We start from the raw sequence: 115,343 nt of genomic DNA on the forward strand, positions 1-115,343 counted from the left end.
CGTGCTGAAGTTCAAGGACGAGGCCGAGGTGGTGAAGATGGCGAACGACAGCGTGTATGGATTGGGCGGTGCCGTGTGGACGAAGAACATCAACCGGGCGATCCGCGTGGCACGAGGCGTGGAGACGGGCCGTATCTGGGTGAACTGCTACAACGTGCTGCCGGAGGGCGCGCCTTTTGGCGGCTACAAGGAATCGGGCATTGGCCGTGAGACACACAAGGTGATGCTGGCGCACTACACCCAGATGAAGAGCATCATGATTAACCTGAAAGAGACCCCGACCGGCTTCTATCCGAACAAGTGAGCATGCGTTGAGGTTCTGATCCATGAGACCGCAGGCATGCCGCCTGCGGTCTTTTTTACAGGGAGGCGAAGATGGGCAAACTGGCTGGCAGAAAGCTGGTGCTTCTGGGCGCGCGGGATGGCGTTTCCGGCGACGCGCTCACGGCGCTTTTTGCGGAGAGCGGCGCGGAAATTGTCTATGCGGCCACCGAGTGCATGGGGTGAAGCTCGGTGGAAATGCTGGACCGGAAGAGTCAGCGGCGGGTAAAGGAAGCCGCTGACGCGCTGGGGCCGGAAAATCTGGTGGTGATAGTCGGGTCCTCGGACAGCGAAGGCGCGCGGATCTATGCCGAGACCGTCACTGCTGGCGACCCCAACGAAGCCGGGCCGCTTGCTGGAGTCCAGTTGGGACTCCCGGTGTATCATGTCCTGGAAGACGACATTAAGGCAGAGTGCGCACTTGCACTGTGGGCAGAAAACGTGGGCATGATGGAACGGGTGCTGGACAAGCATGCGCTTGCCGCCACCGTGTCCGCCATTCGTGCAGAAAAAAGCCAATTCACGCTGTGACGGACGGAGGAAAAGAGGGAACCGCGAACGCATGAGGAGAAACGTGCTGGTTGAACAGCGCATCCGCTTCAGCCTGCCTTGACTGCGCCTCCGGCCTTTTTGCCCGCATCCCTGTCCTGCAGGGCCTGTACTATGCTCCTGGCCAGTTCGGGGCCGATGCCCGGGGCAGCGGCCAGTTCGGATTCGGTGGCCGTCCGGATGCGGCGGAGGCTGCCGAAATGGCGCAGGAGCTGCTTCTTCCGCTGGGGGCCGACGCCGGGCACGGCATCCAGCTCGGAAGCCAGTTGGGCCTTGCCGCGCAGATGACGGTGACAGGTGATGCCGAAGCGGTGGGCCTCGTCGCGCACGCGCATGAGATAGAGCAGCGCCGGTGCGTGGGCGGGCAGCATGATGGCATCCTTGCGGCCGGGCCGGAAGAGTTTTTCGCCTTCGTCGTGATGCTCCTCGGCAATGGCCGCCAGGTCCAGCTCGCCCTCCAGTCCCAGCCTGCCGACCACCTCCAGCGCCACCTGCAACTGACCCTTGCCGCCGTCCAGGAGCAGCAGGTCCGGCAGATTGTGTTCGTCCCGGCCCTTGACGAGGCGCCGCTCCAGCACCTCGCGCATCATGGCGTAATCGTCCGGGGTCTCCTTTTCGCGGATGCGGTAATGGCGAAAGCGGCGCGTCTCCTTTTCGCCATGCACGAAACATACGAGCGAGCCCACGGCCTGCTTGCCCAGCAGATTGGAAATATCCAGGCATTCGATGACTTCGGGCATTCGGGAAAGCCGCAGTTTCTGCCGGATGCTCGTGGCCAGATTCTGCCAGGCAGCCTCCTTCCTGGCCTCTTCCGAAAAGAGCTTTTCCGCATTGGCGTGCGCCATCTGCATGAGCTGCATCCGCTTGCCCCGCTGGGGCACGCTGAAGGTGACCGGGCCTTCCCGCAGGCCGGCAAGGCATTCGGCGACCAGCTCTTCGTCTTCCGGCAGGACGGGCAGGAGCAGTTCGCGGGGGGGCTGCCGGGTGGCGCTGTAATACTGCATCAGCACCTGGGCCAGCAGCGCCCCATCGTCGCCGATCGGGTCGTCCAGAAAAAACTGCCGGGCCCCGGTCATCAGGCCGCCGCGCACGAAGAGGAGCGCCACCCCGACTGAAGCGTCCTTGCGGTGCAGGCCAAAGACATCCTGATCCAGCGCCTCGCCGCTGGCAATCACCTGGCGCTCCGTGGTGCCGGCCAGAGCCAGCAGCCGGTCGCGCAGGCGGGCTGCCTGTTCAAAATCCAGCGCCTCGGACGCAGCCTGCATTCTGGTCTCCAGCTCCTGCCGGAGTTCCTCGGTCTTGCCCTCCAGAATCGCCAGCACCCCGTTCACCATGCGCATGTATTCAGCCTTGTCCACCAGACCTGCGCAGGGCGCGCAGCAGCGGCCCATCTGGTGGTTCAGGCAGGGGCGCTGCCGCTCCCTGAGGCTACGGCAGTGGCGGAGCGGGAACTGGGCATACAAAAGCTCCAGCGTGCTGCGCATCGCCCCGGCCGCAGTGTAGGGGCCGAAGTAGCGGTTGCCGTCCCTGAGCCGCCTGCGGGTGACGCTCACGCGCGGCCAGGACTCGGCGGTGCTGACCCGGATGAGCGGATAGTTCTTGTCGTCCCTCAGGTCGATGTTGTAGCGCGGGTGGTGCTTTTTGATGAGCGCGGCCTCGAGGATGAGCGCCTCCTTCTCCGTGGTGGTGAGGATGGTTTCCACCCGCAGTACACGATTCAGCATGGCCGCGGTTTTGGACCAGGCCGGGCCGTTGAAGTGGGCGTACTGGGAGAGCCGCTTGCGCAGATCGCGCGCCTTGCCCACGTAGAGGAGTTCGCGGCGGTCCAGCATCTGGTACACGCCGGGGCCGTGGCTCACGGTGGCGAGAAATTCGGCCGTGAGCGGGTTCTCAGGGTTTGATGTAGGCATAGCCCTTCTGCTGGAGCAGGATCAGTTCCACCACGCCGGCCGGTACCGGCTCGCAGCCGGGCACAAGTGCTTCGATGTCGCCGCCAAAGCTCCGCATGGCATTGCTGCATACCCTGAAGCGCACGCCCTGCTCCTGCAGGGCACGGACGCTGTCCGCCCTGGTGCAGCGGGCCCCGTCCAGGAGCCGGACCGCCGGGCCGTTGAACAGCAGCACGATATCGCATTCCGTACCCTGTGCGGCCTTGAGCAGATTGCCGGCATTGCCCAGACCCAGGGCAAAGATGTCGGTATTGTCGGCATCCAGATGAAAGACAACGCGGTAGCTCATGATTGATTCCTCCAGGTTGTGTCAGGTTCGGGGCTCGCCCCCTGGCGTGCCCCTTCGTTTTCGCCCTCGCCGCAGCCGATCTCAGGCGCGGCATGGACAATGGCCGCTGCCCCGAGGTCTTTCAGGCCTGGAAGGCCGCCTCGAAGAGCTGCCGGGTATATTCGTGCGCAGGGGCTGCAAAAATCCGGTCCGCCTCATTCTGCTCCACCACCCGGCCCCGCCGCATGACCGCGATCCGGTCGGCCAGCTCGCGCACCACACGCAGATCGTGGCTGATGAAGATATAGGTCAGTTCGTAGCGCTCCTGCAGGCGCTTGAGCAGCTCCAGCACCTGCTTTTGGATGGTGGCGTCCAGGGCGCTCGTGGGCTCGTCCAGAATGAGCAGGCGGGGCCGGAGCACGAGTGCCCTGGCAATGGCGATGCGCTGGCGCTGGCCGCCGGAGAATTCGTGTGGATAGCGCTGCGCCAGTTCCGGGTCGAGTTCCACATCCGCCAGCGCCTGCCGCACCAGCGCCTGCCGCTCGGCCCGGTTGCTGCCCAGGCGATGCACCCGCAACCCCTCCCCGATGATGTCCGCCACGGAGAGCCGCGGCGAGAGCGAGGAAAAGGGGTCCTGCAGGACAATCTGCAGATCGCGGCGCAGGGGACGAAAGGCCCGGCTGCCCAGCTCTGTGAGTCCGTAATCCCGGTCCCGGCCATGGTAGAGCACCGCGCCTTCGCAGGGCACCAAACCCAGAATGCCCAGGGCCAGCGTGGATTTGCCGCTGCCGGATTCGCCCACCACGCCAAGCGTCGTGCCCTCGCGCACCAGCAAATCCACGCCGTCCAGCGCCGGAAACAGTCGCGCCCGCCGCCGCCAGCCCTGCCAGTCATGGCCCACCACGAAGCGGCAGGCAAGCTGGCGCAGCTCCAGCAGCGGGGGGCCGCCCGGCCGCGGATTGCGTACGCCTTTTGGCACTGCGTCCAGCAGGCGGCGGGTGTAGGCCTCTTTTGGCCGGGCAAAGATCTCTGCCGTTGCGCCGCTCTCCACCACCCGACCCTGGTGCATGATGCTCACCCGGTGGGCAATGCGCCGCACCATGGGCAGATCGTGGGTGATGAGCAGGACGGCCATGCCGCTCTCCTTTTGCAGATCCCGGATCAGATCCAGCACCTGGGCCTGAATGGCCAGATCCAGCGCAGTGGTGGGTTCGTCCGCAATCAACAGCTCCGGCCTGCAGGCCAGGGCCATGGCCAGCAGCACCCGCTGGCGCTGGCCGCCGGAAAGCTGGTGGGGCAGGCTGTCCATCTGCCGTTCCGCGTCGGCGATGCCGGTGCGGACGAGCAGTTGCAGCGCCCGCGCTCTGGCCTCGGGGCGCTTCATTTTACCGTGAACGAGCAGGGGCTCCATGATCTGCCGGCCCACAGGATACACCGGATTCAGCGAACTCATGGGCTCCTGGAAGACCATGGCAATGCGGCTGCCGCGCAGCCGCTCCAGGGCGCTTTGGTCAAGCGTGCTCAGCTCCTGGCCGGCAAAGCGGATGGAGCCGCTGCTGTGCACGGGCCGGATGCCCTCGATCAGGCGCAGAATGGAGAGCGCGGTCAACGACTTGCCGGACCCGGATTCGCCCACCAGGGCATGGGTTTCACCGGGCCATACGTCAAGGGAGAGGCGGCGCAGCGTGGGCGCGGCGTTTTTGCCGAAGGACAGGCAGAAATCGCGCAGGGCCAGGAGCGGCTCCGGCGCTGCGGGGGGCGGCATGGTTTCGGCGGATGGGCGGTCGCTGTGGCAAGACATGGCAGCAGTCTAATCCGGCATGTGCCGGCAGGCAACAGAATATGCAGGGCCGCTATGGCGAGCTGGGCCCTGGATAGGAACGCGCGGGCTCTGCGCTCGGAAAGACCGCGGCCATCCTGTTCCGATCGTCGCCCGGGCCGGTTGACATGAGCCTTTTCCTGTTCGCATGCCATGTCAGCCCGCTCCGGCCTGCAGGGCGCTGCCCTCAGTTTCGCAGCAGCGCCTGGAGATAGGCGATCCAGGCATCCATGCCCTCGTCCTTTTCCGCGGCGAGCGACAAAACCGGCATGTCCGGTTTCAGAATACGCACGAATTCCGTCGCCTCCTCCACCTTGAAATCAAAGTAGGGCACGAGGTCGGTCTTGGTGATCAGCACCAGATCAGCGCTGCGGAAGGTGGCGGGGTATTTGGCCGGCTTGTCGGAACCTTCCGGCACGGAAAGCAGCACAACCCTCTTTGTTTCGCCCAGATCGAAGGAGGCCGGGCACACGAGATTGCCCACGTTCTCGATAAAGAGCAGATCCAGCTTTTTGCCGGCAGCGACGCGCGTGAGCGCCTGCAGTCCCTTGTCCACCATGGGCGCGTCCAGATGGCAGCCCCCGCCTGTGGTCAACTGGATGACCGGCACGCCCTGTCTGCGGATGCGCTCGGCATCCCGTGCGGTCTCCGGGTCGCCCTCGATCACGCCAATGCCCACCTGGTCTTTCAGTCGGGCAATGGTGCGCTCCAGCAGACTCGTTTTACCCGAACCCGGGCTGGAGATCAGGTTCAGGACCACTGTGCCCATTTCCTGGAAGGCACGCCTGTTTTTCGCCGCCTGTCGGTCGTTTTCCTCAAACAGCGACGCGGTCACATTCACGATCATCTCGTCTTTCATGCTTCACTCCATTCGGATTTGTTGCAGGATGAGTTCCGTGCCGCCCCATGGGGACAGGCGCGGGGATGCGCAGGCCGGGCAGCGGGCCTGGGTTTCGGGGGCTTCCGGGCCGGGCTGCGGCAGGGTGCAGGCTTCGCCGCAGTCCAGACAGAGATAGCGGGGATCCGGCTGCCTGAGTTCCAGAACCGCGCCGGCGAGCAGCGGGTCCTCCTTTTGCAGCGCCTCGAAGGCAAAACGGAAGGAGTCGGGCACCACACCGGCAAAGGGGCCCATGAGGACCGACACCACCTTGACCCTGCTGGCCCCGTGTTGTTCCGCCAGGGCCCGCACCTGGGCCGCCAGGCTTTGTACCAGAGACATCTCGTGCATGGCTAGCAGATACGGGGCAGCGGCTGACCGGCCAGCGGCTCCAGCAGGCGCCGGCCGCCGATGCGGGTGTGCAGGCTGACCTGGCCCGGCCTGTCGCAGGCGGCTACCGTGCCGATGCGCACGGCGTCTCTGCCCTCGTCCATACCGCGCATGACCGCCAGCAGAGGGTCGGCCGCCTCGGGCCGGCAGATGACGATGCACTTGCCCTCGTTCGCCAGATAGAGCGGATCCAGACCGATCATGTCGCAGGCCGTGGCCACATCCGGCCGCACCGGCAGGCGCTCCTCCTCCACCTCGATGGCCACCCCGGAGGAGCGGGCGATTTCGCACAGCGTGGTGGCCAGACCGCCCCGGGTCGGATCGCGCAGCACATGTATCTTTTCCCGCGCCTCTTCCAGCAAGGCGGCTACCAGGCGATGCAGGGGCCGGGTGTCGCTTCTGAGCTGTCCTGTCACGGCAAGTCCGGCCTGGGCGGTCATGATGGTGATGCCGTGGTCGGCCAGGGTGCCGGAGATGAGCACCGCGTCGCCCGGGCTGGCCAGGGCGCCGGAGATGCGGGTGTGCGCAGGCGCCCGGCCGATGCCGGCCGTGTTGACGAAGAGGCCGTCGGCCTTGCCCCTGGGGACGACCTTGGTGTCGCCGGTGACCACCGCAAGGCCCGCTGCATCGGCGCACTCGGCAATGCTTGCGATGACGCGCTCCAGTTGCGCCACCGCAAAGCCCTCCTCGATGATCAGGGCCAGACTCAGCGCAATGGGCCAGGCGCCGCGCATGGCGAGATCGTTTACCGTGCCATGCACCGCGAGCCGGCCGATGTCGCCGCCGGGAAAAAACAGGGGATCCACCACGTAGCTGTCGGTGGAAAAGGCGATTTGACCGGGAAAGCTCTCCAGCAGGGCGCAATCTTCCAGATCTTTCAGTTGCGGTGAACGCAGATACCTGAGGAAGAGGCCGGCGATCAGCTCCTGGCTGGCCAGGCCGCCGCTGCCGTGGTCAAGGGAAATATGTGCGGGTGCATTCATGGAGGCTCCTTTTCCGGGAGGGCATCAGATGGTGTGGCCGCTGTAGCGGTACCATGCGGCGCAGGAGCCCTCGCTCGAAACCATGCAGGGGCCCACCGGCGCAAGCGGCGTGCAGACACGGCCGTAGAGTGGGCAGTCGGGGGGCTGCAGCCTGCCCTTCAGAATCTGGCCACAGCGGCAGCCCGGGGGCTCGGGCAGGATCCTGGCCTCGAGGCCCAGGCGGTGCACCGCATTGAAATGCCGGTATGCGGGCCGCAGGCCCAGGCCGCTTGCGGGGATGCTGCCCAGCCCCCGCCATTCGCTGTCCACCGGCTCGAAAACCCGCTCCAACAGGTTCCTGGCCCTTGGATTGCCCGCCTCGTCCACAACGCGGGGATAGCAGTTGGCCACCTGCGGCTGACCCGTCGCCTGCTGTTGCAGCAGCGAGAGGATGCCAGCCAGAAGGTCGGCGGGCTCGAAACCGGTCACCGCGCAGCAGAGACCATATTCCTGCACCAGTGCTTCGTACATGGCCGTACCGGTAATGGCGCTCACATGGCCGGGGCAGAGCAGGCCGGACAGATTCAGGTCGCGGTCCTTCAGCAGCTCCACGAGCACCGCGGGCATGGTCTTGGCCAGCGGAATGATGGAGAAATTTTCCACAGCCGCGGCCTGGGCCGCCAATACCGTGGCCGCAATGGCCGGGGCCGTGGTTTCAAAGCCTATGGCCGGAAAGACCACCTGCAGCTCGGGACGCCGCCGGGCCAGGGCCAGCGCGTCCATGGGCGAGTACACCATCTCGACCTGCGCTTCGCCACGGGCCCGGGCGTCGGCCAGCGAGCCGTGGCTGCCGGGCACGCGGATTAGATCGCCAAAGGTGGCCACCACGACGCCGTCCTGTTTCGCCGCCTGTACGCACAGATCGATATGGCCGGCCGGGGTCACGCAGACCGGACAGCCGGGACCGGAGAGCAGTTGCACCTGCGGCGGCAGCAGCGAGCGGATGCCGTGGCGGAAGATGGCGACCGTATGGGTGCCGCAGACTTCCATGAGGCGGATCGGCCCGGTCGGGGCTGACCGGGCTGCCAAGCGGTCGATTTCCGCAAGCAGGGGCCGGCAGAGTTCCTGGGCGCCAAAGGATGTGTTCAGATTCATTCTGGCAGGATTTCCGGCAGTTGGCCCGCTTTGGCCAGAGATTCGGCCATTGCGCGCAAAAGACCCAGATTCTGTTCGGCCTCTTCCGCGCTCAGGGTGTGAATGGCAAAGCCGGCGTGGACAATCACGTACTCGCCAGGCTCCGGCAGACGGTCCACCATGTCCAGCCGGATTTCCTTGCTGATGCCGGCGCCCGCCACCACGGCCACGCTGGGCTCCGCTCCCTCTTCTTCATATTTCAGGTCCCTGACCTGCAAGGGTATTGCAAGACACACGGTTTTTTCCTCCAAAGGGCTTCAGGCCTCTTGGGCCTGAGTGTTCAGGCGGCCAGATAGGACAGAATATCCTGGCGCACCTGTTCCGGATTGATAAAGGAACAGCCGATTTCGCAGCCGTTCACGACCTGGATCGTGGCCTTGGCGACCACGACATGCCGTTCACTGCCGCTCAGTTCGAAGAACACCGTAATCAGCCAGCCCGGCTGCAGGTCGCAGGGTGCGGCCAGGGTGAAGCCCACACCCCCTTCCGAAATATCCCGCAGGGTCACCAGCCCGCCCAGCCCGCTGTCGCTCATGACCGTGTACCTGCCCTTGATGTTGAGGTGCTTGCGGGCGAAGTGACGGGTTTCCAGCACGGCGAGAAAAGGCCTGCCGCAGGCGCAGTGCACCGTGGTCATATGTTGCTTCTGCTTGGAAACCAGGGCGCCAGGGTCGTACTCGCGGCCGCAGTGTGGGCAGCTCAGGGCCAGGGGATGACCCTGTTTGTGGTCGGTGATGACGATTTCCATGGGATTTCTCGCAGTTCTGGCCCCGCGGGCCAGACAGAGGGATGGGAACTGCCGATTCACTCTGCCCACTGTACCACCCTTGACCGCAAGGCACAGCAAAAACTCGCCCATTTCGTCACCAGGCCTCGGGTGGTGTAGATTCGTGCGGAAAAGGGCCTGCAGATGTGCTATGCTGTTTGTGAGACAACATACGGGAACAGGGAGCCTGTTGCTCCCAGACGGAACGCCACCTCAATCCTCAGGTGCCATGGAAACGAACGGACAGAAGGCGGAAGAGCGGCTTTGCCCCAAATGTGGCCATCGCCAGATGGGCGGTGAAGAATGTGGGCACTGCGGCATCATTTTCAGAAAATTCGAGGAGCGCAGCGGCCAGCGCGTAGCCGGCCGGCCGGCTGCCGCGCAGAACGCCCACCCGCAGGGCGTGGCCGGCCTGCCGCCTGAAATCATGGACGAGCCGGACAGAGGCGGCTTTTTGTCGGGCCGTCTCCTGATGATGCTGCTCCTGGTGGTGGCAACAGCCGGAACCACCTACTACTTTACGAAAAAGCCGCCCGAACCGGCTCAGTCCCAGGTCGCGGTCCAGGGCGAACAGCGGGGGTCCGTTCCGAACCGGCCGGAAGCTGCCACGGCTCCTGCCAATCAGCAGTCGCTTTCCCAGGCCGCACTGCCCATGAGCGGCAATGTCGTGGAAGATGCCAGAAACGCCACGGTCTCGGTGCTCACGCCCTGGGGCCAGGGTTCGGGCTTCTTCATTCTGGACACCTATATCGTGACCAACAAGCACGTGGTGGAGGCCAATGCCGACGAGGCGGCGGAGATGAGGCGCAAGCTGGACGCCCTGCGCCGCTGGATTGCGAACGAACGGGAGCGTCAGGGCCTCATCATGCAGGATCTGCCCAAGGTTCGCGATGCGCGGGAGCGGGACTTTCTGGCCAAACAGATGGGCGAATGGCAGGCGGAACTGGCCAAGGCCGAGCAGCAACTGGCCCAGGGCGAGGAACGGTACCGGCTTTTCACCCGGCCCCTGGCCGCAAGCGACATCAAGGTTCGCTTTGCCGACGGCCAGGAAACAACGGTCTATGGCCTGAGAACCAGTCCGAAGCATGATCTGGCCGTGCTGATGATGGCCATGCCGAACCAGAACGTACTGAAAGCCGCTACCGAGCAGGATGGGCTCCGTCAGGGGGATCGGGTCTTTGCCATCGGCAACCCGTCCGGTCTGTCGCACACCGTGACCGCCGGCGTCTTTTCCGGTTATCGCGAGGACAGGGAGAGCGGCGAGATCATGCTCCAGACCGATGCGCCCATCAATCCCGGCAACTCGGGCGGCCCGCTGCTGGACGAAAAGGGCCGGGTGCACGGGGTCAATACCCTGATTCTGCGGAACACCCAGGGTATCGGCTTTGCCATCCCCATCAAGGCCGTGTTCGATGACTTCAATCTGACCACGCCCTGAGGGGCCGGATCCAAATATTGCCGGCCCGAGTTTCGTTGTTTCTCAGCAAATCCCCTGCTGCCAGAGAATCGGCAACAGGGGATTTTTGCATGGCCGCAAGGGGCCCTGTACATGAAAAGGGCTGTTTTTCAAGGCCCTGATGGCAGGAACGGCACAGTTTTTCGTGAGGGGCTGGGGCGCTATTTTTTGGGCATGGCACCCAACACGTATTCGGCCAGCATCTGCCCTATGGCCCTGACCGGATCAGGCTCCGCCTTCTGCCTGCCGTCTGCGGACGGAATCGCGGTCAGATGCTTTTCCAGCAGCACCGTCTGGCTGGCCCCATCCACCAGATGCACATCCAGATTGACATAGGAGCAGGGGCTGGCAGAGGCGCCTGCAGGGGCCTTGCCGTCGCTGCTTCGAAGACGCATGTCCGTGATCCGGCTTTTAACCAGCAGCACCGGGGCATCCGGCTGCTTTGGGCTGCTGTGGTGCACCAGTCTGAAGGACTGCCGGGCCTTCAATGTCTTGATGGCCTGACGCTGGCAGGTCCGTGCGGCCTGCGGATAACGGCTGGCCAGATCCGATGAAATGGCCACCGGTTCCACGACGACGATCTGGTAGCGCCGCTCGATGGGCGGATCCTGCTGTATTTTGTTCGCCTGAGCGCCCGGAGCGCCGGCCGTACAGCCGGGCAGTGACGCCAGAATCAGGCTCAGCAACAGTGCGATGCCGTATTTGAAAAGCATTGTTTCCTCCCAGCAGGTTGGCCTGTTGCCAGGCGAACCGGGTTTTCCTGCCCCCCGTGCAGGGGGAAAGGGCTATTATACGAAAAGCAGGCTGGCCGGGAAAGGGGCAGCGTGCACATTTTTTCCGGGCAGGCCTGGCGGAACTCGCTTCAAGAGGCCCTGCGGACGGAGGGCAGCCAGGTGAAAGGGCAGGGCTGCCTGCCGATGTTGAGTCGGGTGTTTTGGGCTTTGCCCGCCGGATACGATGAAAAGCCGGGCTCAAGTCGCCCTGCCTGCGCCAGGTGGGCTCGCGAGACATCGGTTTTTGTGCGCCAGCCTATGATTTTTTGCGTTTCGGGATCCTCCTCTGGCGCTTCATGACTTTCTGCTCGTCCGCGAGCTTTTTCCGGTTCAGTTCAATCAGAATTTCCTGGGCCGAGCGCTGTTCGCCGTCCGGCTGGGGCCGGCGCTGCACATAGCTGCCGTCTCCCTGCATGTCCCAGGCGCCGCGGCGGTCGGCCAGTTGCAGATTCAGGATCCCCCGCAGCTCGGCGCGCAGGGCTGGCGTTTCCACGGGCGCAACCACCTCCACCCTTCGGTCCAGATTGCGCTGCATCAGGTCGGCCGAGCCGATGAAGTATTCCTCCGCGCCACCGTTTTTGAAGTAGTAGATGCGGCTGTGCTCCAGAAAGCGGCCGGCGATGGCAATGACCCGGATATTTTCCGACAGGCCCTTGATGCCGGGCCTGAGCAGGCAACTGTCACGCACGATCAGGTCGATGTGGACCCCGGCCTGGGAGGCCTGGTAGAGGGCCCTGATCACGTCCGTGTCGGTGAGCGCGTTGACCTTGCACTGGATGAGCCCGCCACGGCCCTTGCTCTGGTGCTCCAGCTCACGGGCGATCTTGCCCAGAAAAACCTTTTTCAGGTAGTTGGGCGAGGGCAGCAGCTTTTTGTAGCGCCTTTGCGGGGCATAGCCCAGGGTGAGAAAGTTGAAGAATTCGGTCAGGTCCTTGCCGATGTCCGCATCGCTGGTGAGCAGGCCCAGGTCGCTGTAGAGCCTGGCGGTCACGGCATTGTAGTTGCCGGTGCCGATGTGGGCATAGCGCATGAGGCCGTCGTGGTCCCGCCGCACCACGAAGATGACCTTGGAATGGGTTTTCAGGCCCACCACGCCGTAGGTCACGTGGATGCCGGCCTGTTCCAGATGGGTGGCCCAGTGGATGTTGGCGCTCTCGTCGAAGCGCGCCATCAGTTCCACCACCACGGCCACCTGCTTGCCGTTTCGGGCGGCATCCAGCAGGTATTCGATGATCTGCGAGTTGGCCGAGGTGCGGTAGAGCGTCATCTTGATGACCATGACCTTGGGGTCGACGCTGGCCTCTTTCAGAAAGCGCTCTACCGTGGCGGTGAAGGACTGGTAGGGGTGCTGCAGCAGAAAGGGGCCCTCTTCGCGGATCAGGTGAAAGATGTTGGGCGCGTCCTGCGAGATCTTCGGGTGATCCACCGGCATATGGGCCGGATAGTGCAGGCCGGGCCGCTCGATGGCCACGAGTTCCCTGAGATCGCACTTGGCCATGATGCCGTCCACTGCGAAAACATCCTTGCGGGAATCCAGCCTCAGTTGGGAGGCCAGCATGATCCGGTGGTGCGGAATCATGTCCGCGTCCACTTCCAGCCGCACGATCTCCGCGAATTTGCGCTCGCGGAGTGCGGATTCGATCATCACGAGCAGATCCACGGCCTGATCCATCAGGCGGTTTGTGATCGCGTTTCTGGTCACGCGGAAGCGGGTGCAGCTTTCCACCACCATGCCGGGAAAGACGGCGTCCAGATTGTTCGCCACAATGTCCTCGAAAAACACGTACACGTGGCGCCGGGCCTCTACCCGTACCAGCCTCGGAATGCCCGCGCCGGCCGGAATCTTGATGCGGCTCAGGTAGCTGTGTTCGCCCTCCTTGTGCCGGGTGGCGACCAGCAGGTTCAGCGACAGGTTGGAGATGAAAGGGAAGGGATGGGCGGGGTCCATGCCCTGCGGGGTGAGCAGCGGGTAGATGTTGTCATGGAAGTACCGGTCCATGTCTTCCTGCTGCCGGCGGTTCAAATCCGCATAGCGCCGGATGTGGATGTTTTCCCGGGCCAGCAGGCCCAGAACTTCGGTCTCGAGCCGCTGCTGCTGGTCCAGCAGCTCGCGGATGACCTCGTAGCATTCGTCAATCTGCTGCTGGGGCGTGCGGCCGTCGGTGGAGAGCAGCTTGACCCTGGCGCCCACCTGCTGCTTCAGGCCGCCGATGCGCTTCATGAAGAATTCGTCCAGGTTCGATCCGATGATGGCGAGGAAGTTGATCCGCTCCAGCAGCGGATTGCGTTCGTCCCGGGCCTCGGCCAGCACCCGGCGGTTGAAGGCGAGCCAGCTCAGCTCACGGTTCAGCGACCATTCGGGCGAGTCCAGATCGAAATGCCCGGTCGCGGTCTGCGCCTGATCCGGGGACAGGATGCCCCTGTCCTCCGGAATGGCAGGGCTCTCGTTTTTTTTCGGATGCGCTGCCCTGGTCTCGTGCACGTTCGTGTCTCCTGGCTGGTCGGCGGCAAGGGCAAAGGACAAGGCTGTCCCGGTGTTGCGGCATATGTTCTGATTCTGGCGATGGTTCCCCGGGCAATTTTGCCCGGGGATTCCTGCCTTCACGCTCTTTTACCAGAGCCCTGACAAGGTCTCAAGCTGCAGATGCGAGTTCGCCACTCGAATGGCGAACGGGATAGTGCACTGATTGTACGGCTGAGCATGCAGGCATCCTGCTTGACAGGAGCCAGGGCGGGCAGGGGTGCCGCTCCGCACGGGGCAATGCGGGGACAGGCCGCGCTTCTGTCTGTTCGTGGCGGCGCTTCATTGCATGATGAAATGCGTGGGCTGCCACGGTTCCATTTCGGGCGGCTTGATGCCCGCCGCCCTGCCGGCCGCGATGCACCTGATCAGCCAGGCCATGTTGTCGCCCAGGGTACGCATGATTTGCAGGCCCTCCAGGTCATGGGCCTGTTCCTCGGGCCTGCGGCCATGGGTGGCGTTCCAGTACTGGGACGATACCACCGGCATTCTGTTGATGGTGAAGTACTTGTTCAGCCGGTCAAAGGCCGCGCTGGCCCCGCCCCGGCGGCAGTTCACCACGCAGGCGGCGGGCTTGAAGGCATAGGCGCTGCCCTTCATGAAAAACATCCGGTCGAGGAAGGCGCAGAGCGCGCCGTTGGGCCCCGCATAGTAGACGGGCGAGCCGACCACCAGGCCCTCCGCCGACCTGAGCTTGTCGATGGCCTCGTTGACACTGTCGTCGGTGAACACGCAGTGCCCGCTCTCCGCGCACTTGCCGCAGGCGATGCAGCCGGCAATGGGTTTGACGCCGATGTGGATGATTTCGCTCTCGATGCCCTTTTTTTTCAACTGCACCGCCACGGTGGACAGGGCGGTGAAGGTGCAGCCCCTGGCATGCGGGCTGCCGTTGATCATCAAGACAGACATGGCTTGCTCCCTGGTTTGTGGTTCTTTACATTCGGAAAGCCGCTGCAGCGGCTTGGGCCATTTCGAAAAAATCCAGCAGGATCCGTGCAGTCTCGGGCAAAACCTTGCACTGCTCTGCGGACTGTGGCCCGCGCCCGGGATGACGCGGCTTCTGAAATCCGGACAGCAGGCGGCCAGATGCGCCACCTCCTCCGGCAGGACCAGGTCGTCCTTTTCGCCGTACAGCAGGAGAAAGGGCATGCGGAGGCGGGCCAGATCGGTGGGCGAAAAATCGGGGTATCGCATGCAGCTTTCGATGGTCTGCCGGAACATCCTGCGCCAGTCGCCCCTGTGGGCGGCCTGATGCTGTGCCTCGAGGTGCGCAAAAAAGGCCGAATGCCGGGCGCGCTCCGCCCGCTCCGGCGCGAGTCTGTCCAGATAGCGGGCCAGCGCCGGATTGGCCAGGCCGGCGGAACCGATGGATACGAGGGAGAGCGCCCGTTCGGGCTGCATGACCGCGCAGCTCATGGCCACATCGCCGCCCATGCTGTGGCCCACCATGTGGGCACGCTCCACGCCCACCGCGTTCAGCAGGCGCAGCATGTCGCGGGCCAGCATCGGCTCGTCCCAGAACAGGTCCTCGCAGCGGCTGCGGCCGTGGCCGCGCAGATCCGGACAAAGTACCCGGTATCGTGCCGCCAGCCGCGGCAGCAGGCTGGAAAAGGCCTCGTCTCCCCGCGTGAAGCTGCCGTGAATCAGCAGGACCACCGGGCCGCTGCCCATGTCTTCGTAAAAAATATGCAGGTTGCCCAGATCAGCAGATGCCATGTCGTCTTTGCCGCTGCATGTCGTCTTCCCGAAAGCCGGGGCAGACGGCCGCAATACCCCGGGGATCGGGGCTCAGATCATGCCGTACAGAAACTGCACGATGTCGGTGCGGGTGATGATGCCCACCACCCTGCCTTTTTCCACTACCGGCAGATGGCCAATGTCACGCCGTATCATCAGGTGGGCGGCCTCGCGCACCGTGGCCTCCGGGCTGATGGTCTGCACCTCGCGCTGCATGAAGGCCTTGACCGGATGCGCACGCTGCTTGCCCAGGCTGAGCTTTTTCAGGTCCCACAGCGAGACCAGGCCCACGAGTTCGCCTGCGTCTTCCACCAGCAGGCCGCGGATGTTTTTTTCCGCCATAACGCGCGCGGCCTGTTCCAGCGTGACCGTGGGCGGCACACTCGTCACCGGATAGGACATCATGTCACGCACCAGCGGCCCGGCAGCGGAGGCCTTGTAGAGTGCGGTCAGCACCTGCTCGCGGATGGCCGCTGTGTTGCCCGCATCCCTGGCCACCGTGGCGGAACCGGCGCCGGCATGACCACCGCCGCCGAAAGGCGCCAGCACCACCCGCACGTCGATGTCCGGCGACTTGCTGCGGCCGATGATGAAGTGGTCTCCGGAATCGTTTTCGAACACCACAAAGACCGCGTCCGCGTCGATGATCTGGGCGTAGAGCTGCACCACGGCGGCAAGCTTGATGTGTTGATCCAGACGCACGACGCCCAGACCAATGCGCCGGCCGTTGATCTGGTATTGCCGCGCCCCCCGCATCAGGCGATACAGCACCTTTTTCTGGTTTTCGCTGTAGGCGATGCGCAGAAAATCGCCCATCAGGCTCAGATCGCCGCCCTGTTCCAGCAAAAAGGCGGCGGTGCGCACGTCTTCGGGCGTGGTGCCGTCAAAGCAGAGCTGTCCCGTGTCTTCGTAAATCCCCAGGAGAAACAGGGTGGCCTCCAGCGGCCCGACCTCGATGCCCCGCTCCTGAATCGCCCGGAGCAGGAGCGTGACAGTCGCGCCGACCGGCTCCACCCAGGCCCGGGTGGCCTGGATGTCGCCGCCATGCCCGTGGTGATCCCAGAGATGGATGTCGGCGCTGCACTGTCGCAGGCGGCTGCCGTTTTCCACGAGCCGCCACTGGTTGCAGTCGCATATGGCCAGTTTGTCCACGGAACAGGGGTCGAAGTTCGTGTCGTTGGTCAAGTTGAACGCCGTTTTGTGCAGGGCAATGAAGCTCTGGACATTGGGTTGCAGAGACCTGGGGCACAGGGCCACCATGCCGGGATACAGGAGGGTGGCGGCGACAATGGAGGAAAGGGCGTCAAAATCCGCACTCCTGTGGGTGATCGCAAGTTGCATAGAGTTTTTTGAAATTGGGGTGTTGGTGAACCAGCGCTCTTTTTATCCGGCATGGCCGGGCTGCGATGCAAGGGTTAATTCCGGGTAAAGGGAAAAAGGCGCGGCCGGAAAGGCTCGCCGCACAGGCTGGACTGTGAAACTTTCCGGAGAATTTATTTTTTTGATAATATTTTGTACTTTTTTATCAAAATCTGTTAACAACCTGGGAAAGGAATGTTTGCCCGGTCCCCAGCTTGATGAGGGGCAGGGCCATGCGTATGCCGCCAGGGTACATGCCGGCCCGGCAAGGCGGCGGTCGCTCGCCCTTTGCCCTGATGGCCAAAGGGCCAGGGCGACATTCCGGCTGCAGCGTGCACTTCCCTGGGCAGGGGGCGATCCCGGCGTCCCCTTATGCCTGTGCTTATTTCTCTTTTCGGAAGACTTTTTTCGGCCTTTGTCATGAACCTCCTGTACACCCACCTGGTCCCTTAACTGCAAACCTTAGGAGTATGCAATGAGCGAAGAAGTACACCAGCCCCATTCCCTGCCTGATGGCGTAAGCCGTCGCGATTTCATGAAGTTCTGCTCTTTCCTCGCCGCAGGCATGGCCTTGCCGGCAAGCGTGGCGCCGGCCATGGCCGAGGCGATCACCAATCCCCAGAGGCCGCCGGTTGTCTGGCTGCACGGTTCCGAGTGCACGGGCTGCAGCATGTCGCTGCTTAGGGCCGAGCACCCCTCTGTGGAAAAGCTCATCTTCGACCTGATCTCTCTGGATTACCATGAAACCCTGGAGGCCGGCGGGGGTGCGCAGGCCGAAGCTTCTCTGGAGCACGCTGTTGAGCATTACCGCGGCAAATTCATTCTGATCGTGGAAGGTGCCATCCCCTTGGAAGGATAAAGGCATATTCTGCCAGGTCGGCGGCAGGAACATCATCGATACCCTGAAGACTGTCGGGGAAGCCGCCGCCGCGATTATCGCCATGGGTTCCTGTGCGAGCTGGGGCGGTGTGGCTGCCATGGATCCGAACCCGACCGGCTGCGTTGGCGTGCAGGAGGCTCTGCCTGGCAAGACGGTGGTCAATATTCCCGGTTGCCCGCCCAACATCTATAATCTGCTCTCCACGGTCGTCCACTTCCTGACCTTCAACAAGCTGCCGGCTCTGGATGACAAGAACCGGCCCATGTTCGCCTACGGTCGCCTCATCCACGAACACTGCGAGCGCCGTCCCCATTTCGACAACGGCCGTTTTGCCCGCGAATTTGGCGACGAGGGACACCGTCAGGGCTGGTGCCTCTACTATCTGGGCTGCAAGGGCCCGGTCACCTATGCCAACTGTTCCACCGCCCAGTTCGGGGATGCCGGCAGCGGCTGCTGGCCGGTCGGCACCGGTCATCCCTGCTACGGCTGCACCGAAAAGGGCGTGGGCTTTGCTATGCCCCTGTTCAGTACCAGCCCGGTCATGCATACCACGCCGTCTGCCGGTCATGCCCCCATCACGACCGAGCGCGGCCAGACTGCGACCGGCCCTACGGTAGGCCTGCTGGCCGGGGTTGGCGGCGCGGCTCTTGGCGCTGGCGTCGTATTTGCCTCCAAACTGGGCAAGGAAGAGCGTCATGAAGATGAAACGGCGTGATCTTTTAAAAGGTATGGCAGGCAGCCTGGCGCTGGCTGCCCTGGGGGGCCCGCAGATCGCCAGGGCGAGTTCGGGCCACGAACTGTCGCCAGACGCGGTCGGTATTCTCTATGATTCAACGCTTTGCGTGGGTTGCAACGCCTGCATGGCTGCCTGCAAGCAGGCCAACGACATGCCGGTGGAATCCAGCTCGCCCGAGCAATTTCAGGACGACCCCGTTGATCTGTCTTCCAAGACCCTCAATATCATCAAAAAATACGAGAATGGCACTGCCGCCCGCAAAGACGAGGTGGAAAACGGCTATGCCTTCATCAAACGGCAGTGTCTGCACTGTGTCGATCCGGCCTGCGTCACGGCCTGCCCGGTGACGGCCCTGGACAAGGACAAACTGACGGGCATTGTCACCTACGACCCGGGCCGCTGCATCGGTTGCCGCTACTGCATGATCGCCTGCCCTTACAATATTCCCAAATTCGAGTGGGACAAGGCCTACTCCAAGATCATCAAATGCCAGCTCTGCAAGCATCTGATCGATGAAGGCGGCATCTCGGCCTGCTGCTCCGCCTGCCCGACCGGCGCTTCGCTCTTCGGCAAGGTGCAGGATCTGCGCGAGGAAGCGGCCCGTCGTCTTCTGATGGTGCCGGGCGAAACCTATGCGTTTCCGGTGGGCAGCATCGACTCCGGCAAGAGCCACGAGGCAGTGGCGGCCGAGTACGTGCAGCATCTGTATGGCTCGGATGAATTGGGCGGGACGCAGGTGATGTACCTGTCCGCCGTGCCCTTTGAGAAACTGGGGCTCGAGAACTTCCCGCAGGAATCCTTTGCCAGCCGGTCCCGCAATCTGCAAACGTCCATCTACAAGGGCATGGTGCTCCCCGCAGTCGGTCTGGCCGCCCTGGCCTATTTTGTGAAAAAACACACGGACGCTGAAAAGCAGGGGGAGGATTCTTCAAAGCGAGGTGAGCAAGATGCATGAGAAACCATTGGGCGGCAGGATAGTCACGCCGGTTTTTGTCGTCTGCCTGGCTGTTATCGCCTTTCTGATTTACTATTCGGTCAAACGTCTTTTTCTCGGCCTCGGGGCGACTACCGGCATGAACGACGGTTACCCCTGGGGCATCTGGATCGCCTATGACATGGTGACCGGCAGCGCCCTTGGCTGTGGTGGCTACGTCATGGCGCTGATGACCTATGTGCTGAACAGGGGCCACTATCATCCCCTGGTCCGGCCTGCGCTTCTGGCCTCGATCTTCGGCTACAGCCTGGGCGGTGTTTCCATCTTGCTGGATCTTGGGCGCTATCTCAACATATGGAACCTGTTCGTTCCTCCGAGGATGAACTTTCATTCCGCCATGCTGGAAGTGGCCCTGTGCGTCACCACGTACTGCTGCGTTATGATTCTCGAGTTCGCGCCAGCCATCGCCGAGCGCTTCAAGCTGAAGAAATTCGGCGAGATCCTGGACAGGGTCATCTTCCTGCTGATTGCCCTGGGCGTTTTGCTGCCCACCATGCACCAGTCCTCTCTGGGCACCATGATGTTCATGGCCGGAACCAAGCTGTCGCCACTCTGGCATACCATTTTGCTGCCTTTCTTCTTCCTGATGACCGCGCTTTTCATCGGGTTCAGCATGGTGGTCTTCGAAAGCACCATTTCGCACCGGGTCTACCGTCTGGGTGACGAGACCTCGCTGCTGGCCAGGATTGGCGCGATTCTCTCTGTCTTTATCGCCGTCTTCCTGCTGGCCCGGCTGCAGTCGCTGCATGTGGGCGGCCATCTTGGCGAAGCCTTTTCAGGTTCTTTTTACAGCAATATGTTCATCATTGAGTTCATGCTCCTTTTGGGCGGTATGCTTACCCTCTGGAGCCGGCGCATGCGTCACAGCGCGAAGGGCCTCTTTATCGCCGCCACCCTGATTCTGTTGGGCGGAGCGATGTACCGCTTCAACGTGTACCTCATCGGCTACGATCCCGGCAACGGCTGGAGGTATTTCCCGCCCGTGAGCGAGCAGATGATCACCTTCGGCTTTATTGCGGTTGAAATCGCCGCCTATGCGTTCTGTGTCAAATATTTCCCTGTCTTCAGCGTCGGCCACGAGTCTGCCGCACATCACAGTTAAGGAGTGTATCCCATGGCGCAACAAATTGTTGTTGATCCGATAACCCGAATCGAAGGTCATCTGCGCATCGAATGCGAGGTTGATGACGGGCAGATCACGAATGCCCGTTCCATCGGCACCATGTGGCGCGGCATCGAAAATATTCTGAAAGGCCGGGATCCGCGTGAAGCTTGGATTATTGCCCAGCGCATCTGCGGCGTGTGCACCACGGTGCACGGTCTGGCCTCGGTACGTGCGGTGGAAAACGCGCTGAATCTGGAAATCCCGGTCAATGCCCAGCTCATCCGCAATCTGATCGTTGGCGCGCACTGCATTGCCGACAACATGATCCATTTCTACATTCTGTCTGCAGTCGACTGGGCAGACATCGCCTCCGCCGCACTGAAGGCCGATCCCGTGGCCGCCTCCCAGTTGGCCCAGCAGCTTTCCCCCTGGAAGCACAACAGCGCCCAGGAATTCGCGCAGGTGCAGGCCCGCCTGAAGAAGCTGATCGAATCCGGCCAGCTCGGCCCCTTTGCCAGCGGCTATTGGGGACATCCGGCCTTTCATCTGGAACCGAACGTCAATCTGATTGCGGCGGTGCATTACTTCCAGGCCCTGGATCACCAGCGCAAGATCAACAAGATCGTTTCCATTCTGGGTTCAAAGACGCCGCATATCCAGAATCTGGCCGTAGGCGGCGTGGCCAATGCCATCAACCTGGACAGCCCGGCCACCCTGACCATGGACAAGCTGTACTACATCAAGACCCAGATGGACGAGGTGCGCGATTTCATCAGCCAGGTGTACACCGTGGACGTGGCGACTATCGCCGCCTTCTATCCGGAATGGTGCCAGTTGGGCAAGGCGCAGGACGGCAATTTCCTCTCGGTTCCGGAAATGCCGCAGGACGGCAAGAGCACCAGGTACACCATGCCCGGCGGCTATATCCACGGCGGTAATCTGGGCGCTTTGGAACAGATTGCCGATGCCCACGATCCCCTGTTCGAGAAGAATGTCCAGGAATGCGTCAAGCACGCCTTTTACAAAGGCGACTGGACACGCTCGCCCTATGACAGCGATACCGAGCCGGATTACAATCCAGGGGGTGAGAAGGGCAAGTATTCCTGGGTCAAGGCGCCATCTTTCAGGGACGAGCCGGCGCAGGTCGGCCCGGTGGCTCATGTGCTGGCCATGTATGCCGCCCGTTACGAACCGGCGGTGCAGGCCGTCAAACGGATGCTGGACCGCATTGCCGGTCTCGCCAAGGCCCCGCAGAGCATTGACATTCTGCCCTCCACCATGGGGCGGCACATCTCCCGCGCTATCCGTACGGATATCATGAAGGACGTCCTGGCCGACCAGTGGACCGCCCTGATCACCAACATCGGCAACGGCGACTACGCCACCTGCAACACGCCGGTTTTCCCCAAGGGCGAGATTCAGGGCGTGGGCTTCCACGAGGCGCCGCGGGGCGCTCTGTCGCACTGGGTGGTCATTGCGAATGGCAAAATCCGCAACTACCAGGCTGTCGTACCCAGCACCTGGGTCGCCGGTCCGCGCGACGCCAAAGGCGAATTGGGCTACTACGAGAAGTGCCTCGTTGGCAATCCCATTGCCGATCCGGAAAAGCCGCTCGAGGTGCTGCGCACCGTTCATTCCTTCGATCCCTGCCTGGCCTGCGCCGTGCACCTGATTGACGGTCAGCGCGTGCCCCTTGGCCAGGTGCGGGTGCTGTAGTTCATGCGGACTCTGATTTTGGGTATCGGCAACCTGCTCCTCGGCGACGAAGGAGTGGGTTGCCGTTGTGTCGCCGCCCTGGAAAGCCGTTACAGCCTGCCGCCAGAGGTGGTCTGCGAGGACGGCGGGACATCCGGCTTCGAATTGCTGCCGCTGATCGAGGATGCGGACACGCTTATCGTCATCGACGCGGTTGCCGACGGTCGTACGCCCGGCACGGTGATTCTGGCTGAGGATGATGCCGTGCCGCGTACCATGCAGCAGCATGTTTCCCTGCACCAAACCGGTTTTTGCGAGGTGCTGGCAGCCGCTGCCGTCAGGGACAGAAGGCCCGGCCGTCTTTTGCTCTTCGGGGTTGAACCCAAATCGCTGGAGCTTGGCATGGAGCTGTCGCCGGAAGCGGCGCAGGGTATGGAAAAGGCCCTGGAGGCGGTGGTCAAAAGCCTCCGCGACATGGGCCATCAGGTGCAGCCGAAGCAAGCGGCCTGAAGACCGGGCATCCGTATAATCCCAGACCCCGCTGCCAGGCGGGTTCGGCAAGACTCCCAAATCAGGACCAAAGGGTTCTGGTCTGGGAGTTTTTTTATGTGCGGACGCGGAGAGGAAAGGGGAAGGCAATGCGGTGACAGGCAGCCTTGGGCATGGCCCCAGCCGGGGAGGTGGGGCAGGGGAGAGGTGCAGGCCTTTTCCGGGGCATATGAAAGCCCTTGGGGGGCCAGCGTCAACAGGGAGCCCTGGAGCTTGCCGGCCTCTCAAAGCGGGCACAGCCTGTACTCGCCGCTCTTCTGCTCCCCTACTTTTCCCTGATCAGAATATATTCAGCCAGTTCCTGCAGGAGTGCCGCGTGGGCAGCGCTGGCGGGTGCGGCCAGAAGGCCGCTCAGTTCCTGCACGGCCCGGGCTATGTATTCCCGTGCCGTCGCAGCCGCCGAGCGGAAGCCGCCCAGGTGTGCAATGCACACTGTCATCTGCGTCACTGCCGCAGGCTGGCTGCGGTCTCCTGCAATCAATGCCCGCATGGCCTGTCGCTCGTCAGGCCCGGCTGCGGCCAGCGCGCGTAACAGTGGCAGAGTGAGTTTGCCTTCCCTGAAGTCGTTGCCAAGCTCCTTGCCGGTCTCCGCGCCCTTGCCGGTATAGTCCAGCAGGTCGTCCACAATCTGGAAGGCCATGCCCACCAGCTCGCCGTAGCGCCGCAGCGCCGCCACCTGCTCTGGCCGCGCGCCCGCATACAGGGCGCCCAGGGCACAGGCCGAGGCAATCAGGTTGCCCGTCTTCTGGCGGATCACCTCGAAGTAGTCCGCCTCTGTGGCTGCCGGATCGCCGGCCAGCCGTTTCTGCAGAAACTCGCCGTTCGCCAGGCCTTCGGTGGCCCGACAAAAGACCTCCAGGCCTGCCGCAGCGGTCAGCCTGCCTACCAGATACAGGCTGCGGGCATGGAGCCAGTCGCCGGCCAGAATGGCGTCCGCAAGTGAAAAGCGCTCTACCGTGGTCTCCCGGCCCCGCCTGAGCGGGGCATGGTCGATCACATCGTCGTGCATCAGGGTCGCGGTGTGCAGGTACTCAAGCGCCGCGGCGAGCGAGTACAGGGCGCTATCGTCCCGGCCGCAGGCCCGGGCGGAGATGACGCACAGCACGGGACGAATTCGCTTGCCTCCGCTGAAGAGCGAATAGTGCAGCACCTCCTTCAGCAGGGGGTCCGCGGCAGCCAGGTGTTCCTGCAGTTCGGCCTGCATGGCCTGTTCCACCTGTGCCGCAATGGCCTGCAGGGCGGATTTGAGTGGCGACTTGTCTGTATTCATTCGGATTGTTCCGTGGAAAAAAAGGCGGCCACACGAGCAAGATCGTGGGTCAGGGGGCTTGGGGGCAGACTCGCGACAAACTGGCGGCCATAGCCCTTCGTCATCAGGCGTACGTCCAGGATCGCAATCACTCCCCGGTCCTGGGTGCTGCGCATCAGACGGCCCGCACCCTGACGCAGGGTAAAAATGGCCCTGGGAATCTGGAAACTGAAAAAGGGCTTGCCGCCCTGTTCCTCAATGCGCTGCATCCGGGCCTTGACGACCGGATCGGTCGGCACCTCGAAGGGCAGCTTGTCCATGATGACGAGACTCAGCGACTCGCCCGGCACGTCCACGCCCTCCCAGAAACTCGCCACGGCAAAGAGCACGGAGTTCACCTCCCGGCTGAAGCGGTCGAGCAGCGTGTGGCGTGATGCCTCGCCCTGGATGAAGAGCGGGAAGGGCAGGCGGCCCGAGAGCGCGGTGTGCGCCGTTTCCATGGCCTGGCGCGAGGTGAAGAGCACCAGGGCCCGGCCATTGGCCAGACGCACCAGTTCCGCGATGCGCTCATGCAGGGCGCGCTGGTACCCGGGGGCAGCCGGCTCCGGAAAGCCGCGTTCCGGCACATACAGCAGGCTGCGCCCGGCGTAATCGAAAGGAGAGGCCAGAGACAGGGCCTGGGTATCGGCCTTCAGGCCCATGCGGCTGAAAAAGTAGGTAAAAGTGCCGCCCGTGGTGAGGGTGGCCGAAGTGAAGAGACAGTGCTTGACCGTGGCGTAGAGCGTTTTGTGCAGCTCGTCCGCCACCTCGACCGGTGTGGCCGAAACGCTCAGATTGCGGTCCGTCCGTTCGTACCAAAAGGTGAAACTGTGGCGGTCAAGCCGCTCCGGCGCTTCCGGGCCGTCTGGGTTCGGCGCCGCCTCCGGCGGGGCCACGAGATCCCGCAGCCGCTCCGAAAGTTCTTCCGCACGCGCGCCGTACTGCTCCCACTGTCCGCCCCGGCTCCTGCCCAGGTCTTTCAGACGGCCGGCTGCATCCGCAAGCACATTCGCCAGATGTTCGGCCTGCTCCCTGCCGGCGGCCAGTTGCGGGTCCTGCCAGTCCAGTGGGAAGCGGCCGCGCTGGGGTGGAAAGGCGGCGGCAAAGCGCTCGGCCGCCGCAGAGAGCGCTGTGGCTTCGGCCAGCACCGCAGCCTGGCTGTCGGCCGACAGTTCGGCCTTGGCGCTGCGCTCCAGGTCACTGGCCAGATCCATCACTTGCAAGCGGGAACAACTGCGGCCAAAAAAGGTGGTAGCCACGTTTTCCAGATGGTGAGCCTCGTCGAAAAGCACGCTTTCGTAGCGGGGCAGGACCTCGCCAAAGCCGGTACGCCGAACGGCCAGGTCGGAAAACAGCAGGTGATGATTCACTACCAGCAGATCGGCAGCGGCCGCATCGCGTCGCAGTTGGGTCAGAAAACAGGCCGTATAGGCCGGACAATCGCTGCCCAGGCAGAAGTGATGCTGGCAGCAGATGCGCTGCCAGAAGGGTGAAGTACCGGAGAGCCAGTTCAGCTCAGCCCGGTCGCCGTGCCGGGTTTTTTCCACCCATGCGCCGAGCTTCCTGATTTCAGGAGCTGTTGCGAAAAGACGCTCTTCCTGCGCAGCCACCATCTGGTGCCAGCGGTAGAGGCAGAGATAATTTTGCCGGCCCTTGACGCAGATCGCATACAGACCTGGAGCCAGCCATTTTTTGATGAGCGGAATCTCCCGGTGCAGAATCTGGTCCTGCAGATTGCGGGTATTGGTGGAAACCACCACCTTCCTGCCGCTGCACACGGCCGGCACCAGATAGGCCAGCGTTTTGCCGAGACCGGTTTCCGCCTCTACGCTCAGACAGGCGCAGGACTCGGCCTCGCCGTGCTCGTTTTCGTCGTCCGCCAGCAGCGCTGCCACTGCCGCTGCCATGCGGAGCTGGTCCGGCCTGTGGACAAAGCCCGGCACCTTGCGGGCAAACAGACCGCCTTCGCCAAAAATATCGGCCATTTCAGACATGGCGCAACTCTAAGGCTTTGAAGGGAAGGGGCTGCGGCATGGGGCTCTCTGTTCCTGCGCGTCTGTTCAGTGGATCGATAACTATGCTGATGCCGCCTTTGTTTACCATACCTGCCCTGTACTGACAACGCCTCCCCGGCAGAGGAGCGGCACGGGCCGCTGCCTTCCTGTATGGCGCTTGACAAAGCACTTCTCCGGGCAGTAAACATGAAAGATCCTTTTTTGCCCTTCAAAACACCCACACCATGCCTATTTCATCCGACGGAACCCTATCTTCTTCGCTTGCAGACAGGGAGCTGCTGGCGGCTGGGGAGTGCATTGCCGTTGTTGACGATCACCCTGATATTACCGAGCTGCTTGGCATATTTTTGCAGCAGCACGGCTTTGTCACGATCAGCGCCGGCTCGGCTGGCGAACTCTGGCGGCTCTTCGACAACAGTAAGATCGCCCTGGTGCTGCTGGACATCGTCCTGCCGGATGCCAATGGCGTCAGCCTGTTGCCCGAGCTGAGGGCCCAGCAGCCCGATACTGCCGTGGTCATGCTGACCGCCGCCACGAGTCTGGACACCGCTCTGCTCTGCCTGCGCCATGGGGCGAACGACTATCTGACCAAGCCGGTGCGCCTCGACGCTTTGCTGAATACGATCCGCCAGGTCCTGGGTCAGCGGCGTTTGGCCCTCCATGCCCGTCAATATCAGCACCAACTGGAGAAGGCGCGGCAGCGCATCGAACGGACCCACCGCCTGTCGATCAGCATGATCGGCTCCTACCTGCGGATCACCGATCTGAACACCCTTGTGCAGGCCATGCTCACCGGCATTACGGCCCACGAGGGACTGGGCTTCAACCGGGCCATTGCGCTGCCCTTCTCAAAAGACCGCAAATTTCTGGTCGGCCGCTATGCCATCGGCCCGATCAGCCAGGAAGAGGGCGCCAGCATCTGGCAGGACATCCAGCGCCAGCACCTGACCCTGGACGATCTGCTGAAGAACCTCCACAGGAGTCCGCCTGGCTCAGGCGATGCGGGCCTGCTCAGCCGCATCAGGGGCTTCAAGATCGATGCCGGCGCAAGCGAGCATCTGGCGCTGCGGGCCCTGAGCGAACGCCGCATTTTTGTGGTGCGGAACGGTCAGGCCGAATACCCGGTGCCAGAGGATCTGATCCGGCTGCTGCAGGAAGACAGCTTTGTCATTGCCCCGCTCTTTTCGCCGGAGCGTACGCTGGGCGTTGTCATTGTGGACAACTTCATCTCCCACCATCCTATCACTGCCGAACAGTTGCACGCCTTGGAGAGCTTCCTCAGCCAGGCCAGCCTGGCCATCGAACACTGCAGCCTGTACCAGACCGTGCAGGACAAGGTGGCCGAGTTGGAAGCGGTGACCAGAGAACTGCACAAAAACCAGGAAATGCTGGTGAATTCGGGGCGTTACTCCGCAGTCGGCCACATGGCGGCGCAGTTGGCCCATAACATCAAAAACCCCATTGCGGCCATTGGCGGCACGGCCCAGTTTCTGAAACGCAAGGTGGCGGACAGGGATATCCGGAAGTTTTTAGACATGATGGTGGTCGAAGTGGACAAACTGGAGAAGATTCTGGCCGATCTGTCCAGTTTTGGCGACACCATCGAGCCGGTATACACGACCGCATTGCTTGCCGAGGTGGCGAGGAATGCAGGCCGCCTGTGCCGACAGGATATGGTGGAGCGGCACATTTCGTTGACCTGCGATTTCCCGGAGGAGCTGCCCGCAATCGAACTGGACCCGAAACTGATCCAGCAGGTGCTGGTGCATCTTTTGGTCAACGCCATGGATGCCATGCCGGGGGGGGGGGAGATCGTCATGCGCCTTGCCGCGGAGGGCGAGGGTCAGGCCCTGTCGCTTTTGGACAGGGGGCAGGGCATTAAGGACGCCATGCTGAAGAATGTCAGCGATCCTTTTTTTACCACCAAGACAGTGGGCACTGGCCTGGGTCTGGCCTTTGTCCACAAGGTGCTTGCAGATCACCACGGCCACTTTGTTCTGCAGGGCCGCCTGGACGGTGGCGCGGAGGCCCGCATCTGGCTGCCTGCACATTCCTGCCAAACATGATCTCGATCTTGTGCCGCTGTTTATACAGATTTTGATCGTACGAGCAGGGTCTCTTTCGGCTCCTTCTGGGCGGGATGCAGGGCGTAATGCCTCTGGTACGCAGGGCATCACGGAACCAGTCGGCGTCATAAGCACGGTCCGCCAGCAGCTCCCTGGTCTCGGGCAAAGCATCTATGGCATCCATAAGCAGGGCGGCTCCCTTGTAGTCGCTCACCTGGCCTGCCGTGAGCGTCGCAAAGGGCATGGTTTTGGAGTTCAGCCCGCCCTTTGTGCGTCCGATGCAGCGGGAAAGAGCCCTTTTTTGAGCAAACTGGCGGCGGTACGATGCGCCTTGAGGTGGGTGGCATCGATCATCACCTGGCCATCCTGTCCCGCTGTTTTTGCCAATTCGGTAAAAATATTGTTGAAGACGCCCATCCGGCTCCAGCGCAAAAAACGATTGTAGAGCGTCTTGTACGGGCCATACTCGCGCGGCGCATCTTTCCACTGCAGGCCATGTTTGATGACATAAATGATGCCGCTGATGACTTTCCGGTCATCGACCCGCGGAATACCATGTGAACGTGGAAAGAAGGGCTTGATACGTTCGAGTTGCTCGGCAGAAAGGGAGAAAAGTTGGCTCATGGCGTCCTCCTTGAGCACAACTAACCAGATTTGCTGCTTTTTGGCAATTAATGAGGCCTGAGCCTAGGCATGACCCTTTGCAAAATCACTCACGCTCGCCCTGATATGTTCTCCGTTTTGACCTCCCAGTTTTAGGGGAGTCGCCGCCAAAGGTTTCTCCAGCACCCCAGACTTTTGGACCGTTCCTGTTCTCCCCCTTGACAGGAGGACAAGAGTTCGGTATATGCATTATTAAATGTCGACATTTATTAATACATTATACAATACAAACTTTGAACTTTGCCGGTTAAGGAGCAATGATAAACAAGATCGTGACCAGCCCGCAGGTACCCGCCGCTGTGGGCCCGTATTCCCAGGGTGTGCAGGCAGGCATACCGTATATCTCTCCGGGTAGCTGGGCCTTGATCCGGCCACCGGAAAACTGGTGTCTGCGCAGGCGCGCCAGACTCTGGCCAATGTGTGGGTACTGCTGGATGCCCTGAGCGCCAGCACCGCCAATGTGGTCAAAACCACCGTCTACACCTGACCAGCATGGACGATTTCGCCGCCGTAAACGCCAAATACGCGAAGGTGTTTGCCGGCAACTTTCCGGCGCGTAGTTGTGTGGCCGTGCAGCAGTTGCCCATGGGCGGGCTGGTGGAAGTGGAAGCAATCGTTGTGCTGTAAATGAAGCAGGCAGCGCGGGCATGTCCCACGGCACCATAAAGAAACAGGGTGCACATCTTTCCCCGCCATTGGAGGCTCGGAAGCACCATGCAAACCATCATGGAGGAATTATGAATCTCGCGAAGTTCGCCCGCAGAGGCTATGTGACCGCACCCACGCCTCTTGAGTTTTTGCCGAATTTTTCCAGGGCACTTGGTGCGGGCGTCAGTGTTTACATGAAACGGGACGACATGCTACCCGGCGCAGGCGGCGGCAACAAGACCCGCAAGCTGGACTTCTGCGTGGCCGACGCGCTGAACAAAGGCTGCGACACGCTCATTACCTGCGGCGCGGTGCAGTCCAATCACTGCCGCCTGACCCTGTCCTGGGCAGTGCATGAAGGCATGGACTGCCACCTGGTGCTGGAAGAGCGCGTGCCCGACTCGTACAACCCCGAGGCCTCCGGCAACAATTTCCTCTTTCAGCTCATGGGCGTCAAAAATATTACCGTGGCGCAGAAGGGCACGGACATGATGGCCGCCATGCAGAAGGTGGCGGACAAGCTGAGTGCCGAAGGCAAAAAACCCTATATCATCCCTGGCGGAGCATCCAACGCCCTAGGCTCGCTGGGCTATGTCAGCTGCATGGAAGAGATCATGGCACAGGTGTTCCACATAGGCCTGAAAATTGACCACATGGTGGTGCCCAGCGGCAGCGCCGGCACCCACGGCGGCATCATCGCTGGCATGATCGGCAACAACATCGACATCCCTGTGACCGGCATTGGCGTCAACCGGCCCAAGCTGGTGCAGGAACAGGCCGTGCTGACCGTCGCCAACGCGTCTTTAGAGCTGATCGGCGTGGATGTGCGCGTGCTTGCGGAGAAGGTGGTGGCCTTTGACGACTATGTCGGGCCGGGCTATTCGCTACCCACGGATTCCATGGTGGAGGCGGTCAAAATGCTAGCACAAACCGAGGCTGTGCTGCTGGATCCCGTGTATTCCGGCAAGGCCATGGCCGGCCTCATCGATCTGGCCCGCAAGGGATATTTCCCCAAGGGCTCCAACGTACTTTTCCTGCATACCGGCGGCTCGCCCGCCCTGTACGCCTATCTGCCCACGTTTCGCCAGGGCAAGTAGGGCACCCCGGGGGGGGGGGCGCCCCTGTGCGGCAGAATGATGCATGCCCCCGCTCCTGGAGAGCACGGTGAACGGCAGGAGATACCCGGTCAGGCACGGTCGGGCGGTGAAACGGCAGCTTTTTTGGAAACGAATATCGACATTTCAAAATACACAACAAGACACTTCTGCATTCCGATGTTCCACAACCACAAGAGGAAAACACCATGCAGGACAAAACCTTGCGCATGTATGGCGGCATCTGGGGCGGGCTCGTGCCCATAAGCGTTCTCGTCATCACTCTTGTCTGGCTTTCCGTTGCCCAGCGCGGTGGCACCAAGCCCTTCTGGGCCTGTGCGTGGCTTGCCTTGGTCTGCGGTCTCTTTTTCGCCCGCGACAAAGCGGATTACTGCAAAGCCGCGATGCGTGGCATCGGGGATACCACGGGCATTGTCGTGGTCACGGCGTGGCTGTTTGCGGGTGTTTTTGGCAAAGTCATGGCGGCCGGCGGCCTGGTCAACGGCCTGCTCTGGCTCGGCATGACCACCGGCGCCCAGGGCGCAATTTTTACCGTGACGGTCTTTCTGATGGCCATGCTCTTTGCCTTGGGAACCGGAACTAGCACGGGCACCTGCATTGCGCTGACGCCGGCTCTCTATCCGGCGGGGTATTTTCTGGGCTCCGATCCGGTTCTGCTGGCCTTGGCCATTCTTTCCGGCGCGGCGTTTGGCGACAATCTGGCTCCGGTGTCGGACACAACCATCGTTTCCGCCTATACCCAAGGCGCGACCATGCGCGAGGTGGTGCGCAGCCGCTTTCCCCTGGCTCTCAGTGCGGCCTGCATTGCGGCCACAATCTTTCTAATCTTTGGCGGCGGCGGCGAGGCCAAAGCTCTGCCGGAAATAGATGCGGCCCTCAACCCCGCCGGGCTGGGAATGCTGGTGGCGCTGGTGGTGGTCGTGATCGCGGCGTTGCGGGGCCGGCACATCATTGAGGCCCTGATTTACGGCAACATCACCGCCGCGGTGATCGGCATCATCATCGGCACTATCAAGCCAGGAGGCATGTTCAGCATTCCCGAAAAGGCGGGCGCATCCACGGGCATTATCCAGGCAGGCATAGAGGGCGTGGTTGGCGCGATCATCTTTGCCATCATGATTCTGGCTGTCACCCAGATTCTCGTGGAATGCGGCATCATGAACAAAATCCTTGCATTCGCCCAAAAAAGCGTGGTGGCCACGGTGCGACAGGCAGAGCTTTTTATCGTGGGTCTGACTATCCTGGCCTCCATTCCCATTTCGGCAAATGCGCCCGCAGAACTGCTGGTCGGCCCCAGTCTGGTCCGTCCCATGGGCGAAAAGTTCCGGCTTGCGGCGGCCCGACGCGCCAACCTGATGGACTGCGCGGTATGCACGATCTTTTTCACCCTGCCCTGGCATATCGTGGTGGCATCCTGGTACGGGGCCATCGTCAACGCTGCGGAGACTTACGGCATCACTGCGCCGCCCATCAGTTCGGCCCTGTACAATCCCTATTCCTGGGCGCTTTTGTCAGTGCTTCTGTTCTCGATCAGCACAGGCTGGAACCGTCGCTTCGCCGAATCCGACGGCGCGCCGGAATCGGCCTGAGGCAGCCCCCGTCGCCGCCCGGGGGACCGACCCGCTGCAGGCCTTTATGGCTGAATGTGTGTCACTCTGTCTCGGGGGCTTCGTTTCCCTGCGCGGCTCCGGCCCTGCTTGCCAACTTGCTTTTTGAGAGGTTTCTGTACTATGGTGACAAATCTGGCAAACTATCCTGGCAGACCACCGCGTTGCCTGCAATGCCGGATCGTTCCCGGCAAGTCCGGGGCTTTGACCACCCCACGTCCACATATTCCCCGAGCCGGGCCTGTCCGGGTCGTCGGGTTTTCATGAAGGAGCGGAAGTCTTGACATTTTCTCCTGTGTTGGAAAAAGAAACCTATTCGAGCAAGATCGCGACGATTATCAGAACCATGATCCGGGACGGCGAACTGCAGCCAGGCGAGCCCATCAAGGAAACGGTGCTGGGCGAACGGTTGAGCGTCAGCCGGGCGCCCATCCGCGAAGCCCTGCAGGAACTCGCCTATGAAGGTATTGTCACTTCCGAGCCGCAGAAGGGCAAGCGGGTACGTCTGCTCAGTGACAAGGACATTGTCGACAGCTACACGGTAGGCGGCATTCTGGAATCGGTCGGGGTCAGCGATTCTCTGGCGAAGTGGACGGACGGCGATTCGCAGGAGCTGGCGGAAATAGTGGACGAAATGCGCCAGAGAAGCAAGAGTGCTGCGGACACCGGTGCCCTGATGGAACTTGACGACCAGTTTCACAGCGTTCTACTCCGCCACTGTGACAACGGCAGACTGGTGGAAATGGCGCGCCTGTCCTGCATTACCATCTCGAAGGTGCTGGGCTACAAAAAATGGCGCACGCTCTTTTCGCCATCGGACTTTTGCCAGCGCCACGAAGCCCTTGCCCGTGTGGTTGCCACCCGGAACGCGGAGGTGATTGCAAGGGCGCTCCGGGAGCATTACCTGGAAATCGGGGAGCGTATGGTGCGTTAGGAAGACTGGCGGGCCGGAGCCCGGCCGCTGATTTTCCTGCTAGATTGTCAATCCAAAAGCAACAGGGAAATTGAAAAAGGCCTCACGAGGGCTACGAAAGCCGAGACACTTTCCGGGACGCTTGTTCAGACATTCTACAATCCGCAGAACATCATCGTTTCGCACACCCCGGAAATCGAGCCCCCTGGGCAGATATTCGCGAATGAGTCCCGTATTCTCGTTTGTACCCCGCTCCCAGGGCTGTGGGGATGGGCGAAGTACACAGGAGCCCCCAGGGCGGCGGATATCTCCCTGTGCCTGGCAAACTCCTTGCCATTGTCCGTCGTCAGGCTGCGGCACTCCAGCCCATCAGGCAGACGGATCAGGGCAACCTGAACAGCAGCCGCAGTCTTGTCCTCTATTTGTCCTCTATCTTTGCTGCCAGCAGCAGGCGAGCCTTTCGGTCAACCACGGTAACCAGACCCCCAGTCCCCGGCTTGCCCAGAACGGTGTCCACCTCCCAGTCTCCGATGTCAAGCCTCTGCCGGCGTCCCTGGGACGAAGCTCGATGGAAACGGTGTCCCCGAGACGCCCCCGGCCGTCCTGCCGCGTTTTCCTCCTGTAGGGCTTGCCCCTGCGCCGCAGATGTTTCCCTGCGTCAAAGGACAGGCGCCCGGACTGCACGGCCCGGTAGATGGTGGTAACGGATACTGCAAGGGATTCCCTGCCCCTGATCTGTTCCGGCGACCAGCCCTCTTCGAGCCGGGCCTGGAGCAGGGATTGCAGTGCTTTGTCCTCCAGCTTGAAAGCCGGCCGGCAGCGCTTGCGGCGCAGACGATAGAGCTTGTCTGCCTCGTGGGCACTGCAGGCACCCCTGACGGGATTGCGCCGAAGCTCTCTGCTGATCGTCGAAGGGCTTCGGTTCAGGGCTCCGGCGATCTGGCGGATTCCGCAGTCCTGAGCACGAAGACACAGTATACTTTCCCGCTCTGTTGCGGTAAGATGCTTGTTGCCCAATAGGTGTCAGTCTCCTTCGCTGATTGTGCTTGCGAAACTCATTCTAGCGAATAACTGCCGTCTATGGGCTTTTTATCTTCTCCCAACCCCTCCTGTCGCCTTTAGATTGTAAATTCAAGGTCATAAAAAAACGGCCTCCCAAAAAGGGAGGCCGTTTTGCATTTGCGGCTTGTTGCAAACAATCAGAATTTGACCTGCAGTCTGCCATAGGTACCGACTGCCGGATCATCTTCAACCGTGGAATCCTCGAAGGACGGAATCAGCACGCCACCATACCAGGTGAAGGTCGCCCCCTTGCTGATGGTGTAGTCCAGGACAGCGGAAACTTCCAGCGCATTCTCAAGAGAGTCCGTGCCAACGGAAGCATCGTTGTCGATAGTGGCATACACGATATTGCCGGTCAGGTTCAGATCATCGCTGATGGCATAGCTGGCAACAAAGCCGGCCCACAGCCAGTCACCCAATTCACCCGGACTGACTACGGTCAGCGGATGATCCGCGCCGATCATGACGAAACCAAATCCGGGAGCGGCGATGAAGCCACCGTCGGTGCCACCGAAATTGAGAGCCAGCGTCAGGGCATCGATGGTATAGGAAGGCTGCAGATAGGCGCCGAAGCCTGCGTCTGTCTCATCGGTGCCTATGCCTTTGCCGCCATAGTCGTGGCGGTCATCCACCCACTGGTTGAAACCTGCCAGATTGCCCTCGTTGTAGGCGAATTCGCCATCCAGACCAAAGTTGCCCGCTTTGCCCGAAAAATACAGGGAGCCCAGCCAGCCTTTATGCTGGCTGAAGGTTTCCAGGGTGCCGTCCTCGTTCAGCACAGACTGCACACGGTCATCGCTTTGATAGGCCACCAGGACGCCGCCGTTCCAGTCGTCGTTGAACTGGACGCCAACGTGTACACCGTAGCGCATGGAGTCGTTATCCTCATCCTTGTCCTGCTTGATTTTCGAGGCCTGACCTTCGGATTCCCACTCGATAAAGGGGTTGATTTCGACGTTGCCCGTCTTGATGATGCCGCGCAGACCCGCGACAGGCAGGTCATCGTAGAAAAAGCCGTTGCCGTAGGTAACGCGGTACTTGCCGCCTTCCAGAATAAAGGTCTCACTGAAGGGAATGCCAATATAGGCCTTGTCCACCCAGATGGTGTTCGGATCAACGGCAGTGCTGGGATCATCTTCGTCATTGTTCTCCAGCTTGGAGCTCAACATGGTCATACGGCCGATGGCATAGGCGCCGCCGGCAGCCGTGCCTTTGACAGTCAGGCGGACACGGGAATCCATATAGCTGTGGCCGTCTTTGTCGCTGTTGCCGAAATCGAAATTGTCGCGGTACACGGCGCGAACGCGGGCATCACCTTTGAGGCTTACCCCGGGCTCGGCATCCGCGGCCTGGGCAATACCGGCAAGGCCTGTGGTCATCAACAGGGCTGCGCTGGCAACGAGAATCTTCTTCATGGTCTTTCTCCTTGGGCTTGAAGGGATGGCTTTTTCGCAGAAGAGCCTGCATATACAAAACGGATATCTGTATACTAAGAGCCACCGCATCGTTAGTCAAGTTTTTTGATTTTCCGTTCAAATTTTTTTACGTACAGCCTCGGGAGGACGTAAAAGCGCCCAGATCGGAAAAGGAGCGGCAGGCGGCCAGCAGACTCAGAGTGGCCGGAGCTTTGGCCTCTGCCGCCATGTTGCCGCTGCTCAGGCGCTCGGCGATCGCGCCGTCCGCCATGACGTAAATGGTATCGCAGAGCGATTCGGCCAGGGCCAGATCATGGGTGATGAAGAGGCAGGCAAAGCCGATTTGCCGCCGCAACTCCTGCAGCAGCGCCACCACCTGGGCCTGGATGGTGGTGTCCAGGGCAGAGGTGGCTTCGTCGCAGATGAGCAGTCTGGGGGACAGTCCGGTGGCCCGGGCAAAGACCACCCGCTGCATCTGGCCGCCGCTGAGCTGGCCGGGATACCTGGGCAGGAGTTCCTCCCCAAGGTGCACCCGTGCCAGCAGTTCCCTGGCCAGTTCGCGGGGATTGCGGCCGGCCAGCAGGCGGAAATTGCGAAAGGGTTCCAGGAGAAAGCGCTCCACCCGCATTCGGGGCGGGCAACTCGCCAGCGGGTCCTGAAAGACCATCTGCACCTGGCGGTAGTAGTCACGGCTCTTGACTGCAAAGGCGTCCTGGCCCTGGAACAGCACCTTGCCCTCGTCCGGCTCGTAAATACGGCACAGGAGGCGGGCCAGTGTGGATTTGCCCGAGCCGCTCTGGCCCACCATGCCGACGCATTCCCCGGCCCGGATGTTCAGGGTGATGTTCTTCAGCGCCTGCACACTGCGGCCGCGCTTCCAAAAAGCTTTGTTGAGATGCCGGATTTCCAGCAGGTTTTGTTCAGTGTCTGTCGCGTCCATGGCGGTCTGCCTGCAACTGGGGAATGGCACGCAGCAACTGGCCTGCGTAGCTGTCTGCCGGCCGGGAAAAAATGGCTGCCGTGGTGTCGAAGTCTTCGACCCGGCCGTGGCGCATCACCATCAGCCGGTCGGCAATGCGGGCGCAGGCGCAGATGTTGTGGCTGACCACGATGATGGCCGCATTCCGGCTGCGCCGGCGTTCGGCGAATTCGGCCATGACCGTGGCCTGGGTGCTCATGTCCAGGGCGGCGGTTGGTTCGTCCGCCAGAATGAGTTCCGGATCCATGGCCAGCGCAATGGCAATGGCCACCCGCTGCTTCATGCCGCCGGAAAGCTGCCAGGGGCGGGAGGCCAGAATGGCCGGGGGATCCTGCAGATCCAGCCGGGCTATTTCCTCGAGCGCCAGGGCCCGGGCCTCCTTTCTGCTCAGGTTCCGGTGGTTGCGGATGGCCTCCACAAACTGCCGCTCCACAGACAGCATGGGGTTCAGGGATGCGCCCGGGTTCTGAAAGACCATGGCGATATGCCCGCCCCGAAGCTGTCGCCACCTTTCGGCGCTCAGACCGGCCACATCCTCGTCCCTGAACAGGATGCGGCCGGCCACCACGGCCGCATGGGACGAAGGCAGGTTGACGAGCTGGCGAATCAGGGTGGTCTTGCCCGAGCCCGATTCACCGACAATGCCCAAGGTCTCGCCGGGAGCCAGGGCAAAGCTCACATCCTGGAGGGCGATATGCCCTCCGGGATAGGCAATGGCCAGATTTTCTGCGGCAACCAGATGTTTCATTGGGCGAGTTTCAACCGGTCATCGATGTAGTAGATTTCGGAAACAAAGCGGTGAATGCCGTCGATGCGTTTGTTGTAGACCACGTTGCCGGTCTGATAGAAGAGGAAGATGGCGGCCACGTCATCCATGAGGATCTGCGCGCCTTTCCGGCCCAGCTCATTGCGCTTTTCCCTGTCCGAGACCGTGCTCATCTCGTCGATCAGGGCGTCAAGAGCCTTGTTGCTGTACCTGCCCACGTTGCCTGCTCCAAGCGAGGAGGAACCGGTTTTGAAAGCGGAATCCAGAAAGTACTGCGGATCGACCGCGGGGGCGGAAGTCCAGCGCTCATAGAGAAAATCGAACTTGCCGGCCTGCGCGGCGCTGGCGTAGTTTTCCATCTGCTGTGTTTCCAGGCCGATGCCCACCTTTTTCAGATCCTGCTGCATGGCAATGCCGATATTTTTGGCCTCCGCCCCGTGGTTGGTGGCATACAGGTACTGGAGCACGATGTTTTTGCCCTGAAATTCCCGGATGCCGTCGCCGTTGCTGTCCCTGTAGCCCAGTTGATCCAGAAGGGCTTTCGCCTTTTCCGGGTTGTAGGGATAGGAATCCGCCCCCCTGTGGCCAAAATCGAGCACCTCGCTGAAGGGGCCGCGCGCCGGAATGCCGTGGGCGATCTTTTCCGCGTACACATCTTTCTGGATGGCGTAGTGCAGGGCCTGCCGGAAGGCCGGATCGTGCATGATCGGATGGGCCATGTTGATGCGCAGCAGGAAGATGCGCAGGTTCGGCCCGCTCAGTACCTGCAGCTTGGGGTCCTTCTGCAGAATGGGCAGATCGGCCGGCATGATCTGGGCCGCGAAATCCAGCTCCCCGGACTGCAGGGCCATGGACCGGCTCTTGGCGTCGGAGATGTACTTGGCGTTCACCCGGTCCACTTTGGGTTTGCCCTTCCAGTGAGCCTGGTGGGCGCTCAGCACCAGGCCGGTTTGCGGGGAAAAGCTCTCCACCTTGAAGGCCCCGGTGCAGATGGGCTTGAACTTGAAGTCGGGCCCCGCCTGTTTCGCCGCCTCGGCGTCCACGATGATAAAGACCGTATCGGCCAGCATGTTCAGAAGGGTCGGGTAGGCTTGTTTGGTTTTGATGGTGAGGACCCGGCCCTCGGCGCTGATGCTCTCCACCGGAAACTTGATGTCGGCCCGGTCGCTTTCGTTCAGGGCGCGCTCCAGGGAAGCCTTGCAGGCCGCGGCATCCACCGTCCTGCCGTTGTGGAAGGTAACGCCGTCGCGGATGATGAAGCGGGTGGTGCGCTCGTCCGTCTGCTCCCACTTCTCGGCAATGGAGGGTTTGAATTGCAGGTTTTCGTCCACCTGCACCAGATTTTCGCCCACGCCGGTGCGGGTGAGCGTCCAGCCGTGCCAGGCGGAAATGGGGTCGATGTCGCCGTCCAGCCAGAAGATGGCCATGTTGACGGTTTTTTCCTGTGCCGCATCGGCGGCCAGTGCCCTGGTCGCGCCTGTTGCGCCGGTCGTGGCGAAGGCCAGGGCGGCGGCCAGAAAACCGGCCAGAAAGCTGTTCCTCTGCATTGCATCCTCCTGGTGAAGGTTGTTGTGACGGAGTCTTCAGTAGCGCTCCGGATTGAGATATTTTCTCGTGGCGTCGCCCAGAATGTTGAAAACCACCACCACGCCGAAAATGGCCAGGCCCGGATAGATGACCAGCCAGGGTGCGCTCTGCAGATAGTCGCGGCCTTCGCTCAGCATGTTGCCCCATTCCGGGGTGGGCGGCTGCACGCCCAGGCCCAGAAAGGACAGCCCGGCCAGGGCCAGCATCATGTTGCCGATGTCCAGGCTCAGTTGGGTGAGCATGGGCGGAAAGATGGCGGGCAGGATATAGCTCTGCACCAGCTTGAAGGGGCCCGCCCCGGCCATGCGCCCGGCAATGAAGGCGTCGCTCTGCACGGTGGTGCGCACCAGGACCCGGGCCAGCCGGGCGAATTTGGTCCACCAGATGATGGCCAGGGCGCAGATGGTGTTGATAATGCCCGGTCCCAAAAGGCCGACCACGGCGATGGCGAAAATCAGGTCCGGAAAGGCCAGAATGGTGTCGGCCAGCCGCATGATGCAGGTGTCGGCCCAGCCGCCGCGCATGCCGGCAATGGTGCCGATGATGAGGCCCAGCACGAAAATCGCGGCCAGCATGCCAAAGGTCATGCCGAGTGAAATGCGTGCGCCGTACAGCAGCCGGGAGAGAATGCAGCGGCCCACCTGATCCGTGCCCAGCGGATAGTCGCGGCCCGGCGCTTCCATGGTGTGCAGGAAGTCGGTTTCAAAGGCCGAGTGGGGCGCGAGCCAGGGGCCAAGCAGCGCTACGGCCACCAGGATGCCGGCCAGCCCGACGGCCGTGTAAAACTGGGTGTTCTTGTTCCATCGCCTTGTTTTCATGCCTGCCCCCCTGTCAGTCTGAGGCGCGGATCCAGCAGCTCGGCCACCACATCGGTGATAAAGTTGATGCCCACGTAGATGCAGACCATGACCATGACATAGGCCTGCAACACCGGATAGTCGCGGGCGTTGATGGCTTCGATGGCCATGGTGCCGAGGCCCGGCCAGGAAAAGATGGCTTCCACAATGACTGTGCCGCCCAGCAGCAGCGCACAGGACAGGCCAAAGAGGGTGACCAGACTGCCCAGCACCGCGGGCAGCACGTGGAAGAGCACGATGCGCCATTCCCGGCAGCCGCGCGCCCGTGCGCCGATCGCGTACTCCTTCGTCATTTCTTCGCCGATCATGGCCTGAATCTGGTGGGTGTAGCGGCAGATCAGCGGGATGACCAGGGTGGCGGCTGGCAGCACCAGACTGGAGGCCGCGTAGGGGTCGGTCAGCCGGAACCAGTGCAGGTGCACGATGAAGACCAGAATCATCATCAGGCCCAGCCAGAAATCCGGGATGGAGATGCCGGCAAAGGAGAAGCCCCGAATCAGGAGGTTGATCCAGGAGCCTTCCTTGAGCGCGGCCAGAATGCCCAGGGCAAAGGAGCAGATGAACATGGGCCCGATGGCGGCCAGGGCCAGCTTGAAGGTCATGAAAAAGCGGCTTTTCACCATTTGGGACACCGACTCGCCGGTGCGCAGCGACTTGCCGGCGTCCAGGTGCAGCATGCCGTTCAGCCATCGGCCGTACTGGACGATGAAAGGCCGGTCCAGGCCCATCTCGTGTCGCATCCCGGCCAGGGCCTCGGGGCTGGGAGAAATGCCCCTGGCATCGAAGTAGATCCGGGCCGGATCGCTGGGGCTGAGCCAGGTGAGGAAGAAGGTGACCAGGGTGGCGGCCAGCATCACCACCAGCAGCTCCGGGATCTTGCGCAAAATGGATTGGATCATGTGCCGTGTCCTGCCGGTTGCAGATTTTGGGGGAAGCTCTGCGCAACCATACGGTTCCAGTAAGCGATCAGGATGACTGAGCGGGCGATGCAGAAGGCAATGAAGGCAATCCACAGGCCGTGATTGTGCAGCAGCGGAATGAGCGTAAAGACCAGAACGAGAAAGATCAAAAGCGCCGCGATCGTTGAATTGCGGATGGGCGCCGTGCAGGTGGCGCCGGAGAACAGGCCGTACCAGACCAGACCGGGAGCCATGGCCGGCACATAGAGGATCAGATAGAACATGTATTGGCGGCACAGGCCCAGCACCTGTTCCAGATCGGTGAAGCAGCGCAGGATCAGGTTGGGGCCAAGCAGCAAGAGCAGCGCCAGCGCCGCGCCCAGCCAGCACATGCTCCGCGCCGCCACGTTCCTGCTCTCGAAAAAGGCCGCCCGGTTCCGGCTGCCCACAGATCTGCCGGCAAAGACCGAAGCGGCATTGGCCAGGCCGTCGAAGAGCGAGGCCATCAGATACTGCAACTGGAAGAGAATGGCGTTGGCGGCCAGCACATCCGAGCCCATGCCCGCGCCCCGGGCGACAAAGATGTTGGTCATGGTCATCAGGCAGAGGGTGCGGATAAAGAAGTCGCCGTTGACCGCGAGTATTTTTTTGAGCCCGGCAGGATCCCCGATCCTGTGGGCGTGTTGGGCAATCATGGAGCGGGGAATCTGCCTCAGTACAAAATGGCAACCCAGCAGGAAGGAGAAGATCTGGGCGATCAGGGTTGCCGCCGCCACGCCGGACACGGCCAGGTGGAGGCCCAGCACAAAGAGCAGGTCCAGAAGAATGTTGAGGATATTGGCCCCGATCTGCAGCACCAGGACATGTCGCACAAGGCCGCGGCCCATGAGCCAGCCGAGATTGACATAATGGATCAGCACCAGGGGGGCGCCCCAGATCAGGATATGAAAGTACTGGCTGGCGCAGCGGGCCACATCGGGCTCGGCATGGTAGATGGCCATTGCGCCCCGGTGCAGGGGCAGTTGGCAGATGGTCAGCGTGAGGCCGATCAGCGTGGCGATGCAGAGCGGCCGGAGCCAGGAGCAGACCATGTCTTCCGGCCTGTTTTGCCCCAGGCTCTGGGCGGAAAAGCCGGAGGTCGCGACCCGGAGAAAGCCGAAAAGCCAGTAGATGGTGTTGAAGATGACCGTGCCGACCGCTACGCCGCCGATAAAGACCGGACTGTCCAGACGGCCGACAACCGCGGTGTCCACCGCGCCCAGAAGGGGCTGGGTCATGGTGGCCAGCATAAAGGGGATGGCAAGACGCAGATAGCGGCGAAGAGAGATGGATTCCATGACAGAACAGGCTGTTGGGCTCTCTATCTTTGCAGCGGCCGATTCGGAGACTGCCACCCGCGGAAAAAGGGACAAAAAAACCCGGACCGTCTGCACGATCCGGGATGCCCTTTTCTCCTCGAATGAAGCGCGCAGCCTCTTGTCCGCGGAGGCGCGTGTGCTGTTTTCAGGCAGGTCTTCTGACTCCCGGCTCATCCTCCCATTACGTCTTCCCGTTGCTCCCGATCAATCTGGCCAACAGTGACTTTTGTAATGTTCGTCCCCGGTTACAGCGGCGGGCCCGTCCCGGATTTGCACCGGGTTCCCATTTTCAGCCCGTCCGCGCCGGCGGAAACGGGCCACCTGAAACATTGGGTCGTCATCACGACCTGTTGATTCCCCCATACCCGTTTTCCTCCAGGCTGTCAAGAAAGGACAGGCATGGAACCGGGAAATGCAACTACGGCGCAGACCCGAAAAACAAAAGCATCTGGACTCCCCGGTTTTCCGGCCCTGCGAACCGGGGGCAGCCCGCACGGCCGCCCTGGCTGTCCATCATCCCTTGACGAAGTGCTTTTTGATCGCATCCATCTGCTGCACGCACTCCATGGTGCCGATGAACCGGCCCTTCCGGTCGCGCACCGCCATGTAGCGCACGAGGAAGGAATGGCCCTGTTTCTCCATCCACACGTCCATGGTGTCGCGGGCGCCGCTTTTGAAATCTGCGATGAGCCGGCGCACCATGGCCTCGATTTTGGGCGGGTGGCAGAGATAGACTTCCCGGTCCAAGGCTGCCAGCGGCCTTTTGAAGAACTTTTCACCCTCGTTGAAGTAGCGGTTGATGTCGTTCGCGTCCACGAAGGTGATTTCCAGCGGGAGGGTGTTCAGCATGGCGCCGAGCTGTTCCACCGTGAGGTGCCCGCTCGGCAGCACGATTTCACCCGCTTCGGCCGCAGCTGCATTGCGCAGTGCAGGCGAGTCCTTCCAGATGGGCGCGTCTTCCGCCCGCTGCCAAAGGGGAATCGCCGGGGTGAGGCAGGGCTCGTAGTCCTGCAGGTCGCGCGCCATTTGCCGCCACTCGTCCTCGGTAAAGTGCTGCACGCAGAGCGGGAGCAGGATGTTGTTTTCCTTGAAGATCATTTCCTCCGCGCGGCCAATCACCTTTCCGGCGCGCTCACGCCATTCGCTCTCCGGAAGCCCGCCCTTGTCCAGTGCCCGCATCTCTGCCCGGATTTCGTCGTCCACCGTCCACATCACCTCCGATGGCCCGGAAATGCCGTAGCGCGACTTGAGCAGCGGGTAGATGAGGTCGCCCTTTTTCGCGTAGTGGCTGCCGAGGGCGCGCAGGACGGCAAAGGAGGCCTGCAGTGTCTCAAAAGCAGCGCCCGCGTTCAACTGCTCGTAAAACATGCTGATGTGCTTCCCGATGGCCTCGTTTTCCCGCATGAAGACATTGACTGGATGGCCGCTTTCCCGGGCCAGCTCGGCGGTCTGGGAAGTGGCCGGCGTCGGTGCCGGTGCGGCCTGAAACATCGGCAAAACGGGCGCCCCGCCAGCCCTGATGTTCCGCTCCTCCCGGGTCGAGCCGTGGAAAAGCGCCGAATGCACGTCGCAGAGGCGCTGCATCTCGTCCAGCGGTACGCCGTCCCGCAACAGCTCCTGCTCCGCGTGCATGATTTCCGAGGCATCCACCTCCTTGAAATGACTGACAAAGTCCTTGCGGACGCTCTCCAGGTCCTCGCCGTCGCTCAGGCGCTTGACATAGCTTTTCAGCAGCTCCGCCCGGCTGTCCGTCTTTTGCCCGTCCGCAGGTGCGGGGTCTGCTTCCCTGCCCAGCACCTCGAAGCCTTTGGCCTGAAAGGCCGCCACAATGCGGTCCAGCGGCACTTTCTTGAGCGCCGCGCCCTTTGGAAGGGTCATCACCCGGCCCATCGTGTTCAGGACAAGGGGATCGGTAATTTCGGCAAAACCCAGTTCCGCCATGATGGCTTTCACTTCCGGGTATGCCGTGCAAATCTCATGGACGCTTTTTCGCAAATCTATGGTTTTCATCGTGTTGTTCTCCTTGAACGTGCAAAGCGGCGGGCCCGGAAGACTGGAGAATGGGGCGGCCCGGCAGGTGTCGGCCGCCCCGCTCGTTTTGCGGCCTCGCGGCCCGCTTTTATCCCAAAATGGCCTTGAGATCTTCCTCCGGGCTGGCGGCGATGGGTTTGATGGCAAAGTTGTCCACCAGCACCTGCAGCACCGCAGGCGTGATGAAAGCCGGGAGCGAGGGCCCCAGGCGGATGTCCTTGACCCCCAGAAACAGCAGGGTCAGCAGGATCGCGACCGCCTTCTGTTCGTACCACGAAAGAATCATCGAGAGTGGCAGTTCGTTCACGTCACAGCTGAAGGCCTTGGCCAGAGCCAGCGCGATCTGGATGGCTGAATAGGCGTCGTTGCACTGGCCCACGTCCAGAAGGCGCGGGATGCCGTCGATCTCCCCCAGTTGCTTGTCAAAGAAGCGGAACTTGCCGCAGGCGAGCGTCAGCACCACGCAGTCTTTGGGCACGAGTTCCACCAGCCGGGTGTAGTAGTTGCGGCCCGGCTTGGCGCCGTCGCAGCCGCCCACCAGGAAGAAGTGGCGGATCGCGCCGGATTTCACGCCCGCGATGACCTTGTCCGCCACGCCCAGAACCGCATTGCGGGCAAAGCCCACAAGCACGCTGCCCTTGTCCAGGTCCTCGCTGAAGCCGGGTGCGGCCAGCGCGGCCTCGATCACCGGTGAAAAGTCCTTGTCCGGCCCGATGTGTTTCACGCCCGGCCAGCCGACCAGTCCGGTGGTGAACAGGCGGTCGGTGTAGTCGGCGCCCGGCTTCTGCAGGCAGTTGGTGGTGAAGAGAATCGCACCGGGGAAGGCCGGCATCTCCTTCTGCTGGTTCTGCCAGGCCGTGCCGTAGTGGCCGTAGAAATGCGGGTACTTCTTCAGTTTCGGGTAGCCGTGGGTGGGCAGCATTTCGCCGTGGGTGTAGATGTCGATGCCCTTGCCTGCGCTCTGCTCGAGCAGAAGCTCCAGGTCGCGCAGGTCGTGGCCGGAAATGAGGATGCACTTGTTTTTGCGATGCCCCAGGGGCACGGCGGTGGGCTGCGGATGGCCGTAGGTTCCGGTGTTGGCCGCGTCCAGCAGCTCCATGGCGCGCAGATTGATCCTGCCCGCCTGCATGGCGGCGTCCACGCACTGGCTCACGCTCAGACCCCTGGCCATCAGTGCGCACAGGGACTCGTAGCAGAAGCCCGCGATTTCCGGATCACTCTGGCCCAGAATGGCCGCGTGGTCGGCGTAGGCGCAGATGCCCTTCAGCCCGAACAGCAGCGTCTGCTTGAGCGAGCGGATGTTTTCGTCCGTGTCCAGCGTCTCCAGCAGTTTCAGGTCTGCGCCGGTTTTGGCCATGTCCGCTGTCGTGCCCTGGGGCTGAAAGCCGGCCTGCGGCTCCGGAAAGTCCGTTTTGCCGCCTTTGGCCGCAATCTGCTGTTTCAGGGCCTCACGGTGCTCCACAGCCTTGTGGATGAGCTCGACGAAACGCTCCGGGTCAAAATCCACATTGGTGAGGGTGGAAAAAATGGCCTCGACCGTAAAGCGGTCAGCCGCCGTGTCCACGATGCCCAGCCGCCGGCCCTCCCTGGCAAAGAGCGCCAGGCCTTCCAGCGCGTGGATGAGCAGGTCCTGCAGGCCCGCCAGATCTTCCTTTTTGCCGCACACGCCCGCCTTGGTGCAGGCATGTCCGCCTGCGGTCTGTTCGCACTGATTGCAAAACATGATGAATCTCCCTGGAAAATGTTGGTCAAGTGTGGGTGTTGTTCACAGCGTTGCGGCCATTCTAAACATGGCCGCGCCCTCTGTCCTTGATCTGGGTCAATTTTCAGCATTTTTTTGTTCATCTTTCTGTTGCTGCGGGCCGGGAGCTTCTGGGCCTTTTGTATGCGGGTGTCCGGGAGAGGTCCGGCATTTCGAGCGACAGGGGGCCTTTTTTTATTGCCCCGCAGGCTTCCAGTCTGCGCGCCATGGAGCCGCAGCGTGTGCACGAAGCCGGCTTCAGCGCTCAGGCCAATGCCGCGCCCAATGTGTACGAGGAAGTGCCGCTTTCTTTGTTTTGCTGTCTTTTCGGGAAAGGCAATGTTCAGAAACTGACAGTTATTTTGCGGCTGGTCACATATGCCGGATGCATTTCTGCGGCTATAAAAAGCCGTTTGCCATGGCTCATGGCCTGCCAGGGGCTTCCCAAAAAAGTCCGGGAACGCTGTTACGCTCTTTTCTGAAGGCCGGGCAAAGATCTTTGCAAGGTCTGGCCGGATTTTCAGGCACTTGTCAAAGCAGAAGCAGCGGGGTAATCTGGCGGAGCACAAAGAGGGTCTGCATCCCGGAGATTTTGTGGCAGAGCAGAAAGCAGGTATTCTATGAGTTGGTTTCCAGGGAAATGGAGGATTCCGTCCGCGTTCGGGAATGAGCCGCCACGAAGGGGGCTCAGCTTTGACGAGCTGCCGCGCGTTCGTGAGCTGCAGCAAAGGTATGCGCAAAGTTCGGATGAGGAAGTGCTTGATGCATTCAGGAATGCCAGAATAATCGATTCTGTTTTGCGTTTCTTATTATACATGGAAGCGAGGAAACGAGGAATCACAGACAAATTGGCGCAGGAAAAACATGGAGAGAAGTTTGAATTTGAAAAAGACGAAATAATAATTTTCAGATTTGCAGAAACCCATAGCAGGGACACATATTTTATCCTTTTATTATTATTTATATATGTTATATACCCAATGCAGGAAAAGACTGGCATATATGCAGCCTTAGCATTTTCTGTATCAGTAAATACATGCATACTTCTTGCATATACTAAAGTAAGACAACTATCATATGTAACAAACAAAAGAATCGTTTTAAATGAAGAATATGATATTTTTATATATTTATATAATATTATTTCATATAATATAATTAAATGTAAATTTGAAATGAAAGGAAGTTTTTTTGATTTTTTATTTTCACTCTCTTCACTACCGTATAATGAACATATTTTTTTATATAAAACTGAGAAATCTGGTAATGATACAATATCAGAAAAAACCATCTCAAGTTTACCCCAAGAACGAGTTGGTGAACTTTACTCTTTTTGCCATCGAGAGATTATCAATACAATGATCGATATTTATCACGCCTCTTTGTGAATAGACAAGAATGACAAAAAAATACGGGCGCAACAATATGGCGACCATTGCTCTTAATATGAAAGAACGTCACGCTATAATTTAAACAGTAATCGTATATAGAGATGAATAATATTTAAAGGCATTGCTGATATAAAATCGTCTATATGTAAATGTAATTGATATAATTTCGTTGGAAATATCTAGTAATTATTAGTATTTATTATTTATGTAACTATTTAAATATAAAAATACTATTAAATAACTTTATTTTATCATATCTGATATAAACGCAACATTTTTTGTTTACTATAAAATGTAAATAGAGCCTTCCATATAAATATACCTTTATTCAAAAGGAACAAAACGACTTCGATAACATGTCATTGCATAAATGTATTTTGATGCATGAAATTGTAACCAGAGCGAAGGCGCATTTTCCACCCCAACCTGAGGAAGCATTTCTATGCCGCAACTCATTATTTTCTGGGTTTTGCTAACTGTTTTCCTCCTGCTTGCCCCGCTGCGAGAGCAGAAACCACCGGAAAACGCCATAAAATTGATTCATTTTCAGGCAAACGGATTGCCATTTACTGGCATTCTGGGTAATTCTTTCTTGATGCACGATGATAAAACCAAAACAAAAGTAGAGCTATTGAGCGTAGGGACGCCTTTTTCACTTTCTCGGGGGAACGAAGAGGTTAGTTTTGATTTTGAAGTAAAAAAAGGAGGAGATGAGATTAGAACTGATTATATGTTCGTACTTACTGTTTCTTCTGAAGAAAATAATCGAGATGAAGTAGAGAAATTAGTTGGAGGATCATGTTATAATAATATTAATATGAATTATGGGGCTCCTATCTCTATTTATATAAAAATTATAAAGAAAGGGGAAAATATACCTGTAATAGATAAAGTAGAATCAAAAACATGTCGAATTGCATCAGGATTTGATATGTATTATCGAAGTTCATTGGCAATATCAAGGCTTATTCATGAAGCTGAATTATCTGAAGGCAAATATAATATATATATCAAAAATCTACTTCCTGTCCATGAATACAATAAACATAAATTATATCTAAAAATATCTACTTGGTAATCGCTGTTTTAGGTCTTAATGGTGAATGAAGCAATATCTTTTGAAACAGAAGTTGATTCTGAAAATGGTCACTCTATTGATTTCCGTTTTTCTGCATTATATACGAGCAGGAAAAACTCTGCCGGAGCATATTGAAGAACCGTTTGTTTTGCCAACCTTTTCATTCCGGGTCGTATTTTTCGAGAAATGAACGAAACGATTTCTGTGCCACTGGCCCGCACTGTCGGTTTCCAGCCAGGTGAACGCAATGTGTTTTTGCATCTGCTGACTGCCTGCAATCTGCACTGCCGGCACTGCTACATCAACCCGCCGGAGCATGGCACGAACATGCTCTCCCTGGACACGGTGCGGCAGTGGCTGGCGCTCTTCGCCCGGCCTGCGCAGAGCGGGCAGGCCAGCAATCTGATTCTTCTGGGCGGCGAGCCCACCCTGCATCCCGATCTGGCCGCCATCATCCGTCTGGCCAAAAGCCTGCGCTATGCGGTGACCGTGGATTCCAACGGCTATCTCTTTCACGATCTCCTGGAAAAAACCACGCCGCAGGAACTGGACTATCTGAGCTTCAGTCTGGATGGGCCGGAGGCAGCGGTCAACGACCCCATCCGCGGAACGGGCAGCTTTCAGGTCTGCACGGAAAATATCCGCCGGGCCGTGGCCAAAGGCTTCCAGGCCAGTCTCATCTGCACCGTTTCGGCGCTGAATATCCGGCATATCGCCCGGATGCCGGCGCTGGCGGCTTCCCTGGGCATCAAACGCCTTTTTCTGCAGGTGATCGGTCTGCGTGGCAAGCCAGCCGCCGGAGCGGCCTCTGCCGGCGGGAGCTGGCAGGTGCAGCCGGAAGACTGGTTCGCCACGGTGCCCCAGGTGGCGATGGACGCGGCGGCGCGCGGCCTGCACGTGGTCTATCCCAAGGTCTATCTGGAGGAGACAGATCGCTTTGAATGCGCCGGCACGGCAGCGGAAAACTACTTCGTGTTTCCGAATGGCCGCGTGTACCGCTGCCCGCTCTGCGAGGATTTCCCCATCCACAGCCTGGAAATTGCCGGGAATGCCCTGGTGCGGCATGCCGGCCTGAACGAAGACCGTTTTTTTGCCCTGAATATCCCGGAGGGCTGCGTCATGAACCGGCTGCTGCAGCCGGACAACATCGGCTACGACAGGAACGGCAGGCCCCTGCACCGCATTTCCTGCTGTCTTCTGAAACAGGAAATTCTGCCCGCAAAATAACGTATGTCCTGGGCCATGCAGCTCCGCAGGCCGGGCTGTGACAAGGCCTCCGGCAGCAGGGCCCTGAACCAAAAAAGGGCGGACCATCCGGCCCGCCCTTTGCCCCTTTTTCAGTTCCGCCCTGGTTCATCCGGCGCTGACCACAATCTTCCTTGGCTGGGCCGGCGCTGCCTTGGGCAGTCGCACCTTGAGCACGCCGTCGGCCAGGGAGGCGGCGATATGCTCCTGGTCAATGCTTTCCGCCACGGTAAAGCGCCTGAGATAGTGGCCCGGCACATATTCTTCCAGAATCTGCCTGCCGCCGCGGGCATCCGCTTCGCGCCGGCCCCGAATGGTCAGCACATTGTCCTCGAGCGAGATGTCCACGCCCTCCGGCCGCACGCCCGGCATGTCGGCTACGACCACCATCTCGTGCTCTGTTTCAAAAATGTCCACCTGCGGTGCGTAGCAGGGCTCGTCCTTGGTGCTCTCACCCTGGGTTTGGGCGCTGTGCTTTTCCTGAACCTTCAATTCCTGTTCACTCATAATCCGCCTCCTTCTTCACGCGGTCTGCACCCGAATCTGGCGCGGCGTGGCCTCGACCGCCTTCATCAGGGTCATGGTGAGAATGCCGTTTGCCAGCCTGGCCTCGATGCGCCCCGGGTCCACCTTCACCGGCAGGGACAGGGCCCGGCTGAAGCTGCCGGATTCGATCTCCCGGCGGTGAAAGGACTGGATGCCCTCTTCGTTCTGGCTCGTACGCCGGCCCTGGACAGTCAGGGTGTCACCCTGCAGCGAAACCTCCAGGTCTTCCGGTTTCACGCCGGGCATTTCCGCAGTAATCACCATTTTGTCGGTTTCCTCAAAGACGTTCAGCGCCGGGTAGACATTGGCGTGCATCCGGCCTCTGTCCTGGTCCGTATACGAGTGGGCCAGTTCGTCCAAGCCCTGGCGGATACGCTCGAATTCCAGCCAGGGGTTCCTGAAAGCGGGCCTGTCGGTAAAACGAATAAATGCCATAGGTTGCCTCCTTGAGATACAGATATGGATTTCATTTGTGCAAGATGATAAGGAGGCCGCGGGGCTTGTCAAGATGCGGGCTTCGGGGTAAAAAACAGCCTTCTTTTGTCGGGGCCCCGCGCCCCATCCCTTTACCCTGGATTCCTTATGGACACTGCCATCATTGCCACCAACTGCCCTGCTCTGAAACTCCTGAACCGCGGCAAGGTCCGCGACATGTACGCCATCCCGGGCCATGACGACAAGCTGCTCATGGTCGCGACCGACCGTATCTCGGCCTTTGATGTGATCATGGCCGAGCCGGTGCCGGGCAAGGGCCGGCTCCTGACCGCCATTTCCCTGTTCTGGTTCGATCTGCTGCGGGATGTCATGCCAAACCACCTGATTACGGCGAATGTGGACCAGTACCCCGAGGTCTGCCGGCAGTACGGAGAGCAGCTCGAGGGCCGCTCCATGCTGGTGAAGAAGAGCCGCGTTGTGCCGATTGAATGCATCGTGCGCGGCTATATCTCCGGCTCGCTGTGGAGCGCCTATAAAAAGAGCGGCGACGGGCGGGTCCTGGGCCTGGATCTGCCCGCCGGCATGCAGGAGTCGGCGCCCTTTCCGGAGCCGATCTTCACGCCTTCCACCAAGGCGGAAGCGGGCATGCACGACGAGAACATTTCGCTTGAAACCATGCGGCAGCAGGTCGGGGCGGAGCTGACCGACAAGATGGCTGCCGCCAGCATTGCGCTCTACAGGAAAGCGGCGGACTATGCGCGTGGGCAGGGCATCATCATTGCGGATACCAAATTTGAAATGGGGCTGGATGCAGACGGCGTCCTGACTCTGGTGGACGAGGTGCTGACGCCGGATTCCTCCCGCTTCTGGCCCCTGGAGAGCTACAGGCCGGGCCAGGGCCAGCCCAGCTTTGACAAGCAGTTTCTGCGCGACTATCTCGCCACCCTGGACTGGAACAGGAAGGCCCCGGCTCCGCCGCTGCCGCCGGAGATTCTGCAGAAGACCGCGGCCCGCTATCAGGAGGCCCTGAAGCGCCTCACCGCGTGAGCTGGCATGAGGCAAAGCCCACAAAAAAGCGCCCGGCAACAGCAGCGGGGCGCTTTTTTGTTCCTGCTCCCGTCTGCCGGCAGCCTACTTCATGAAGGGCCGCTCGACGTAGGCATAGGTCACGGCTGCAAACGCGTAGCTCAGGAGCCCCACCGCCAGAAAGCGCGTCACCACGCCCATGCTCCAGTTGCCGTAGTAGCCGGCCAGCTCGTCGCACAGGGTGATCAGGCTGGGATGCAGCAGATAAAAACTGAAGCTGACAATGCCCACGGCCCTGAACGGCAGCCAGCTCATCACAGCGACGAGCAGCGAGGGGCCTGAGGCCACGGCGCTAAAGAGCACGAAGGCGGCCAGAAAGCCATTGACGCCGTAGTTGCTGTAGATGTCCACCGAACCCAGCCCTGGCGCCAACTGGAAACCCAGAATCAGCAAGAGGAGCAGCACCGCCAGACCGGCGAGTCCCAGGCAGCGGCGACAGCAGGTGCCGTATCGCCCCTGCCAGAAAGGCTGTTCCCGCAGCCACTGGTACAGCCAGGAAAAGAACATGCCGCTCATGAAGACGCCGATCAGGGCCGGCCTGCCCTCGCCGTTGCCGTACAGAGTGGCCAGACCCTGATGGGACAGGTGGTTCATCACCACCAGCCCGGCCAGGAGCAGGAGCGGGCCCAGCCATTTTTTGATCTTCATGGCCAGGGCCACCACCACCACAATAAAGGGCAGGAGGACGTAGAAAAACATCTCCTGCGGCACGGTCCAGAGATAGGCGTCGCCCTGCAGAAACAGGTAGTGGCGGATCATGTCCGGGTTTTTGTAGCGAAACAGAAACAGAATGCTGATCACCGTGTAATACATGGGGATGATGCGCAGCAAACGCCGCCGCATGTAGGCCCGCATGTATTCCAGGGTGATGGCCCGCTCCGGATTGCGGGCAAAGGGAATGGCCAGCAGAAAGCCGCTGAGGGCAAAGAAGAGCAGCACGCCCACCACGCCCACGCCGCCAGGCACCAAACCGATATGCTCGGCCAGCACCAAGAGGGCCGCCGCACCGCGGATGCCGTCCAGGACCGCAAAATGCAGGCCGGCGGATGAACGCTTCTGGCCCAGAAGATCGGCAATGGGCGGAAAGCTGCGTGGAGAGAAGGAAGAGAGCAGGACGATGCCGGCCATGGCCATCAGGAGCGGCAGGAGCCAGGAGTAGAAGAGACCCTGGTGCGTCAGCGGCCCTTGCACCACAAGGTAGGGGTCTTCGGTGCTGCTGCTTATGGCCACATGATCGCCCGCAAGCTGCATGTCCACGCCCGGGCCGGGCGCAAAAGCCGCCGCGATCTGCGCCGCGGAAAAATGCCGTTCCGGAAAGAAGAAGCTCGTGAGGTGCAGCCCGTAGAGCTGCACCCGGCCCGGGTGTTCGCCCAGATCGAGCCGCAGGTAGCGGGCCACATGGTTGTTGATGGTCACCGAAGTGCTCTGCCGCTCACCCGCGGGAAAGAGTGCGGAGCCCCGGACATGCTTTTCGTCGAAAACCGGGCGCAGGCCGTAGTACACCTGCACGCATTCCGCCCGGTCAAAACGGGCGTCCAGGGTCACCCGAAAAAAGCTGGAGCAGACCGTGGCGCTGATCACCAGTTTAAAGCCGCAAAAGAGCAGCAGAACGCCACCCAGGATCAGTGCTGTTTTCAGTCTCATGTCGGGCCACTGCATGAAAGATCCCCTGTCGGGCCAGTTTGATCAAAGGGGATACGGCCTGCCCGCACCCCGGAAGCAGGCGCGCAGGCTACCCGACTTCGTGCCGCTCAACAAGTATGAAAAGACTGGCACAGCCCGGCAAAAAGACCGATACTGGCCCATCACCTCCTTTTACACATCGCCAGGGCATCAGCCATGAACCATGAAGTCCCTGCCCTGCACGGCACGCTGGTGCTGGTGCATGGCATCTTCGACACCGGCAGGATCTTCGCCCGAATGACCCGCCACTTTGCGGCCCGGGGTCTGCGCGTTCTGGCGCCCGATCTGAAGCCCAGCTCGGGCACAGGCGGCCTGGAGCCCATGGCCGGCCAGCTCAAAAGGCTCATCGACGCCGAAGCGCCGGCCGATGCGCCGCTCTACCTGCTGGGCTTCAGCATGGGCGGGCTCATCAGCCGCTACTACCTGCAGGAGCTGGGCGGTCTGGCGCGGGTACGGCGCTTTGTGGCCGTCTCGGTGCCGCAGCACGGCAGCCGCCTGGCCTGGCTGCTGCCGAACCGCGGCTGTTGCCAGATGCGACCCGGCAGCGCCTTTCTCTCGAGCCTGAACCGTGGTCTGGACAGGCTGGGGCAAATTCCGGTGCTGACGCTGTGGACAGCCCATGACCTGATCATTCAACCGGCCTGCAGCTCGCTCCTGCCCATCGGCCAGAGCCGCCGCTTTCGGGTCTTCTGGCACAGCCTCATGATCTACGACCGCCGCGTCCTCGAGGCGGTGGACGAGTTTCTGGCCGCCGATGCGGTGGATGCCGGGCGCCCCGACTGGAGGATTGGCATCTCATAGACAGGGAAAAGCGCCTGCACAAGGTGGCCAAACTTTTGCAGCACCGCGCAGCAGCGCAGGGTCGGGATGCATAAGCAATGTCTTGCAAGGGCTGCCGATTGCGGTTACCAATAGCGCCCGCCAGTCAGCAGGGCCGGCGCGGGCCAGACCGGGTCTTCATCCGGCCTGGAGGAGGAACGCCGCCGCTTTGCTTGCACTGGCCATGCCCTGTCTGTATAACAGGAGAATATCGCTGCAATCCTCTGATGCTGAAATGAGAAGCCATGCAGACCCTTGACGTTTTTCTCGCCGGCAGAGTGCTGCCGGGTGCAGATACCCGGAAGGCCGTGGCAGCCCTGGCCAAAATGGCCGGTCTGGAGCCGGACAGGGCGCGGGCTTTGCTCTGCTCCGGCAGGCAGCGGCTGGTCAGGCGGGGTCTGTCGCCAGAGGCTGCCCAGGCCCTGGTGGACAAATTCGCGGCCCTGGGCATTGCCGCCTTTGCCCAGGCCCATGGGGCAGGCGCGCCTCCCGCGCAAAGCGCCCCGCAGGCGGCAGCGCCCTCGGTACGCCGGCCGGAGCCCATACAGCCAGACAGCGGCCCGGAGACCGGCGCCTTCAACCCCTACGCCGCGCCCAGGGCCGATCTGCACAGTGCCCGGCGCAGGGACGAGGACAGCCGGGGCATCTGGCGGGACACCGGCAGAAGCGTGCCGGCAGGGCACGGCATCCGGTGGTTCAAGGACGCCTGGCATCTGGTCAGCCGCCGACCCGGCGCGTGGATCGGCGCCTGGCTGCTGCTGATTGTTAGCATGCTGATCCTGGGGACCGCGGCCTCGCTGGCCGGCGGGGATCTCCCGCCCGTGGTTTACATATGGGTGGCCAATGCCATTCCCTACCTGTTTGCGCTGGTCTTTACCGGTGGTATGGTGCTGATGGCGGACCGGCAGATGGCAGGTGAAGCATTCGGCGCCATGGACGCGTTTGCCGGTTTTCGGGAATGTCCCGGACGGCTGCTGCTCCTGGGCGTGTTGCTGCTGGTCGTCTCGATTGCCGTGACTGCTCTGGCCGACTTCGTGGGCCAGATCACCGGCCAGGTGTGGCTGGAAGCACTCCTGAGCACGCTTCTGCTCATGCCTCTGTCCCTGGCTGGGTGGTCAGCGCCGGTTCTGGTGGCTGTTGCCGGATTCAGCCCGACACAGGCCCTGGCCCGGGGTCTGCAGGCGACCCTCAGGAACCTGTTCGCCATTCTGCTGAACGGCCTGGTCCTGTGCGGCATCCCGGCACTCGTGGGCATTGCCGCCGCCATTCTGGTACCCCAGGCAGCGGCTGGCGGCAGTATCACCATCCTGGTCGTGTTCATGCTGATCGTCGGCTTTCTGCTGGGCCTGTTCTGCCTGCGGCTGCTGCTGATCGGCCCGGCCATGATCTACCTCGCCGTGCGCGACATGTTTTACGAAGAGTGAAAAGGCAAAAGCGTCAGAAAAATCACACGATACCAATGCGACAAAAAATCCAAACCCGGCAGCCTGGCAGTATTTCGCAGCGGGGCGAAGCGTGCATGAAAAGGAGCGCCCATGCAGACCCTTGACGTTTTTCTCGCCGGCAGAGTGCTGCCGGGTGCAGATACCCAGAAGGCCGTGGCAGCCCTGGCCGAAATGGCCGGCCTGGAGCCGGACAAGGCACGGGCCCTGCTCTGCTCCGGCAGGCAGCGGCTGGCCAGGCGGGACCTGTCGCCAGAGGCTGCCCAGGCCCTGGTGGACAAATTCGCGGCCCTGGGCATTGCCGCCTTTGCCCAGGCCCATGGAGCAAGCGCCCCGCAGGCGGCAGAGCAGCCTGCGGCAGCGCCCTCGGTACGCCGGCCGGAGCCCATGCAGCCAGACAGCGGCCCGGAGACCGGCGCCTTCAACCCCTACGCCGCGCCCAGGGCCGATCTGCACAGTGCCCGGCGCAGGGACGGGGACAGCCGGGGCATCTGGCGGGACATTGGCAGAAGCGTGCCGGCAGGGCACGGCATCCGGTGGCTCAAGGATGCCTGGCGTCTGGTCAGCCGCCGGCTTGGCATGTGGCTTGGCGCCTGGCTGCTCTGGGTGCTCTGCTGGGTCCTCATGGCATTTCTGCTCAACCTGCTCCCCAGCCCCATCGGCTCGATCCTGAACTCTGTCCTCCAGATACTGCTCGGCCCGATTCTTGCCGGCGGCATGATGCTGCTGGCGCACCGGCAGCATGAAGACCAAGACTGCGGCGCGCTGGATGTGTTCGCCGGTTTTCAAAGCTGCCCGGGTCACCTGGCGCTTCTGGGCCTGCTCCAGCTGCTCTATTCGTTTGGCGTCGGCATGCTTGCCGTGATTACAGCCGTTCTTGCGGGCAGCATGCTGGGTAAAATCGCAGTCATCGCTCTGCTTGTTATCGTTATCGGCCTTCTGATGTTGCCCCTGTCCGCGGCGGCCGTCGTGGCCCCGACTCTGGTGGCCGTGGCCGGACACAGCCCGTGGCAGGCCCTGTACCAGGGCTGCATGGCCGCCTTCAGAAACTGGCGGCCCATACTGCTCAACTTCCTGGTCATAGCCTGCATCCCGCTGCTTTCAGGCATTGTCGCGTTGTTCACCATGAGTGCAGGCCATCGGATCTCCGCAGTCATAGGCGTGGCCTTCCTGGCCGTCACTGCCCTGTACTGCCTGTGTCTGGGGATAATCGCCGAGGCCATGATCTACACTGCAGTCCGCGACATATTTTACGAAGAGACATGAGAGGCGGCTCAGCCCCTGCCGAACTTATCCAGGAGGAACAATCCATGAACACAGTAGATGTGCTGCTTGCCGGCAAGCTGGTGCCGGGAGCGGATCAGGACAGGGCCGCAGCGGCGCTGGCCAAAATGACCGGCCTCGATCCGGCCAAAACCCGGCTGCTGCTCTGCTCCGGCAAGCCCCGGCTGGCCAAGCGCGGTCTGACGCCGGCAGCCGGGGAAGCCCTGGTCGCCAAATTCGCGGCCCTGGGTATTGCCGCCCTGATCCGGCCCAGCGCAGCCACGGGGGCAGGAGCGGGGACAGCCGCTGCGGCACAAGGAGCGAGCCCTGCCGCCGCCAGAGCGGCCGCGCCGCCCATGCCCGAAAAAATCGAGGGCCTGACCATGGACTGGTCCGTACCAAAGGAGAAGCCCGAACCGGAACCGGAGACCCGCGAGTTCATGGAAACCGTACAGGCCCAGCCCCGGAAAAATCCGGGAGCCGCCACGCCGGAGGACGGAAAAGGTGCTGCGCCATTGAACCCCTACGCCGCCCCCAAGGCCAGTCTGGACAACCCCAGCCGCCGGCTGGATCTCTGGGCCCTCGAGGCCAATGAGGTGCCGGCCGCAAACGGTCTGGAGTGGGCAAAAGACACCTGGGCCCTGATGATGGGCTCCGGCAAGCTCTGGGCCGGGGCGATCCTGTGCTGTGCCCTTGTCTTCGTGCTGGCCATGGCCATGGCCAGCAAAGGCGGCAACGTCGCCCTGGGCCTACTGTATCCGTACATGGCCAGCGTTCTGGTCATGATGGCCAGCCGGCAGGAGCAGGGCGAGGAGGACAGTCTCGGGGCGGCGCTCTTCGGCAAAGGCGCGGTGGCAGATCTGGGCCGTGACGAAGTCAAGGCTATCTTCTCCCGGATGCTGAGGCTGGGCCTCCTGGGAGTGCTGTATCAAATCGTGGTCGGGGTGCTGGTTGCTCTCGCAGTCGGGGTCAGCACCATCCAGGCCATGGCAGACGGCCAGGCTCCGGTGTTTTCCCAGTTCGTGGGCACCATGCTCTTCGGCTTGCTGCTGCTGATCCTGCTCTGTGTGCCGCTGCTGGTCGTGGCGTTCTTCGCCCCAACCCTGGGTACGCTGGCCGGGAACGGGGTTCTGGCCTGCGTACGTAAGAGCATTGCGGCAGGCCTCAAAAACTGGAAGGCCCTGCTGGTGAACTGCGCCGTAGGCTGCGGCGTATTGCTCCTGGCTGGCGTGCTCCTGGGTGTGGTGATCATTGTCACCGACTCTGAACTGCTTACCCTGGCAGCCTCCGCATTGCTTGCCTCCATGCTGTGGTCTTTTTTCTCGATCATGGGCTATTTTGCCACCAAGGACGTATTCTCGAAAGACTAGGCCGCAGGGCAAGGAGAGGGGGGTATGGATAGGGTGGATGTATGGCTGGCCGGCGCCTTGCTGCCCGGTGCAGACAGCCAAAAGGCGGCAACAGCTTTTGCCCGGGCAGCCGGCCTGCGCCCGGAACAGGCCCTGACGCTGCTGAACTCCGGCAGGCCCCGCCTCGTCAAGCGGAGCCTGAGTCTGGAACAGGGGCGCGCCTATGTCCTGCAGCTCAGAGCGCTGGGCATCGGCTCCGGTCTGCGGCCGAGCGGAGCACCCGCGCCGGCCGCTGCCCCAGAAGCGCAGGCGCGGACAAAGCCGGCTCCATCGGGGGCAGCGGCCGGAATGTCCAGGCCCGCGCCGCCTTCCCGGGCCGGAACAGCCCCGGCACGGGGCCGGCAGGCCCAGCCGGCGGCACAGGCGCCTGTTCCGGAATTCGATCCCGAAATGCCCCCCCGGGTTGCGCCCACAGGCATATATGCACAGCAGGCGGAGCCGGCGCAACAGGCCGGGGGCGATGCGCCACCCGTGAGCATCTGGCGCGACAGCGCCGACCAACTGCCGGCCGAGCTGGGCCGGCAGTGGCTGGAAGAGGCCAGAGACATCTTTTCCGCCCTGCCCTCGATCTGGGTTTCCGCCGCGCTGGCCGCGCTCTATCTGCCTGCGGCCGTGCTGTTTCTGCCGCTTTTGATGCTTCTGCTCTTTGCGAGCGAATACCCGTCCCTGCCCCCTGCCATCTCCGCGGCAGTCACCATCCTGCTGCTGCCGGTTTTCGTGGGCGGCATCACTCTGATGGTGCAGCGGCACAAGGCGGGCGAGCAGATCCTGGCCGGCGGGGTCTTTGCCGGTTTCCAGCGGAACGCGGGCCAGCAGATGGGCGTAGGTCTGCTGGCGCTCCTGTATCTGGGTCTGCTGGCGCTGGGGCTTTTCCTGCTGCGCTCTTCCTGGCCCGAAGCCTTTGCCCACAGCGGCGGCCGGATCGGACTGGGCCTGGGCGCCCTGTTCCTGGCCCTGCCGCTCGTTTCCGCCTGTTTCTTCGCGCCCGCGCTGGTGGCGCTGAGCGGAGAAAGCGCCATGGGCGCCATGGGCAAGAGCCTGATGGCCAGCCTCAGGAACTGGGCTCTCTTTCTGAATCTCGGGCTGCTGGTCGTGCCCATTGCCCTGGGTCTGGCCCTGCTGGTCGCCCTGGGTCTGTATCTGGGCGGCGCCCTGCTGGCCATGTTCTTTTTTCTGCCGGCCCTGCCGCTGGTCGCCATTTTCTTCATCATGAGCTACCCCGCAACCATCGACTGCTTTTACGATGAAGAACTCTGAGCCGGCAGCCGCCCCCCTGGACACGATCTTCACCTATGAAACGCCCGAAGGCGTGGCCCTGCGCCTGGAGCTGGCCGGCCCGGCAGCCCGCGGCCTGGCCTGGGGCTGCGATTTCGTGCTCAGGATGGGACTCTGCCTCCTGCTCTTTCTGCCTTTGAACCTGTGGGGCGGCGCGGGCCGTGGCGCGTATCTGATCTGCCTCTTTGTCATCGAATGGCTGTATCCGGTCTTCTTCGAGGCCACAAAAGGCGCCACGCCCGGCAAGCGGCTCCTGGGGCTCGAAGTGGTGCGGGAAAACGGCGCCCCCCTGGACTGGACGGCCGCGATGCTCCGCAACATCCTTCGGGCAGCAGACCTGCTGCCCGCCTGCTATGCCCTGGGTCTGGCCGCCATGCTGGTGCATCCCAGGCTGCAGCGGCTGGGCGACATGGCTGCCGGCACGCTCGTCGTCTACAAGGATCCGTCCCCCGACCAGGAGCGGATTCCGGAGCAGCGGCCGCTCGCGCCCAGCCAGCCGCTGAGCCTCGCCGAACAGCAGCTCGTGCTGGACTTCTGCAGCCGTGAGGCCGATCTGCCCGGCGAACGCGCAGCCGAGCTGGCCGCTCTCGTGCCGGCCCTCACCGGCGGCGGGGAGCCCCGGGAACAACTGCTCCGGCTCGGCAACTGGTTCCTCCGCGGCGGCAAGCCGGCCCCGGTCCGCAGCGCCCCGCTCAAGCGGGCAGGAAATCCCGATGCACCAGTCCCGCTTTGAAGCAGAGGCCAGCCCGCGCTGGCAGCGCCTGGAAAGGCTTTTGGACGAGCTGCCCGGCCGCAGACTGTCTGCCAGGCAAAAGGCCGAGCTGGAAGAAATGCCGGCCCTGTACCGGCAGGTGTGCAGCGACTACGGTCTGGCGCTGAAGCGCCGCTACACCACCGGTCTGGCAGGCAGGCTGCACACCCTCGTCCTGCGCGGCCATCACCTGATCTACCAGCAGCGTGGCCAGGGGCTGCGGGATCTGATCCGCTTCATCGGCGTCACCTTTCCCTGCCGGGTGCGGCGGGCCTGGCGCTTCGTCGCCCTCAGTCTGGCCTTTTTTCTCCTGCCGGCGCTCGTTTTGGGCTATGGCGCCTACCGGGACGACACCTTTGTCTACAGCCTGATGCCGGCCAGTGAAGTGCGAAACATGGAGAAAATGTACAGCAATCAGAAGCTGATCGAGCAGGGCCGGGGCACGCAGGGCGATGCCGCCATGTTTGGCTACTATATCGAGCACAATATCGGCATCGGCTTCCAGTGCTTTGCCGGCGGGCTGTTCTTCGGCTTGGGCAGCCTCTTCTTCCTCAGCTACAACGGCATGATCCTGGGCGGTGTGGCCGGCCATCTCTCGCATCCGCCCTATGCGGCCAGCTTCTGGCCCTATGTGGTTGGGCACAGTCCCTGGGAGCTGAGCGCCGTCGTCCTCTGCGGCGCGGCCGGGCTGATGCTGGGCCTCAGGCTGGTGCAGCCCGGCCCGCTGCGCCGCGTGGACGCACTCCGTCAGATTGCGCCTCAGGCCGTGCAACTGGTGCTGGGCGGGGCACTGATGCTGGTGCTGGCCGCCGCCATCGAGGCTTTCTGGTCGGCCCTGCCCCTGTCAGCCGCTGTGAAGTACGGCTTTTCGGCCCTGAACTGGTGCGCTGTGCTCGGGTATCTCTGCCTTTCCGGGCGGGGCCATGCAGCTTGAGGCGGCTCTGGTCCGCCTGCGCAGGCGGAACGTGTGGCAGGCTCTGGATCTGGGGATTCTCCTGGCCCGGCGCTGGTATGCGCCGCTCCTCTGGCTCTGGCTTCTGGGCATGCTCCCCATCCTGCCCGTGCTGGCCATGATCCTCTGGTGCCGGCCCGGCTGGGTCGTGCTCGCGGCGTTCTGGTTCCTGCAGCCGCTCAGCGAAGGCCCCATGATGCTCTGGCTCGGTGGGGCGCTGTTCGGCGCGCGACCACAGATCCGGCCCACCCTCAGGGCCTTCCGGCGGCGCTGTGGTCTTGGCGGCTGCCTGGGCCTGCTGCGCTTCCGCCTGAGCCCCTTTCGGCACTTCGCCTATCCGGTGCTGCTGCTGGAAGGGCCGGCCCGGGGCGAGAGCGGTCGCCGGGTGGCGACACTGGGCCGCGGCCGGAACAGCGGCGAGTTCTGCCACCTGATCGCCCTGCTGATGACGCTCGTCCTCGCCCTGGGTGCAGCCATCGCGGCCATGCATCTGGTGCCGGAAAGCCTGCAGGGCATAGCGCCCTTCACCTGGCCGCCCCTCCTGACCGGAGCCTGGCTACTCGCCACCGCCCTCCTGGCCCCGTTCTGGGCCAGTTGCGGCTTCATGCTCTACATTTCCCGCCGGATCGAACTTGAAGCCTGGGATCTGGAGCTGGGTCTGCGCGCCCTGAACCAGCGGCTTGGTGGGGCAGGGCCATGAGACCGGCGAGACGGCAGCCAAACGGCCCCGCCCTCCTGCTGAGCGCCCTGGCCGCTGTGCTCCTGCTGGCCGGGCCGCTGGATGCGGCCACAGGGACAGGGCAGGGGCAGGGGCAGGCAGCCGGGCCGGCTCATCCGCCCGCGACGCCCGAGGAGGCCCGCCGCCTGGTGCGCAGACTGCAACTGGAGCAAAGGCCGGCCACCAGAACCGAGTACCGCTGGCAACGAAAGGAAAAACCACAGCCGGAGAGGAAGGAGCCGGACTGGCTGAAAAAATTCATCGAATGGCTGGACAGGCGGGATTTTTCCGGACTCCGGGGACTGGTCCAGGGGGCGGCCGAGCTGGGCAGGATCCTGGTCGTGCTGGTGCTGGGCGGCGGCCTCGCCGCGTACCTGTTCCACATGAAACGGCTGGGCAGACTGCAACTGCGCCCAGCGGCCCCAAGCGCCACCAGGCAGAAAGCCGACATGCTCTTTGGTCTGGACCTGCGGCCGGAAAGCCTGCCGGCCGAACCGGCGGCGGCGAGCCTGGCGCTTTTCGCCCGGGGCCGGCCCCGTGATGCCCTGGCCCTGCTGTACCGGGCCGCGCTCTCCCATTTCATCCATGAGGATGGCCTGCCGCTCGAAACCGCCATGACCGAGCTGGAATGCGAGCGTGAGGTGAGGCGCTCCGGTGCGGCCGCCAAAAGTCGCTATTTCCGCAGTCTCACCGTCTGCTGGATCCGCACCGCCTACGGCCACGAGCAACTCAGCGAAGCCTGCCACCGGGAACTGGCCCAGGGCTACCGGGAGGCCTTTTCATGAGATTCGGCCCGACACGCGGCTGGCTCAGCGTCCTGGCCCTGTTGCCGCTCCTGCTCGCTGTCCTCTGGTTTCGCGCCAACTACGAAAAAAAGGCGGTGCAGGTGCAGGACAGGAGCGGCAGGGAACAGTCGGCTTTCGCCGCCTCGGCCGCCTATCTGCGCGCCACCGGTCACGAGGTGGCGGAGCGGGAAGGTCTGCGTTTTTTTGCCAGCCTGCCGGAGCCGGATACCACCCTCATGCTCTATGCCCTGCCGACATCCGGCCGGGATGACCTGCACCTGCGGCTCCTGGGCTGGGTGGCCAGGGGCGGGCATCTGATCGTGCCTGCCCCCGATGAACCGCTTTCCCCACAGCAAAAGAACTTCTTGCGGCGCGTGGGCGCAGTCCGTTTCTCCGGAGACAAGGCGCCCGGCCGGGGGGATCTTCTGCTGCGCGGCACGGTGCTGGGCCAGCCGGTCATCCTGGACATCGGCAGCCCGCCCAGTCTGGCGCCCCAGCCGCCCTTTCTGCCGGAATGGCGGCTGGACGGCGAGCTGATGCGGGACTGCGACCAGCATCACTCCCATCAGGGCTGCTATGAATGGATGGGCATGCCCCCCCCGTTCGGGCCCAATCCCGTTTTCCGGTCGCAGGGGGACTGGGCCGAACGCTTCCGGCTGGGCCAGGGCCGGGTCACGCTCCTCAGCGGCATCCAGCCCTTTACCGGGGAGGGGCTGGGCAAAAGGGGCAGGGACAACGCCTTTCTGCTGAGCGCCCTGGTGCGCGGCCATAAGGCCGTCTGTCTGTGGCTGCCTGGGCAGGGGCAGGCCGATTCGCTGCTGCGCCAGGTGCTGCACCGCTATCCCACCACCCTCGCGGGGCTGCTGCTGTTGCTGGCCGTGCTGATCTGGCAGCGCCAGAGTCGGCTGCATCCGCCGCTGCCGCTGCCGGAGCCGGCCCGGCGCGATGTGCTCGCCTATTTCACCGGCGCGGGCCGCTTCGCCTGGCGAATCAACCGGGCGGCCAGACTGCTGGCCGACAATCAGGAAAGTCTGGCCCGGGAGCGGCGGCTTCAAAGCGGTCGCAACCCGAGGGATGACGGCGCGCCGGGCGCGCAGCTCTCCGAAAGCGGCAGCCGGAGCCCGGCGGGCGCAGCGCCAGGGCCGGTCGTGCAGAACGAGGACGAGCTGCTCCGGCTCAGTCGGGACATGTTCCGGCTGAAGCAGTCCCTGCGCCGGGCCGGGTCGGGGCGGCACAGGACATAACAAACCGCATCCCCGGGCGGGAAGCGCTGTATCGGGCCCGCCTGCATCAGGCGCGGGCGAAGGCGGGCGGCAGGGATCTGTCTGGAGAGCCCCGGCCGCGCCAGGGAACGAATACGTCCACCCATTTATGAAGGAGCAGAGATGGCAGGGCTGGAGGCAGGCCTGCGCTGGGCGCAGGAAATGATCGAGCGGCTGAAGACCGGCGTCACCGCCACGGTGCAGTTGCATGAAGAAACGCTTGTGGGCGCGCTGGCCGCCCTGATTTCCGGCGGGCATCTCCTGATCGAAGGCGTGCCGGGGCTGGGCAAAACGCTGCTGGCCCGCACCCTGGCCGTCCTGAGCGGCGGACAGTACAACCGGGTGCAGTTCACGCCGGACCTTCTGCCCAGCGACATCACCGGGCACGTGCTCTACGACATGAAAAGCGGCGAATTCAAAATGCGGCGCGGCCCGATTTTCTGCCACATCCTGCTGGCCGATGAAATCAACCGCGCGCCGGCCAAGACCCAGGCCGCGCTCCTCGAAGCCATGCAGGAAAAGCAGGTGACGATCGAAGGCCGCAGCATGCCGCTCGAGGAGCCCTTTCTGGTCGTCGCCACCCAGAATCCCCTGGAACAGGAAGGCACCTATCCTCTGCCCCAGTCCCAACTGGACCGCTTTATGCTGAAGCTGCACGTGGGCTATCCGGAGGCTGAGGCGGAACTCCGCATCGTGCAGGCGGCAGCCGCGAATCCGGGCGGCATGGATCTTTCCCGGCTGGCCGGCGTGGCGCGGCCGGAAGACATCCGCGGCCTGCAGCAGGTGCTGGCCGCCCTGACCGTGGACGCGGAGGTTCTGGCCTACGGCGTGCGGCTGGTGCGCGCCACCCGGGAATGGGCCGGCTTTGAATACGGGGCCGGGCCGCGCGGCGGCATCGGCCTGCTGGCTGCGGCCAGGGCCGCGGCGCTGATCGCCGGCCGGGCCTATGTCATCCCGGACGACCTCAAGCGCATGGCCCTGCCGGCGCTGCGTCACCGGGTCAAACTCACGGCCGACATGGAACTGGAAGGCTACAGCGCAGACGATCTCCTGCAGGACCTCATCGCCGCCACCCCGGCGCCCAGAAGCTGAAGCCCATGCGTCTGACCCCCGGCCCGAATCTGCCCCTGCTGCTGATCCCGCCGCTGCTCTGCGCTCTGCTGGCCGACCTGTGGCTGGCCGGCCCCTGGATGTTCCTGCTGGCGCTGGCCCTGACCGCGCTGCCCGCTCTGGTCGATCTGCTGCGCCTGCAGCGCTGCCAGCCGGAAATCAGGGTGGAACGCCGGCTGCGCCGGAGCCTGCCCCTGAACGTCTGGTCCGGGTTCGGCATCAGCCTCGTCAATGCCGGGCCGGGCGGCTTCACGGCGCAGCTTGCCGACCGTTGGCCCGCAGGCATAGAGCTGGCGCCGGAGGACTTCAGCCTGAGCCTCGCCCCGGGGCACAAGGTGGCAATCAGTTGCCGCATCCGGCCAGGCCAGCGGGGCGACTTTGAACTGGCCGGGCTGGATGCGCTCGTGCTCTCGCCGTGGCGGCTCTGGCGGCAGAGCCGGCTCCTGCCCTGTCCGGACCGGGTGCGGGTCTTTCCGAACTTCCGCGAACTGCACCGCTACACGCTCCTGGCCCGTAGCGCGCAACTGGGGCTCATGGGCATCAGGCAGGCGGCCTTGCACGGCGAAGGCCAGGAATTCCAGCAGTTGCGGGCCTACAATCCGGGCGACCCGCTCCGGCTCATCGACTGGAAGGCCACCTCCCGCCTGCAACGGCTGATCTCCCGGGAATATCAGGAGGAGCGGGATCAAAACGTCGTATTGGCCCTGGACTGCAGCCGCCGGATGCGGCACCGGGGCAGGGGCCTCTGCCTGTTCGACCAGGCCCTGAACAGCGCCCTGCTGCTGGCGCACGTGGCGGCGCGGCAGGGCGACAGCGTGGGCTTCATGGCCGCAGGCGATACCATCCTCTGGCAGCCGCCCGGCAAAAAGGCGGGCGCCACGCGCAGTCTGCTGCTGGCCAGCACCCGCCTCTTCCCGGAGACCGTGGCCGCGGACTACCAGGCCCTGGCCCGCGAGCTGGCCACCCGGCTGAAACGCCGCTCGCTGGTGATTCTCCTCACCAACAGCCGCGCCGAAGATTATGAGCGCCTGGAGGAGCTGGCCCGGCAGCTCGGCCGCCGGCACCTTCTGGTCATCGGCGATCTGATGGAGCAGGAAGTGGCCGACTGCCTGCGGCAGGAGCCCCGGGGGCCGGACGAGGCCCTGCGCTGGCAGGCGCTTCTGGCCTATAGCCGCGCCCGCCGCCGCTTCGCGCTCCAGCTCGGCCGTCAGGGCTGTCTGTCCCTGGACTGCACCGCAGCCGAACTGCCGCCCCTGCTGGTCAACACCTACCTGGACATCAAGCGCCGGAAAAGGCTGTAGGGCCCCGGCCCCCAGCCTCCGCGCTTTTTGGCCTCCGCCGTTTTTCGGTGCTCCCGGCCCATTTTTCCGGACCGCGCCCGCACTTTCTCTTGCGCGCGGCGAACTTTCCGTATTTTATACGTGCCCGGGCCGCATTGCGGCTCTGCGGCCGCCGGGCCCTCAGCGGCAAAGGCCACGCCAGGGGCCTGCTCCCGCGTCCCTACAAGTTTGACCATGACGAGGTGATACATGAAACTTCAGGAAAGCACGACCCTGCAAACCCTCGAGCGTCTGCGCGCCGAGTCTCTGGACGCCGGCGGTCCGGCGCGCAGGGAGGCCCAGCACAAAAAGGGCAAGCTCATGGCGCGGGAACGCATTGACCTGCTCCTGGACGAAAACACCTTTGAGGAATTCGACGCCCTCAAGGCCAGCCGCGGCGGCGCGCTCGGTGGAGGAAAAACCTACCTGGGCGACGGCGTCATCACCGGCCACGGCTCCATCGACGGCCGCGAGGTCTTTGTCTTCAGCGAGGACTTCACCGTTTTGGGAGGCTCTCTGGGCGAGGCTCACGCGCAAAAGATCTGCAAGGTCATGGATCTGGCGGTCAAGGTGGGCGCGCCCATCATCGGCATCAACGATTCGGGCGGCGCGCGCATCCAGGAGGGCGTGGATGCGCTCGGCTCCTACGGCGAGATCTTTCACCGCAACGTACGGGCCAGCGGCGTGGTGCCGCAGATCTCCTGCATTATGGGCCCCTGCGCCGGCGGCGCGGTGTACAGCCCCTCCATCACCGACTTCGTCTTCATGGTGGAGGACTCGTCCTACATGTTCGTGACCGGCCCCAGCGTGGTCAAGACCGTCACCCACCAGGACATCAGCGCCGAAGAGCTGGGCGGCGCTTCGGCGCACGCCACCAAAAGCGGCGTGGCCCACTTCACGGTGCCCAACGACATCCTCTGCCTGCGGGAAGTGCGGCGGCTCATCAACTATCTGCCCTCCAGCAACCGCCAGCGCTGTCCCATCCACGACCTGAGCGACGCGGCCAACCGCACCGATCCGGCCCTCGACTATCTGGTGCCCCGGGACTCCAGTCAGGCCTATGACATGCGGGTGCTGATCAGAAGCATTCTGGACGGCGCGGAGTTCATGGAGGTGCACTCGGGTTTTGCCCGCAACATCATCTGCGGCTTCGGCCGGCTGGGCGGGCAGACCGTGGGTCTGGTGGCCAACCAGCCCGCGGTGCTGGCCGGTGTTCTGGACAACGACGCCTCCTTCAAGGCCGGCCGCTTCGTGCGCTTCTGCGACGCCTTCAACATCCCCCTGATCTCGCTCGTCGACGTGCCCGGCTTCATGCCCGGCCCGGATCAGGAGCACGGCGGCATCATCCGCCACGGCGCAAAACTGCTCTACGCCTTCACCGAGGCCACGGTGCCGCGGATCTCGGTCATCGTGCGCAAGGCCTACGGCGGCGCCTACATCGTCATGAACTCCAAGCACATCCACTGCGACGTCAACCTGGCCTGGCCCACCGCGGAAATTGCGGTCATGGGCCCCAAGGGCGCGGCCGAGGTCATCTACCGCAAGGAAATCCAGGCCGCCGAAAACCCGGAGGAGCTGCTCAACCAGAAAATGGAAGAATACCGGGCCGCCTTTGCCAACCCCTTCCTGGCGGCAAAACGGGGCTATATCGACGACGTCATCTTCCCGAGAGACACGCGCGTGCACCTGATCCGCACCCTGCAGATGCTCGACAGCAAACGGGTTGACGCTCCGGCCCGCAAACACGGCAACATTCCCCTGTGAGGTGACCCATGTTCAAGAAAATTCTGATTGCCAACCGTGGGGAAATCGCTGTCCGCATCATGCGCACCTGCAACCGCATGGGCATCAGCTCCGTGGCCGTCTATTCCGACGCCGACAGCCGCTGCGTGCACAGCCGGCTGGCCGACGAGGCCATCTTCATCGGCGAATCCTCTTCAAAAAAATCCTATCTGGACATCAACAGGATTGTGGCCACGGCCAGGGAATGCGGTGCGGACGCCATTCATCCGGGCTACGGTTTTCTCTCGGAAAACGCGGCCTTTGCCAGAGCGGTCGCAGAGGCCGGCATCACCCTGATCGGTCCGCCGCCCGAAGCGGTGCAACTGATGGGCGACAAGATCACCTCCAAGGAACTGGCCAAAAAAGCCGGGGTGCCGGTCATTCCCGGCCACATCGAAGCCATTGCCGACGAGGCGGAGGCCATTCGCGTGGCCGGGGAAATCGGCTACCCGGTGCTGCTGAAGCCCGCGGCCGGCGGCGGCGGCAAGGGCATGCGCATTGTGCATGGGCCGGAGGAAATGCAGGAAGCACTCGCAGCCAGCCGCAAGGAGACCGAAAAGGCCTTTGGCGACACCCGGGTTTTTGTGGAGCGCTACATCGAGGATCCGCGCCACATCGAGATTCAGTTGCTGGCCGACGTGCACGGCAATGTGGTGTATCTGGGCGAGCGCGAATGCTCCATCCAGCGCCGCTACCAGAAAGTGATCGAGGAAGCGCCATCGCCCGCGGTCGGCCCGGAACTGCGCAAACGCATGGGCGAGGCCGCCTGCGCCCTGGCCAGAAAGGCCGGCTACGTCAACGCGGGCACGGTGGAATATGTGATGGACAGGGAGCAGAATTTCTACTTTCTGGAGATGAACACCCGGCTGCAGGTGGAACACCCGGTCACGGAAATGGTCACCGGTCTGGATCTGGTGGAACTCCAGATCCGGATTGCCAGCGGCGAGGCCCTGGCCCTGAGGCAAAGCGACATCAGGCTGCGGGGCTGGGCCATAGAGGCCCGCATCTGCGCCGAAGACCCGAGCCGGGGCTTCATTCCCTCGACCGGCATGATCACCCGCTACGCAGCCCCCACCGGAGAGGGGGTGCGCGTGGACAGCGGCGTCAACATCGGCAGCAAGATCGACGTGTACTACGACTCCATGCTGGCCAAGCTCATCTGCCACGGCGCGGATCGCGAGGCGGCCCGACGCCTGCTTCTGGAATCGCTGAACGGCTACCACATCGAGGGCCTGGCCACGAATATCGACTTTGTCTCCCGGGTGCTCTCCATGCCGGAATTCGCGGCAGGCGATCTCAGCACCAACTTCATTGCCCAGCACTTCGACGGCGGCGTGGCCAGGGCCGAGCCCAATCCCAAAGATCTGGCCCTGGCCGCGCTGGCCACCACCCTGGTGTTCCACAGCCGCACCGTGGCAGTGCGGGAATCCCTGAAGCATCTGGTCTCGGACATCGGCGCCACGCTGGAGGGGCGGAAAAAGATCCACTACAAGTGCCGCACCAGCGGAGCGCAGTTCGATATCGTCATGGAAAGCGAACCGGTCAGCGGCGAGATCTGCATGATCCGGATCGGCGAGGAGCGCTATGCCGTGCGCATTCCCTACTTCCAGTTCTACCGCCGCCGCCTCAAACTGGTCATCAACGGCCAGACCTACCGCTTCCGGCTCCGCTTCGAGGATCCCTTCATCTTCACCTCCTTCAACGGCATTGCCCAGATCTTTGAAGTCTACACGCCCAGGGAGTGGGCGCTCATCCAGTACATGCCGGACAGGAGAGACAAGGCCAAAAGCAATGCCCTGCTCTGCCCCATGCCCGGCCTGGTGGTGGATGTGCCGGTGCAGAAGGGGGACCGCGTCTTCCGCGGCCAGAGCCTGGTGATTCTGGAATCCATGAAGATGGAAAGCGGCGTGCCCTCGCCGATAGACGGCATCGTGGCCGAGGTGCTGGTCAAGGCCGGCCAGGCCGTGGAGGCGAACGACGTGCTGGTGCGCTTTGAAACAAACCTGGAGAAACTGGAGGCCAGCGCCTGACAGGAGGCCTCGTAAAGCATACGAACTCAGGGGAGGCGCCGGCCCGGCCGGTGCTTGCTCCCGACTTGCCGCGGGGGTGCTGTCGCGGCAGCCCTGCCAGCCTGTCCGCCAAGCCGGATGCGCTCCCGGCGCAGCGGCATAGCGGGCGGCAGGGCGGGGCATTGCGGCGCCGGGGCTTCTTCCGGGCAGACAGGCTGTGCTGTATTCCTCCGCGCAGCTATCGTACAATCCAAACCATGATGCGCAAATTTTCGCAGGAGATGCCATGGGTACCTTTGCCTTGATTGTCCTTGTCCTTGCCGTGGCCGTGGTGCTGTACGGCGTGCATATCTACAACCAGCTCGTCGCCCTGAAAAACCGCTACCGGAATGCCTTTGCCCAGATCGGGGTGCAGCTCACCCGCCGCTACGACCTCATACCCAACCTGGTGGAAACCGCCAAGGCCTATATGCGGCACGAACGGGAGACCATGGAGGCGGTCATCGCCGCACGCAATCAGGCGGTGGCCGGCCTCGATCAGGCCGCAGCCGCGCCGGGCAATGCCGCTGCCCTGCAGCAGCTCGCCGGTGCGGAACAGGGCCTGAGCCAGGCTCTGGGGCGCTTCAACATGCTGATGGAGGCCTATCCGGATCTCAAGGCCAGCGCCACCATGATGCAGTTGAGCGAAGAGATCAGCTCGACCGAGAACAAGGTGTCCTTTGCCCGTCAGGCCTACAACGACCAGGTGATGGCCTACAATGCCTACCGGCAATCCTTCCCCGCGGTGCTCCTGGCCGGCAGTTTCGGCCATGGCGAAGACGCGGCGCTCCTGGAATTCGCCAACAGCCAGGAGATCCAGCAGGCGCCCAGGGTGAGCTTCTAGCCGGCCGCCGCTTCAGTTATGGCCATGGATTTTTTCGCTGCCCAGGACTGTGCCCGCCGCAATACGACGAAGCTGTTCGTGCTCTTCGGCGTGGCCATTCTGCTGATCCTGGCCTTCACCGATCTGGTGCTCTTCTACGGCCTGGGTCTGCACACGCTGTTGGCCGATTCTTCAGGCGACATGTCTGCCGATGCAGGCGGCTGGACCCTCGAGTTCCTGTTCTGGATCAACCTGGCCGTGCTGCTGCTCATCCTGGGCGGCACTGCCTACAAGATCTCCGCGCTGTCCGGCGGAGGCGACGCGGTGGCCCATATGCTGGACGGCCAGCCCATCTTTTATGACGATCCGGACCCGGCATGCAGGAGACTGCTCAACGTTGTCGATGAAATGGCGCTGGCAGCCGGAGTGCCCGCGCCACAGGTCTATCTGCTGCCGGAGGCAGGCATCAACGCCTTTGCCGCAGGCTTCGAACCAAGCGATACGGTCGTAGGCGTTACCGCAGGGGCCCTGGAGCACCTGAACCGCGAGCAGCTCCAGGGGGTGATCGCCCACGAGTTCAGCCATATCCTCAGCGGCGACATGCGCCTGAACGTGCGCATGGCCGGAGTGCTGCACGGCATCATGCTGCTGGGCCTCATCGGCCGGGGCCTGAGCCATTCCGATAACCAGGAATCATGGGAGGTGAGAAGACCTTCCATACGCTCTTCCCTGGTGGGGCTGGGCCTGATGATCGCCGGCTATTTCGGCTGCCTTTGCGGCAGACTGATCAAGGCGGCCATCTGCAGACAGCGGGAATATCTGGCCGACGCGGCAGCCGTGCAATTTACCAGAAATCCCGGAGGGATCGGCGGCGCGCTGCTGCAGATTGGCGCCAGCGGCAAAGGCGGACAACTGCGCCACCGCAACATCGAGCAGATGAGCCATGCCTTTTTCTGCAACACGGAGGAACATCTTTTCTTCTCCCGGCTCCTGGCCGCCCATCCACCGCTGGCAAGCCGCATCAAACGCCTTTTGCCTGATTGGGACGGCGTTTTTCCGCAGGCTGCTTCGGCAGGCCCCGAAGAAACGGCAGCCTCCGGCCAGGGCGGGGGCGGCGTCCGGAGCGGCGCCGGGCCGGCCGCCGAAGCGGCCATGCTCTCGGCCTCCTTCCTGAGCGCCGGCCAGCTTGCCGCGGCGCGCGCACTCAAAAAGAGCTTCCCCAAGCTGCTCCATCAGGCAAGCCGGAATCCCTACTCAGCCCACGCCCTTATCTTTTTTCTGCTGCTGGATGAGTGCCATGAGATTAGAGCAAAGCAACTGGCCTGCCTCAAAGATGCGGCAGATCAGAGTGTCCATGCCGAGCTCGAGCGGCTCGTGCAAAGTGGCGTTTATGCCAGAGAGGAACACAAGGTAGCGCTGGCCGAACTGGCGCTGCCCCGCCTGCGCGGCCTGAGCGCCAGGCAGGCCCGGATCTTTCTGGACAATGTGCAGGCGCTGATTCGGGCAGACGGAAAGGTGAGCCTGTTTGAGTGGTGCCTGGGCAAAATGGTGATTCAGTACCTGCACACCATGCTGCCCGAATACCGGCCCCCAAAATCGCGGCTGCACGAACTCGCCGCCGTGGGCGAGGCGGCGGCCGTGGTCTTTTCCGCCTGTGCCCATCTCTCGGCAGACCAGGAAAAGAAAGCGGCAACACTTTTTCAGGCCGCCTGCGCCGAGACGGGGCTCAGCGGACAACAGTTGCTGCCCGCTTCGGCCCTTGGCCTCGCGGTGGTGGACAGAGCAGTGGACGCGCTGGCCAGCCTCGCGCCCAAAGAACAGGCCCGCCTGCTGGCCGGCTGCATGCGCTGCCTTGGCGACGATTTTGAAACCGCCGGCAAGCCCCGGCAGTGGGAAATGCTGCGTGGCCTCTGCGCCGCCCTGGGCATACCCGTACCCCTGATACCCCAGTCTGGTGCAGCGCCCCCTGCATAATGTCCAGAAAGGAGAAAATTTGAAGGCTGTAATATTCTCACCTGTAATCTGCTGTGGGTTACGAGGTGGAATTCCGTTTGTCGTATGTCGAAAAAAATGGAATCAACCAAATTATGGACATGAAAAAGCACAGAAAAAATATGCTTGTAAAAAATGCATCTACTTTTTCACGCAAATCAGCATTTATTTTTAGTATATATAAATCATTTTTTTTCAGTGAATATATATAATTATAATTACCACACATTAAAACACGATTAGCTTTTGAATATGATATTTCAAATGTAAATTCATCATAATTGTTCAATTCATTAAACTTTTTTTCCGATAAATTTATATACATTTTTTTTGATATTCCATTAAAATTTTTTATGTATATAATAGCGCTTCCACACAAGCTTAATCGATCTATTGGTTCAATTTTTTCTATATAACCTTTTTCATAATATGTATCCCGGTTTATGGCCAAAGGAGAAAGAAATCTTATCATAGTAATAATAATAGATCCAATAATACACAAATAAAAAATTGCCCTGCAAAAAGGTAGCCAGCTTTCTTTTTGTGTGGTATTTACATAGAGTAATCTATAAAAATAGGTTTGCCTCCATCGCGCCACCACCTTATCCTGATAGGGGCAAACAGGATATTCTAAGTCTTCCAGAATGAAATTGCGGTATGCCAAATAGCCTAGAACCACCCAGAATGAATACTGCAAGCCCATCAATAGCGGATGAACTATCAGAAAAATGGTGTACATCCAGAAGATGACAGCGCAAGCCAGCACCAGCAACGTGTTACGCTGCTTTTTTGCAGGTGCGGCCCGCGTTGGAACTGCCCTGTCTGCTTGCTGCTCTGCCATAAACATCTCCGGGGTTCAGACTTTCCTGTTTTTTGCTCCGCCAGATTACCCCGTTGCTTCCGCTTTGGCAATTGCCTGAAAATCCGGCCAAGGGCTGGCGCAGGCTCCCGGAAAAAGTGCGGAACAGCGTTCCCTTGCCTTTGCTCGGCATATGTGGGCCGCAGCAAAACGTCTGTCAGTTCCCGAACATTTTCAGCACACTGCGCCGCAGGAGGGAGTGCCGGGGACACGGGCGCGGCATTGGCCCTGACCGCTGAAGCCGCCTCCGCCCTGGAATACCCCCGTGCCCCGGCTTCTGCAGTCCCGGCTCCTCGTCTCCCCGTACTTCCAGGTCAGCCCGCCCGCACAAAGCCCTGGCCTGCCAGAAGCTATTCTTAGCATTCAAGAATGAATACTCAAAACTTGTAAATGTTCACTGCTGTCCCACAAAATATCAATGATTTCGGGATAAAATACAGGCTTGGAGCCCCTGGTGTGGTATAATGGATTTGACAAAAAGTTCATTAAAACCAAAGAGGTCCAAGCCATGGGATATTGTAGCACGGTTGTCGGCCAATTGCTTAGAGTTTTTCCGAGACATGAATTTGAGCAAGTCCGCCGGGCGGTTCAACCAAAGAAACACCGCCGCGCCCTTTCTGCGTGGACGCAGTTTGTGGCCATGCTGGTGGGGCAACTCGCTGGACGCGACAGTTTACGCGGCATTGTGGATGCCTTTTCACCGCAAAGTCGCAAACTGTATCATCTGGGCCTCGGCTCATTCAGTCGTTCCAGTCTGGCGCGGGCTAATGAAAAGACAGCCGCCTAGCTGTTCGAAAAGGTGTTCGTAGCGCTTTTGGCTCGTTGTCAATCGCTTGCGCCTCCCAACCAAAAGTTCCGCTTCAAAGACGGCGGCAAGGTCTATCTCCTTGATGCCACGGTGATTGAGCTGCCGCTCTCGCTGTTTCGCCGGGCCACGTACCGCGCCAGCAAGGGGGCGATGCAGTTGCATGTGGGGCTTGCGGCGGACGGCTATTTGCCCAGCTTCGTGGATATGACGGCAGGGCGAGTCCACGAGATCAACAAGGCGCGTGAACTGCGTCTTCCCCGAGGTTCCTGGGTGGTCTTTGACCGGGGCTACACGGATTACCAGTGGTATCAGGACTTGACGAAGGATGGTGTGCATTTCGTCACACGCCTGAAGCGTGGTGCTGCGGTGCAGTCTGGCGCGAAACGCCGGGGGTGCAAAAGCGCGGGTATCCTGGAAGACCGGGAAATCCGGTTCAGAGGAGTGGAGGGCGTGTTCCGGACAGTCCGCTTTCTGGATGAAGCGAGAGGTGAGGAAGACGAGTTTGTGACCAACGCGGTGGATATTGCGGCAACCACGGTGGCGGCACTGTACAAGGAGCGGTGGCAAGTGGAGCTGTTCTTCAAGTGGATCAAACAGCACCTGAAGGTGAAGAGCTTCGTGGGCGGTAGCATGAACGCGGTGCGGACGCAGCTGTGGATCGCGTTGTGCGCGTATCTTCTGGTGGCCTTCATCAAATTTCGCAGTCGCCTGGGGCAATCTATCCTGCAGGTTTTACGGCTTGTTCAGCTCAATTTGTTTGAACGGCGGGATTTAGACGAACTTTTTTGTCCGGAAAAACAAAAAATACCATTACACAACAACCAGTTATCGCTATTCCAAATTTAGTGGGACAGCAGTGGTGCAAAATGAGTTTTTCTATATTCCTTTGCTCTGTCAAACGCACATTCCTTTCCAGCTTTTATTTGATCTACAGTAGCCGGTGATTGATTTTTATAAACTTGTCCTTTTCCTTTTTTATATAAATAATAACTTGATGTTAAAAAAAGATGCACTGAGCGCATCAAGTTCACCTGATGATGTGATAAAATAAACGTATAAGTAGTGTTCAGCATTTTAAATCCTGAACTATCATTTGCATAATTATTTCTACACCTATCAACAACTGCTTGCTGCCAAGTCTTTTCTGGATCTTAAAATTTATCGAGATATTGCTGAGCTATTCCTTCCTCTTAAAATCTTTCATCCATAATCTTACCTTTGGTTAGAGATAGTAAATCTTATTAAAAATAAAATATGTTTATTATATGCATATAAATATTATTATATGCATAATTGGAATTGATACCACCATAATAATAAAACATTTCTCTACTACTCTACTAATCATCTTCAATTTATACATAAAGAAAGTATATGTAAATAAAATTGTAATATATGTATAGAAAAATATAGGATCAAAAACTAGCGCAGCTGGAAACATTATGATACCATACCACCACAGCATAAAACCAATAGCTATTGAGATAAAACGTAAAATTTTACTTAATGAAAGGTGCATTTTTTCACCTCCAAGCGGGGCGTTTGAAGATATGAGGGCAGAATCTAGCTGTAAATGCACCACCCTCGAAAAAGAAGAAATAGTTGAAAGGACAAGGCGACATTTTGGTCGGGTTGACAGTATCAAACACCAACCAGCCAGAAGGAGGCAGTGCCTTCAAATTGCAAGTGCGCCTATTGATAATTCCTAACAATCAATTCTGAGGTTTTTCTTCATTTGTTGTCATACGCTGATGCCTCCGCCCGACAATGGGGTTGCCAAGTTCACTTTCATTGAAGCAAATTCTTGGGTATTTGCAATCCGTTATTTGCAATGTCGGCCGGAAAAAAACAGAGCCTGAAGCCGGAAAAGTAGCCCGGCTATCCCGCAAGCGACAGGCATTGCTCCGGGTAGTAGTCATCCGCAAAGCGACTGGCCACATCCGCCACCCCGTCCCAGGTGAAAATAATTTGCTCCTTGAATTTACAATCTAAAGGCAACAGGAGGGGTTGGGAGAAGATAAAAAGCCCATAGACGGCAGTTATTCGCCAGAATGAGATTTGCAAGCACAATCAGCGAAGGAGACTGACACCTGTGGGCAACAAGCATCTTACAGCAACAGAGGGTGTGCGAAACGATAATGTTCTACGGATTGTAGAAGGTCTGAACAAGTGCCCCAGAAAGTGTCTTGGCTTTCGTATCCCTCGGGAGGCCTTTATCAATTTGCCTGTTGCTTTTGGATTGACAATCTAGGAATTAACATTTTATGTTTTTCTTGTTACTTATTTTTATTCTTATGCCTATTGCTAACTACAGGACCCATAATTTTATTTCCTAACCAAGCTATAGGAATAAGAGCCTCCTCCAGAAAGAATTCATGAAAATAATGATATTTTTCAATGAACATCATCTTTCCTAAGACAAAATAAACCATTATTACGCCGCAGACAGCATAACAACTATAAATTATATTTGATATTTTTAAATTAAAATCAATAGGTTTATTTATTTTAATAGAAATATACTCTACAAAAATTAAAATAATTGCCAAAGTAAATATTAAATTATTAATATTAACTATAATAACAAAGATATTAACAATATTATCTTTCAGGAAGAACATGATTAAGTGGGAGTATCTTTTAAAAAATATTGCTGCATAGCAGCCCGTTGGAAACTATATTTCAGGTTCCAAACTACAAGAATTGCAAATTTTAAATGACGCAGAATCAGTGAGTAGCTCTTCAGCCTTACGAGGTTTTTTACTCGCCATGCGCATTGCAGTGACTTTTTCAACGGATTGGCAAGATGTATAACTATGAGATGCCAGAAAAGAAGAAAGAATGTTACTGCAAAGCATCCATACAATTCAATATCTTTATTCATTGCATATCCTATTTATTTAAATATTTCAATTTTAATTTGGTAGCATATTATTACAAAGAAATAAAGTCCGAATATATAATCAGAATAGTCTCTATACTGGAATGCCAAGGGATAGTATAAAGCAAGCATGATGACAAGCAACTTTCTCTCTTGCGTAAGCCTCATTTTAGATTCACTCTTTACGACTTTGACAATTTTCGAGAGTCCACCTTTAGGTTTTTCTTCATTTGTTGTCATACGCTGATGCCTCAGCCCGAATTCCTGTCTTGCTCATCCCGGCCCTGCATCCCGCCGGCGATGAGGCTGCCAAGTTCACTTTCATTAAAGCAAATTCTTGGGGGTATTTGCAATCCGTTATTTGCAATGTCGGCCGGAAAAAAACAGAGCCTGAAGCCGGAAAAGCAGCCCGGCTATCCCGCAAGCGACAGGCATTGCTCCGGGTAGTAGTCATCCGCAAAGTTACCGGCCAGCTCCGCCGCACCGGCCCAGGTGAAAACAATGTGCTCCAAAAGGCCTGTCGGACTGTTGCATCCGCAATTTTTTAGCTGAGACAGGACAGTCTCCGGGCTTCCAGCCCCGGAGCGTGCGTCCTGCCCCTGAATCAGGGGACTTGCCCATGTCGCCCCCCGGTACCGGCCAAAGGCAGCGGACCGTTCCTGCCTCATCCCCGCCAAGGGGGCTGGCAGCCTCAGCCGTTTCGCTTGTGCCACATCACAAAGAAGACCGAACCCACAGTGAGGCAGGAGGCCAGCACCATCTGGCTGTTCACGCTCTCGCCGCCGATCTGCCAGCCCAGGACAAGACCAATCACCGGCACCACGTATTCATAGGAAACCGCAGTGGCAATGGAGGTGTGTTTCAGGAGCCAGAAATAACTGGAATAGGCCAGAATGGCCCCGCCGATCACCATCCACGAAAAGGCGGCCAGTACGGAGGGCCTGAGATTTTCCCAATGCACCATGCTGGCCTCGCCGCAGACAAAGGCCAGTGCCAGAGATTCCAGCCCGCCCATGAGCAGGAGCAGGGCGCAGGATTCCAGCGGCGAGAGCCGGGTGGGCAGGTTGCGTCCCCGCATGAAAAGCGAGCCGGCCACCCAGCCGAAAGTGGCGAGCAGCACCCAGAGCATGCCGCCTGGCGTGCTTTTGATGCCGCTGCCCGCCCCATGGCTGGTCGCCAGCAAGACCAGCCCGAGCAGCCCGGTGGCCAGACCGAAGCACTGCGGGAGCGAGGGCCGCTTTTCGCCGGCAAAGAGCCAGGCCGCCACCAGCATGGTGATGGGCGTGCTGCCGGAGATGACCGCAGCCACCGTGCTGTCGATGCTCATCTGGCCCTTGCCGAGAAAACCGCTGGCCATGACAACGAGCGGCACCCCATAGCCGGCGGCATGCCGCCAGTCGGCCAGGGCGGGAAAGCGCCAGCGGCCCGTGAGCATCAGCATCAGGCAGAGCAGAAAGCCGCCCAGCCCCATGCGGGCGCCGCAGGTGGTAAAGGGCCCCAGCACCTCCAGGGTGAATTTCAGGCCGATATAGGTGGAGCCCCAGGAAATGTAGACCAGAAAGAGGTTGACGACGATAAGCCAGAGGGATGGTTTCATGACACGCATTCCGGAAGAGCAGAGGCGCTCCACCAGCCGGGGTATACGGCAGTGGAGCCTGAATGCCGCTTAAAATACCATTTGCGGCGCACTGTCAAGCAGGGATCGCGGAGCGGCTCCAGGCCCCTGGTTTTACTCCGCCAGCTCCAGAATGGCCTCGGCCAGGGCGGCTCCAAATTGCCGGTAGCCGGCCTGGTTGAAGTGCACGCCGTCTTGGAGGGCGAGCCCCTGGCTCATCCAGCGCCTCATACTGCAGGAACCGCCCATGGCCTCCTGCCATGACCAGTACAGGGCCTGATTGGAGCGGGCCACACTTTTCTGCATGGCCTGCACCCTGTCCAGATGCAGCGGCCGCTCGCCGCAGGAGCCAGCGGTCGCATCCTGCAGGGCCTCGGGCGCGCCCACGATCAGAATGCCGGCTTCGGGCAGCGCCCAGCGAATCTTGCGGATGCTCTGGCGCCAGTGCCAGGCGAGCTGGGCAATATCCACGTTCTTCCTGCCAAAGGCCTCGTTGGTGCCGTACTCCAGAATCACCAGATCCGCAGCCGTCGCAGCCAGATCACGGGGCCAGCCGCTCCGCCACTTGCGGTTTTCATGCAGCTCCGCGCCGTTGATGCCCAGGGCGCTCAAGGTCAGGCCCGAAGGACTGGCTTCGAGTTCCAGCCCGATCGGGCCGATGCGCCAGCATGCCTCCGGATCGATGAAACTCAGGGGCAGGGCCACCCAGTGGGCTTCCAGCACCTGCCAGCCGCGCTGCGCGACCGCGCCGGACACGGGCAGGAGCAGTTGCCGGCCCTCGCCGTCCCGGAGCACGAGCCGGCCTGTCCCACAGTCACAGCGGGCGATGAGCTTCAGGCTCATGGGCCGCCTGTCGCCGTTTTTCGGCGTCAGGGTCAGTGTCCCGCTGCCCTGGGCGACCAGGCCGCCCAGGGGAAAGTCGCCGCTGCCCTCGCGGCTGCTTTTGGTGCTCCAGCGCTCGCCCCTGTAGGACATCAGGGCGACATACTGGCCGCGCGCGGCATTGGGCTGCATCCAGCCAAAGCCCGCATTGCCCAGTCTGCCCTGCAGCCGCTCCCTGAGGGCATCGCCGAAATAGGAGCACGCGGTATGGGAATCGCCCAGCAGCACGATGCGGAAAACGCCAGTGCCCCGCTGCCTGAGGTCGCGGAGTTTCGTGAGCCAGGGCGGTGCGGCCGGGCCGAAGTTGATCAGGCCGGACCCGTCCACCCGCCGGGAGAGCGGGGCCGGGGCGGACAGCAGGACCCTGCTCTCCTGCGCCGCTTCGTAGGCGCGGATGGCCGCCTCCGGCGAGGCCATGGCCCTGCCGCAGAGGACAAGGATCAGGGCCTGAACCACCAGGCCCGCCAGGGTGCACGATTGGCTGCGGATGCGGAACATGGTCTGCCTACAGGTGCTGATCTTGCGGTTCTTTCGGAAGGATGTGGATCTGCTGCTGGATGGCCTGCGCCAGAATGCGCTGGCCCCTGGGCGAAAAATGCACGCCGTCCCGGGCACGCACGGTCACGGCCCTGCCGCCAAGCGGCATGTCGTCGCTGTAGGCCCCGATGCTGGACAACAGATCCCTGGTGGGCAGAAACAGGGCGCGGCCCGCGGTTTCCGACCGCATGACTTCGTCCAGATAGCTCATCTGCTGGTCGAATTGCGGCTGGCGCATGTAGGGCAGGCCCAGCCAGATGACCCTGGCCTGATGCTGTTCCGCGGCGGTGAGAATGCGGCTGATCCGTTCCCGGTACACCTTTTCCCAGGCTGCAGAGCGAAAGCGCAGGAATTTGCCCCGGGGCTCCTCCGGATCCGGGAAATCCCAAGGGTCGTTGGGCCCCAGAAACATGATGACCAGCCTGATCTGCGGGTTGCCTTCAAGGCTCCTTTCCACTTCCAGCGGCCAGTCCCTGACCTTGTTGGGATAGGACAGACCGGTACTGCGATGGCTCTTGTTGCAGGAGGCGATGCCCTGGCGAAAAAGCCAGTGGGCGACGTGCGGGGCCACGCCTTCCATCAGGGAATCGCCGCCAAAGAAGACCGCCGCGCCGGAGTGCAGGATGCAGGGCGGCCGGGCCGGATCCTCAGGCCGGATCATGGGCTCCGCATCGCCGCTGTGGGGCCTTTCCGGCTCCAGCCGGGACAGGGCAGCCGGTGAGGACACAGGCCGGAGGCCGGGAGAAGCGGCCGGGGCCGGCGCAGCGGGCGGACTGTCCCCGGCTCCGGCCGCCGCCCCGGGCCGTACATCCGCCACCAGGTCCGGCCTTTCCGGCCCGGCTGCGACCGGTTCGTCTCCCCGTTTTCGGAAGGCCTCGTAACGCACGAACAGGTACCTGTAGAACCAAGCGATATCGTTGTCGGCCCAGCGTGCCGCCGCCCGGTCATGCAGCAGACTCCCGCTCCGCCACAGGGCAAAGCGTTCAAGCCAGGCCAGCGGGTATGCCCGGTAGTAGTGCTCCTGCCAGTAGGCGGAGAGCGAATCCTGCGCCAGCCAGAGGCCAAAAAGCGCGGTCAGGGCCAGCACGAGAGCGAGCCTGGCGCCTGTCCGCCGGCCCGCTGCCTGTTGCGGATCAGAAGGTGGCATAGATAAAGCCCGGCACCCCGGAAGGCGCGACAATCAGCAGGAAAAAGGCCAAAAGACCGAGCGGCAGGCACCAGAGCAGCATGGGCATCTCTTCCAGCAGGCAGACCAGCCCCCTGAACAGCATCTGCCACAGCGGCCAGCTGAGCAGGGCCAGCAGCAGCAACAGGGCCGCAATCACGGAGCCAAGCGGCGGCAGTACGGCGACATGGGCCAGCAGCGCGGCCAGAACCCCGACCACCTCGTCCAGAGTTTCGCTGCGAAACACGAGAAAGGCAAAGGCCACAAAGCTCAGGGTGCACAGGATGCCGAGCGCCCGGCCAGGCCAGGTCTCGGCCAATGCGTCGCGGCGGTCGAAAAAGGCGTCGCCCAGGTTCAGCGCCACGAGTCCCAGCCCGTGCAGCAGACCCCAGAGAAAAAAGCACCAGCCCGAACCGTGCCAGAGGCCGGAAAGGCACATGGCCAGGATGACATTGAGCTGGGTGCGCCGGAAACCGGCATGGCTGCCCCCCAGAGGAATGTAGACATAGTCGCGGATCCACGTGGACAGGCTGATGTGCCAGCGCCTCCAGAACTCGCGCAGGTTGTGGGCAAAAAAGGGCGCGGCAAAGTTCGGCGGCAGCCGGAAGCCCAGGAGCATGGCCGTGCCGATGGCCAGATCGGCATGGCCGGAAAAGTTCAGATAGAGCTGCGCCGTATAGCCGTAAATGGCGAGCAGAATGCTGAAGCTGTCAAAACTGTCCGGATTGGCAAAAACCGGCTCGACAAAGCCGTCGTTCAGCGTGGCGGCGAGCCACCAGATTTTGAGCAGCCCCAGAAACAGGAGCCCAAAGGCGAGCGCCGGCCGGACCGGCTGCCGGGGGCTGTGCAGTTGGGGATCCGCGGCCCAGCCCTCGCCCGCGATGCTCTCCATGCTGTCCGCGCGCCAGATGGGGCCGGCGCTCACGGTCGGGAAGAAGGCCAGATAGAGCGGCACCTCGTACCAGGGCCAGGGCCTGATGCGACGGCGGTACAGCGCCACCAGGTAGCTCAGGCTCTGCAGGGTGTAGTACGACAGGCCAAGGGGCATCAGAATCCTGGCCGTGCCGCTCTGAAAGGCCGGGGGCATCAGGCTGCGAAAGGCGCCGGCGTACTTGTAGAGCGCGAGATGGACCAGGGCAAAGGCAATGCCGGCAAGGAGCCAGGGCCGGCCGACTTCGGGATCATGCGCCGCGCTCTGCACGGCGCGATGGAGCCCGGCGGCCGTAGCGACAATCAGGCCGGAGTACAGCACGAGCACCAGGGCGAAGAGCGGATTCAGAAGCAGAAGCCAGCCCAGGCTTGCCGCCAGCAGCAGCCCGTTCTGCGCCCGGAAGGAGTGGCCGCAGGCCCAGTACAGCGGCAAAAACAGCAGCAGGAAGAGCGCGAATTCGACGGAGACGAATTCCACCGAGCCCAGAGGAAGCAGGCGCCACTGCACAAGATGCTGGAGCAGGTCGTGCATTGCGTGCTAAAAGCCGAGTGCTTCGCCAAGGATCAGGACGTGCATGTCGGTCAGAGGCGGCCGCCGGCTGATGACGGTGGTGATGTTGCACAGGCGGGCCTCACTGCGGCACTCCACACATTCGCCCTGCTGCACGCAGGGGTTTTTGGTGGCAAAACGCCGGTTGTTGAGCGGTGCGGCCACCAGGCGGATGCGGCGTTCCGCTTCCTCCAGATCGCGCACCAGCTTGTTCGCGCCCGCGATGACAAAGACGCTTTTGGGGCCAAAGATCATGGCAGCCACCCGGTTGCCGACAGCGTCCCGGTTGACCAGCTCGCCCCGGAGCGTGACGGCGTTGCTGCTGCAGACGAAGATGTCTGCCGTGAGCTGGCGGTAGCGGGCGGCGACCTGCTCTTCCCTGCTCAGGCCCGGCCGGCCGTGGTCAAACACGGTGTGGCCGCGGGCACTCAGCGTGGCGGCGAGCCCCAGCTCCTGGACCGTGCGCGAACCGCCGAAACCAATGCTGGCGCCTTTCGGCACCCGGGAGAGCACGTAGTCTGCGGCCTCCCTGCCGCTGGCGAGAAACTGCGCCGTAAAGCCGTTTCTGACCAGTGCCGCCACGGCCCTTTGCCCCAGGGTTGCGGCCTGCCATGCCTGCATCTCGTCCATTGTGTCTCCGCAAAAAAGCTTGTCAGGAGGAAGGTGGATAGTATATGCCTGAGTACAAACAAGGGCCCTGCCTGTCAAGCGGAGCGACCCGCAATCGGGGCATTTTGTCCGGCTTTTGGGCAAGCCCCCGGGGACAGACGCGGATCGCGAGGTTGCAGCTCCTTTCTGCTCTAACGAGGCGGCGAGGCGGGCTTTCAGGGCACTGCCCATGTACGGAGCGAGGACGGAATGCCATGCTGGTGAAATTTTGCGGAATGACCCGCCAGGCGGATGTGGATGCAGCCCTGCGCCTGGGCGCCGATTGCTGCGGCTTCATCTTTCACGAAGGCAGCCCGCGCGCGCTCAGGCCCGAGGCCGCGGCCCGGCTGGCAAGCGGCACGCTCAAACGGGTGGGCGTCTTTGTCCTGCAGAACGCGGACGCCATCCTCCGCACCGTGGCAAGGGCCCGGCTGGACTGGGTGCAGGTGCACGGCGCGCAGACCCTGGCCTGCGAAGCGGAGCTGGCCCGGGTCATCGGCCCGGAGCGGGTGATTCGCGTCCTCTGGCCCGGCCGCCATGCCAGCCTGGCCGGGCTGGAAGCGGAGATGCGGAGCCACGCGGCATACTGCGGCCATTTTCTGCTGGATGCCGGCACGACAGGCACGGGCGGCAGCGGCCGGAATCTGGACTGGCAGGCCCTGGCCGCCCTGCGCGCGCCCCGTCCCTGGATTCTCGCCGGCGGACTGGATGCGGACAGGCTCAGCCTGGCCATTGTCCAAAGCCGTCCGGACGGCGTGGACCTCAATTCCGGGGTGGAAGACGCGCCCGGCCTGAAGAATCACGGGAAAATGGCAGCCGCGGAGGCGGCCATCCGCTCTGCCAGAGCGGAACTCCGCACGCTGCATCGATCCCTGGGCGGCCGGAACGGCGCGGGGCCGGCTCATGAATGAAGACGAACAGGCCTATGCCCGGCTCCTGCGCTGCAGGATCGGGCTCTTGCCGCTCACAGCCCTCTTCTTGCTGGTGCTTCTGCCTTTTTTTGCGCTCTGGTGCACCAAGCCGGATCTGCTCTTTGCCGGCGCGACCGCCTGGTGGGCCCTGCTCGCCGTGCTCCTGGGGCTTTTGCTGTTCACCGGCTGCGCCTTTTACAGGAATGTCTGCCGCGAACTGACCAATCCGGATTGCCGCCGCGAGGCCCTTCGCCTCCATGCCCTGGGCTTCCTGTGTCTGGCAGCGGCCTGCGCGCCCTACTGCTTCCGGGTTCTGCCCGCCCTGCTGCACAACGCGGGGCCGCAGAGCAGCCGCACGGTTCCGGCCCTCATCGTGGCCAAACACACGGGCCGCCTCTGCCCGCAGGCCCTGACCCTGGAACTCGATCTGGGCCGGACCAGAAAACGCTATCAAAGCTGCAATGTGGATGCAAAGGCCTGGCACGCGGCCCGGCCCGGCGACCCGGTGCAGGTGCGGGGACAAAGCTCGGCGCACGGCTTTGCGGTGACTGGCCTTGTCTTTCCGCCGGGCCCATAAAAAGAGATGGCCGGAGCCCAAGCGCGCGGGTATCCTGCAGCGTCGAGGCAGCTTCCGGGACCGTTTGCGGCAGTGCCGGCCCCATCCCCTTCCCTTTCCTGTGAGGTTTGTCATGGTTTTTCCTGAATATCGGCCGCGCCGGATGCGGCGAAACGCCACCCTGCGCGCCATGATTCGTGAAACGCGCCTCTCCGCCGAGCAGTTGGTGCTGCCGGTTTTCGTCCAGCCCGGCAGGGGCCGGCGTGAGGCCATCGCCTCCATGCCCGGCGTGTGCCGTTTGACGGTTGACGAGCTGGTGAAAGAGGCCAGAGCCTGTCTGCAGTGCGGCCTGCGCGCCCTCATCCTCTTTGGTCTGCCGGAGAAGAAGGACGCCCTGGGTTCCGGCGCCTATGCCAAAAACGGCATTGTGCAGCAGGCGCTCCGCACGCTGAAGGACAAGGTGCCGGAGATGCTTTTGATTACCGACGTCTGCCTCTGCGAGTACACGGACCATGGGCACTGCGGCTGCCTGCACGGTAGGGAGGTGGACAACGACGCCACCCTGGAGCTGCTCGCCAGAACAGCGCTCTCCCACGCCGAGGCAGGCGCGGACATGGTGGCGCCCAGCGACATGATGGACGGCCGGGTGGCGGAAATCCGCTCCACCCTGGACGAAGCCGGCCTGTACCAGGTGCCGATCATGTCCTATGCGGTGAAATACGCCTCCGCCTTTTACGGGCCCTTTCGGGATGCAGCCGATTCCACGCCCCAATTCGGCGACCGCAGGGCCTATCAGATGGATCCGGCCAACAGCCGCGAGGCCCTGCGTGAGGCCACCCTGGACGTGGAAGAAGGCGCGGACATCCTCATGGTCAAGCCGGCCCTGTCCTCTCTTGACATCATCCGTCAGGTGCGTGACGAATTCGACCTGCCGGTTGCGGCCTATCAGGTGAGCGGCGAATATGCCATGATCAAGGCCGCGGCAGCCAATGGCTGGATCGACGAGGCCCGGGTGATGGCGGAATCGCTGCTTGCCATCCGCCGCGCCGGGGCGGACATCATCATCAGCTACTTTGCAAAAGATATGGCCAGGGCCCTGGGCGAAAAAGCATGAGTGGGCACGAAAGCCTGATGCGGGCCGCGCTGGACGAGGCGGCCCGCGCCCTGGCCGCAGGCGAATTTCCTGTGGGCGTGGTGCTGGCGGCCCAGGGTGCGATCGTGGGCCGCGGGAGCCGCTGCAACAGCGGCCGCGGCAGCAGAAACGAAATCGACCATGCCGAGATCAGGGCCCTGCGTGCCCTGGTGCGGGAGCGGCCGGATCTCGATCCGGCCGGGCTCACTGTCTACAGCACCCTGGAGCCCTGCCTGATGTGTTACAGCGCCCTGCTGCTCTCCGGCGTGCGGCGCATCGTGTGGGCCTATGAAGATGTCATGGGCGGCGGCACCGGGCTCGATTTGCAGAGGCTTGCGCCCCTGTACCGCGACATGCAGGTGGAACTGAGGGGCCAGGTGCTGCGCAGGGAGAGCCTGGCGCTCTTTCAGCAATTTTTCAGAACATACGACTACTGGCAGGGCAGCCTGCTGGCCAGCTATACCCTGGAGCAGAGCTTATGAACAAGGGAACAGTACCGGTTGCTTTACTCGCTGAATCTTTGATGCAAAGACCCTGAGCCGTTTTGTGCGGGATGCGGACGAAGATCCGCCGAGTCTTTCGGACGCGGGGTCGGCAGAGCATGGCAGCGTGTCGGTGGACAGTCTGGGCGGGATCCACTATCGGGCGCCTGCAGACAACTGGGTGGGCTTCGACAGCTTCAGCTACCGGATCACGGACGGCAGGGGCGGTTTCTCGGAGGCAAGGGCCACGCTCGAGGTCAGGCCCAATACTTCGCCCGATGTGTACGACGAGGTGCTGACCACGAAGGAAGATACGGTTTCGGCGCCTTTTTGGGAAAGAAAATGTTCAGGAACTGACAGTTATTTTGCGACTGCTCACATAGGCTGAACAAAAATCGGGAACCTACGCCGCACTGTTCCTGGAGACCGGACGAAGCACTGCGCAGGGCAGGGCCGGATTTTCAGGCTCTTGCCAAAGCGGAAGCAGCGGGGTAATCTGACGGAGCAAAAAGAGAGTCTGCATCCCGGAGATTTTGTGGCAGAGCAGCAAACAGACAGGGAAGTTTCGGCGCTGGCCGCACCTGCAAAAAAGCAGCGTAACACGTTGCTGGTGCTGGTTTGTGCTGTCATCTTCTGGATGTACACTGTTTTTCTGATAGTTCATCCGCTATTGATGGGCTTACAGTATTCATTCTGGGTGGTTCTAGGCTATTTGGCATACCGCAATTTCATTCTGGAAGACTTAGAATATCCTGTTTTCCCCTATCAGGATAAGGTGGTGGCACGATGGAAGCGAACGTATTTTTATAGGTTACTCTATGTAAATGCCACACAGAAAGAAGGCTGGTTGCCTTTTTGCAGGTTTTTTTGTTATATGTGTTTCGTTGGATCTATTATCATATTAATGATAACATTTCTTCCCCCTTCAGGCTCTGCCAAAGGGAAAACATATTATGAGAAAGGTTATATAGAAAAAATTGAACCAATAGATCGATTAAGTTTCTGTGGAAGTACAATAATATATATAAAAAATATTAATGGTATATCAAAAAAATTATATACAAATTTAATAGAAAAGCAGATTTCTAACTTAAATAGTCATGATGAATTTACATTTGAAATATCATACTCAAAAGTTGGACACATTCTTATGTGCGGTAATTATAAATATATATATACAATACAAAAGGATGGCGTATCCATATTAGAGAGAAACACCGATAGACATGAAAATGTAATTGCATTTTTCACCACTTTGTCTTTTTTGTGCTTTTGTACATCCATACTTTCACTGATTCCATTTTTTTCAACATACGACAAACGAAATCCATCATGCGATTAACATTAAAATGCAGGTGATAATATGACTATACCTCGCAATGTAATTAAATGGATACGTCAATTTTTACAAGAAGCTGAATCGGCTTCGAAAGCAACAAATACGGAGTCATCAAATTTCTATTATGCGCCTAATTTAGATGATTACATTCAACAAATAACAAATACCAATTTTAACTCTGCAAACAATCTTGTTGGCACAAGAATATTTATTGGGCAAGGAGAGGAATATGTTCTACAACCTTCAGACACATGGTATAATGTTGTTAATAGAGTAAAAGCAATAGATACTCAAAATGCAACCCTAACCACTTCAGACGTGGTAACTGGTACTCTTGATGCGTATTCACTGAAAAGTGATACACAATTGCATGACTACGGAACTATATTATCTCGAACAGGAACAGGTATTGATTTCTCAGTTGCTATTTTTGATTTATATTCACATATACCGTCAACCCCTCTATATTTTAAACGGTTTGCAGTAGGCATGAATAATGTGGCCATTTTTGGTGGCGCACTTATGACAACTGGGGCTATCTTTCTAGCAAAGGATGAATTTGATACTACTGGTCATATATATAACAGTACATATGATTCTGCTTTATCCGGTGCGTTTACTCTAGGTGGTTCAGCTATACAAAAATTTGCTCCCGGGGCGTGGAAATCACTCGCGCTGCCATGTTATTTAAGTGCTGCGTATACTTCTTGGCAATCTATGAGCCCTGAAGAGCAGAAATCTACAGATAAAGGAGATTTCGTTCTAAAGCAGGTATCATCATCACCCCCTGATAATACAAATCTAAGGCAAGATCCAAATGGTCATGTGAGGGAGTTCGTTACGTTTGGGGGCGGTGATGACGCACCCGTTTATACTTTCCCCAAGATGTGGCAGGATTTTGCAGGAGGTCTCAAATCCCTCTGGGACGCCATCAAAAGCGGTCCGCCAACCGCCCCGGCAGGGGAGTATACCTATCCCCATGCGATTCCCGACTGGTGGCAGCTTGGTCCCCCCACCAGCATGACCAAGCCTGGTGATGCGGCAGGAGATCATGCCGCGGGAACTGATGCCAGAGGCTATGAACAGGAGTACCTCACGAAAGCGGAGTATGAGGCGCACTTGCGCGGGCAGTTGGGTCTGCCGGAAGGAGCGCCGCTCATCCTGACTGCCTCTGTGGATGAACTCTGGAATCTCTCCGGCAGACTTCGCCCCGAGGCTGCGCAATCCGGCGATGCCTCCGGGATTATCCACCTGAGCGACCAGTCAAAGTTCCCGGCAGGGGGCGAGGGGCCCGGGCCTGAGGGGCTCGATCCCGGGGATTACATGGCGGATCTGGAGCAGCTCTGGCAGCGTGGGCTGTTGGATGAGCACGGGGCATATACCCAGGCAGGGGCAGAGTGGCTGGCCGGGATTATGGCCCAGACCGGCCCGGAGTCTGGCGGTGAGGGGGAGCTGGCTGCGGCCTATGCGGCCTGGGCGGCGTCCGAGGAGGCGCGGCAGGAGCGGGAGAGCAGTCTGGCTGCGGCCGAGGGACTGCTGCGGCTGACCACGGCGATAGAGAGCGGAGACGGGGTTGCGATCGCCAGGGAACTGGTGAACAGCATCAACACGGTGGACATTGCGGCCATGCAGCGGGACAGGGGGAGCCTCTTCGGCGGGCAGGCGGATGCCGCCCATGTGGGGCTCTCCGCGACGGGCGACGCGCTCGATCTGGCGCAGGCCCTGCACCATGGCGAGGGCTGGAACGCGGTATCGAGCACAGCGGCCCTGGTGCGGGATATCGACAGTTTTGTGCAGGCCAATGGTGGGGGCAGTTTTCTGGGTGAGCAGGGCGGGATCACGCTGTCCGCCCTGGGCTCGGCCCTGCACTTCGGGGCGGCGCTGGACGGGGGCGACGGCTTTTCGATAGCCGCCTCCGGGCTCCATCTGGCCAGCGACATCGGCAACTACCTGGATTCGGGGGGCACCAGCCTCAGTCCGGGTCCGGAAGCGGGCAGCGGGCTGACGGGCCTGTCCGGGGCGGCCTCCGCGGCCTCGCTGGCGCTGGACCTCAGGAACCTGAGCGAGGCGCTGGAGTCCGGCAATGTGAAGGATATGGCGGTCAGCGGGGGGCATACGGCGGTGTCGGCGCTGGGGACCTATGACGCGCTGTCGAAACTGGCCGGGGGCACGGGCACGACGCTGGCGGCGGATCTGGTGCCTGTTGTGGGCTATGCGACCTCTGTCGTGCAGCTTCTGGACGGGGACACGCAGGGCGCGGGCCTGAGCGCGGCCACGACCACCGGGGCGGTGGCGCTCGGCAATGCGACTGCGGCGAGCGCCGCAGCGGGTACCACAGCCGGGGCAACGGCCGGGGCAGGGGCCACGGCGGGTTCGGGCATGAGCACGGCAGCAGCGGGCAATGCGGGCGCTGCGGTCACGGCCGCGGTGGCGGTGGTGGAACTCTGCGAGGGCGAGTATGCGGACGCGGCGGTGGACGCGGTGTGCGCGGCGCTGCTCCAGACCGGCAATGGCTACTGCATAGCGGCGGCGGTGGCGATTCAGGTGGTGCGGGCGCTGTTCTTTGGTCATCATTCTGCGCCGTCGGCGAGCGGCAGCTTTATGATCGACGCGGACGGCCATGTGCAGGTGGAGGGGGTGTACGGCGGGGACTCGGGCATGCGGGATCAGGCGCTGGAGTTTGGCGAGTCCCTGCTGCCGGTGATCCAGAGCTATGTGAACGGCGGCGGCAGGGCCCGGATTGACGGGAGTCTGCCGCACTTCGTGCTGAAGCAGGGCGAGCCGGTGCAGTTCGAGTATCCGAGCACGGACGGCGTGGGGAAGGTGAGTGTTCTGGTGGAGGACAGCAGCCAGGCGGGGCGGGAGCTCTTGGGGGTTTTGTACGCGCGCGACCGTGGGGCCAGTGTGGAAGCGGCCATGAAATCGGCGACCGATGTTCATGGCTTTGTGGACGAGGCCCGGATGGGCGCGATTCTGGCAGGCCAGGGCTTTGTGAAAGACGGGCTGACCTGGAAGTACGGGGAGACGAGGAGCCGGGACTGCGGGAGCTGGGGCACGGGGGTATTCCAGGGCGGTGGCCAGCAGGGCCCGGTGGGTCGATGCTTTGTGGCCAGGGACGAGCAGGTGCTGTCCCTGCCGCTGCGCGAGGAGGCGAGGTCTGGCCGGCAGGTGGGGGCGATTCTCGGGGCGCGGAGCCTGGGCGGGGCCTTTGTGGACTATGGGAGCGAGCTGTTCCTGCTGGGTCTGGGCGGGCTCTTGGGGCCTGCGGGCACAGCCGTGGCGGCGCCTGGAGCGGGGTCTCGCGGCGCTGCGGCGGGCCAGGCCCCGGGCCCCGGGTATGTGCGGCCCCTGGACGGGCTGGAGCATGGGCTCTACGAACGGCTGCTGGCATCCGGGCTGCCCGGGGCGCAGGGCCCGGCTGAGGCGGAGCCTGCCGCGGCCGGCGGGATCTCCGGGAAGGTTTTGGAGGGCTATGCGGGGCTCTCCGGTCTTTCCGGGGCGGAGCTGGAGTCCTTTGTGGCTGCGGAGTGGGCGGGTCTGCAGCGGCAGGGCAATGTGTTTTCGGAGCTGCCGCGGACTTCGTCCTACTACCACCGGGGCGGGGTTGCGGGCACGGTGCTGCACGAGGACGGGAGCCGGGCCGCGCCGGAACCGCCGGCCGGGCCCTGGTGGCACGGCTGGGAGGGCCGTGCGGCTGCCGCGCCCCCTGGAGAGACGCTTTTTGACACCATGCTGGGCATGAGCCTGGGTCAGTCCGCGAGCGGACGTCAGGTCAGTGCCCGGGCCTGGCAGGCCCTGCACGACGAGCCCCCTGCCCCTCTGCCTCCGGAGGTGGAACAGGGGGCTTTTTTTATCGCCCCGCAGGATTCCAGTCTGCGCTTTGTGGAGTCGCAGCTTGCGCACGAGGCCGGCTTTGGGCTGGAGGCGGAGGGTCTGCGCTTTGTGGGTCTGGGTGCGGCGGAGCATGGCCGGGTGTACAGGGATGTCAACGGGGATCTCCGTTTTGAGGCGGAGGCCGGCTTCAGCGGTCAGGCCTCCTTTCTGTACCAGCTTGCGGACAGTGCGGGCCGGATCATCACCCGGCGGGCCCTGGTGGATGTGTACGACGTCAACGAAGCGCCGGAGCTTGCAGACGACGCCTTTACCCTGGCCATGGGCACGCCCTTTCAGCTCTCGCAACTGCTGGCCAACGACCGGGATGGGGACGGGGACACCCTGCATCTGGATCATTTCCGGGGCATCAGCCACGGCCGGGTCACGGAGCGGGGCGGCGAGCTGGTGTTTGAACCCGAGCCCGGTTTTACCGGGGATATCGATTTCAGCTATTTCGCCTGTGACCGGCCTGGAGCCTATCCGGAGATGGGGCATGCGCGGCTGAGCTATGTGAATGCGAACGGCGCGCCGGCTTTGCAGAACGACCGCTTTCTGATGCTGGAGGACGGGGAGCTGAGGCTTTCGGCAGGGCAGCTGCTGGCGGGCGACCTGGGTGAGGGGCTGGAGCTGCTCTCGGTACAGGGCGCCGCGCACGGCCGGGTGCGCCTGAACGCGGACGGGAGCATCGACTTCCGGCCTGATGCGGACTACTTTGGCAGGGAGGCGGGCTTTTCGTATACGGCCAGGAGCGCCAGCGGGGCGGAGGCTTCGGCCTGGGTCAGTGTTGGGGTGCTGAACGTGCAGGACGCGCCTGTGGTCGCGGCCACGAGCATCGCTCCGGTCTCCGGAGCGGGCTTCGCCCTGACGCCCGGGGCGGTGGCGGCCTTTGTGCATGACGCGGACGGGGACAGCCTGCGTTTGAGCAGCGTCACCAACGTTTCAGGCGGGCATGTGGAGCAGCGGGGCGGGGTCTGGACCTTTGTGGCGGACGCGGGCGCGGACCATGGCTCCTTTGACTATGAGGCGGACGACGGGCACATGGGCAGGGTGAGCGGTCATCTGGAGTTTGGGGTGAGCGCCTCTGCCCCGGCTGCGGCCGGCAGCCCGACAGCCAGTCCGGCCGGGAGCGGGACGCCCTCCCCTGCCCCGCCTGCCGGGCCGTCGGGCCATGGCTCCGGGGCTGCGGTGAACCGGGCGCCGGAGGCCATTGCCGAAAGTCTCGCCCTGCCCTGGGAAACGGATCTGCGCTTTGATGCCAGGACCCTGAGCCGTTTTGTGCGGGATGCGGACGGGGATCAGCTCTCCCTCTCCGCGCTGCAGGTGCAGAGCGGGAAGGGTCGGGTGCTTTCGGAGCAGGGCTGTTTTGTCTTCCGGCCGGAGGCGGGCTTTACCGGCCCGGTGACGCTTTCCTATGTGGCGACAGACGGCCGGGCGGAGCACAGCGGCCTGCTGCAGGTCGGGGTGGAGCTGGCGGACCGGCCCACGGTCTTTGGCGAAGACCGCTATACGACAAGGGAGGAAGAGGCGATACGGATCGATCCGGCAGCGCTTCTGGCAAACGATACGGATAAAGACGGGGCGCTCGCCTTTGTGGCTGCCCACGGGGCGGTGCACGGGACGCTTGCCGAAGACGGGGCGGGGCAGATCGTTTTCACGCCGGCTGCGGACTACTTCGGGGCAGATGCGGGCTTTCGCTACACGGTGCGGGATGCGGCGGGGCACGAGGCCTCGTCCTGGGTGAGCGTCGGGGTGGCAAACGTCAACGACGCGCCGGTGCTGCGCTATGACCGGGTCAGTCTGCCCGAGGATCAGCCCTGGGTTCTGGACAGCCGGGCCCTGAGCCGTTTCGTGCATGACGCGGACGGCGACAGCCTGAGCCTGAGCGCGGTGAGCCATGCCAGCGGCGGGACGCTGAGTCTGAAGAACGGGCTGTACACCTTTGTCCCGGATGCCGATTACTACGGGCCCGCGGGCTTTGACTATGTGATCACGGACGGTCATGGGGCCGCCCTGTCCGGGCATATGGCCATGGACATCCTGCCGGTGAACGATCTGCCCCGTGTGGCGCTGCAGAGTGCGGGCACAGAGGAAGACGGGATCGTGTCCTTTTCGGTGGCCGCTCTTCTTGCAGGCGCCCATGACGTGGAAGACGGGAAGGAACTGCGCTTTGGCGGCATTGACAGTACGCTTTCGGGCGATGCCTGGGTGCGGGGCGACACGCTCTTCTTCCAGCCGGACGAGAACTTCAACGGCCAGGCCTTTGTACGCTACCGGGTGCTGGATACGGAAGGCGGCGTGGGCTTCGGCCATGTCAGGGTCCAGGTGAGCGGCACGCCGGATGCGCCTGTGGCTGAGGATGACAACGACCTTGTGGCCTGGAGCAACGGGCGCTATGACAACGTGTACAGCGGGGCCGCCCTTCTGGCCAACGACCATGACGCGGACGGGGATCCGCTGACCCTGTTGAGCGTGGGGCCGGCAGAGCATGGCAGCGTGTCGGTGGACAGTCTGGGCGGGATCCACTATCGGGCGCCTGCAGACAACTGGGTGGGCTTCGACAGCTTCAGCTACCGGATCACGGACGGCAGGGGCGGTTTCTCGGAGGCAAGGGCCACGCTCGAGGTCAGGCCCAATACTTCGCCCGATGTGTACGACGAGGTGCTGACCACGAAGGAAGATACGGTTTCGGCGCTGCCCCAGCGCCTGCTGCTGAAAAACGACCAGGATCCGGACGGCGACCATCTCTTCATCAGTTCTGTGGGCGAGGCCAGCCACTGCCAGGTGCAGCTCCTGGCGGACGGCAGCGTGCTCTTTGTGCCGGAACAGAACTTTAACGACTGCTATCCGGGCCAGGCGAGCTTTGCCTACACGGTGACGGACGGGATCAGCCAGGGCACCGTGGGGCGTGCGTATTTCGAGATCGAGCCGGTGAACGACGCGCCCCTTGTCCAGTCGGAAGTGCTGTTCGGGGCGGTGGAAGACAATCAGTTCCTCTTCAACGTGGGCCAGCTCATGAAGGGCGTCACGGATGTGGAAATGGCCTCGCCCTATGAGCAGGACAGCGTCCACTTTGCAGGCGGGCTGTCGGCGGAGCACGGCAGCCTCGTTTGGGACAGGGCCACGGACAATATCCTGTACACGCCGAACCGGGACTTCAGCGGGCTGGAGCGCTTCAGCTACCAGGTGGCTGACGCCCAGGGCGCAGTGACGACCGGCGTCTCCGGCATCTACGTGCAGCCGGTGAACGACGCGCCGCTGACCCAGTCCGACTACGGCGAGGCCGCGGAAGAGGTGGTGTGGAACAACTACAGGATCAGCGCGCTTCTGGGCAACGACTATGACGCGGACGGGGACCAGCTTTCGCTTGTGAACCCGCAGGTGAGCCAGGGGCGGGCCCAGGTGCGGATCAGCAATGGCAATCTCTCCGTGCGGCCGGCGGAAGGCATGGCCGGCAGGCGGATAGTGGTGGACTATACGGTGAGCGACGGGCATGGCGGCGAGACGCCCAGTCAACTGATCATCAACCGGGTGCTGGATCACAACTACGCACCCAGCTTCACCGGCCTGTACCGCATCACCAACCAGGACATCCACGGGAGCCATGGAGATGAAGACGGCTGGCAGACCTTCAGCTTCCATGTGGAGGACAAAAACGGGGGCAACAGCTGGAGCTACGACTGGGGCGACATCATGGCGATCCACGGCGCCCTGGGTTCATCGACCAGCTACGGCAAGCACGAACTGTTCGATTACGGCAACGGTCACTTCAAGTTTGGTTTTGACCGGATGCCCGGCTCACGCGCGAATATGCACATAACGGCGGTTGATTACCAGGGCGCGACCGGGACGATAACGGTCAACCTGACGAAGCTGGCCGGGGCTGTGGGCATCCACCGCTACTCGCCGGTGGTGTTCGACCTGGAGGGGGACGGGCTGGAGCTTCTGGCCCTGGACTCCGGGCCGGCTTTTGACTGGAACCGGGACGGGGTGGATGAAAAGACGGGGTGGATAAGCGGCAGGGACGCCTTTCTGGCCTATGATTACAATGGGGACCGGATGATCGACCGTGCGGACGAACTCATGCTGAGCGAGTACACGCCCGGCGCCATGAGCGACCTGGAGGGGCTGCGCAGTTTTGATACCAACCAGGATCAGGTCTTTGACAGCCAGGACGGGAAGTGGTCATCCTTTGGCCTCTGGCAGGACAAAAACAGCAACGGCGTGACGGACACAGGCGAGTTCCGGACCCTGGACGAGGCGGGGATCGCGGCCATCGATCTGCGGGGCGAAGAGGGCGGCGGCGAGCAGGCAGGCGGCAGCATCCTGGGCACGGTGAGCTTCACGCGGACGGACGGAAGCACCGGCACAGCGGCCGACGTGGCCCTGTATGGGGAGGAGTTCGCGCTGGAACAGGCGGGGTCTGAGGACGGGGCCGCAGGAAGCGCCGGCCGGCCAGACCCCTCCGGAGGCTCCGCCGCCTCTTCCGCCGGGAGCGACAGCGGCGTCCGGGAAAGTCTGGCCGGCTCGGGCCAGAGTGCCGGCGGGGGCAGCCAGACTGACAGCGGAGCGGAGCAGAGCCTGAGCGCTGAATCCGGAGGCCTTGAAGCGGCCGCCGGCACTGCCACCGCAGACGACAGCAGCGCCCAGGAAAGCCTGACCGGCTCGGGCCAGAGTGTCGGCGGGGCGGACGCATCGGAAGAACCCGCCGCTGCCGGGGGCGACAGCAGCGGCCAGGAAAGCCTGGTCGACGCCGGCCAGACAAATGGGGGAGAGGGAGAGGCGGCAGACATCGCAGTGCCTGCCTGCTGCTCCGAGGCCCAGCTCAATACCCTCTCGGCCCAGATCGCCTCAGACCTGGCCATGGCCCCGGAAGACAGCACGGCCCAGGCAGATGCCGTCAGCCTCGTCAGCCCGGCGGACGTCACCAGCGACATCCACCAGCAACTCGACGACTTCCAGGACAACACCTCGCCCTTCGGATGAACAACCGAAATTCGGTAGCAGCGGCGATTATTTTAAATAACACCCTCCTGACTGACAGGCAGGATTACGAATACAGAGGATACGTTAGACAAGGAAAGAGAAGTGCTGGGCCCTACCAAATCAATACTGCAAATTTGATATAACCTCATGAAATGATGAGAAAATTTGTTGTATCTCATGTTTTTTGCTGGAAGACATCTGAGATACCAGCGGAAGTTTATAAATTCCTTCTTAATCGAACCTTGCGTTATGCAAAAGCAAAATATTTTCACAATATTGCTTTTTATTTTTTTATTTGCATTGCCTGCCCATGCTTCAGACTGTGCAAGAATGGAAAGAAAATGGCCGTGGGAACCTGGGCAGGAAGTGAAGTATGAATGCAACAAAATAGCAAAAATGACTTTGAGCTGGATAAAGAAGGACGAATTGCCCGATATTCAACAGCTTTTACAGGCTGATATCATCAGCTCCGAGAGCATTTTGGGCCAACCTTTCCATTGCTATGAATATAATGAGGAGAAAGTTTGCTTTTTTCAGGAAGATGCACCGATCATAATCGGTTACAATAAAAATAATGGAAAGCCAAATACAATATTATTTAATTTGATTCAAGTAGAATCAGTTGAGAGTATTCCTGAAATATTGGGACTAGGATTGTCTTCAACACCTATGAAAGGACCAGCAGGGCCTTTCTGGAATAATTTAAATGGTGTAAAACAGTTGGAATGCAATAATCCAGAGTTTAAGTATGCTGGAAATTGGATATATCCAATTATCATCCATATTGATAAAGCACCAATTTCAACTGAATTAATGCGTTAATATAACGAGATATTTTGTAAAAATCTTTAGAGATATAGCAAAAGCCATAACTGTTATAGAGTAACAACTTATTTCTTAAAGGGAATGTTCAATATGTCTAACGAAGATTATTATGTTGAATTTATTACAAAAGTATTTAGTGGCTCATTGAGTGCAACCGCGACCCAGATTAATGATGATGTTAAAAGTATCACTAATCTGGTATTTTTAGAAATCCAGAAATGTACAGGGACGATGTTTGCAGGTGATGCAATTTATGCACTATTTTATAACGTAACAAGCTTTGCAGATTTACTTGTAAATATTGTTTCTGGAATCGCTTTAGGTACAATTTCTGGATGGATTGATGTAATTAGGCAAAATATAAAATATAGAGTGTGCGTTGACGCTGCAGCATTCAAATGGAAAAGTGTGATGGCATTGGCGCTGCTTGACATGTCCCGGGCATCAAAAGAGGAAATAATCGGATTTCTCAAAATTAATGCCGATTTTGACGCTACAAATGATGAGGAAATCAGAAATGTCTTTCACCTTTTGCGCCAGATCTCGGCAAAGATCAAGGAAGCTCAGGATAAATAAAGACTTGTTCCACTATGGGTGTCTATTGATCGTTTACAGTGCAAGCTGATAAATGTCCTTGTGTGTATGGATAAAACAAAATTTGCATTCATTCAAATGGAAAGAAAGGGCATACTTTTGGAAGCTTTGAGAACGACCAGGCAAGTCTTTCCAAAATTCTGAAAACTTAACTATTCCATTGATATGTAAAGTTCAATACGGTACGTTTCTAAACGGCCCAGGCCTACGAGACTCTCATAACCGCGCCAACCAAAAACGATCAGGGAGAAACAGATGAAAAGCAAAGTTGTATGGGCCTGTATGCTGCTGCTGTCTGCAGCATTCCTCTGCTCCTGCGGCGGCAGAAAAGCGCCGGAAGAGAACCCCTTCAGGATGGAGCAGGCGCTGACACAGTCATACGAGAATATTCTCTTCTATCCCTTTGAAACAAACGAAGAAATACAAAAATACTACCCCAAGGCAAGGGAAGAATCATTGCATGCGGTAATCAGGCACCTGCGGGATAAGAAGAAATACAGGAAAATTGATAAAGTCAGTGGTAATTTCGATAAAAAATCAACCCTGCTTGTCAAGGTAAGAATACCGGACATGAGAATTGTTGGCGGTGTTGCCCGGGCTTTTGGCGGCACATTTTTAGGCAGTTCACATATGAGCATGGAAGCCTATCTGATAGACGCGGAAAGTGGCAATACAGTAAAAATGAAGGCTTTGGCCAGCGCCAACAATCCCTGGGCTGCAGCATGGACTATTGGGGATACGGACAGGAGTCTGCCATCAGACATGGGGCATATTCTCGGCGAATATATCGCCACCGTGGTCCCGGCCAGAGCGGTTCCGGCCAAACCATAACACACTCCCCGGCAGGGGGCGGCATGCTGGCGGAAGGCGCCTTCCGCCAAACCCGGCAATCTGATATCGCTCCGCCCCCTGCACCGTGCAGACGGAAACAGTTACGCAGAGATAAAGGAACAGGATTGACTGATATTGCAAGGAAAGATAACCAAAAAAATTTCTGATATAAAACCTGTAAGAAATTTCAATGACCGAGACAGAATTGACGAAAAACAGAGACAGCGCAATATTCTGTCTTTTGATGTCGGGGAGAATGCATGGACGGCACTTAAGTTATGAGCAGCTATACCATAACTTTTTTAAAGAAAACAGAAAGTATGATGGCAGTTATTTATGTAAGACAATAAAAAATATAAAATTAAATGTTAAAATAATAAATACCAAGCTGGATAAAATTAAAAACAGCGTATTCCCACTTATCGCTGAAACAGGCACGGGTGAATTTTTTCTTATCCTCAAAAGGGATCAGGAGGAAAGCCATAAATATTTGGTACAGAAATATGGAGATAACAGGGCGACCTCTGTCACCATACAGGAAAATTCCGACTTGCTTGCGAAATTTATCTCTGTAAGGGCAGCAGAGAAACAAACAAGAGAAGATAATGCTTTTGGCTTCTCGTGGTTTTTCAAAGCCTCAATGAAATATTGGCATGTGCTCCGCGAATGCATATTGGCATCCATATTTGTACAAATATTCGGTCTGTTATCTCCCCTCGCATTTATGATTGTTATCGATAAGGTTTTATCGAATAACAGCATGTCCACCCTTGATGTTCTGGTCTTTTCCTTGATTATTATTTCAATTTTTGAAATCCTGCTTAACGCATTGAGAACATATTTATTATCGCATACCGCAAACCGTATTGATCTGACACTGGGTATCAGAACCTTCAGGCATTTGCTGAATCTGCCTCTGGGATATTTCCAAAGCCGGCCGGTTGGCGATACCATTGCCCGGATGAAAGAGCTGGAAGTTGTTCGCCAATTCATTACCGGTTCAGGCATACTCCTGTTTCTTGATCTCCTCTTCCTCGTCATTTTCCTGCTGTGCATGTTTTTTATCAGCCGCTTTCTCTGCGTTATCGTTATTGCGGCCATGCCCTTCCTTTTTCTCGCCTCCATGCTTATCACGCCCATGCTGCGGAACAAGCTGGATGACAGGTATGTGCTTTCCGCGAGAAATCAGTCGTTTCTGGTCGAACTCCTTTCCGGCATCGAAACCGTCAAGGCCAATGGCGCTGAACCCCTCATGCGCGCCAGATGGGAAAACAGGCTGGCCGAGCAGGTGCGGGCCGGCTTTGCCGGCAGCAATCTGGCCAACCTCATCAACCAGTGCTCCGCAACGGTCAACAAGGTGCTCACCGTCCTCCTGCTCTGGTTCGGCGCCAGGGAGGTGATGCAGGGGCACCTGACGGTCGGTCAGCTCATTGCCTTCAACATGCTGTCCTCGCGCGCCGTGGCGCCGATCCTCAGGCTTTCGCAGATCTGGAAGGAATTTCAGCAGGTGAAGGTCTCCATCGCCCGGATTGCCGATATTTTCAAGGCCCCGGCCGAGCCCGGTTTCAATCCGGAAAGGGTGGACCTGCCCCCTATCCGGGGAGCCCTGGAATTTGACCATGTGACCTTCAGGTACCGACCCGATGGGCCGGTGATTCTGGATGACATTTCCTTTTCCGTGCGGCCGGGCGAGCTGGTGGGCATTATCGGCTCGACCGGTTCGGGCAAGACCACGCTGATGAAACTGCTGCAACGGATGTATGTGCCGGAAAAGGGCCGGGTGCTGGTTGACGGTATTGACATCGCCCTGGTCGACGCCGCCTGGCTGAGGCGTCAACTGGGGGTGGTCATTCAGGATGGCGTGCTCTTCAACGCCTCCATCAGGGACAATATCTCCTTCGGCAACCCCGGGCTGTCCATGGAAGCCATCGTGGAGGCAGCGCAACTGGCCGGAGCGCACGACTTCATCATGGAGCTGCAGAACGGCTATGACACGGTTGCTGGCGAGCGGGGTCTGCGGCTTTCCACCGGCCAGCGCCAGCGACTGGCCATTGCCCGGGCCCTGTCGGCAAATCCCCGCATGCTGATTCTGGACGAGGCGACCAGTTCGCTCGACTATGAGTCGGAGCAGCGGATTCAGGCGAACATGCAGAAGATATGCGCCGGCAGGACGGTCTTCATGATAGCGCACCGGCTCTCGACCATCAGGCACGCGGACAGGATTCTGTGCATCGAAAAGGGGCGGATAGTCGAGGACGACGCCCCGGACAGGCTCCTGGCCCGGGAGAGCAGATATGCCCAACTGCACCGCATCCAGGCCGGGGCCTGAAGGACCGGCCAGATGAGTCCCATGAAGCTGATTCGGAGATTTCGCGCCGCTCTTGCGGACCTGCTTGCGGCGCAAGGCCCGGGACATGAGGATGATTTCTCGCCTGTGGCCCTCGAGGTGCTGGACCAGCCGCCCGCTCCCTTTGCCCGGGCGGCCCTGCTGCTCATTCTGCTGCTGGCCCTGATCCTCCTGGCGTGGTCGGCGCTGGCCAAAGTGGATATCGTCGTTTCGGCCACAGGCGTGGTCGTGCCCAGGGGCAAGGTCAAAGTCATCCAGCCCATGGAAGGCGGCAGGGTGACCGCCATTCACGTGCGGGACGGCCAGCAGGTCAGGCGCGACGAGGTGCTGGTCACCATGGACAGCACGGAAAGTCAGGCCGATCTGACCACCATCCGGCAGGAACTGGAGAGCGCCGCGCTCAGCGCCATGCGCCTGCGGGCCCAGCTTTCCGGAGACGAAAGCCTGTTTCAGCCCGGGCCCGCATCCCGTGCCGCAGAGGTCAAACTGCAGCGTGATCTGCTGCGGGAATCCCTGCTGACCGAAAAGGCGCGCCAGGCTGCCATGGCCAACGAACTCTCGCGCAATCAGGCGGAACGGGAAAGCCTGATGGCAAGCGTCGACAAGCAGGAGCGGGCGCTGCCCCTCCTGAAAAAGATGCATGAGAAAAAGAGGCACATGCTCAGAAAGGGCCTGATTCCCGAAATCGAGTACATTCAGGCCCAGATGGCCTTTGACGACGCAAGCGGCAATCTGGAGGCGGAAAAGGGCCGGCTCCGGGCCGCGGAGGCGCAGTTGGCCAAGGCCATGCAGGAGTCGCAACTGGAGGAGCGTGAAAAGAAACGCGATCTGCTGGCCGAGCTGTCGGAAGCGCTGAACAGGCGGGACACGCTCACGCAGGAGCTGGCCAAGGCGGCCAACAAGCAGGAGTACAGCGAACTCAGAGCGCCCATCGACGGCTTTGTCCAGCAACTGGCCATCCATACCATCGGCGGCGTGGTCACGCCCGCGCAGACCCTGATGGTGATCGTGCCGCTTGACGACGGGCTCGAAGTCGAGGCCAAGGTGCTCAACAAGGATATCGGCCTCATCGCGGGCGGCCAGCAGGTTTCGGTCAAGGTGACGGCCTACCCCTACACCCGGTACGGCGACATTGCCGGGGGCATCGAGTGGGTGGCCCAGGACGCGGTTATGGACGAGCAGCTTGGGCCGATCTACCCCGTGCGGATCTCTCTGCAGAGCACCCGCCTGCCCCGGCTGGTGGACAGGCGGGAGGGTCTGCTGTCGCCGGGCATGACCGTGACCACCGATATCAAGGTAGGCAAAAGACGGGTCATCGAATTTTTCCTGACCCCCATTCTCCGTTACACCCAAGAAAGCTTCAGGGAGCACTGACATGGCGGAAAAATCCCCCAAAGAGCAGGACGCGGCCAGCAAACAGCCGGAAGAAGCCGCGGACAGGCAGGAACAGAACGGCCAGAACGACGGTCTCGCGGAAAAACTGCACGAGCAGGCCATGGAGCTGCTGCGCCGCCTGCCCGCCTTTGGCCCGGTCATCATGCTGTATCTGCAGTCGGCCCATCGCCGTTTTCAGTTTATCAGCGACCTGGAATGGCTGCTCATTCCGCCGCTGATGAGCAGGCAGTGCAAGCTCTTCATGAAAAAGTCCTACCCCTTCGCCTATGTCAGTTGGGCCTTTCTCAACGAAGAGGCGGAAAACAGGCTGGTTCTGAACGGGGGCAAACTCCGGCCGCAGGACTGGAAATGCGGCGAGCGTCTGTGGCTGATGGATATTGTCGCGCCATTCGGCGGGGCGGACAGGGTGCTGGCCGACATTCAGCAGAACGAGTTCCCCGGCAGAACGATCCGCCTCCTGGTGCCCGACCCGGAGACGGGCGGGGTCAGCAAACGCGAGCTGCCGCCCCGGCCCATGCCGCAGGAAACCTTTCAGGGTCCAGACGCAGGTAACGCATGAAAGCCATGAACCCTTCCACGAAATCCCCCTTCTGCCGGATCAGGCCGCCCTGTCTGTACGGCTGCTGTCTGCTGCTCTGCCTCTGCCTGGGTTTTCCCGCCGCCTCCCAGGCCGCGCTGAGCTACCAGGACGCCCTTGCCCGGGCGCTTGACCAGGAGGCGCGGCATCAGGCCGAAGAGCACGAGGCCCGGGCAACCCGGGCAGATGGCTGGCGCTCCATTGCCGGCATGGGCCCCACCCTGACCGCACACCTGCAACCCTCGTTCAATGAAGACCGCTTGCAGCGCGATGCGGTTCCGGCTCTGGAATACGCCGGCGACGACCGGAGCAGCTCCTACCATGACACCGAAATCGGGATCACGCTCAGGCAGCCCCTGCTCGATTTCGAACGGCTGCATACGGCCCGTTACGGGAGCCGGCAGATCGATCTGGCAGATCAGATGCGGCGCAGGTCCAGTGAAGAACTCTCTGTTCGTGTGGCGGAACTGTACTATGCCGTTTTGGCGGCAAGGGACAGTCTGGCTGTCCGCGAGGCCGAGGAAAAGACACTGAAACAGCAGGTCGAAGCCGCGCGCTCCCGGCAGGCTCTGGGTTACGGCACCGCCATCGACGTGCATGACGCGGAGGCCCGGCAGGCCCTGGCGCGGGCCGCGACAATCGCCGGCCGCGATGAACTGAACAACGCGCGCCTGGCGCTTCAGGAAGTGCTGCATCAGGAAGAGCTCGAAGATCTGGCCCCATCTCCCGCCCTTGCGGAACTGCCCCGCCGGGAACGGAATCTGGCCTTCTGGCAGCAGCAGGCGCGCGAGAGGAATACTGACCTGCAAATGAAAGACCGGCAGGCCGAAATGGCCCGGCTGGAACGGCAGGCCGCATGGTCCCGTTTCGCGCCGCGCCTGCATGCGGTGGCTTCCTACACCTACAGCAAGCCCAGCGACAGCCTGTATTACGGCGCAGAAGAAGAATCGGAAGGCTACATCGGCCTGCGCCTGGAGATGGATTTGCTGAACGGCGGTGCAGATACCGCCGCGTCGATAGCCGCAGGGCAACGCTTCGAGGCGGCGCAGGCGCGGCTGGAAGAAAGCAGGCGTGCGGTTGCCCGCTCGGTGCAATCCATGTGGGATTCCCTGGGCAGCACCTACGCCTTGGCCGAGGCCTACGAAGGGGCTGCCCAGGCAAACCGGCAGGCCATGATGGCCACAGAGGCCGGCTATCGGGAAGGAGTCAAGGTCCTGCTGGACGTGCTGGACGCCCAGCAAAAATACTACAGCGCGCTGAACCAGGCGCAGAATGTGCGAAACAACTACATGATTTTATACTATAAATTTGTCGCGCTCACCGGCCAAAGCGAGCTGCCTCTTCAGGAAGGGCCAGGCGCAGCCAAGGTTCGCGCGCGCGAACAATGAGCAGCGCCATCTGGAAAACAGGACAGTCTGCAAGGCTGGAACGGAGCAGCCAGGGGATGAGGACGCCGCAGAGGGGCCAGTTCCGCTTGTCCGGAACTTTTGTTCATGCCCTGTGTTGTGCGGGCCTGGTCCTTGCCAGCGCCTGCGCGAGCCCCGGGGAAAAGAGGGCGAATGCCGCCCTTGCCCGGCTCTGCGTTGGTGCCGGCTTTCAGATCCATGAACGCGTCATCTTGCCACCCGGGCTCCCACTGTACACTGTGGAATCGTACACAGCCTACGAACCGTACAGGGTCTATGCGCCCGTGACACGGTATCGGCTCAGGCCGGTGAGGCGTAGTCGCCGCATTTTGAATCCGCGCCTGTTTGATCCATCTGCCGGGGTAGCGGCCCTGGGGCCGGATTATCTGGTCAAAGAGTTCACCGAGCCGCTTGCCCTCCCTGCACTGAACCTCTCGAAAGGCTTTGAGTTCCCGGACGGCATTACATTCTGGCGCGTGCATGACCAGATCATTCGCAAGTCTGACGGCAAGCCCCTGGGCGAAGTGTTGTATGTCGAGCGCCGGGGCAACAGCTTGTGGGCACAGCTCCTGGGCAGCGGCAGGCGAGCGTACCGCTGCCCGGACAATGCCAGCATTGAGGCGCTGGTCGCCCGGATTTTTGCCGAGTCCCCGGACTCCGACATGGCGGAATAGGCCGGGATTGGCGGATGCGAACGGCAATGTCCGTTTTGAGGCGGGGGCCGGCTTCAGCGCTCAGGGCCAATGCCGCGCCCGGTGTCCCCGGCACTCCTTCCTGCGGCCCGGTGGCTGAAAATGCTTGGGAACTGACAGTCGCTTTGCTGCGGCCCACATATGCCGAGCAAAGGTAAAGAAACGCTGTTCCGCACTTTTTCCCGGGAGCCTGTGCCAGGCCCTGGTCGGATTTTTCAGGCAATTGTCAAAGCGGAAGCAGCGGGGTAGTCAGACGGAGCAAAAAACAGGAAAGTCTGAACCCCGGAAATGTTTGTGGCAGAGCATCCTGCGCACACTGCCACAGGCACTATGGCAAAGGCTGAAGCTGGATTGCCGGTGCGGAGCAGGCAATTCTGCTTGAGTGATTGAGATAAGATAGGGAGCAGGATATGACTATGAAAGGTTCTTTATTTTTTTTCGTCACCTTGCTTTGTAGTTGTATTTGCAGCGTTCTCTGTGCGCTTGCCTGTTTGCAGGCTGCTGGTTTCTGTGTGCAGGAGATGCGCTGGCTTTCTGTTGCGGGAAAAAAAATGATTGCGGCAAGATTTATCAGTGATGGCAAAGATCGCCCAATTGTACGTTATCCTGGTACACCGGATGGTACTATAGAAGAGCGTAATACCCTGGTTCCCTACAACAATGTATTGGAATTCTTGCAGAAAAATCCTGACTGCTGCACGGTTATTCCTTATGAAGAAATATATGTCGATTACGAACCGATAACCTTTTGGGACAGATTTTGGGGAGGCTATTCCTACGGTGTCGTGGTCAAGTCACTGACCACAGAGAAAATCAGCATTAATGGCGGCCCTGAAGTTACTGAGACGAATCCATCTGAAATTTATCTGAGATTTAACAATTGTGGCAAATGCCGCATGAAGGATTCCTATCCATATTAAATATAATGATTCAACCTGTTTTGAAATAATTGGTGGGGGACTCTATACCTGATTTATATGCAAAGAATAGCAAACAGCAGAATATAGGCTATACTAAAAGTCAAGACTATATTGATGGTATGGGAAAGCCTCTGAAATTTGATGCGCTGGGATATATAAAAGCGAAAGGCCCTGGACGATTTGTTCTTGATTCAGAGTCAGCACTTTACACAAAACAGCAATACCACTAAAAATACAATAATAAAATAGATGGAAATTTGTTATATGTACAGATATTTATTCGTTATAGGAGCATTGATACTGATGACGGGAATTACTGACTGTAGTGAGGTCAATAGTTCCCATCATTATGAGGCGATGCCCTTTGAGAGACAGACACCAGGGAATCCAACAACAAATGATTATGCGCTGCATTTTAGAGTTGACTACAAGGTTGTCGAACAAGGTGCCACCTATACATACAGGTATGGCGGCGGCAGTGAGACTCATGGTCTTGGAGGAGGGCGTTCGGGTTATGGGGCTTTCGGTGAGTTGGTTCTGGATTTTAAATTTAAGGGTGGTCGTATTTTTCATGAGGTCATAACTTTAAAAAAGTTAATGGCTGATATGCTACAAAGATATCAGATTCAGGATCTTAGCGATACTCATCTAGAATATAACGGAGGTGCTGAGGTCAATGTAAAAATTGACAGAGAAAGAATAGTTATAGACTATACGTTAGATAAAACAAAAAGCATGAATCCTCTTATATCAGAATATTATCAATATCCATTATTTGAGAAGTCATTATTGGAAAATAATGAGTTACTACCATTACCAGGAAATCCTGACTTAAATTTATTTGGTATTCGTTTTTATGTAGATAGAGATATTTTTTGTGAAGGAAATTATAAATATACAGCGGAAGATGGTAAGATAATACCAATTAATGAATTGGGGCGCTATGGATATCAGAATGTGGGAAAACTTTATCTGAATTTTACCTTAAAAAATGGATAGAATATAAGAAAAGATATTGATTTAAAACAACTGTTTATAGAATTGCAAAATAATCTTAATATAATTGATCTTTCAAGATCAAAATTTGGTGGATATGCTGATTTGGTAATTCTTATAGAGAGAGATCATTTGACAATAGACTACCGTCTACTTGAACGTAAGAAAAAACAAAAATTAGAGGCGGTATCCTGGCATGAGTCATACAAGCGAGAAGAAGATCGTCCAGGGACTGGTTACCGATTAATACAAACGTTGACTGCACATTCTTCGCAGTATACAGAGCACCTCTATCCTATTTATTACTATAATTTTAACAGTAAATAAAACAGAGAAGGTATCATGGAGCTGTTTCGCGATACAATACCAAAGTGAGATGCCACTGCAGCAGAGCTGGAATAATATACCGGTGAATTCAAATTGCAAATGCACCGATGATGGCGTGGTTCACTGCTGTCCCACTAACTTTGGAATAGCGATAACTGGTTGTTATGTAATGGTATTTTTTGTTTTTCCGGACAAAAAAGTTCGTCTAAATCCCGCCGTTCAAACAAATTGAGCTGAACAAGCCGTAAAATCTGCAGGATAGATTGCCCCAGGCGACTCTGAAATTTGATGAAGGCCACCAGAAGATACGCGCACAACGCGATCCACAGCTGCGTCCGCACCGCGTTCATGCTACCGCCCACAAAGCTCTTCACCTTCAGGTGCTGTTTGATCCACTTGAAGAACAGCTCCACTTGCCACCGCTCCTTGTACAGTGCCGCCACCGTGGTTGCCGCAATATCCAGGGCGTTGGTCACAAACTCGTATTCCTCACCTCTCGCTTCATCCAGAAAGCGGACTGTCCGGAACACGCCCTCCACTCCTCTGAACCGGATTTCCCGGTCTTCCAGGATACCCGCGCTTTTGCACCCCCGGCGTTTCGCGCCAGGCTGCACCGCAGCACCACGCTTCAGGCGTGTGACGAAATGCACACCATCCTTCGTCAACTCCTGATACCACTGGTAATCCGTGTAGCTCCGGTCAAAGACCACCCAGGAACCTCGGGGAAGCCGCAGTTCACGCGCCTTGTTGATCTCGTGGACTCGCCCTGCCGTCATATCCACGAAGCTGGGCAAATAGCCGTCCGCCGCAAGCCCCACATGCAACTGCATCGCCCCCTTGCTGGCGCGGTACGTGGCCCAGCGAAACAGCGAGAGCGGCAGCTCAATCACCGTGGCATCAAGGAGATAGACCTTGCCGCCGTCTTTGAAGCGGAACTTTTGGTGGGGAGGCGCAAGCGATTGACAACGAGCCAAAAGCGCTACGAACACCTTTTCGAACAGCTAGGCGGCTGTCTTTTCATTAGCCCGCGCCAGACTGGAACGACTGAATGAGCCGAGGCCCAGATGATAAAGTTTGCGACTTTGCGGTGAAAAGGCATCCACAATGCCGCGTAAACTGTCGCGTCCAGCGAGTTGCCCCACCAGCATGGCCACAAACTGCGTCCACCCAGAAAGGGCGCGGCGGTGTTTCTTTGGTTTGTATCGGTCTACGGTTTTTTGGACACGTTTTTTGTTGATCAAACCGCGATGTTCACGGCCTCTTTCTGGATGGCCCGCACCGCTGACGGAGTCTTGTAGTCGTGGCGTCCGATGTTCCATTCCCGGTTGTACGTATCCTTGAATTCCAGGAGGGCGAGGCGGAGTTCCTCCACAGTGTCGAACCGCCGAATCCAGAGCAGGTTCTCCTTCAAGGTCCGAACAAATCGCTCCGCGATGCCGTTGCCTTGGGGCTCTCTGACGAAGGATGGCGAACTCTGAATACCCAGACAGGAAATTTCCTCTTGAAACACCTTGGAAACGTACTGACTGCCGTTGTCATGCCGCAGAGTCAGGCCTTCAGCCACTGCGGGGCCAAAGGCGCCAAAGCTATGGCGCACACCTTGGCGAATCGGCTCCAGGGCTTCGAAACGCGTCCCGTACCTGGCGGCGTGGATGCCGACACACTCCAAAGAACAGTGGTCCACCGCCAGGAAGATCGAGGCGTTGCCTTCCCGTGCAGTCATCGTCGTGGTCATGTCTGTGCCCCACATCTCATCCACCCGCTCTGTCTTGATCGTCCCGTCATGCGCTTTGGGGCCGTGAGGCCTTCCAAGGTTGCGCACGGCAAGCAGCTTATTCTCCCGCATGAGCCGAAGCGTTCGCTGAGGGGAAGTCCTGATCCCATCAAAGCGCAATCTGGCCCACACTTTCCGGTAGCCTTCGCCAGTGAAGGGAGAACGTTGGATGCAGGCGACTATATGGTCGAGCAATTCGTCGTCGCCATGGAATCCGACAGGGCCTCTGCGGCCAGGCGCACTCTCAGCCGAAGCCTTGCGCGCGTAATGCGTCGATCTGGGGATGTCCCAGACCTGGCAGACTCTCACCAGTCCATACTTCTGTCCTGTGGAGGGCGAGGAGGACCGGCTCATTTCCTCGACCTCCGCCACGCCAAAGGGCCTTTTGTCTCCAGGAGCCGAATCTTCTCGCGGAGCAGCTCGATCTCCATGGTCTGCTCGCCAATCTTCTCGTTGAGGCGCCTGTATTCGGCATCCTCGGCCGGAGAGCGCTTCTTGAGACTATCGGCCCCACCGGCCAGAAAGGCGTCCCTCCATTGTGAGAGCTTGGCCGCTGTGACTCCGAGTTCCCGACTGAGCATTTCAATGTCCTCACCGCGCAGAAGCCGAAGGACGGCCTCAGTCTTGTGCTGTGCCCAGAATCGCTTGGGAGCCGCCTCAGTCTCCCCGGTTCCAGTCGGCCTGCGGCCGTCCTCCACCGGGGAGACGGCCGTCATGCACTTGTCGATTTCTTTGCTCATGAATCACCTCATGGGGAGTCTTTCTACTCCCAATTCGGTGTCCAAGAAAACCCTATACCAGAGGAGGTTGAACCGCCCGGCGGACTTGCTCAAATTCATGTCTCGGAAAAACTCTAAGCAATTGGCCGACAACCGTGCTACAATATCCCATGGCTTGGACCTCTTTGGTTTTAATGAACTTTTTGTCAAATCCATTATACCACACAAGGGGCTCCAAGCCTTTATTTTATCCCGAAATCATTGATATTTTGTGGGACAGCAGTGGTATAAAGTAAATAATGGCTCCGCTGTCAAACTCACCGGAAATGAAATTGAACTTCTTGGCAGCCCGTTAAAAAAGTCGCAGCAATGCGCATTGCGAGTAAAATAGTTTTTCCACGGGCTGTTATAGGATGTGGCTACGGCAGAGGGCGGCCTCTTCTGGCTGCATGGATGCCGGGCAGCGTTGCAGACAGATGGTGCCGATTTTCTGGGATCGCGCTTTGCAGGGCGCTGATCTTTGCCCTGAGCCTGGGGATGCTGGCTCTGCCGAAAAGCGCCGCAGCGGCGCTTTGGTTTTTTGAGTTTCAGTACAGTTCCTGCACCTTGAAGTGGGGTGGGATGTCCGGATGAAAGGTGGAGAGGGGCAGGGGATCGAAGGAGAGCGGGCCGCTGCGGGCAAGCCGGAGGCTGCCCTTCACCAGGCTGCCCTGCACCTCGGTGGTTCTGGGCCAGAAGTAGCCGCTGCCCCGGTCCTGGTCATAGTCGATGTAGCGCAGATCCAAAAGAATCCCGGTTTTCCCGCCCTCGTTCTCCAGCAGGAGATGCCGGGCCATGAGGCCGGTTTTTTTGTCCACCAGCACGCGGTGGCTCAGGCCCGGATGATCCCAGGAAAACCAGTAGCCGTTATGCTCGGGATTCTGCTCGGCCCTGACGCCAAAGGCGGGCACCCTTTCCAGCCGGCCGGCCAAAAGCGCCACCACGTCCTGCACCTTGAGGGGCTCCGGCACCAGTTCACGCCAGACCCTGCCGTTCACCAGGCCGCGCTGCACGCTGGCCGCACGGTTGTCGATTAGGGCAAATTTCCGGCCATCAGCCACGGCCAGATACAGGGTACGGCCCAGGGGATCGAGGGCTGTAAAACGGAGCAGGTCGGGCGCGTCCATTTGCAGTTGGACCTCCAGCCTGCCGCTCTGGCCCAGGATCTGCCAGGAAAGCTGGTAGCCGGTTTCAACGGAAGAGGGCTGGGGCTGCCTGCTCATGGTCATGAGGCGGGCCAGTGCCTGCCGCTGTTCAGGCGGTTCGAGCGCCACGGTTTTGGGCAGATTGGGGCTGGCGCAGGCGCTGAGCAGGGCTAAAAGGCCGGCGAGCAGGGTCAGAACAGGAGACCGGGAAAGGGATGGCTTCATGGGACAGGTTTCGCTTGTGGGTCGGGCGCTTCGAGGGCCTTTATTATCTTTTGCAGGCGCAGGCGGCCGCTTTCGTTGCCGGCCTTGACGGAGTCGGCCAGGAGGCGCTGGTAGATGCGCAGGGCTTTTTTGTGCTGCCCCCTGGCCGCGAGCACCTCGGCCAGATGCTCCTGCACCTCCGGCTCCTGGCTCCCCTGGGCGGCCTTCTCCAGGACAGGCAGGGCCTCGTCCAGCCGGCCCAGGCGGTAGAGCACCCAGCCCATGCTGTCCTGAATGGAGGCATTGTCGGGCATGAGCTCCAGGGCACGCTGGATGTAGTCCAGCGCCATCTGCAGGTTGATGCCGTCGTTGGCCCAACTGTAGCCGACAAAATTCAGGGCCGCGGCATTGGAGGGGTTGATGGCGATCAGCTTCTGCATGATGTCCATGGCTGCCCTGTGTTCGCTCTTCTGCTCCAGAAAGGCGCCATAGCTGTAGAGCAGATCCTCACTTTCGGGATAGCGCCGCAATCCTTCTTCCAGCACCTTGCGGGCCACGGCGCTGCGCTCCTGGCTGTCGTGGAGTTCGGCCAGCAGGGGATACATGGCTGGATGGCGGGTGATGGCGCCTGCGATGTTGCGTTCCAGAAAGAGCACCGCATCGTCCACCCGGTTCAGTTGCCGGCAGAGACTCACCATCAGGGCCAGGGCCTCAGGGTATTCCGGGGCCTTGTTGTCGATCAGCCGCACCTGGGCAAGGGATTCCTCGTATTTCTGTTCGTGCTGGAGCAGGGCGGCCAGAAGAAAACGGGCCTCGCTGCTGTTGTCTCGCTTGATGCGCTGCTCCAGAATCCGCCGCGCCTCGTCATACTGTTCGTGGCGGATGTAGTAGCGCGCGATGCTCAGATCCACCCAGCCGGGTTTGTCCGGCGCCTGTCGCAGCCTGAGCAGTTCCTCCAGAGCCTGTTCTTCCCGCCCTTCCTGCAGGAGGAGGCGGATCAGGCCGGCGTAGGCGTTTTCGTTCTGCTCCTCCCGGTCGATGATGTCCCGGTACATGGCCTCGGCAGCGGCAAAGTCGTGCTGCCGGATCAGCAGTTCGGCGACTTCGGCCTGCACATCCGCCGACCAGTTGAGTTCGAGCGCCCGGGCGAAATGGGCCCTGCTGGCCGCGAAATCCTCCGTACGCCGCAAAAGGCGCGCCATGAGGAGCTGGGCCTGATAGGAATCCTCATCCCTGCCCAGCTCCTGCTCCAGAATGCGGCGGGCTTCGGCGGTGCGGCCGGCTGCCATGTAGATTTCCGCCAGCGGCAGCGTCACGGCCGGATCATCCGGGTGGCTGGCCAGAATGCGGCGATACTGCTGCAGGGCCGCATCGGTCTTGCGCTGACCCATCAGGATATTGGCGTAGAGCAGGCGCAGGCTCACACTGTCCGGATGTTTGCCCAGAAAGGTATGCAGCCACAGGGCCGCCTCGTGCACGCGGCCCAGCCGGAGCAGCAGGAAGGGAATCTTGCTCTGGGCATAGCTGGCCTTGCTGTCGCAGATGGCGGCATTTTCATAGGCTTCCAGGGCCTCCTCGAAATCCTGCCTCAGCTCGGCGCTCCGGCCTTTGAGGAAATAGAAATAGGAGCAGGCATAGTCCTTTTCATCGCTGCTAGGGCTTGGGGTGACGGCTTGGGAACTGCCGTTTGCCTGCTGCGGCCCTGCTGCGAGGTCTGTCCGCTGTCTGTCGCCGGGTGCGGCCTTGCCGGCCGGCTGGCAGGCCCAGAGCAGGGGCAGCAGCGCCAGGACGGCGAGCAAAAGGAAACGGTTCAGCATGACCAGCCCCTCTGCCGGCAGAGCGGCCGCACCAGCGCTCGAATCTGTTCCTGCACGAGTTTCCGCTCTCCGGTGGCATCAATACGATGGATGCAGGGCTGGGTGAAGCTCTGGAAGCAGCGGCTGACCCTGATCAACTGTGCCTCCTGTTCGAAGTCGTTTGGTTCCTCGCCACGGTTTTCCCGGATGCGGCGCAGGCATTCGGAGACCGGCGCCTGCAGGAGCAGGACCAGATCGGGCTCCGGCGCAAAGCGGTTCATGGTAAAGATGAAGTCCGGATCCAGCCCGGCCGCGCCCTGATAGGCAGCGGTCGAGAAGTAGTAGCGGTCAGTCAGCACAATCTGGCCTGCGGCCAGGGCTGGAAGAATGCAGCGGGCCACGTGCTCCCGGCGGTCCTCCACGAAGAGTTCCAGCTCTTCCCGCTTGCTGATGGCGTTGCGCTGCCGAAACATGGCCTGGATGCGCCGGCCGAAGGGGCCGTTCGTGGGCTCGCGGGTTGTCACCACCGTCAGGCCCTGCCGCCGGAGAAAGGCGGCCAGTCGGCGCAGGTGGCTGCTTTTGCCGCAGCCGTCAATGCCTTCAAAGGCGATCAGCAGGCCTGTTCTGGTCTCAGTGGGCATGGTGTTCCCGGTTGGCAACGATGTCCTGGGCCATGATCACGGCCGCCTGCAGACTTTTAGCCCGGGCCTGACCGCGACCGGCGATGTCATAGGCCGTGCCGTGATCCACCGAGGTGCGCACAATGGGCAGCCCCAGGGTGACGTTCACGCCGTCGTCAAAGTGCATGAGCTTGAAGGGAATCAGACCCTGATCGTGATACATGCTGACCACCGCGTCAAAGCGGCCGCCGGCTGCCTGGTGGAAGAGCGTGTCCGGTGGCCAGGGGCCGCTGAGTTCGGCCTCTGCCATCCGCTTGTCCGCGGCCCGGGCCGCTGCCATGGCAGGCAGGATGAGGCGGCTTTCCTCATCCCCGAACAGGCCCTGTTCGCCTGCGTGCGGGTTCAGGCCCGCCACTGCGATGCGTGGTTGTTTCAGGCCGAAGTCCTGCACCAGGCTCTGGCGGGTGGCCAGGATGCAGTCACGGATGCGCCCTACTGTGAGCAGGCCGGGCACTGCTGCCAGGGCCTCGTGAATGCTGACCAAGACGACCCTGAGCCGCGGGCCGGCCATCATCATGTGTACCTGCGGGCTCCCGGTGAGCCCGGCCAGCATTTCCGTATGACCGGGAAAAGGGTAGCCTGCAGCCTTGAGGCTGAACTTGCTGATCGGACAGGTGACCAGGGCCGTGGCCCGGGCCGAGAGGATCAGGCGCACCGCCGCTTCGATGTAGCGGGCCATGGCCTGGCCGCTTTTGGCCGTGGGTCTGCCCCATTCCAGGTCATGCAAATCTCCTGCCACCTGGAGAACCGGCACCGCATCCATGGGCACTGCCTCTCCCGGCTGCCACGCTCTGATGCTGA

General features: G+C 60.6%; 89 protein-coding genes, 7 pseudogenes and 1 riboswitch (2 of these 97 running past the window's edge). Of the genes and pseudogenes, 52 read left to right on the top strand and 44 right to left on the bottom strand.

What is annotated here, in order from left to right; all coding sequences use genetic code 11:
• Window positions 1-304: the end of an aldehyde dehydrogenase family protein gene (locus tag CAY53_RS05600; RefSeq protein ID WP_104936291.1), read on the top strand. 1,184 nt of this gene lie to the left of the window's left edge; only the last 304 of its 1,488 coding nucleotides appear in the window; its start codon lies off the left edge, out of view; the stop codon is at window positions 302-304.
• A gap of 71 nt (window positions 305-375) precedes the next feature.
• Window positions 376-852, top strand: a complete 477-nt coding sequence (grdA, locus tag CAY53_RS05605; protein WP_104936292.1) for a glycine/sarcosine/betaine reductase complex selenoprotein A — start codon at window positions 376-378, stop codon at window positions 850-852.
• A gap of 68 nt (window positions 853-920) precedes the next feature.
• On the opposite strand, the gene uvrC is transcribed toward grdA, so the two are convergent.
• From uvrC to CAY53_RS05650, 9 genes are all read right to left on the bottom strand, one after another.
• Window positions 921-2,780: an excinuclease ABC subunit UvrC gene (gene uvrC / locus CAY53_RS05610; RefSeq protein ID WP_104936293.1), complete on the bottom strand. Its 1,860-nt coding sequence runs from the start codon at window positions 2,778-2,780 to the stop codon at window positions 921-923.
• Window positions 2,761-3,108: a DsrE family protein gene (locus CAY53_RS05615; RefSeq protein ID WP_104936294.1), complete on the bottom strand. Its 348-nt coding sequence runs from the start codon at window positions 3,106-3,108 to the stop codon at window positions 2,761-2,763. The genes uvrC and CAY53_RS05615 overlap by 20 nt, the downstream gene beginning before the upstream one ends.
• 121 nt (window positions 3,109-3,229) lie before the next feature.
• The gene (locus CAY53_RS05620; protein ID WP_104936295.1) at window positions 3,230-4,852 is read right to left on the bottom strand and encodes an ABC transporter ATP-binding protein; all 1,623 of its coding nucleotides are present in this window, start codon (window positions 4,850-4,852) and stop codon (window positions 3,230-3,232) included.
• Between the two features lie 241 nt (window positions 4,853-5,093).
• Window positions 5,094-5,765: a hydrogenase nickel incorporation protein HypB gene (hypB, locus tag CAY53_RS05625; protein ID WP_104936296.1), complete on the bottom strand. Its 672-nt coding sequence runs from the start codon at window positions 5,763-5,765 to the stop codon at window positions 5,094-5,096.
• 3 nt (window positions 5,766-5,768) lie between these two features.
• Complete coding sequence (locus CAY53_RS05630; protein ID WP_104936297.1) at window positions 5,769-6,134, bottom strand: hydrogenase maturation nickel metallochaperone HypA/HybF; 366 nt, start codon at window positions 6,132-6,134, stop codon at window positions 5,769-5,771.
• A gap of 2 nt (window positions 6,135-6,136) precedes the next feature.
• Window positions 6,137-7,156 (bottom strand): hydrogenase expression/formation protein HypE, encoded by a 1,020-nt coding sequence (gene hypE / locus CAY53_RS05635; RefSeq protein ID WP_104936298.1) that lies wholly within the window; start codon window positions 7,154-7,156, stop codon window positions 6,137-6,139.
• A gap of 24 nt (window positions 7,157-7,180) precedes the next feature.
• Window positions 7,181-8,290, bottom strand: a complete 1,110-nt coding sequence (hypD, locus tag CAY53_RS05640) for a hydrogenase formation protein HypD (RefSeq protein ID WP_104936299.1) — start codon at window positions 8,288-8,290, stop codon at window positions 7,181-7,183.
• Window positions 8,287-8,565, bottom strand: coding sequence for a HypC/HybG/HupF family hydrogenase formation chaperone (locus tag CAY53_RS05645; RefSeq protein WP_104937457.1), 279 nt, complete (start codon window positions 8,563-8,565; stop codon window positions 8,287-8,289). The genes hypD and CAY53_RS05645 overlap by 4 nt, the downstream gene beginning before the upstream one ends.
• A 44-nt stretch (window positions 8,566-8,609) precedes the next feature.
• Window positions 8,610-9,077 (bottom strand): PilZ domain-containing protein, encoded by a 468-nt coding sequence (locus CAY53_RS05650; protein WP_181040444.1) that lies wholly within the window; start codon window positions 9,075-9,077, stop codon window positions 8,610-8,612.
• Between the two features lie 247 nt (window positions 9,078-9,324).
• Here CAY53_RS05650 and CAY53_RS12540 point away from each other — a divergent pair, with 247 nt between their 5' ends.
• Window positions 9,325-10,533, top strand: a complete 1,209-nt coding sequence (locus CAY53_RS12540; protein WP_181040445.1) for a S1C family serine protease — start codon at window positions 9,325-9,327, stop codon at window positions 10,531-10,533.
• A gap of 179 nt (window positions 10,534-10,712) precedes the next feature.
• Here CAY53_RS12540 and CAY53_RS05660 read toward each other — a convergent pair whose 3' ends face one another.
• The 5 genes and pseudogenes from CAY53_RS05660 to CAY53_RS05675 form a co-directional block, all read right to left on the bottom strand.
• Complete coding sequence (locus CAY53_RS05660; RefSeq protein ID WP_104936301.1) at window positions 10,713-11,264, bottom strand: hypothetical protein; 552 nt, start codon at window positions 11,262-11,264, stop codon at window positions 10,713-10,715.
• A 316-nt stretch (window positions 11,265-11,580) separates the two neighbouring features.
• The gene (ppk1, locus tag CAY53_RS05665; protein WP_245874900.1) at window positions 11,581-13,806 is read right to left on the bottom strand and encodes a polyphosphate kinase 1; all 2,226 of its coding nucleotides are present in this window, start codon (window positions 13,804-13,806) and stop codon (window positions 11,581-11,583) included.
• A 321-nt stretch (window positions 13,807-14,127) separates the two neighbouring features.
• Window positions 14,128-14,754 carry a flavodoxin family protein gene (locus tag CAY53_RS13895; RefSeq protein WP_342752465.1) on the bottom strand — a complete coding sequence of 209 codons (627 nt, stop codon included), beginning with the start codon at window positions 14,752-14,754 and terminating at the stop codon, window positions 14,128-14,130.
• 123 nt (window positions 14,755-14,877) lie between these two features.
• A pseudogene (locus CAY53_RS13900) lies at window positions 14,878-15,561 on the bottom strand (alpha/beta fold hydrolase); the annotation flags it as partial.
• 72 nt (window positions 15,562-15,633) lie between these two features.
• On the bottom strand, window positions 15,634-16,923 hold the full coding sequence (locus tag CAY53_RS05675; protein ID WP_104936303.1) for a CBS domain-containing protein: 1,290 nt from the start codon (window positions 16,921-16,923) through the stop codon (window positions 15,634-15,636).
• A gap of 493 nt (window positions 16,924-17,416) precedes the next feature.
• Here CAY53_RS05675 and CAY53_RS05680 point away from each other — a divergent pair.
• From CAY53_RS05680 to CAY53_RS05700, 5 genes and pseudogenes are all read left to right on the top strand, one after another.
• Window positions 17,417-18,536 (top strand): annotated as a pseudogene (locus CAY53_RS05680) (hydrogenase small subunit).
• Window positions 18,517-19,512: a hydrogenase 2 operon protein HybA gene (gene hybA / locus CAY53_RS05685; RefSeq protein ID WP_219842738.1), complete on the top strand. Its 996-nt coding sequence runs from the start codon at window positions 18,517-18,519 to the stop codon at window positions 19,510-19,512. The pseudogene CAY53_RS05680 and the gene hybA overlap by 20 nt, the downstream one beginning before the upstream one ends.
• Window positions 19,505-20,653 carry a Ni/Fe-hydrogenase cytochrome b subunit gene (hybB, locus tag CAY53_RS05690; RefSeq protein WP_104936304.1) on the top strand — a complete coding sequence of 383 codons (1,149 nt, stop codon included), beginning with the start codon at window positions 19,505-19,507 and terminating at the stop codon, window positions 20,651-20,653. The genes hybA and hybB overlap by 8 nt, the downstream gene beginning before the upstream one ends.
• 12 nt (window positions 20,654-20,665) lie before the next feature.
• Window positions 20,666-22,372 carry a nickel-dependent hydrogenase large subunit gene (locus tag CAY53_RS05695; RefSeq protein WP_104936305.1) on the top strand — a complete coding sequence of 569 codons (1,707 nt, stop codon included), beginning with the start codon at window positions 20,666-20,668 and terminating at the stop codon, window positions 22,370-22,372.
• Window positions 22,373-22,375: 3 nt separating this feature from the next.
• Window positions 22,376-22,861 (top strand): HyaD/HybD family hydrogenase maturation endopeptidase, encoded by a 486-nt coding sequence (locus CAY53_RS05700; protein ID WP_104936306.1) that lies wholly within the window; start codon window positions 22,376-22,378, stop codon window positions 22,859-22,861.
• A gap of 304 nt (window positions 22,862-23,165) precedes the next feature.
• Here CAY53_RS05700 and CAY53_RS05705 read toward each other — a convergent pair whose 3' ends face one another.
• Both CAY53_RS05705 and yoaA read right to left on the bottom strand, forming a co-directional pair.
• Window positions 23,166-24,170, bottom strand: coding sequence for a polyprenyl synthetase family protein (locus tag CAY53_RS05705; protein ID WP_104936307.1), 1,005 nt, complete (start codon window positions 24,168-24,170; stop codon window positions 23,166-23,168).
• Entirely contained in the window at window positions 24,167-26,182 is a 2,016-nt protein-coding gene (yoaA, locus tag CAY53_RS05710; protein WP_245874901.1) for a DNA repair helicase YoaA, read from the bottom strand. Before yoaA ends, CAY53_RS05705 begins: the two co-directional genes overlap by 4 nt.
• 245 nt (window positions 26,183-26,427) lie before the next feature.
• On the opposite strand from yoaA, the gene CAY53_RS05715 reads away from it, so the two are divergent.
• Window positions 26,428-28,269: a response regulator gene (locus tag CAY53_RS05715; RefSeq protein ID WP_104936308.1), complete on the top strand. Its 1,842-nt coding sequence runs from the start codon at window positions 26,428-26,430 to the stop codon at window positions 28,267-28,269.
• Here CAY53_RS05715 and CAY53_RS13440 read toward each other — a convergent pair.
• A pseudogene (locus CAY53_RS13440) lies at window positions 28,256-28,893 on the bottom strand (IS5 family transposase); the annotation flags it as partial. The gene CAY53_RS05715 and the pseudogene CAY53_RS13440 overlap by 14 nt on opposite strands.
• 424 nt (window positions 28,894-29,317) lie before the next feature.
• Between CAY53_RS13440 and CAY53_RS14095 the strand changes: the two are divergent.
• The 5 genes from CAY53_RS14095 (at window position 29,318) to CAY53_RS05740 (ending at window position 33,236) form a co-directional block, all read left to right on the top strand.
• A complete protein-coding gene (locus tag CAY53_RS14095; RefSeq protein WP_219842739.1) occupies window positions 29,318-29,419 on the top strand; it encodes a RidA family protein in 102 nt (33 codons plus the stop codon).
• A gap of 5 nt (window positions 29,420-29,424) precedes the next feature.
• Entirely contained in the window at window positions 29,425-29,559 is a 135-nt protein-coding gene (locus CAY53_RS14100; RefSeq protein WP_104936310.1) for a Rid family hydrolase, read from the top strand.
• A 110-nt stretch (window positions 29,560-29,669) separates the two neighbouring features.
• Window positions 29,670-30,677, top strand: coding sequence for a D-cysteate sulfo-lyase (gene cuyA, locus CAY53_RS05730; protein ID WP_104936311.1), 1,008 nt, complete (start codon window positions 29,670-29,672; stop codon window positions 30,675-30,677).
• Between the two features lie 206 nt (window positions 30,678-30,883).
• Window positions 30,884-32,284: a Na+/H+ antiporter NhaC family protein gene (locus CAY53_RS05735; protein ID WP_104936312.1), complete on the top strand. Its 1,401-nt coding sequence runs from the start codon at window positions 30,884-30,886 to the stop codon at window positions 32,282-32,284.
• Between the two features lie 298 nt (window positions 32,285-32,582).
• The gene (locus CAY53_RS05740) at window positions 32,583-33,236 is read left to right on the top strand and encodes a GntR family transcriptional regulator (RefSeq protein WP_181040446.1); all 654 of its coding nucleotides are present in this window, start codon (window positions 32,583-32,585) and stop codon (window positions 33,234-33,236) included.
• Between the two features lie 861 nt (window positions 33,237-34,097).
• On the opposite strand, the pseudogene CAY53_RS14105 reads toward CAY53_RS05740, so the two are convergent.
• The 10 genes and pseudogenes from CAY53_RS14105 to hcp form a co-directional block, all read right to left on the bottom strand.
• Window positions 34,098-34,211: pseudogene (locus tag CAY53_RS14105) on the bottom strand (helix-turn-helix domain-containing protein); the annotation flags it as partial.
• A 203-nt stretch (window positions 34,212-34,414) separates the two neighbouring features.
• Window positions 34,415-35,692, bottom strand: a complete 1,278-nt coding sequence (locus CAY53_RS05750; protein ID WP_104936315.1) for a porin family protein — start codon at window positions 35,690-35,692, stop codon at window positions 34,415-34,417.
• A 127-nt stretch (window positions 35,693-35,819) separates the two neighbouring features.
• Complete coding sequence (locus tag CAY53_RS05755; protein WP_104936316.1) at window positions 35,820-36,632, bottom strand: ABC transporter ATP-binding protein; 813 nt, start codon at window positions 36,630-36,632, stop codon at window positions 35,820-35,822.
• The gene (locus CAY53_RS05760; protein WP_104936317.1) at window positions 36,613-37,419 is read right to left on the bottom strand and encodes an ABC transporter ATP-binding protein; all 807 of its coding nucleotides are present in this window, start codon (window positions 37,417-37,419) and stop codon (window positions 36,613-36,615) included. The genes CAY53_RS05755 and CAY53_RS05760 overlap by 20 nt, the downstream gene beginning before the upstream one ends.
• On the bottom strand, window positions 37,416-38,984 hold the full coding sequence (locus CAY53_RS05765; RefSeq protein ID WP_104936318.1) for an ABC transporter substrate-binding protein: 1,569 nt from the start codon (window positions 38,982-38,984) through the stop codon (window positions 37,416-37,418). The genes CAY53_RS05760 and CAY53_RS05765 overlap by 4 nt, the downstream gene beginning before the upstream one ends.
• Window positions 38,985-39,020: 36 nt before the next feature.
• Entirely contained in the window at window positions 39,021-39,842 is an 822-nt protein-coding gene (locus tag CAY53_RS05770; RefSeq protein ID WP_104936319.1) for an ABC transporter permease, read from the bottom strand.
• Window positions 39,839-40,780 carry an ABC transporter permease gene (locus tag CAY53_RS05775; RefSeq protein WP_104936320.1) on the bottom strand — a complete coding sequence of 314 codons (942 nt, stop codon included), beginning with the start codon at window positions 40,778-40,780 and terminating at the stop codon, window positions 39,839-39,841. The genes CAY53_RS05770 and CAY53_RS05775 overlap by 4 nt, the downstream gene beginning before the upstream one ends.
• Window positions 40,777-42,117, bottom strand: a complete 1,341-nt coding sequence (locus tag CAY53_RS05780) for an MATE family efflux transporter (RefSeq protein WP_219842740.1) — start codon at window positions 42,115-42,117, stop codon at window positions 40,777-40,779. Before CAY53_RS05780 ends, CAY53_RS05775 begins: the two co-directional genes overlap by 4 nt.
• Before the next feature lie 152 nt (window positions 42,118-42,269).
• A riboswitch (cobalamin riboswitch) is annotated at window positions 42,270-42,478 on the bottom strand.
• Window positions 42,479-42,651: 173 nt separating this feature from the next.
• Entirely contained in the window at window positions 42,652-44,148 is a 1,497-nt protein-coding gene (locus CAY53_RS05785; RefSeq protein WP_104936321.1) for a DUF438 domain-containing protein, read from the bottom strand.
• A gap of 109 nt (window positions 44,149-44,257) precedes the next feature.
• Window positions 44,258-45,892 (bottom strand): hydroxylamine reductase, encoded by a 1,635-nt coding sequence (gene hcp, locus CAY53_RS05790; RefSeq protein ID WP_104936322.1) that lies wholly within the window; start codon window positions 45,890-45,892, stop codon window positions 44,258-44,260.
• Between the two features lie 638 nt (window positions 45,893-46,530).
• On the opposite strand from hcp, the gene CAY53_RS12555 reads away from it, so the two are divergent.
• The 3 genes from CAY53_RS12555 to CAY53_RS05800 all read left to right on the top strand — a co-directional run bounded on the left by CAY53_RS12555 (window position 46,531) and on the right by CAY53_RS05800 (window position 49,606).
• On the top strand, window positions 46,531-47,298 hold the full coding sequence (locus CAY53_RS12555) for a hypothetical protein (RefSeq protein WP_146106417.1): 768 nt from the start codon (window positions 46,531-46,533) through the stop codon (window positions 47,296-47,298).
• 445 nt (window positions 47,299-47,743) lie between these two features.
• Window positions 47,744-48,379 carry a DUF5625 family protein gene (locus CAY53_RS12560; protein WP_146106418.1) on the top strand — a complete coding sequence of 212 codons (636 nt, stop codon included), beginning with the start codon at window positions 47,744-47,746 and terminating at the stop codon, window positions 48,377-48,379.
• Window positions 48,380-48,565: 186 nt separating this feature from the next.
• The gene (locus CAY53_RS05800) at window positions 48,566-49,606 is read left to right on the top strand and encodes a radical SAM protein (protein ID WP_104936324.1); all 1,041 of its coding nucleotides are present in this window, start codon (window positions 48,566-48,568) and stop codon (window positions 49,604-49,606) included.
• A gap of 126 nt (window positions 49,607-49,732) precedes the next feature.
• Here CAY53_RS05800 and CAY53_RS05805 read toward each other — a convergent pair whose 3' ends face one another.
• A complete protein-coding gene (locus CAY53_RS05805) occupies window positions 49,733-50,131 on the bottom strand; it encodes an Hsp20/alpha crystallin family protein (protein ID WP_017866287.1) in 399 nt (132 codons plus the stop codon).
• A 15-nt stretch (window positions 50,132-50,146) separates the two neighbouring features.
• Window positions 50,147-50,605 (bottom strand): Hsp20/alpha crystallin family protein, encoded by a 459-nt coding sequence (locus CAY53_RS05810; RefSeq protein WP_104936325.1) that lies wholly within the window; start codon window positions 50,603-50,605, stop codon window positions 50,147-50,149.
• Between the two features lie 147 nt (window positions 50,606-50,752).
• Between CAY53_RS05810 and CAY53_RS05815 the strand changes: the two genes are divergently transcribed.
• A complete protein-coding gene (locus tag CAY53_RS05815; RefSeq protein WP_104936326.1) occupies window positions 50,753-51,652 on the top strand; it encodes a phosphoribosylaminoimidazolesuccinocarboxamide synthase in 900 nt (299 codons plus the stop codon).
• A gap of 84 nt (window positions 51,653-51,736) precedes the next feature.
• Here the strand turns inward: CAY53_RS05815 and CAY53_RS05820 are convergent, their stop codons facing one another.
• Window positions 51,737-53,335 carry an acyltransferase family protein gene (locus CAY53_RS05820; protein ID WP_181040447.1) on the bottom strand — a complete coding sequence of 533 codons (1,599 nt, stop codon included), beginning with the start codon at window positions 53,333-53,335 and terminating at the stop codon, window positions 51,737-51,739.
• A 195-nt stretch (window positions 53,336-53,530) separates the two neighbouring features.
• Between CAY53_RS05820 and CAY53_RS05825 the strand changes: the two genes are divergently transcribed.
• The 16 genes from CAY53_RS05825 to CAY53_RS05900 all read left to right on the top strand — a co-directional run bounded on the left by CAY53_RS05825 (window position 53,531) and on the right by CAY53_RS05900 (window position 73,106).
• Window positions 53,531-54,175: an esterase/lipase family protein gene (locus CAY53_RS05825; RefSeq protein ID WP_104936328.1), complete on the top strand. Its 645-nt coding sequence runs from the start codon at window positions 53,531-53,533 to the stop codon at window positions 54,173-54,175.
• A 263-nt stretch (window positions 54,176-54,438) separates the two neighbouring features.
• Window positions 54,439-55,617 (top strand): hypothetical protein, encoded by a 1,179-nt coding sequence (locus CAY53_RS05830; RefSeq protein WP_104936329.1) that lies wholly within the window; start codon window positions 54,439-54,441, stop codon window positions 55,615-55,617.
• Between the two features lie 111 nt (window positions 55,618-55,728).
• On the top strand, window positions 55,729-56,901 hold the full coding sequence (locus tag CAY53_RS05835; RefSeq protein ID WP_104936330.1) for a BPSS1780 family membrane protein: 1,173 nt from the start codon (window positions 55,729-55,731) through the stop codon (window positions 56,899-56,901).
• Between the two features lie 44 nt (window positions 56,902-56,945).
• A complete protein-coding gene (locus CAY53_RS05840) occupies window positions 56,946-58,268 on the top strand; it encodes a hypothetical protein (protein ID WP_104936331.1) in 1,323 nt (440 codons plus the stop codon).
• A gap of 24 nt (window positions 58,269-58,292) precedes the next feature.
• Entirely contained in the window at window positions 58,293-59,564 is a 1,272-nt protein-coding gene (locus CAY53_RS05845; RefSeq protein WP_104936332.1) for a hypothetical protein, read from the top strand.
• Window positions 59,551-60,315: an RDD family protein gene (locus CAY53_RS05850; protein ID WP_104936333.1), complete on the top strand. Its 765-nt coding sequence runs from the start codon at window positions 59,551-59,553 to the stop codon at window positions 60,313-60,315. Before CAY53_RS05845 ends, CAY53_RS05850 begins: the two co-directional genes overlap by 14 nt.
• A complete protein-coding gene (locus CAY53_RS05855; RefSeq protein ID WP_104936334.1) occupies window positions 60,296-61,267 on the top strand; it encodes a stage II sporulation protein M in 972 nt (323 codons plus the stop codon). Before CAY53_RS05850 ends, CAY53_RS05855 begins: the two co-directional genes overlap by 20 nt.
• Window positions 61,257-61,985, top strand: a complete 729-nt coding sequence (locus tag CAY53_RS05860; protein ID WP_104936335.1) for a hypothetical protein — start codon at window positions 61,257-61,259, stop codon at window positions 61,983-61,985. The genes CAY53_RS05855 and CAY53_RS05860 overlap by 11 nt, the downstream gene beginning before the upstream one ends.
• Complete coding sequence (locus CAY53_RS05865; RefSeq protein ID WP_104936336.1) at window positions 61,982-62,788, top strand: DUF4129 domain-containing protein; 807 nt, start codon at window positions 61,982-61,984, stop codon at window positions 62,786-62,788. The genes CAY53_RS05860 and CAY53_RS05865 overlap by 4 nt, the downstream gene beginning before the upstream one ends.
• Window positions 62,785-64,032, top strand: a complete 1,248-nt coding sequence (locus tag CAY53_RS05870) for a DUF4350 domain-containing protein (RefSeq protein WP_104936337.1) — start codon at window positions 62,785-62,787, stop codon at window positions 64,030-64,032. Before CAY53_RS05865 ends, CAY53_RS05870 begins: the two co-directional genes overlap by 4 nt.
• Window positions 64,033-64,173: 141 nt before the next feature.
• Window positions 64,174-65,142 carry an AAA family ATPase gene (locus CAY53_RS05875; protein WP_104936338.1) on the top strand — a complete coding sequence of 323 codons (969 nt, stop codon included), beginning with the start codon at window positions 64,174-64,176 and terminating at the stop codon, window positions 65,140-65,142.
• Between the two features lie 5 nt (window positions 65,143-65,147).
• The gene (locus tag CAY53_RS05880; RefSeq protein ID WP_104936339.1) at window positions 65,148-66,461 is read left to right on the top strand and encodes a DUF58 domain-containing protein; all 1,314 of its coding nucleotides are present in this window, start codon (window positions 65,148-65,150) and stop codon (window positions 66,459-66,461) included.
• A gap of 228 nt (window positions 66,462-66,689) precedes the next feature.
• Entirely contained in the window at window positions 66,690-68,243 is a 1,554-nt protein-coding gene (locus CAY53_RS05885) for an acyl-CoA carboxylase subunit beta (protein ID WP_104936340.1), read from the top strand.
• A gap of 8 nt (window positions 68,244-68,251) precedes the next feature.
• Window positions 68,252-70,291, top strand: coding sequence for an acetyl/propionyl/methylcrotonyl-CoA carboxylase subunit alpha (locus CAY53_RS05890; protein WP_104936341.1), 2,040 nt, complete (start codon window positions 68,252-68,254; stop codon window positions 70,289-70,291).
• A gap of 265 nt (window positions 70,292-70,556) precedes the next feature.
• The gene (locus tag CAY53_RS05895; RefSeq protein WP_104936342.1) at window positions 70,557-71,153 is read left to right on the top strand and encodes a LemA family protein; all 597 of its coding nucleotides are present in this window, start codon (window positions 70,557-70,559) and stop codon (window positions 71,151-71,153) included.
• 24 nt (window positions 71,154-71,177) lie between these two features.
• Window positions 71,178-73,106, top strand: coding sequence for a M48 family metallopeptidase (locus CAY53_RS05900; RefSeq protein WP_181040448.1), 1,929 nt, complete (start codon window positions 71,178-71,180; stop codon window positions 73,104-73,106).
• Between the two features lie 58 nt (window positions 73,107-73,164).
• Here CAY53_RS05900 and CAY53_RS12565 read toward each other — a convergent pair whose 3' ends face one another.
• Window positions 73,165-73,965 (bottom strand): hypothetical protein, encoded by an 801-nt coding sequence (locus CAY53_RS12565; RefSeq protein WP_146106419.1) that lies wholly within the window; start codon window positions 73,963-73,965, stop codon window positions 73,165-73,167.
• A gap of 526 nt (window positions 73,966-74,491) precedes the next feature.
• On the opposite strand from CAY53_RS12565, the pseudogene CAY53_RS05910 reads away from it, so the two are divergent.
• A pseudogene (locus tag CAY53_RS05910) lies at window positions 74,492-75,637 on the top strand (IS4 family transposase).
• On the opposite strand, the gene CAY53_RS12570 reads toward CAY53_RS05910, so the two are convergent.
• From CAY53_RS12570 to CAY53_RS05950, 7 genes are all read right to left on the bottom strand, one after another.
• Complete coding sequence (locus CAY53_RS12570) at window positions 75,634-75,864, bottom strand: hypothetical protein (protein ID WP_146106420.1); 231 nt, start codon at window positions 75,862-75,864, stop codon at window positions 75,634-75,636. The pseudogene CAY53_RS05910 and the gene CAY53_RS12570 sit on opposite strands and share 4 nt — an antisense overlap.
• Window positions 75,865-77,067: 1,203 nt before the next feature.
• Window positions 77,068-77,412 (bottom strand): hypothetical protein, encoded by a 345-nt coding sequence (locus tag CAY53_RS05915; protein WP_104936345.1) that lies wholly within the window; start codon window positions 77,410-77,412, stop codon window positions 77,068-77,070.
• 951 nt (window positions 77,413-78,363) lie between these two features.
• On the bottom strand, window positions 78,364-79,269 hold the full coding sequence (locus tag CAY53_RS05930) for an EamA family transporter (protein WP_181040449.1): 906 nt from the start codon (window positions 79,267-79,269) through the stop codon (window positions 78,364-78,366).
• A gap of 132 nt (window positions 79,270-79,401) precedes the next feature.
• Complete coding sequence (locus CAY53_RS05935) at window positions 79,402-80,667, bottom strand: GDSL-type esterase/lipase family protein (protein ID WP_104936349.1); 1,266 nt, start codon at window positions 80,665-80,667, stop codon at window positions 79,402-79,404.
• Window positions 80,668-80,674: 7 nt separating this feature from the next.
• Window positions 80,675-81,853: an SGNH/GDSL hydrolase family protein gene (locus CAY53_RS05940; protein ID WP_146106421.1), complete on the bottom strand. Its 1,179-nt coding sequence runs from the start codon at window positions 81,851-81,853 to the stop codon at window positions 80,675-80,677.
• Window positions 81,840-83,333: an MBOAT family O-acyltransferase gene (locus tag CAY53_RS05945; RefSeq protein WP_219842741.1), complete on the bottom strand. Its 1,494-nt coding sequence runs from the start codon at window positions 83,331-83,333 to the stop codon at window positions 81,840-81,842. Before CAY53_RS05945 ends, CAY53_RS05940 begins: the two co-directional genes overlap by 14 nt.
• Window positions 83,334-83,339: 6 nt before the next feature.
• Window positions 83,340-83,981 carry a lactate utilization protein gene (locus CAY53_RS05950; protein ID WP_104936351.1) on the bottom strand — a complete coding sequence of 214 codons (642 nt, stop codon included), beginning with the start codon at window positions 83,979-83,981 and terminating at the stop codon, window positions 83,340-83,342.
• 233 nt (window positions 83,982-84,214) lie between these two features.
• On the opposite strand from CAY53_RS05950, the gene CAY53_RS05955 reads away from it, so the two are divergent.
• The 17 genes from CAY53_RS05955 to CAY53_RS12600 all read left to right on the top strand — a co-directional run bounded on the left by CAY53_RS05955 (window position 84,215) and on the right by CAY53_RS12600 (window position 107,861).
• The gene (locus CAY53_RS05955; RefSeq protein WP_104936352.1) at window positions 84,215-84,910 is read left to right on the top strand and encodes a phosphoribosylanthranilate isomerase; all 696 of its coding nucleotides are present in this window, start codon (window positions 84,215-84,217) and stop codon (window positions 84,908-84,910) included.
• On the top strand, window positions 84,903-85,487 hold the full coding sequence (locus tag CAY53_RS05960; protein WP_104936353.1) for a hypothetical protein: 585 nt from the start codon (window positions 84,903-84,905) through the stop codon (window positions 85,485-85,487). The genes CAY53_RS05955 and CAY53_RS05960 overlap by 8 nt, the downstream gene beginning before the upstream one ends.
• A 112-nt stretch (window positions 85,488-85,599) precedes the next feature.
• Window positions 85,600-86,580, top strand: a complete 981-nt coding sequence (gene hemB / locus CAY53_RS05965; protein ID WP_104936354.1) for a porphobilinogen synthase — start codon at window positions 85,600-85,602, stop codon at window positions 86,578-86,580.
• Window positions 86,577-87,080, top strand: coding sequence for a nucleoside deaminase (locus CAY53_RS05970; RefSeq protein ID WP_017865934.1), 504 nt, complete (start codon window positions 86,577-86,579; stop codon window positions 87,078-87,080). The genes hemB and CAY53_RS05970 overlap by 4 nt, the downstream gene beginning before the upstream one ends.
• A 52-nt stretch (window positions 87,081-87,132) precedes the next feature.
• The gene (locus tag CAY53_RS05975) at window positions 87,133-87,468 is read left to right on the top strand and encodes an Ig-like domain-containing protein (protein ID WP_425430777.1); all 336 of its coding nucleotides are present in this window, start codon (window positions 87,133-87,135) and stop codon (window positions 87,466-87,468) included.
• 147 nt (window positions 87,469-87,615) lie between these two features.
• The gene (locus CAY53_RS12575) at window positions 87,616-88,422 is read left to right on the top strand and encodes a hypothetical protein (protein ID WP_181040450.1); all 807 of its coding nucleotides are present in this window, start codon (window positions 87,616-87,618) and stop codon (window positions 88,420-88,422) included.
• A gap of 882 nt (window positions 88,423-89,304) precedes the next feature.
• The gene (locus CAY53_RS05985) at window positions 89,305-97,275 is read left to right on the top strand and encodes a cadherin-like domain-containing protein (RefSeq protein ID WP_104936357.1); all 7,971 of its coding nucleotides are present in this window, start codon (window positions 89,305-89,307) and stop codon (window positions 97,273-97,275) included.
• Window positions 97,276-97,524: 249 nt separating this feature from the next.
• Window positions 97,525-98,097, top strand: coding sequence for a hypothetical protein (locus tag CAY53_RS12580; protein ID WP_146106423.1), 573 nt, complete (start codon window positions 97,525-97,527; stop codon window positions 98,095-98,097).
• A gap of 93 nt (window positions 98,098-98,190) precedes the next feature.
• Entirely contained in the window at window positions 98,191-98,676 is a 486-nt protein-coding gene (locus CAY53_RS12585; RefSeq protein WP_146106424.1) for a hypothetical protein, read from the top strand.
• Window positions 98,677-98,949: 273 nt separating this feature from the next.
• On the top strand, window positions 98,950-99,525 hold the full coding sequence (locus CAY53_RS05990) for a DUF4410 domain-containing protein (RefSeq protein WP_104936358.1): 576 nt from the start codon (window positions 98,950-98,952) through the stop codon (window positions 99,523-99,525).
• 190 nt (window positions 99,526-99,715) lie between these two features.
• Complete coding sequence (locus CAY53_RS05995) at window positions 99,716-101,854, top strand: peptidase domain-containing ABC transporter (protein WP_104936359.1); 2,139 nt, start codon at window positions 99,716-99,718, stop codon at window positions 101,852-101,854.
• 12 nt (window positions 101,855-101,866) lie between these two features.
• Window positions 101,867-103,246, top strand: coding sequence for an HlyD family type I secretion periplasmic adaptor subunit (locus CAY53_RS06000; RefSeq protein ID WP_104936360.1), 1,380 nt, complete (start codon window positions 101,867-101,869; stop codon window positions 103,244-103,246).
• A gap of 1 nt (window position 103,247) precedes the next feature.
• A complete protein-coding gene (locus CAY53_RS06005; protein ID WP_104936361.1) occupies window positions 103,248-103,826 on the top strand; it encodes a toxin-activating lysine-acyltransferase in 579 nt (192 codons plus the stop codon).
• The gene (locus CAY53_RS06010; RefSeq protein WP_104936362.1) at window positions 103,823-105,232 is read left to right on the top strand and encodes a TolC family protein; all 1,410 of its coding nucleotides are present in this window, start codon (window positions 103,823-103,825) and stop codon (window positions 105,230-105,232) included. Before CAY53_RS06005 ends, CAY53_RS06010 begins: the two co-directional genes overlap by 4 nt.
• A gap of 257 nt (window positions 105,233-105,489) precedes the next feature.
• Window positions 105,490-105,924 (top strand): hypothetical protein, encoded by a 435-nt coding sequence (locus tag CAY53_RS12590; protein ID WP_146106425.1) that lies wholly within the window; start codon window positions 105,490-105,492, stop codon window positions 105,922-105,924.
• A gap of 428 nt (window positions 105,925-106,352) precedes the next feature.
• Window positions 106,353-106,862: a hypothetical protein gene (locus CAY53_RS12595; RefSeq protein WP_146106426.1), complete on the top strand. Its 510-nt coding sequence runs from the start codon at window positions 106,353-106,355 to the stop codon at window positions 106,860-106,862.
• A 303-nt stretch (window positions 106,863-107,165) separates the two neighbouring features.
• Window positions 107,166-107,861 carry a hypothetical protein gene (locus CAY53_RS12600; RefSeq protein ID WP_146106427.1) on the top strand — a complete coding sequence of 232 codons (696 nt, stop codon included), beginning with the start codon at window positions 107,166-107,168 and terminating at the stop codon, window positions 107,859-107,861.
• 458 nt (window positions 107,862-108,319) lie between these two features.
• Here CAY53_RS12600 and CAY53_RS06020 read toward each other — a convergent pair.
• From CAY53_RS06020 to pdxA, 6 genes and pseudogenes are all read right to left on the bottom strand, one after another.
• Window positions 108,320-109,426, bottom strand: a pseudogene (locus tag CAY53_RS06020) (IS4 family transposase).
• Window positions 109,423-110,657 (bottom strand): annotated as a pseudogene (locus CAY53_RS14110) (IS3 family transposase). The pseudogenes CAY53_RS06020 and CAY53_RS14110 overlap by 4 nt, the downstream one beginning before the upstream one ends.
• Window positions 110,658-111,265: 608 nt before the next feature.
• A complete protein-coding gene (locus CAY53_RS06045; RefSeq protein WP_017865632.1) occupies window positions 111,266-112,087 on the bottom strand; it encodes a hypothetical protein in 822 nt (273 codons plus the stop codon).
• Window positions 112,084-113,883 carry a tetratricopeptide repeat protein gene (locus CAY53_RS06050; RefSeq protein WP_104936368.1) on the bottom strand — a complete coding sequence of 600 codons (1,800 nt, stop codon included), beginning with the start codon at window positions 113,881-113,883 and terminating at the stop codon, window positions 112,084-112,086. The genes CAY53_RS06045 and CAY53_RS06050 overlap by 4 nt, the downstream gene beginning before the upstream one ends.
• Window positions 113,877-114,503: a dTMP kinase gene (gene tmk, locus CAY53_RS06055; protein ID WP_104936369.1), complete on the bottom strand. Its 627-nt coding sequence runs from the start codon at window positions 114,501-114,503 to the stop codon at window positions 113,877-113,879. The genes CAY53_RS06050 and tmk overlap by 7 nt, the downstream gene beginning before the upstream one ends.
• On the bottom strand, window positions 114,493-115,343 hold the 3' portion of the coding sequence (gene pdxA / locus CAY53_RS06060; protein WP_104936370.1) for a 4-hydroxythreonine-4-phosphate dehydrogenase PdxA. Its footprint extends 181 nt past the window's final position; only the last 851 of its 1,032 coding nucleotides appear in the window; its start codon lies off the right edge, out of view — the gene reads right to left on this strand; its stop codon occupies window positions 114,493-114,495. The genes tmk and pdxA overlap by 11 nt, the downstream gene beginning before the upstream one ends.

The sequence above is a fragment of the Desulfobulbus oralis genome, from assembly GCF_002952055.1.
In the GTDB taxonomy this organism is placed as follows: Bacteria; Desulfobacterota; Desulfobulbia; order Desulfobulbales; family Desulfobulbaceae; genus Desulfobulbus; species Desulfobulbus oralis.

What these genes read in the sequence shown, in the direction of transcription:
- CAY53_RS12580 (WP_146106423.1), top strand. Translation starts at nt 97,525, where the DNA reads ATGCAAAAGCAAAATATTTTCACAATATTGCTTTTTATTTTTTTATTT.
- CAY53_RS05735 (WP_104936312.1), top strand. Translation starts at nt 30,884, where the DNA reads ATGCAGGACAAAACCTTGCGCATGTATGGCGGCATCTGGGGCGGGCTC.
- CAY53_RS05810 (WP_104936325.1), bottom strand. Translation starts at nt 50,605, where the DNA reads ATGGCATTTATTCGTTTTACCGACAGGCCCGCTTTCAGGAACCCCTGG.
- tmk (WP_104936369.1), bottom strand. Translation starts at nt 114,503, where the DNA reads ATGCCCACTGAGACCAGAACAGGCCTGCTGATCGCCTTTGAAGGCATT.
- CAY53_RS05765 (WP_104936318.1), bottom strand. Translation starts at nt 38,984, where the DNA reads ATGCAGAGGAACAGCTTTCTGGCCGGTTTTCTGGCCGCCGCCCTGGCC.
- CAY53_RS05935 (WP_104936349.1), bottom strand. Translation starts at nt 80,667, where the DNA reads ATGTTCCGCATCCGCAGCCAATCGTGCACCCTGGCGGGCCTGGTGGTT.
- CAY53_RS05955 (WP_104936352.1), top strand. Translation starts at nt 84,215, where the DNA reads ATGCTGGTGAAATTTTGCGGAATGACCCGCCAGGCGGATGTGGATGCA.
- CAY53_RS05715 (WP_104936308.1), top strand. Translation starts at nt 26,428, where the DNA reads ATGCCTATTTCATCCGACGGAACCCTATCTTCTTCGCTTGCAGACAGG.
- hemB (WP_104936354.1), top strand. Translation starts at nt 85,600, where the DNA reads ATGGTTTTTCCTGAATATCGGCCGCGCCGGATGCGGCGAAACGCCACC.
- CAY53_RS05800 (WP_104936324.1), top strand. Translation starts at nt 48,566, where the DNA reads ATGAACGAAACGATTTCTGTGCCACTGGCCCGCACTGTCGGTTTCCAG.
- CAY53_RS12540 (WP_181040445.1), top strand. Translation starts at nt 9,325, where the DNA reads ATGGAAACGAACGGACAGAAGGCGGAAGAGCGGCTTTGCCCCAAATGT.
- CAY53_RS05860 (WP_104936335.1), top strand. Translation starts at nt 61,257, where the DNA reads ATGCAGCTTGAGGCGGCTCTGGTCCGCCTGCGCAGGCGGAACGTGTGG.
- CAY53_RS05615 (WP_104936294.1), bottom strand. Translation starts at nt 3,108, where the DNA reads ATGAGCTACCGCGTTGTCTTTCATCTGGATGCCGACAATACCGACATC.
- CAY53_RS12595 (WP_146106426.1), top strand. Translation starts at nt 106,353, where the DNA reads ATGACTATGAAAGGTTCTTTATTTTTTTTCGTCACCTTGCTTTGTAGT.
- CAY53_RS12560 (WP_146106418.1), top strand. Translation starts at nt 47,744, where the DNA reads ATGCCGCAACTCATTATTTTCTGGGTTTTGCTAACTGTTTTCCTCCTG.
- CAY53_RS05675 (WP_104936303.1), bottom strand. Translation starts at nt 16,923, where the DNA reads ATGCAACTTGCGATCACCCACAGGAGTGCGGATTTTGACGCCCTTTCC.
- CAY53_RS05695 (WP_104936305.1), top strand. Translation starts at nt 20,666, where the DNA reads ATGGCGCAACAAATTGTTGTTGATCCGATAACCCGAATCGAAGGTCAT.
- hypE (WP_104936298.1), bottom strand. Translation starts at nt 7,156, where the DNA reads ATGAATGCACCCGCACATATTTCCCTTGACCACGGCAGCGGCGGCCTG.
- CAY53_RS05865 (WP_104936336.1), top strand. Translation starts at nt 61,982, where the DNA reads ATGAGACCGGCGAGACGGCAGCCAAACGGCCCCGCCCTCCTGCTGAGC.
- CAY53_RS05895 (WP_104936342.1), top strand. Translation starts at nt 70,557, where the DNA reads ATGGGTACCTTTGCCTTGATTGTCCTTGTCCTTGCCGTGGCCGTGGTG.
- CAY53_RS12600 (WP_146106427.1), top strand. Translation starts at nt 107,166, where the DNA reads ATGACGGGAATTACTGACTGTAGTGAGGTCAATAGTTCCCATCATTAT.
- CAY53_RS12555 (WP_146106417.1), top strand. Translation starts at nt 46,531, where the DNA reads ATGAGTTGGTTTCCAGGGAAATGGAGGATTCCGTCCGCGTTCGGGAAT.
- hybB (WP_104936304.1), top strand. Translation starts at nt 19,505, where the DNA reads ATGCATGAGAAACCATTGGGCGGCAGGATAGTCACGCCGGTTTTTGTC.
- CAY53_RS05700 (WP_104936306.1), top strand. Translation starts at nt 22,376, where the DNA reads ATGCGGACTCTGATTTTGGGTATCGGCAACCTGCTCCTCGGCGACGAA.
- CAY53_RS05820 (WP_181040447.1), bottom strand. Translation starts at nt 53,335, where the DNA reads ATGAGACTGAAAACAGCACTGATCCTGGGTGGCGTTCTGCTGCTCTTT.
- CAY53_RS05755 (WP_104936316.1), bottom strand. Translation starts at nt 36,632, where the DNA reads ATGGACGCGACAGACACTGAACAAAACCTGCTGGAAATCCGGCATCTC.
- CAY53_RS06050 (WP_104936368.1), bottom strand. Translation starts at nt 113,883, where the DNA reads ATGCTGAACCGTTTCCTTTTGCTCGCCGTCCTGGCGCTGCTGCCCCTG.
- CAY53_RS12585 (WP_146106424.1), top strand. Translation starts at nt 98,191, where the DNA reads ATGTCTAACGAAGATTATTATGTTGAATTTATTACAAAAGTATTTAGT.
- CAY53_RS05780 (WP_219842740.1), bottom strand. Translation starts at nt 42,117, where the DNA reads ATGGAATCCATCTCTCTTCGCCGCTATCTGCGTCTTGCCATCCCCTTT.
- hybA (WP_219842738.1), top strand. Translation starts at nt 18,517, where the DNA reads ATGAAGATGAAACGGCGTGATCTTTTAAAAGGTATGGCAGGCAGCCTG.
- CAY53_RS05835 (WP_104936330.1), top strand. Translation starts at nt 55,729, where the DNA reads ATGCAGACCCTTGACGTTTTTCTCGCCGGCAGAGTGCTGCCGGGTGCA.
- CAY53_RS05940 (WP_146106421.1), bottom strand. Translation starts at nt 81,853, where the DNA reads ATGCCACCTTCTGATCCGCAACAGGCAGCGGGCCGGCGGACAGGCGCC.
- CAY53_RS05630 (WP_104936297.1), bottom strand. Translation starts at nt 6,134, where the DNA reads ATGCACGAGATGTCTCTGGTACAAAGCCTGGCGGCCCAGGTGCGGGCC.
- CAY53_RS05950 (WP_104936351.1), bottom strand. Translation starts at nt 83,981, where the DNA reads ATGGACGAGATGCAGGCATGGCAGGCCGCAACCCTGGGGCAAAGGGCC.
- CAY53_RS05750 (WP_104936315.1), bottom strand. Translation starts at nt 35,692, where the DNA reads ATGAAGAAGATTCTCGTTGCCAGCGCAGCCCTGTTGATGACCACAGGC.
- CAY53_RS12565 (WP_146106419.1), bottom strand. Translation starts at nt 73,965, where the DNA reads ATGGCAGAGCAGCAAGCAGACAGGGCAGTTCCAACGCGGGCCGCACCT.
- CAY53_RS05775 (WP_104936320.1), bottom strand. Translation starts at nt 40,780, where the DNA reads ATGATCCAATCCATTTTGCGCAAGATCCCGGAGCTGCTGGTGGTGATG.
- CAY53_RS05825 (WP_104936328.1), top strand. Translation starts at nt 53,531, where the DNA reads ATGAACCATGAAGTCCCTGCCCTGCACGGCACGCTGGTGCTGGTGCAT.
- CAY53_RS05840 (WP_104936331.1), top strand. Translation starts at nt 56,946, where the DNA reads ATGAACACAGTAGATGTGCTGCTTGCCGGCAAGCTGGTGCCGGGAGCG.
- CAY53_RS05785 (WP_104936321.1), bottom strand. Translation starts at nt 44,148, where the DNA reads ATGAAAACCATAGATTTGCGAAAAAGCGTCCATGAGATTTGCACGGCA.
- cuyA (WP_104936311.1), top strand. Translation starts at nt 29,670, where the DNA reads ATGAATCTCGCGAAGTTCGCCCGCAGAGGCTATGTGACCGCACCCACG.
- CAY53_RS05875 (WP_104936338.1), top strand. Translation starts at nt 64,174, where the DNA reads ATGGCAGGGCTGGAGGCAGGCCTGCGCTGGGCGCAGGAAATGATCGAG.
- CAY53_RS12570 (WP_146106420.1), bottom strand. Translation starts at nt 75,864, where the DNA reads ATGCTGAACACTACTTATACGTTTATTTTATCACATCATCAGGTGAAC.
- CAY53_RS05995 (WP_104936359.1), top strand. Translation starts at nt 99,716, where the DNA reads ATGACCGAGACAGAATTGACGAAAAACAGAGACAGCGCAATATTCTGT.
- CAY53_RS05945 (WP_219842741.1), bottom strand. Translation starts at nt 83,333, where the DNA reads ATGCACGACCTGCTCCAGCATCTTGTGCAGTGGCGCCTGCTTCCTCTG.
- CAY53_RS05845 (WP_104936332.1), top strand. Translation starts at nt 58,293, where the DNA reads ATGGATAGGGTGGATGTATGGCTGGCCGGCGCCTTGCTGCCCGGTGCA.
- CAY53_RS05890 (WP_104936341.1), top strand. Translation starts at nt 68,252, where the DNA reads ATGTTCAAGAAAATTCTGATTGCCAACCGTGGGGAAATCGCTGTCCGC.
- hypD (WP_104936299.1), bottom strand. Translation starts at nt 8,290, where the DNA reads ATGAATCTGAACACATCCTTTGGCGCCCAGGAACTCTGCCGGCCCCTG.
- CAY53_RS05985 (WP_104936357.1), top strand. Translation starts at nt 89,305, where the DNA reads ATGTGGCAGGATTTTGCAGGAGGTCTCAAATCCCTCTGGGACGCCATC.
- CAY53_RS13895 (WP_342752465.1), bottom strand. Translation starts at nt 14,754, where the DNA reads ATGTCTGTCTTGATGATCAACGGCAGCCCGCATGCCAGGGGCTGCACC.
- CAY53_RS05850 (WP_104936333.1), top strand. Translation starts at nt 59,551, where the DNA reads ATGAAGAACTCTGAGCCGGCAGCCGCCCCCCTGGACACGATCTTCACC.
- CAY53_RS05885 (WP_104936340.1), top strand. Translation starts at nt 66,690, where the DNA reads ATGAAACTTCAGGAAAGCACGACCCTGCAAACCCTCGAGCGTCTGCGC.
- CAY53_RS05620 (WP_104936295.1), bottom strand. Translation starts at nt 4,852, where the DNA reads ATGCCGCCCCCCGCAGCGCCGGAGCCGCTCCTGGCCCTGCGCGATTTC.
- CAY53_RS05660 (WP_104936301.1), bottom strand. Translation starts at nt 11,264, where the DNA reads ATGCTTTTCAAATACGGCATCGCACTGTTGCTGAGCCTGATTCTGGCG.
- CAY53_RS05770 (WP_104936319.1), bottom strand. Translation starts at nt 39,842, where the DNA reads ATGAAAACAAGGCGATGGAACAAGAACACCCAGTTTTACACGGCCGTC.
- CAY53_RS14100 (WP_104936310.1), top strand. Translation starts at nt 29,425, where the DNA reads ATGGACGATTTCGCCGCCGTAAACGCCAAATACGCGAAGGTGTTTGCC.
- CAY53_RS05880 (WP_104936339.1), top strand. Translation starts at nt 65,148, where the DNA reads ATGCGTCTGACCCCCGGCCCGAATCTGCCCCTGCTGCTGATCCCGCCG.
- hcp (WP_104936322.1), bottom strand. Translation starts at nt 45,892, where the DNA reads ATGTTTTGCAATCAGTGCGAACAGACCGCAGGCGGACATGCCTGCACC.
- CAY53_RS05650 (WP_181040444.1), bottom strand. Translation starts at nt 9,077, where the DNA reads ATGGAAATCGTCATCACCGACCACAAACAGGGTCATCCCCTGGCCCTG.
- CAY53_RS05900 (WP_181040448.1), top strand. Translation starts at nt 71,178, where the DNA reads ATGGATTTTTTCGCTGCCCAGGACTGTGCCCGCCGCAATACGACGAAG.
- CAY53_RS05930 (WP_181040449.1), bottom strand. Translation starts at nt 79,269, where the DNA reads ATGAAACCATCCCTCTGGCTTATCGTCGTCAACCTCTTTCTGGTCTAC.
- CAY53_RS05990 (WP_104936358.1), top strand. Translation starts at nt 98,950, where the DNA reads ATGAAAAGCAAAGTTGTATGGGCCTGTATGCTGCTGCTGTCTGCAGCA.
- CAY53_RS05815 (WP_104936326.1), top strand. Translation starts at nt 50,753, where the DNA reads ATGGACACTGCCATCATTGCCACCAACTGCCCTGCTCTGAAACTCCTG.
- CAY53_RS05970 (WP_017865934.1), top strand. Translation starts at nt 86,577, where the DNA reads ATGAGTGGGCACGAAAGCCTGATGCGGGCCGCGCTGGACGAGGCGGCC.
- CAY53_RS05805 (WP_017866287.1), bottom strand. Translation starts at nt 50,131, where the DNA reads ATGAGTGAACAGGAATTGAAGGTTCAGGAAAAGCACAGCGCCCAAACC.
- CAY53_RS06005 (WP_104936361.1), top strand. Translation starts at nt 103,248, where the DNA reads ATGGCGGAAAAATCCCCCAAAGAGCAGGACGCGGCCAGCAAACAGCCG.
- CAY53_RS06000 (WP_104936360.1), top strand. Translation starts at nt 101,867, where the DNA reads ATGAGTCCCATGAAGCTGATTCGGAGATTTCGCGCCGCTCTTGCGGAC.
- CAY53_RS06045 (WP_017865632.1), bottom strand. Translation starts at nt 112,087, where the DNA reads ATGAAGCCATCCCTTTCCCGGTCTCCTGTTCTGACCCTGCTCGCCGGC.
- uvrC (WP_104936293.1), bottom strand. Translation starts at nt 2,780, where the DNA reads ATGCCTACATCAAACCCTGAGAACCCGCTCACGGCCGAATTTCTCGCC.
- CAY53_RS06010 (WP_104936362.1), top strand. Translation starts at nt 103,823, where the DNA reads ATGAAAGCCATGAACCCTTCCACGAAATCCCCCTTCTGCCGGATCAGG.
- CAY53_RS05870 (WP_104936337.1), top strand. Translation starts at nt 62,785, where the DNA reads ATGAGATTCGGCCCGACACGCGGCTGGCTCAGCGTCCTGGCCCTGTTG.
- CAY53_RS05960 (WP_104936353.1), top strand. Translation starts at nt 84,903, where the DNA reads ATGAATGAAGACGAACAGGCCTATGCCCGGCTCCTGCGCTGCAGGATC.
- yoaA (WP_245874901.1), bottom strand. Translation starts at nt 26,182, where the DNA reads ATGTCTGAAATGGCCGATATTTTTGGCGAAGGCGGTCTGTTTGCCCGC.
- CAY53_RS05705 (WP_104936307.1), bottom strand. Translation starts at nt 24,170, where the DNA reads ATGAATACAGACAAGTCGCCACTCAAATCCGCCCTGCAGGCCATTGCG.
- CAY53_RS05855 (WP_104936334.1), top strand. Translation starts at nt 60,296, where the DNA reads ATGCACCAGTCCCGCTTTGAAGCAGAGGCCAGCCCGCGCTGGCAGCGC.
- hypB (WP_104936296.1), bottom strand. Translation starts at nt 5,765, where the DNA reads ATGAAAGACGAGATGATCGTGAATGTGACCGCGTCGCTGTTTGAGGAA.
- CAY53_RS05915 (WP_104936345.1), bottom strand. Translation starts at nt 77,412, where the DNA reads ATGTTCTTCCTGAAAGATAATATTGTTAATATCTTTGTTATTATAGTT.
- CAY53_RS05760 (WP_104936317.1), bottom strand. Translation starts at nt 37,419, where the DNA reads ATGAAACATCTGGTTGCCGCAGAAAATCTGGCCATTGCCTATCCCGGA.
- CAY53_RS05830 (WP_104936329.1), top strand. Translation starts at nt 54,439, where the DNA reads ATGCAGACCCTTGACGTTTTTCTCGCCGGCAGAGTGCTGCCGGGTGCA.